General features: G+C 34.2%; 70 protein-coding genes, 5 pseudogenes and 1 riboswitch. Of the genes and pseudogenes, 48 read left to right on the top strand and 27 right to left on the bottom strand.

Annotation, left to right across the window (positions count from 1 at the left end):
• Positions 1-257: 257 nt before the first annotated feature.
• Positions 258-2,285, top strand: coding sequence for a glucose-specific PTS transporter subunit IIBC (ptsG, locus tag HMPREF3265_RS05785; protein ID WP_053025316.1), 2,028 nt, complete (start codon positions 258-260; stop codon positions 2,283-2,285).
• A 174-nt stretch (positions 2,286-2,459) separates the two neighbouring features.
• On the opposite strand, the pseudogene HMPREF3265_RS05780 reads toward ptsG, so the two are convergent.
• Positions 2,460-3,510, bottom strand: a pseudogene (locus tag HMPREF3265_RS05780) (zinc-dependent alcohol dehydrogenase family protein).
• A gap of 204 nt (positions 3,511-3,714) precedes the next feature.
• Between HMPREF3265_RS05780 and HMPREF3265_RS05775 the strand changes: the two are divergent.
• Together HMPREF3265_RS05775 and HMPREF3265_RS05770 are read left to right on the top strand one after the other, a co-directional pair.
• Positions 3,715-4,119 carry an acyl-CoA thioesterase gene (locus HMPREF3265_RS05775; protein WP_070581871.1) on the top strand — a complete coding sequence of 135 codons (405 nt, stop codon included), beginning with the start codon at positions 3,715-3,717 and terminating at the stop codon, positions 4,117-4,119.
• A gap of 20 nt (positions 4,120-4,139) precedes the next feature.
• On the top strand, positions 4,140-4,472 hold the full coding sequence (locus HMPREF3265_RS05770) for a thioredoxin family protein (RefSeq protein WP_070581873.1): 333 nt from the start codon (positions 4,140-4,142) through the stop codon (positions 4,470-4,472).
• A gap of 111 nt (positions 4,473-4,583) precedes the next feature.
• On the opposite strand, the gene HMPREF3265_RS05765 is transcribed toward HMPREF3265_RS05770, so the two are convergent.
• Positions 4,584-5,540 carry an L-lactate dehydrogenase gene (locus tag HMPREF3265_RS05765; protein WP_070581875.1) on the bottom strand — a complete coding sequence of 319 codons (957 nt, stop codon included), beginning with the start codon at positions 5,538-5,540 and terminating at the stop codon, positions 4,584-4,586.
• 163 nt (positions 5,541-5,703) lie between these two features.
• Here HMPREF3265_RS05765 and HMPREF3265_RS05760 point away from each other — a divergent pair, with 163 nt between their 5' ends.
• Entirely contained in the window at positions 5,704-6,675 is a 972-nt protein-coding gene (locus tag HMPREF3265_RS05760) for an alpha/beta hydrolase fold domain-containing protein (RefSeq protein WP_011274851.1), read from the top strand.
• Between the two features lie 110 nt (positions 6,676-6,785).
• Here HMPREF3265_RS05760 and HMPREF3265_RS05755 read toward each other — a convergent pair whose 3' ends face one another.
• Positions 6,786-7,700 carry a DMT family transporter gene (locus tag HMPREF3265_RS05755; protein WP_370591768.1) on the bottom strand — a complete coding sequence of 305 codons (915 nt, stop codon included), beginning with the start codon at positions 7,698-7,700 and terminating at the stop codon, positions 6,786-6,788.
• A gap of 114 nt (positions 7,701-7,814) precedes the next feature.
• On the opposite strand from HMPREF3265_RS05755, the gene HMPREF3265_RS05750 reads away from it, so the two are divergent.
• On the top strand, positions 7,815-8,699 hold the full coding sequence (locus tag HMPREF3265_RS05750; protein ID WP_070861134.1) for an AraC family transcriptional regulator: 885 nt from the start codon (positions 7,815-7,817) through the stop codon (positions 8,697-8,699).
• 18 nt (positions 8,700-8,717) lie between these two features.
• On the opposite strand, the gene HMPREF3265_RS05745 is transcribed toward HMPREF3265_RS05750, so the two are convergent.
• Positions 8,718-9,038 (bottom strand): hypothetical protein, encoded by a 321-nt coding sequence (locus HMPREF3265_RS05745; RefSeq protein WP_070581880.1) that lies wholly within the window; start codon positions 9,036-9,038, stop codon positions 8,718-8,720.
• A 427-nt stretch (positions 9,039-9,465) separates the two neighbouring features.
• Between HMPREF3265_RS05745 and pgsB the strand changes: the two genes are divergently transcribed.
• The 10 genes and pseudogenes from pgsB to HMPREF3265_RS05700 all read left to right on the top strand — a co-directional run.
• On the top strand, positions 9,466-10,623 hold the full coding sequence (gene pgsB / locus HMPREF3265_RS05740) for a poly-gamma-glutamate synthase PgsB (RefSeq protein ID WP_011274856.1): 1,158 nt from the start codon (positions 9,466-9,468) through the stop codon (positions 10,621-10,623).
• Between the two features lies 1 nt (position 10,624).
• Positions 10,625-11,077 (top strand): poly-gamma-glutamate biosynthesis protein PgsC, encoded by a 453-nt coding sequence (gene pgsC, locus HMPREF3265_RS05735; RefSeq protein WP_011274857.1) that lies wholly within the window; start codon positions 10,625-10,627, stop codon positions 11,075-11,077.
• Positions 11,078-11,100: 23 nt separating this feature from the next.
• Entirely contained in the window at positions 11,101-12,174 is a 1,074-nt protein-coding gene (locus HMPREF3265_RS05730) for a CapA family protein (protein ID WP_048667803.1), read from the top strand.
• Positions 12,149-12,325, top strand: coding sequence for a hypothetical protein (locus tag HMPREF3265_RS12565; protein ID WP_011274859.1), 177 nt, complete (start codon positions 12,149-12,151; stop codon positions 12,323-12,325). Before HMPREF3265_RS05730 ends, HMPREF3265_RS12565 begins: the two co-directional genes overlap by 26 nt.
• A gap of 1 nt (position 12,326) precedes the next feature.
• Positions 12,327-13,922, top strand: coding sequence for a gamma-glutamyltransferase (locus HMPREF3265_RS05725; RefSeq protein ID WP_070581882.1), 1,596 nt, complete (start codon positions 12,327-12,329; stop codon positions 13,920-13,922).
• A gap of 382 nt (positions 13,923-14,304) precedes the next feature.
• A complete protein-coding gene (xylB, locus tag HMPREF3265_RS05720; RefSeq protein WP_070581884.1) occupies positions 14,305-15,792 on the top strand; it encodes a xylulokinase in 1,488 nt (495 codons plus the stop codon).
• 412 nt (positions 15,793-16,204) lie between these two features.
• Positions 16,205-17,251 (top strand): PTS sugar transporter subunit IIC, encoded by a 1,047-nt coding sequence (locus HMPREF3265_RS05715; protein WP_070581886.1) that lies wholly within the window; start codon positions 16,205-16,207, stop codon positions 17,249-17,251.
• A gap of 2 nt (positions 17,252-17,253) precedes the next feature.
• Positions 17,254-17,940: a serine dehydratase beta chain gene (locus tag HMPREF3265_RS05710; protein ID WP_011274863.1), complete on the top strand. Its 687-nt coding sequence runs from the start codon at positions 17,254-17,256 to the stop codon at positions 17,938-17,940.
• Between the two features lie 13 nt (positions 17,941-17,953).
• A complete protein-coding gene (gene sdaAA / locus HMPREF3265_RS05705; RefSeq protein ID WP_011274864.1) occupies positions 17,954-18,850 on the top strand; it encodes an L-serine ammonia-lyase, iron-sulfur-dependent, subunit alpha in 897 nt (298 codons plus the stop codon).
• Positions 18,851-19,234: 384 nt separating this feature from the next.
• Positions 19,235-19,402: pseudogene (locus tag HMPREF3265_RS05700) on the top strand (hypothetical protein); the annotation flags it as partial.
• Between the two features lie 113 nt (positions 19,403-19,515).
• Here HMPREF3265_RS05700 and HMPREF3265_RS05695 read toward each other — a convergent pair.
• Positions 19,516-20,010 (bottom strand): GNAT family N-acetyltransferase, encoded by a 495-nt coding sequence (locus HMPREF3265_RS05695; RefSeq protein WP_070861133.1) that lies wholly within the window; start codon positions 20,008-20,010, stop codon positions 19,516-19,518.
• Between the two features lie 158 nt (positions 20,011-20,168).
• Here HMPREF3265_RS05695 and srtA point away from each other — a divergent pair, with 158 nt between their 5' ends.
• On the top strand, positions 20,169-20,771 hold the full coding sequence (gene srtA, locus HMPREF3265_RS05690; protein ID WP_053025326.1) for a class A sortase SrtA: 603 nt from the start codon (positions 20,169-20,171) through the stop codon (positions 20,769-20,771).
• A gap of 240 nt (positions 20,772-21,011) precedes the next feature.
• Positions 21,012-21,809, top strand: a complete 798-nt coding sequence (locus HMPREF3265_RS05685) for a Cof-type HAD-IIB family hydrolase (protein WP_070678727.1) — start codon at positions 21,012-21,014, stop codon at positions 21,807-21,809.
• A gap of 60 nt (positions 21,810-21,869) precedes the next feature.
• Here HMPREF3265_RS05685 and HMPREF3265_RS05680 read toward each other — a convergent pair whose 3' ends face one another.
• Positions 21,870-22,862 carry a D-lactate dehydrogenase gene (locus tag HMPREF3265_RS05680; RefSeq protein WP_070441593.1) on the bottom strand — a complete coding sequence of 331 codons (993 nt, stop codon included), beginning with the start codon at positions 22,860-22,862 and terminating at the stop codon, positions 21,870-21,872.
• Between the two features lie 317 nt (positions 22,863-23,179).
• Between HMPREF3265_RS05680 and HMPREF3265_RS05675 the strand changes: the two genes are divergently transcribed.
• The 3 genes and pseudogenes from HMPREF3265_RS05675 to HMPREF3265_RS05665 all read left to right on the top strand — a co-directional run bounded on the left by HMPREF3265_RS05675 (position 23,180) and on the right by HMPREF3265_RS05665 (position 26,718).
• Entirely contained in the window at positions 23,180-23,836 is a 657-nt protein-coding gene (locus tag HMPREF3265_RS05675; RefSeq protein ID WP_070861132.1) for an NAD(P)H-dependent oxidoreductase, read from the top strand.
• Positions 23,837-24,076: 240 nt separating this feature from the next.
• Entirely contained in the window at positions 24,077-25,570 is a 1,494-nt protein-coding gene (locus tag HMPREF3265_RS05670) for an aldehyde dehydrogenase family protein (protein WP_070861131.1), read from the top strand.
• Positions 25,571-25,810: 240 nt separating this feature from the next.
• Positions 25,811-26,718: pseudogene (locus tag HMPREF3265_RS05665) on the top strand (phosphate/phosphite/phosphonate ABC transporter substrate-binding protein).
• Positions 26,719-26,945: 227 nt separating this feature from the next.
• Here HMPREF3265_RS05665 and HMPREF3265_RS05660 read toward each other — a convergent pair.
• Both HMPREF3265_RS05660 and HMPREF3265_RS05655 read right to left on the bottom strand, forming a co-directional pair.
• A complete protein-coding gene (locus tag HMPREF3265_RS05660; protein WP_011274874.1) occupies positions 26,946-27,752 on the bottom strand; it encodes a VOC family protein in 807 nt (268 codons plus the stop codon).
• A gap of 239 nt (positions 27,753-27,991) precedes the next feature.
• Positions 27,992-28,273 (bottom strand): GNAT family N-acetyltransferase, encoded by a 282-nt coding sequence (locus HMPREF3265_RS05655; protein ID WP_011274875.1) that lies wholly within the window; start codon positions 28,271-28,273, stop codon positions 27,992-27,994.
• Positions 28,274-28,446: 173 nt separating this feature from the next.
• Between HMPREF3265_RS05655 and HMPREF3265_RS05650 the strand changes: the two genes are divergently transcribed.
• The gene (locus tag HMPREF3265_RS05650) at positions 28,447-29,409 is read left to right on the top strand and encodes a metal ABC transporter solute-binding protein, Zn/Mn family (RefSeq protein ID WP_070861130.1); all 963 of its coding nucleotides are present in this window, start codon (positions 28,447-28,449) and stop codon (positions 29,407-29,409) included.
• A 50-nt stretch (positions 29,410-29,459) separates the two neighbouring features.
• Here the strand turns inward: HMPREF3265_RS05650 and aldA are convergent.
• Positions 29,460-30,887: pseudogene (aldA, locus tag HMPREF3265_RS05645) on the bottom strand (aldehyde dehydrogenase).
• Between the two features lie 177 nt (positions 30,888-31,064).
• On the opposite strand from aldA, the gene HMPREF3265_RS05640 reads away from it, so the two are divergent.
• The 4 genes and pseudogenes from HMPREF3265_RS05640 to HMPREF3265_RS05625 all read left to right on the top strand — a co-directional run bounded on the left by HMPREF3265_RS05640 (position 31,065) and on the right by HMPREF3265_RS05625 (position 34,060).
• On the top strand, positions 31,065-31,499 hold the full coding sequence (locus HMPREF3265_RS05640; protein ID WP_037538921.1) for a MarR family transcriptional regulator MhqR: 435 nt from the start codon (positions 31,065-31,067) through the stop codon (positions 31,497-31,499).
• A 63-nt stretch (positions 31,500-31,562) separates the two neighbouring features.
• Positions 31,563-32,531 (top strand): ring-cleaving dioxygenase MhqE, encoded by a 969-nt coding sequence (locus HMPREF3265_RS05635; RefSeq protein ID WP_070678722.1) that lies wholly within the window; start codon positions 31,563-31,565, stop codon positions 32,529-32,531.
• A gap of 15 nt (positions 32,532-32,546) precedes the next feature.
• A pseudogene (locus HMPREF3265_RS05630) lies at positions 32,547-33,451 on the top strand (VOC family protein).
• A 15-nt stretch (positions 33,452-33,466) separates the two neighbouring features.
• Positions 33,467-34,060: a methylhydroquinone degradation carboxylesterase MhqD gene (locus HMPREF3265_RS05625; RefSeq protein WP_011274881.1), complete on the top strand. Its 594-nt coding sequence runs from the start codon at positions 33,467-33,469 to the stop codon at positions 34,058-34,060.
• A 60-nt stretch (positions 34,061-34,120) separates the two neighbouring features.
• Here the strand turns inward: HMPREF3265_RS05625 and HMPREF3265_RS05620 are convergent, their stop codons facing one another.
• Entirely contained in the window at positions 34,121-35,158 is a 1,038-nt protein-coding gene (locus HMPREF3265_RS05620) for a YkvI family membrane protein (protein ID WP_276312453.1), read from the bottom strand.
• A 253-nt stretch (positions 35,159-35,411) separates the two neighbouring features.
• Between HMPREF3265_RS05620 and HMPREF3265_RS05615 the strand changes: the two genes are divergently transcribed.
• Positions 35,412-37,193 carry a cation:proton antiporter gene (locus HMPREF3265_RS05615; protein ID WP_070861129.1) on the top strand — a complete coding sequence of 594 codons (1,782 nt, stop codon included), beginning with the start codon at positions 35,412-35,414 and terminating at the stop codon, positions 37,191-37,193.
• A gap of 85 nt (positions 37,194-37,278) precedes the next feature.
• On the opposite strand, the gene HMPREF3265_RS05610 is transcribed toward HMPREF3265_RS05615, so the two are convergent.
• The 7 genes from HMPREF3265_RS05610 to HMPREF3265_RS05580 form a co-directional block, all read right to left on the bottom strand.
• A complete protein-coding gene (locus tag HMPREF3265_RS05610; RefSeq protein WP_070861128.1) occupies positions 37,279-39,243 on the bottom strand; it encodes a fructose-bisphosphatase class III in 1,965 nt (654 codons plus the stop codon).
• A gap of 319 nt (positions 39,244-39,562) precedes the next feature.
• Entirely contained in the window at positions 39,563-40,177 is a 615-nt protein-coding gene (locus HMPREF3265_RS05605; RefSeq protein ID WP_070861127.1) for an undecaprenyl phosphate transporter UptA, read from the bottom strand.
• 113 nt (positions 40,178-40,290) lie between these two features.
• Entirely contained in the window at positions 40,291-41,289 is a 999-nt protein-coding gene (locus HMPREF3265_RS05600; protein ID WP_053025341.1) for a ThiF family adenylyltransferase, read from the bottom strand.
• Complete coding sequence (locus tag HMPREF3265_RS05595; protein ID WP_053025342.1) at positions 41,289-42,056, bottom strand: thiazole synthase; 768 nt, start codon at positions 42,054-42,056, stop codon at positions 41,289-41,291. The genes HMPREF3265_RS05600 and HMPREF3265_RS05595 overlap by 1 nt, the downstream gene beginning before the upstream one ends.
• Before the next feature lies 1 nt (position 42,057).
• Complete coding sequence (gene thiS, locus HMPREF3265_RS05590) at positions 42,058-42,258, bottom strand: sulfur carrier protein ThiS (RefSeq protein WP_037550281.1); 201 nt, start codon at positions 42,256-42,258, stop codon at positions 42,058-42,060.
• Entirely contained in the window at positions 42,242-43,357 is a 1,116-nt protein-coding gene (gene thiO / locus HMPREF3265_RS05585) for a glycine oxidase ThiO (RefSeq protein WP_053025343.1), read from the bottom strand. Before thiO ends, thiS begins: the two co-directional genes overlap by 17 nt.
• The gene (locus HMPREF3265_RS05580; RefSeq protein ID WP_070441687.1) at positions 43,350-43,940 is read right to left on the bottom strand and encodes a thiamine phosphate synthase; all 591 of its coding nucleotides are present in this window, start codon (positions 43,938-43,940) and stop codon (positions 43,350-43,352) included. Before HMPREF3265_RS05580 ends, thiO begins: the two co-directional genes overlap by 8 nt.
• A 63-nt stretch (positions 43,941-44,003) precedes the next feature.
• Positions 44,004-44,113: riboswitch (TPP riboswitch) on the bottom strand.
• Between the two features lie 339 nt (positions 44,114-44,452).
• Between HMPREF3265_RS05580 and HMPREF3265_RS05575 the strand changes: the two genes are divergently transcribed.
• The 12 genes from HMPREF3265_RS05575 to HMPREF3265_RS05520 all read left to right on the top strand — a co-directional run bounded on the left by HMPREF3265_RS05575 (position 44,453) and on the right by HMPREF3265_RS05520 (position 57,617).
• Positions 44,453-45,733, top strand: coding sequence for a pyruvate MFS transporter (locus tag HMPREF3265_RS05575; RefSeq protein ID WP_070441639.1), 1,281 nt, complete (start codon positions 44,453-44,455; stop codon positions 45,731-45,733).
• Positions 45,734-45,974: 241 nt separating this feature from the next.
• Positions 45,975-46,259, top strand: coding sequence for a putative quinol monooxygenase (locus tag HMPREF3265_RS05570; protein ID WP_037550272.1), 285 nt, complete (start codon positions 45,975-45,977; stop codon positions 46,257-46,259).
• A gap of 168 nt (positions 46,260-46,427) precedes the next feature.
• Positions 46,428-48,365 (top strand): FUSC family protein, encoded by a 1,938-nt coding sequence (locus tag HMPREF3265_RS05565; RefSeq protein ID WP_070441642.1) that lies wholly within the window; start codon positions 46,428-46,430, stop codon positions 48,363-48,365.
• A gap of 71 nt (positions 48,366-48,436) precedes the next feature.
• Positions 48,437-48,856 (top strand): DUF2188 domain-containing protein, encoded by a 420-nt coding sequence (locus tag HMPREF3265_RS05560; RefSeq protein WP_053025346.1) that lies wholly within the window; start codon positions 48,437-48,439, stop codon positions 48,854-48,856.
• A 164-nt stretch (positions 48,857-49,020) separates the two neighbouring features.
• Positions 49,021-49,719 (top strand): GTP pyrophosphokinase, encoded by a 699-nt coding sequence (locus HMPREF3265_RS05555; protein WP_070861126.1) that lies wholly within the window; start codon positions 49,021-49,023, stop codon positions 49,717-49,719.
• A gap of 141 nt (positions 49,720-49,860) precedes the next feature.
• Positions 49,861-50,736 (top strand): alpha/beta fold hydrolase, encoded by an 876-nt coding sequence (locus HMPREF3265_RS05550; protein ID WP_070441648.1) that lies wholly within the window; start codon positions 49,861-49,863, stop codon positions 50,734-50,736.
• A 92-nt stretch (positions 50,737-50,828) separates the two neighbouring features.
• Positions 50,829-51,551: a MerR family transcriptional regulator gene (locus HMPREF3265_RS05545; protein WP_070441651.1), complete on the top strand. Its 723-nt coding sequence runs from the start codon at positions 50,829-50,831 to the stop codon at positions 51,549-51,551.
• A 137-nt stretch (positions 51,552-51,688) separates the two neighbouring features.
• On the top strand, positions 51,689-52,369 hold the full coding sequence (locus HMPREF3265_RS05540) for a GntR family transcriptional regulator (RefSeq protein ID WP_070441654.1): 681 nt from the start codon (positions 51,689-51,691) through the stop codon (positions 52,367-52,369).
• Positions 52,370-52,390: 21 nt separating this feature from the next.
• On the top strand, positions 52,391-53,929 hold the full coding sequence (gntK, locus tag HMPREF3265_RS05535) for a gluconokinase (protein ID WP_070441657.1): 1,539 nt from the start codon (positions 52,391-52,393) through the stop codon (positions 53,927-53,929).
• Between the two features lie 40 nt (positions 53,930-53,969).
• A complete protein-coding gene (locus HMPREF3265_RS05530; protein ID WP_070861125.1) occupies positions 53,970-55,328 on the top strand; it encodes a gluconate:H+ symporter in 1,359 nt (452 codons plus the stop codon).
• Between the two features lie 253 nt (positions 55,329-55,581).
• On the top strand, positions 55,582-56,448 hold the full coding sequence (gene galU / locus HMPREF3265_RS05525; protein ID WP_070861124.1) for a UTP--glucose-1-phosphate uridylyltransferase GalU: 867 nt from the start codon (positions 55,582-55,584) through the stop codon (positions 56,446-56,448).
• 977 nt (positions 56,449-57,425) lie between these two features.
• Positions 57,426-57,617: a hypothetical protein gene (locus HMPREF3265_RS05520; RefSeq protein WP_011274908.1), complete on the top strand. Its 192-nt coding sequence runs from the start codon at positions 57,426-57,428 to the stop codon at positions 57,615-57,617.
• 151 nt (positions 57,618-57,768) lie between these two features.
• On the opposite strand, the gene HMPREF3265_RS05515 is transcribed toward HMPREF3265_RS05520, so the two are convergent.
• Positions 57,769-58,035 (bottom strand): DUF1413 domain-containing protein, encoded by a 267-nt coding sequence (locus HMPREF3265_RS05515; RefSeq protein ID WP_053016455.1) that lies wholly within the window; start codon positions 58,033-58,035, stop codon positions 57,769-57,771.
• 189 nt (positions 58,036-58,224) lie between these two features.
• Here HMPREF3265_RS05515 and HMPREF3265_RS05510 point away from each other — a divergent pair, with 189 nt between their 5' ends.
• Positions 58,225-58,920 carry an SDR family oxidoreductase gene (locus tag HMPREF3265_RS05510; RefSeq protein WP_053025551.1) on the top strand — a complete coding sequence of 232 codons (696 nt, stop codon included), beginning with the start codon at positions 58,225-58,227 and terminating at the stop codon, positions 58,918-58,920.
• A 117-nt stretch (positions 58,921-59,037) separates the two neighbouring features.
• Positions 59,038-60,270: an acetylornithine deacetylase gene (locus tag HMPREF3265_RS05505; RefSeq protein ID WP_070861123.1), complete on the top strand. Its 1,233-nt coding sequence runs from the start codon at positions 59,038-59,040 to the stop codon at positions 60,268-60,270.
• Positions 60,271-60,326: 56 nt separating this feature from the next.
• Here the strand turns inward: HMPREF3265_RS05505 and HMPREF3265_RS05500 are convergent, their stop codons facing one another.
• The 3 genes from HMPREF3265_RS05500 to HMPREF3265_RS05490 all read right to left on the bottom strand — a co-directional run bounded on the left by HMPREF3265_RS05500 (position 60,327) and on the right by HMPREF3265_RS05490 (position 65,889).
• Positions 60,327-62,492 (bottom strand): RNA degradosome polyphosphate kinase, encoded by a 2,166-nt coding sequence (locus HMPREF3265_RS05500; RefSeq protein ID WP_070861122.1) that lies wholly within the window; start codon positions 62,490-62,492, stop codon positions 60,327-60,329.
• 96 nt (positions 62,493-62,588) lie between these two features.
• Complete coding sequence (gene ppx, locus HMPREF3265_RS05495) at positions 62,589-64,130, bottom strand: exopolyphosphatase (protein WP_053024143.1); 1,542 nt, start codon at positions 64,128-64,130, stop codon at positions 62,589-62,591.
• Positions 64,131-64,344: 214 nt separating this feature from the next.
• A complete protein-coding gene (locus HMPREF3265_RS05490) occupies positions 64,345-65,889 on the bottom strand; it encodes an AbgT family transporter (protein WP_016930774.1) in 1,545 nt (514 codons plus the stop codon).
• Between the two features lie 268 nt (positions 65,890-66,157).
• Between HMPREF3265_RS05490 and HMPREF3265_RS05485 the strand changes: the two genes are divergently transcribed.
• The gene (locus tag HMPREF3265_RS05485) at positions 66,158-66,976 is read left to right on the top strand and encodes an SDR family oxidoreductase (protein ID WP_070861121.1); all 819 of its coding nucleotides are present in this window, start codon (positions 66,158-66,160) and stop codon (positions 66,974-66,976) included.
• A gap of 193 nt (positions 66,977-67,169) precedes the next feature.
• On the opposite strand, the gene HMPREF3265_RS05480 is transcribed toward HMPREF3265_RS05485, so the two are convergent.
• Positions 67,170-68,246, bottom strand: a complete 1,077-nt coding sequence (locus HMPREF3265_RS05480) for a M42 family metallopeptidase (protein WP_053025559.1) — start codon at positions 68,244-68,246, stop codon at positions 67,170-67,172.
• A gap of 167 nt (positions 68,247-68,413) precedes the next feature.
• Here HMPREF3265_RS05480 and HMPREF3265_RS05475 point away from each other — a divergent pair, with 167 nt between their 5' ends.
• Positions 68,414-68,875 carry a YehR family lipoprotein gene (locus HMPREF3265_RS05475; RefSeq protein ID WP_053025561.1) on the top strand — a complete coding sequence of 154 codons (462 nt, stop codon included), beginning with the start codon at positions 68,414-68,416 and terminating at the stop codon, positions 68,873-68,875.
• 76 nt (positions 68,876-68,951) lie between these two features.
• Here HMPREF3265_RS05475 and HMPREF3265_RS05470 read toward each other — a convergent pair whose 3' ends face one another.
• Both HMPREF3265_RS05470 and HMPREF3265_RS05465 read right to left on the bottom strand, forming a co-directional pair.
• The gene (locus HMPREF3265_RS05470; RefSeq protein WP_070861120.1) at positions 68,952-70,238 is read right to left on the bottom strand and encodes an O-acetylhomoserine aminocarboxypropyltransferase/cysteine synthase family protein; all 1,287 of its coding nucleotides are present in this window, start codon (positions 70,236-70,238) and stop codon (positions 68,952-68,954) included.
• Between the two features lie 274 nt (positions 70,239-70,512).
• Positions 70,513-72,090, bottom strand: coding sequence for an FMN-binding glutamate synthase family protein (locus tag HMPREF3265_RS05465; protein WP_141764272.1), 1,578 nt, complete (start codon positions 72,088-72,090; stop codon positions 70,513-70,515).
• Positions 72,091-72,278: 188 nt separating this feature from the next.
• Between HMPREF3265_RS05465 and lnsB the strand changes: the two genes are divergently transcribed.
• From lnsB to fetB, 4 genes are all read left to right on the top strand, one after another.
• Positions 72,279-73,061, top strand: a complete 783-nt coding sequence (gene lnsB / locus HMPREF3265_RS05460; RefSeq protein ID WP_070861118.1) for a CPBP family lipoprotein N-acylation protein LnsB — start codon at positions 72,279-72,281, stop codon at positions 73,059-73,061.
• 55 nt (positions 73,062-73,116) lie between these two features.
• Entirely contained in the window at positions 73,117-73,917 is an 801-nt protein-coding gene (locus HMPREF3265_RS05455) for a CPBP family intramembrane glutamic endopeptidase (protein ID WP_070861117.1), read from the top strand.
• Between the two features lie 176 nt (positions 73,918-74,093).
• Entirely contained in the window at positions 74,094-74,756 is a 663-nt protein-coding gene (locus tag HMPREF3265_RS05450; RefSeq protein ID WP_053025570.1) for an ABC transporter ATP-binding protein, read from the top strand.
• Positions 74,749-75,543 carry an ABC transporter permease gene (gene fetB, locus HMPREF3265_RS05445; protein WP_037550211.1) on the top strand — a complete coding sequence of 265 codons (795 nt, stop codon included), beginning with the start codon at positions 74,749-74,751 and terminating at the stop codon, positions 75,541-75,543. Before HMPREF3265_RS05450 ends, fetB begins: the two co-directional genes overlap by 8 nt.
• A 54-nt stretch (positions 75,544-75,597) precedes the next feature.
• Here fetB and HMPREF3265_RS05440 read toward each other — a convergent pair whose 3' ends face one another.
• Both HMPREF3265_RS05440 and HMPREF3265_RS05435 read right to left on the bottom strand, forming a co-directional pair.
• A complete protein-coding gene (locus HMPREF3265_RS05440) occupies positions 75,598-77,064 on the bottom strand; it encodes a sensor histidine kinase (protein ID WP_070861116.1) in 1,467 nt (488 codons plus the stop codon).
• Positions 77,054-77,734, bottom strand: coding sequence for a response regulator transcription factor (locus HMPREF3265_RS05435; protein WP_070861115.1), 681 nt, complete (start codon positions 77,732-77,734; stop codon positions 77,054-77,056). Before HMPREF3265_RS05435 ends, HMPREF3265_RS05440 begins: the two co-directional genes overlap by 11 nt.
• Before the next feature lie 151 nt (positions 77,735-77,885).
• On the opposite strand from HMPREF3265_RS05435, the gene HMPREF3265_RS05430 reads away from it, so the two are divergent.
• Positions 77,886-78,116 carry a hypothetical protein gene (locus HMPREF3265_RS05430; protein WP_052071612.1) on the top strand — a complete coding sequence of 77 codons (231 nt, stop codon included), beginning with the start codon at positions 77,886-77,888 and terminating at the stop codon, positions 78,114-78,116.
• A 116-nt stretch (positions 78,117-78,232) separates the two neighbouring features.
• Positions 78,233-79,408, top strand: a complete 1,176-nt coding sequence (locus tag HMPREF3265_RS05425; RefSeq protein WP_070861114.1) for an MFS transporter — start codon at positions 78,233-78,235, stop codon at positions 79,406-79,408.
• Positions 79,409-79,464: 56 nt separating this feature from the next.
• Here the strand turns inward: HMPREF3265_RS05425 and HMPREF3265_RS05420 are convergent, their stop codons facing one another.
• The gene (locus tag HMPREF3265_RS05420) at positions 79,465-80,814 is read right to left on the bottom strand and encodes a carboxylesterase family protein (RefSeq protein WP_070861113.1); all 1,350 of its coding nucleotides are present in this window, start codon (positions 80,812-80,814) and stop codon (positions 79,465-79,467) included.
• Positions 80,815-80,946: the final 132 nt, after the last annotated feature.

Below are 80,946 nucleotides of genomic sequence, written 5' to 3'. Positions count from 1 at the left end.
ATCTCAATATTTGGACTCATCAGTCCGATTTGACCTAGAGCCGAATATTTAAATTATAAAAAATGTAAGATATTAGCAAAAAAATATTGAAAACGCTTTATATTATAGGTATAATTAAATTGTTAAAAAAGAACTGCGTGTTACTATTCGATTAGGCATGAGCAGATAAGCTATCATTATTTTTGTCATAAATGATGAGCTTATTTGGTCATGCTTTTTTAATGCGTAAAAAGATACATTGAAAGGATTGAATCAAAATGTTTAAAAAGCTATTTGGACAATTGCAACGAATTGGTAAAGCATTAATGTTACCTGTGGCAATCTTGCCTGCAGCTGGATTATTACTAGCAATTGGAACAGCTTTTCAAGGTGAAGCATTACAGCAATATCTTCCATTTATTAAAAATGGAGTAATTCAAAATATTGCTAGCATGATGACAGGTGCTGGTGGTATTATTTTTGATAACTTACCTATCATTTTTGCACTCGGTGTAGCAATAGGACTAGCAGGTGGAGATGGTGTAGCAGCCATTGCAGCTTTTGTCGGATTTATTATTATGAATAAAACAATGGGAGCATTCTTAAATGTTACGCCAGCACAATTGGAAGACCCATCTAAAGGATTCGCAAATGTTTTAGGCATACCTACACTTCAAACTGGAGTGTTTGGTGGGATTATTATAGGGGCTCTAGCAGCTTGGTGTTATAACAAGTTTTATAATATTTCCTTACCATCGTATTTAGGATTCTTTGCGGGTAAACGTTTTGTGCCGATTATGATGGCAACGACATCGTTTATTTTAGCTTTCCCAATGGCTTGGATTTGGCCATTCATTCAAAATGGATTAAATGCATTTAGTACAGGTTTATTAGATTCTAATACTGGATTGGCAGTATTCTTATTTGGATTTATTAAACGATTACTTATTCCATTTGGTTTACATCATATTTTCCATGCGCCATTTTGGTTTGAATTTGGTTCTTGGAAAAATGCAGCTGGAGAAATTATTCGAGGAGATCAACGTATTTTTATTGAGCAAATACGTGAAGGTGTTCATTTAACTTCAGGTAAATTCATGCAAGGTGAATTTCCTGTTATGATGTTTGGATTACCAGCAGCAGCATTAGCAATTTATCAAACAGCTAAACCTGAGAATAAAAAGGTAGTTGGAGGCTTGATGTTATCAGCAGCTTTAACATCATTCTTAACTGGTATTACTGAACCATTAGAATTTTCATTCTTATTCGTAGCACCATTATTATTCTTTATTCATGCAGTACTTGATGGATTATCATTTTTAACGCTTTATCTACTAAATTTACATCTTGGATATACATTCTCTGGAGGATTCATAGATTTTGTTTTATTAGGTATTCTTCCAAATAAAACACCATGGTGGTTAGTGATTCCGGTAGGATTAGTTTACGCTGTCATTTATTATGTAGTATTTAGATTCTTAATTGTTAAATTCAACTTCAAAACGCCAGGTCGTGAAGATAAACAAGCCTCTGTAGCTAATACATCTGCAAGTAAATTACCATTTGATGTGTTAGATGCAATGGGCGGTAAAGAAAATATCAAGCATTTAGATGCTTGTATTACGCGTTTACGTGTTGAAGTCAATGATAAATCTAAAGTAGACGTTGAAGGACTAAAAGCGCTTGGTGCTTCAGGGGTGCTTGAAGTAGGAAATAATATGCAAGCGATTTTTGGACCTAAATCAGATCAAATTAAACATGATATGGCACGTATTATGAATGGAGACATCACAAAACCTAGTGAAACCACTGTGACTGAAGATACATCAGATGAGCCAGTACAGTTGGAAGAGGTAAAAGAAACTGATATCTATGCACCAGGTACGGGTCATATTATTCCATTATCTGAAGTGCCAGATAAAGTATTCTCAGAAAAAATGATGGGTGACGGTATTGGGTTTGTTCCTGAAAAAGGCGAAATTGTAGCACCATTTGATGGTACAGTTAAAACGATTTTCCCAACGAAACATGCCATCGGTTTAGAATCTGATACAGGAATTGAAGTATTAATTCATATTGGTATCGATACAGTGAAATTGAATGGTGAAGGCTTCGAAAGTTTAGTCGATGTCAATGAACCTGTCACACAAGGTCAACCATTAATGAAAATTAATTTAGCATACTTAAAAGAACATGCGCCAAGTGTTGTCACACCAGTGATTATTACAAATCAGGGTGATAAAACATTAACATTCGATGATGTTGATTCAGTAGATCCTGGTAAACGCATTATGACAATTAAATAATAAAACAAGCCTGGGACATCATATGTGTCTCAGGCTTGTTTTATGTGTTGGCAGTCGATGACTGAATTGAAAAGGTGTTGTCTCAAGGTTTTCAATTCTAATCCTCTTTGCCATGGCGGGGCGACGAATTCAGAAAGAATGCTGTCCCCCTTATTTTTTATTTAATAAACAACATTATTCAGTTATATCATTCTCAATTAATAATTTGATAGCTTTATGATCTGTAGCATTTCTGAATAAATCATAAGCATGTTCAATATCACTTAATTTACTATAATGTGTCATGAGTTGTTCAGGTTGAATGATTTTAGATTTGAGAGCTTCCAACAATTCTTCAGTAGTATTCGCCGAAACTAAACCTGTTGTCACATTGATATTCTTAATCCATAATTTATCGATATCAAATTGTACTGGTAATCCATGAACACCAAAATTAGCGATTGTCCGTCAACACCAATTAACTTTTGACATAAATCAAAGGTTTGTGGAGTACCAACATCTTCAATGGCTACGTCCGCACCACGATGGTTCAATGTTTTTACTTGAGCAACAGCATCTTCAACATTCGTTGAATTAATTGTATGTGTAGCACCTAATTCCTTGGCAGTTGCTAAACGATTATCATCCAAATCGAGCATAATAATTTTAGAAGATGAATAAAATTGTACTGTTGATAATGCAGCTAATCCAACTGGACCTGCACCTACTATCGCAACCGTACTACCTGGTTTAACTTTACCTTTTAAAACACCAATTTCATAACCCGTTGCTAAAATGTCAGAGAGCATAACGAGTGCTTCGTCTGGTAAAGATTCTGGTGCATGGTATAAAGAGTTGTCTGCGAAAGGTACTTTAAAATATTCTGCTTGTGTACCATCTATGAGGTGACCTAATATCCAACCGCCATCTTTTTCACAATGTGCATAAATACCTTTTTTACAGTAGTAACATTTACCACACGACGAGATACAAGAAACAATGACTTTATCTCCAACTTTGAAATTGTTTACACTTTAACCAACTGATTCAACGAAACCAATACCTTCATGGCCAAGTGTTGTGTTTGATGGTACTTCCGATGTATCGACTTTAATAATATGTAGATCAGTACCACAAATCGTGTTTTGACCATTCTAATAATTGCATCTGTACTTTCCGTAATGATTAGCTTCTCTTTATCAATCAGTTTTGCAAAGCCTGGCTTTTCATAAACATAAGCTTTCATATGAATTATTCTCATAAAATATGCGAATATTTTCACAAACACTATACTATGTAAATTTGGTTATGTATTTAATGAAAATAATATATAATAAAATAGACATGTATATAGTACGCTCATTAAATGTTGTATAGTTAAAGTAGATGAAAAATGCATGTAAACGTCGTAGAATATAATTGAATGATGACTTAAAGGAGATTATATTTTATGGAACATGAAGGCTTGTTAGTCGCCGAAAGAGAAATAGAAGTTAACAATTACGATATCGATGCAATGGGGATTGTAAGTAATATCGTCTATATACGCTGGTTTGAAGATTTACGTACAATATTTATTAATGAATATATGACATTTTCAGAAATGATGAAGCAACATATATCGCCAATATTAATGAAGACAGAAATAGAGTATAAAGTTCCAATTACGATACACGATAAACCTGTGGGGCGTTGCTGGTTTGTTAAAGATGGAAGAATGAAATGGGTATTTAAATTCGAAATTACCTCTGGAGATAAAGTGCATTGTATTGGACAGCAAACAGGTGGTTTCTTAGATTTAGAACGTCAAAGAGTAACTAAGATGCCAGAGGTATTTCAAAACTTATTAAAATAAGTGAAAGTATAGGTGAGGATATGGCAAAGCATTTGAGTAATATGGAAGCCTTCCATCAAATTATTAATAATAATCAGTTAGTAGTAGTTCACGTAATGCGGGATCATTGTTCAGTGTGCCATGCAGTATTACCACAAATTGAAGATATTGTAGCATCTTACCCTAATGCAGAACTCGCCGTCATAAATCAATCAGATGTCGAAACCATTGCAGGTGAATTATCTATATTTACTGTACCCGTTGATTTAATCTTTATGAATGGTAAAGAAATGCATCGCCAAGCTCGATTTATAGATATGCAACGATTCGAACATCAGTTGAAATTAATGTATGATAGTTGCTCTGAAACATAAAGTGAGAGCGGGGCCCCAGCAAAGAGAATTTCATAAAGAAATTCTACAAATAAAGCAAGCTGGGGTTACGAATTAATTTCTGTCCCGCTCCTTACGCACTTACTTTTAATATCAGCACATTTGATCAATGATAGCATCGGCTTGTCGCTGATAGTCTAAGATGATATCAGCAGAATGATGTAGCTGTGATAATTCTTCTTTTGAGAGAGCTAATTCAATAATTCGGTCAGCACCATTTCCGTTAATAACGGTAGGTACACCGATATATACATCACTCAATCCATATTCACCGCCAACGTAACTTGAAACATTCATAATGATATTTTTATTAAATAAGATGGCTTCTACGATTCTAACTAGACTTAGTGATATTCCGAAATTGGTTGTGCCTTTTCGAACATAAATATCGTAACCAATTTGAGTTGTACGGTTGGAAATGGAAGTCTTAAATGCTTCTATATTCGTATTAGAAGGTAATAAATCTAACACCGGCTCACCTGCAATTTGTGCGTGTGACCATACTGCGACTTGTGAATCACCATGTTCACCAATAATAGGTGCATAGACTTGATTCGGTGCTACATCGAATTCTCGACTTAAAAAGAATTGGAAACGCGCAGTATCTAAAGAAGTGCCTGAACCAATGATTTTATTTTTAGGAAAATTCGACACTCGTTTAACGACGTAACTCATAATGTCGACAGGATTGGAAGGTAATACAAAGTAGCCATCGAAACCACTATCTACAATACGTTGAATCATTGGGACAAAAATGTCTACATTATCTTCTAGTAGCTTAAGACGTGTTTCACCTTTAGCAAGTTTAGCACTTGCACAAATCACTATAATATCAGCGTCTTTACAGTCTTCATACTGTCCGACGTGCACATTTACGAAGTTATCGCCAAATGGAGTCGCATGATTTAAATCCCACACATCTGCTTTAGCCTTATCCTCATCAATATCTATAATTGTCATCTCATCCACTAAACCTTTAGCTACGATTGCATGTGCAAACGCAGATCCTACATAGCCACTTCCAATAAGTACAATTTTATGACGTGCCATAAATCGTTGCCCCCTTTTATAATTTGAAAATTCAGATAATTTATATAAGGATAGCATGTTTTCCTTAAAATGAAAATATTGTTTAACGATAACAGTGTTAATTACTAAATGAATTGTCGTTTAAGGTTTATAATATAGACATGTATAGGAGGTCGTTTAAGCTATGAAAAAAAGTATGATAACCGTAGCAACATCTGCGATATTAGGAACATTAGCATTTATTAAAGTTAAAGAGAAACGCAGTTACAAAAGTTTTATAACTGAAAAATATATACGAATGTCTGGCATGAAAAAAACGTTTGAAAATGAAGCGGACGCGAAAAAAGCATTGGAAGAAACGAAAGAAATTACAGCTGGAAAATATGGTGGCACTAGTTATGAATTTAAACATGACGTTCGAACAAAAAGTTGGAATGGGTGCGTCACATATATTGTGAATGACCAACGTAACCATCAACAAAAAGTTGTTTTATATATTCATGGTGGTGCATGGTTCCAAGATCCACTAGATAATCATTTTAATTTTATAGATGAACTCGCAGGACAACTTGATGCGAAGGTCATTATGCCGATATATCCTAAAGTACCTCATCGTGATTATCGTACTACATTCGAATTATTAAAACTTATTTATGATAAACAAGCTGCCAAAGTTGAAAGCAGTGAACAGCTTATTGTGATGGGAGATTCTGCAGGCGGACAAATTGCATTGTCATTTGCCGAATATTTAAAAGCAGAAACTACACTTCCACAACCTGGACATATTGTAATGCTATCTCCAGTGTTAGATGGTACGTTAAGCAATCCAGATGCTAAAACGTATGAACGTATTGATCCAATGTTAGGTATAGAAGGTAGTAAATACTTTATAAAATTATGGGCTGGCCAATTACCTATTGAGGACTATAGAATATCGCCAATTAACGGTGACTTAGAAGGATTAGGTCGATTATCCATTTTTATTGGTACAAAGGAAACGTTATACCCTGACGCTTTAAAATTATCCCAAATGCTTAATGATAAAGGTATTGAACATGATTTTATGCCAGGATATAATTTATTCCACATTTATCCTATCTTCCCATTACCAGAAAGACAGAAATTCTTTACACAACTTAAATCAATTATTCTATAAAAATTAAGCGCCGAGGACGAGATGATTACTAAAGTGACACGATGAATTCACGAAGAATTCTGTGCTATTCAGGCTAGTCATCGTTCAATTCCTTGGCGCTACATTATTGATTACATTTCTTCAGGTTGTTTCTTAAGTGACAACATTAAAATTAAAATAAGAATTAATACGATTCCAATGACTTGGACTGATTGGAAAGTAACACCAAGCCATAATGCACTTGTAACAACTGCTATCACTGGTTCAATCGTACCTAATAACGTTGTCTCCTTAGGTAATAAGTATTTAAGACTATCTATAAATAGATAAAATGCGAAAGCAGTCCCAGCGATAATACCAAAAATTACATAAATGATTGTAGATGCACTCATGTTGCTAAAGCTAACATCCCATATAAGATGCTTGAAACTCATTGCACAACCTGAAATAATCATTGCCCATCCTACTATTAGAATTGAAGGGAACTTTTCAAGTAAGCCTGTGGCATAAATCGTGTAAAACGCAAGTGCTAAGCCAGAGATGATTCCCCAGAACAAACTCGTAGGTGATACGACTAAATGAGAGATAGATCCATTTGTTAAAAGTAAAAAAGTCCCAATTAGCGTCATTGCAATGGCTAAAATATCAAAAGGACGAAATACATCAAGGCCACGTATGACGAACCAAATAATGATATAGACTGGTGCAATGTATTGGAGAAGTGTAGCTACTGCGACATTGCCGGTTGCGATGGATGCCATATAAGCGTATTGGACAAAAAGCATTCCGATTAAACTATATATAAACAAATTAACAATTGTTTTGGGCTTCTTAAAAACAATAAACATAGATTGCTTAGGATGTAATAGTTTGTACAGACTCAACAAGGAGATGCCACTTATTAGTAGGCGAGCAGTAACATACCAATCCACTTCAATATCTCGTTGATTAAAGAGTAAGTCGGAAACAGTCCCACCTAATCCCCATAAAGTAGCACCTATAATTGCAAATAATACTCCTTTTAATCTGTGTTGTGTGTGATTCATTGAATGCACCTCCATCTGTATTTTGTTTTATTATAAATCTCATAATATAATGTATATAAATTTGGTAATACTCAAATAGTAATTAAAAGTATCAAGATATTGAGGTAGTGCGATATGGTTTCTAATATTATTATTAATGAAGACTTAGAAGAAAAGATTAATTATCCTGATCGACGTTGGCCACATGTCATTCTACATACATCATTGAGTGAGACATTACTCGGATATATACCTTTACATTGGCATTATGCCTTGCAATTTATGTATGTCACAAACGGTGTGATTAAGGTAAAGTTAGCAGAAAATACATTGGAGATACATGAAGGGGAGGGATTATTTATTAATTCAAACGTTGTACATGAAATTCGTGACGCGAATGAATGCGCGCGTTTCTATTGCTGGAACATTGGATTGCCCAATGTCACGGAATATATCAATTTTACTTATGTTAGTCGAATTGTTGATCAAGCGCAATCCATTCCATTTATTAAATTAATACCAAAAGATGAAGAAAATGTAAGTTTGTTACGGCGTATTGAGATAGTAGGACATATTTACTTATCACAAAGAGATTATTATCAACTGCAAATTCTTAGCGAATTTTATCAATGTCTAAATCATCTTTTAAATATTTTTGATCAATATGAACAAATCAATCAATATTTCTTTGATCCAAGAGTTAAACAATGTATTGAATACTTACAAAGTCATTATCATAAAAAGGTGCAACTGAGTGAGTTAAGTCATATGGTTCATATGAGCGAAGCGGAGACGATTAAGTTGTTTAAACGATTTGCAGGGGACACGCCACTCAATTTGTTACAAAATTATCGACTAGAGCAGAGTGCTAAGCAACTCATGTATCATCATAAAAATGTGACTGAAGTGGCAATGGATTGTGGATTCTCAACTACAAGTTACTTTATACAAAATTTTAAGCAGAAATATTCACTCACTCCTAAGCAATTTCAAATAAAATATGCAAAGTATTTAAAATAAAATAGGTGCATAGTGTCATCAATCAGATGAGCTTGCACCTACTTTTTCAGTATTTGTATTTGAAATTGTATCATTTGTATTTGAAACGGTTTCTTCTTTGGCAACATCATCACTTGTTGCTGAAGCTTTATTTAACTTTGTATCATTTATGCCTTCGTTAGAATCTTTAGTAACACTATTAATGTGTTGATGGTCTGTGTCTAAAACTGAACTACTCATATCATTGCCTTGTAAGCTACCCACAAGAATCAATACCAAATAGCTTGAACAAATTAATAATACCATTGCTAAATATATGCTAATTGCTATCTTAACAGGTTTAGTCAAAGGTTTACCCATCAGTATCCTCCTAAAGTTGTATCTTTAATTACCTCTAAATTAACATCAGAATTTTAATCTAATGTAAATGCGACGTAAATGTTTGATGATTTCTCAAATAACTAGAACTAAATTTAAATTTTAGAAAAATATTTTTAAAATCATTCTTTATTTGTAAAAGTAAAATATTGAATATTTCTAAAAAAATTAATCTTTGTTAATATAATTTTACATTAGATTTACAATGTTAAAACTGACTAAATACGCACATGATAGCATATCCTTATTAGAAGTAATAATTTATTTATTATGTTCATATGAAGCAAGAGCGTTTGGATTTATTAGTCACTTCTATAGAAAATGTTTAAAGACATTTTTGATATACATAGTAATGAAATACGTATTTAGACAACTTAATATTAAAACAATTAAAGAGAGGTACTACACTGTGATTCTCATTATAATTTGTATCGCATTGATTTTATGGCTTGGTATTAAAGAGAAGAATCGCCATACTAATCGACTCAATAAGATTCCAATTAGAATCAACATAAATGGTATTCGTGGTAAATCAACGATTACGAGAATGATTTATAGCGTATTAAGAGAAGACCATTATCATGTTATTGGTAAAACCACAGGCACAGATGCTCGAATGTTGTATTGGTTTACTGACAAGGAATACCCCGTTATTAGAAAACCACAAGGCGCGAATATTGGTGAACAACGTGACATTGTGCGGAAAGTTGTTAAACAAAAAGCTGACTCTTTAGTTAATGAATGTATGGCAGTTAATCCAGACTATCAAATTACTTTTCAAAAAGATTTAGTTAAAGCCAATATAGGCGTTATCGTCAATGTCATGGAAGACCACATGGACGTACTTGGACCTACACTTCAAGATGTTGCTCAAGCGTTTACTGCAACAATTCCTTACAAAGGGACTTTAGTTGTTATGAAAGACGACTATACGAAATTCTTCGCAAAAGAAGCTAAGAAACGTAAAACAAAGTTAATTGTCGTAGATAAAGATGAAGTTCCGGAATCATATTTAAGAAAGTTTCCATATCTCGTCTTCCCAGATAATGTTGCTATTGCATTAGGCGTTGCAGAAGCTGTTGGCGTTGATAAGGAAACAGCATTGAGAGGCATGTTAAATGCACCACCTGATCCTGGTGCGGTTGAAATCAAATACTTTAATGCAAATCGCACACGAAATGTATTTGTTAATGCATTTGCTGCTAATGAACCTCAATCGACAAAAGCTATTTTAAACAAAGTTGAATCTTATAACTATCCATATACGAAAAAAGTAGTGATTTTAAATTGTCGTTCAGATAGGGTAGATAGAACGCGTCAATTTGTTGAAAACTTTATTGATGATGTAGACTTTGACACACTCATTTGTACAGGTAAAAGTACACAAATGGTGACAGACTTAATGCAGCACTTACCTGATAAAAAATATCTTAATTTTGAAAACCGTGAGTTCCCAGAAATTGAGAAAGCTATTTTGCAAGAGTCACAAAACGCACTCATATTCTGTGTAGGAAATATTCATGGTCCAGGTGGTAGAATAGCAGAATTTATAGAAGGGATAGAATAAAATGATAGGTTCAGAATTATACTTCTCCCTATTTGTCGGTATTGTATTAAGTTTAATATTTGCCGAGAAATTTGGGATTAATCCAGCAGGACTCGTTGTACCGGGTTATTTAGCACTTATATTCGATCAACCCATCATGTTGTTATCTGTGTTAGTTATTAGTTGTTTAACATTTTTCATAGTTACATATGGTATTAGTAGATGGGTTATTTTGTACGGAAGAAGAAAATTTGCGGCGATGATTTTAACTGGGATGGTACTTAAATTCCTGTTCGACTTGATTTATCCATTGACGCCATTTGAAATGGTTGAAGTGTCTGGTATTGGTGTCGTTATTCCTGGAATCATTGCGAATACAATTCAAAAGCAAGGTGTCGTGATTACGTTATCAACAACGATGTTACTTACATGTATCACGTATGTCATCTTATTCTTATATAGCTTTATTAATTAATCGCGAGCAAGGAGCGCAGAGTAATGAAAAAGAAAAAACGGTTATCAGCGAGCGAATGGTTACTTAAGCAATCGAAACGTCACAAACGTTTCAATTTTAGCTATACACTTATCGTTTTAATTGTGGCACTTGTACTTCTAGTATTCGCTATTAGAGCTGTAAAAGTTGAGCCAGTCGAGGCAATGCCAAGCTCAGGTAATGATTATATTCGTAGTACATATTTAGGTAATATCACATTGAATAAACATTTTCGACAAATGGATCTTAACGAAGTGTTTAAAGGGTTAAAGCAACCACTTCAACAAAGTGACTTTTCAACTGCTTCACTTCTAGTGAGCCATTTCTCAAATGATCCTAAAACGAATATTAAGAAGAATATTGAGAATATAATGTTCTTGAAAAAAGAAAATGTTAAAAGTGTCAATTTAATTAATAATACGATTGATAACGTGCAAGCCCAAGATTTAAGTAAACAAGTGGAAGCACAAACGGATTATAACTTTATGACTGGTAATGGCTCTAACCCAATTAATAGTAAGACGGTGCAACAAACGGTTAAAGGTAAAAAAATAGCTAACGTGTCATTCACTGATGTAGGTTCAAACTATGAAGATCCACTTAAAAATACAACATCTATTAGTTTAGACCCCAAAATATTTGTTCCATTAATCAAAAACTTAAAAGAAAATAACGATTTAGTTGTCGTAAACGTGGATTGGGGTATTACCAATGAACGTAGTGTGACGGATCGTCAAAAAGAATACGCACATGCGCTAGTGAAATCCGGTGCAGATGTAATCATTGGTCATAACTCAGTTGTCCAAAAAGTTGAAAAATATAAAAATGCAAGTATCTTCTATAGTTTAGGTAATTTAACATCAGATTCATTCTTATCTAAAAACCAAAAAGGTATGGTAGTTCAACACGATTGGAATGGGCAGCATAATAAATTTAGCATTACACCTGTACGTGGTGCAGATGGCAAAATAACGAAAGACAACATGAATAAGATGGAGGCACAACGTTATTACAATAATATAAATGATAAATCAATTCACCTTAAAGAGGAGAATGGAGGATATACCTTTGAATATTAAAAAACATTGGTTAGGTATTGTAACAACGCTCATTATAATTGCAATTCTATTGATGGTGACGTTTGCCAAAGCGAACGAAGGCCTTGATAACTACGAGAAAAATGAATTAAAAGATGCAACGGAGCAATATTTATCTAAAGGGGCCAGTTAGTATGAATATTTATAGTAAAGTGACATTATCAGTCATTTTAGTTATCACCATTTTAATATCATTTGTCTTTTACTACTTTAATAAAGAAGACAGACCTGATAAAGATACATTATTCGAAAATAAAATTGCAGATCATAAATCATCTGGCAGTAATAAAAAATATGGCGTAGCATCTAATAATGCGATTGCCACGCGTGTCGGTAATAAAATTATTGAAGATGGCGGTAATGCAGTAGACGCAGCTATGGGTGTTTCTTATGCGCTAGCGGTATCAGAACCGCATTCGTCAGGCTTAGGCGGCGGCGGTGCCACGCTTACATATAACGGTAATGAAGGCGAAGAACCAAAGATGTACGAATATAAAACGCTATCTTCTTATAATTATAAGAAAGGCGATGAAATTGGTACACCTGGATTTGTGCAAGGTATGCATGATATGCATCAACGAGAAGGTAAAATGGATGAGAAGAAAATTTTTAGTTACGTAGTGCCATTAGCCGAGGATGGCTTCGAAGTTGATTCAGAATTAGAGCGTAGTTTGAAAATCTACGGTTCTGATATCGATCGAAATTCACCTTTCTTCAAAGGAAAACGTACAGTACGTGAAGGCGATGTAGTTAAACAGCCCGCTTTAGCTAAAACACTTAAAGGTATTAGAGATAAGGGGCCTAAATATTTCTATAAGGATATTGCTAAGAGTGTATCTAAACAAATCGATAGTGAATTAGTTGAGAAAGACTTTTCAACATTTAAAACTGAAGAAAAGAAACCAGTATCAACTAAATATTTAAATAATACAATATACTCTGCATCAAATCCTTTAGGTGGGGTTTTAATGTTACAAGGTTTAAAAATTGATGAAAGTGCCAATTCAAATAATGATAGAACAGATTATATCAATGGCATTATTAAATCACGTGATGTAATGTACCGAAATAGAGATATTGTTAATGGTCAGGAAGCGAATAACGACTCACACTTATCGGAAAATTATTTATTAGACAATTTAAATAATGTAAATAGTGGCGGCAATGAAATGAATAGTGATTTTGATACGTCATTAGATACGACGAGTACAACTCATTTTGTTGTCATTGATAAGAATGGTAAGCTTGCTAGTACTACAAATACATTATCTAGTTTCTTTGGTTCAGGTAAATTTGTTAAACAAGGTTTCTATATGAACAACTCTTTAACAAATTTCTCAAGTGATCCTAATAGTCCGAACTATGGTGGAAAACATAAAGCACCACGTTCTTATACATCACCATCCATTGTTGTTGGTCCGGATTTCTATATGGGTATTGGTACACCAGGTGGGAACAAAATTCCTACCATCTTAAATGAAGTGTTGATTGACTATTTAAGAGGTGACGGTTCCCTACAAGAATCTATTGATAAACCACGTTTTTATAACGATGGTGGTACAGTTTATTATGAGAATGCGACAAGTGATGAAGATATCAATACATTCAAGAGTATGGGATATGGTGTTAAAGAAAAACGTAATGACGCAAACTTTGGTAGTGTTCAAGGTGCAATATATAATAAAAATAATCAAACTGTTGAAATCGGTCAAGATGTTGGTAATAGATAATGGTTTGGCAAAAGCAAAATAATAAAGTAGGCTGGGACAAAATAAAATGTCTCAGCCTACTTTATTATTTTGTCAGTAGATGACTGATTTGAAAATGCGCTTGAATCAAGCTTTTTTCAAACCTAGTCATCTTTGACGGGGTAGGACAACGGAATAAATTTTGAGAAAATGTTATTTCTGTCCAACTCCCTTTTCTAAATAGGAATAAAGTGAAAAGAATTGAAATCATAGTTTACTATTGAAATTATCATTAAAATCGATATGATAAATATATGGGTTATAGAATTTAATATTAAAATTATATAAAATAAATATATATTGAATTGTTTACATGATATGTAAGATGAGCGCCTCTTATAATGATGGACAAGGTGGAATGGTTATGGAAGATGTAGTATTAGGAATAGACTTAGGTACGAGTGCAGTTAAAATCATAGCTGTTAATCGACAAGGAGAAGTAATTGCTTCAACGAGTGAACCTTTAACGTTGATACAAGATCGTGCCGGTTATAGTGAGCAAGATCCTGAAGAATGGTTTAAAGCGGTTAAGAAAGGTATTAAATATATTAATGAAGTGCCTGAAATGGCGAATTATACTGTCAAAGGGATCTCGTTCTCAGGACAAATGCATGGTTTAGTGCCATTGAATAGCGAACATAAACCTGTACGTCATGCCATTCTGTGGAATGATACCCGTAACTCTGAACAATGTGCGCAAATCAAAGAAGTATATGGTGAAAGATTGAATGGCAATCCTATTCTTGAAGGATTCACACTTCCAAAAATGCTTTGGATGAAACAAAATGAGCCATCACTTTGGGAACAAGTAAGTGTCTTCGTATTGCCTAAGGATTACGTACGCTATTGTTTAACAGGTCATATTCACATGGAATATTCTGATGCAGCCAGTACATTACTATTAAGTCCAAAAACACATGATTGGACTAGAGATCTAGGTGAACGATTAGGCATCGGAGATATTTATCCACCTTTAGTACGTTCAACAGAGGAAGTTGGAGTAGTACGTTCAGAATTAGAACGAGAGCTTGGTTTCAAAGCTCCTGTGAAGGTTTATGCTGGTGGTGGAGATAACGCATGTGGTGCCATTGGTGCAGGAATCATTAATGGTAACGATACGCTTTGTAGTATCGGGACATCAGGTGTTGTACTTAATGTTGAAAGCAAAGGCTACACTGAATACAAGAACAACATACATTTCTTTGATCATAGCGTTCCACAAACATTCTATGCTATGGGCGTAACCTTAGCAGCAGGTTACAGTTTAAATTGGCTTAAACAAACGTTCTTTGAACATGAAAGCTTTGACGATATCGTTAAACAAGCAAGTACCTCAACAATTGGTTCTAACCACTTATTATTCGCACCTTATTTATCAGGCGAACGTACTCCACATGGAGATGCTTTTATAAGAGGCAGTTTTATTGGTATTAGTGGTAGCCATAATAAGGCAGATTTTGCTAGAGCAGTATTAGAGGGTATTACTTTCTCTTTATATGACTCTATACAATTAATGCGAGAAGCTGGTAAAGAGATTACGCATATTACTTCAATTGGTGGCGGTGCGAAAAGTTCATTTTGGTTGCAGATGCAAGCAGATATCTTTAATGCTACAATAAGAAAGTTAAAACACGAAGAGGGTCCTAGTATGGGCGCTGCGATGATTGCAGCATATGGACTGAAATGGTTCGAAAGTTTCGATGAATGTGTAGATAAGTTTATAGATATTGCTCAAACATTTGAACCAGATGCTAAAAGACACGCACAATATGAAGCATATTATAAAGTATATAAAGATATTTACCGTCATACGCATCAATTAACTGAAGCATTATTAAAAATTGAAGATTAATTCAATGATAATAAACTGGAGCAGCAATGGTTGTTCCAGTTTTATTATGTTAAAAACTAAATCGTTTTAATTTTGCAACAATTTCAAATGTGAGCATTGTGTTATGTAAAGATTAGTTGTCACGTTAAAGTGAAAATATCAACAAAGAAATGTATACAATTTACCCGAAATTTCAACTAATAAATACGCTGTTGAAAAGGTTTACAAAGCAGTTCATATTAGTGTAAAATAACACATATTATTTATTTCTTTTCAAAAAATTTAAAACTAAAAATAGTTTAACCTCAATAATTCTCTAAATGTGTTTTATTTCACAATTTTATTTTTTTGTCTTTGAATATGCATTGAAATCGTTTTCTCCAGGGTGTACTATGACTATGGTTGTTAAATAAATAGAAAGAGGTTTTGGGGAATGAATATCATTTTAGGAGTAGGAACACTCGTATTAGTGCTTATCGTTATGACGTTATTCTTAAACTTTGCGCCATACGGTAAACAAGGACTACAAGCTTTATCAGGAGCTGCTTGTGCAACTTTCTTACCACAAGCATTTCTAAGTTACGCTATTGGTGGCGTATTCCATATCGAGTTTTTACAAACAATAGGAGATTTGGCAGGCAGCCTTGCAGGTGTTGCAGTAGGTATCTTAACTGGCTTGAAAATGGGCATCTCACCTGTTTTTGCCGTAATCATAGGACTAGTATTACACGACTTTAAATTATTACCAGCATTTATAGCAGCGTATATTATTTCATTCGGTATTAAATTTATCGAGAAAAAAGTCCCAGAAGGGTTGGACTTAATTGCTGTGATTTTAATTGCTCCAGCACTTGTATTTGGCTTAGCTACAGTTATTAGCCCAGGGGTTATGGCTGTATTAACTCAAATCGGTGGTGCAGTTACATCAGTAGGAGACAACAATCCATACGCATTAGCAATTATTTTAGGATTAGTAATTCCAGTAACGGGTATGACACCACTAAGTTCAATGGTATTAACTAGCTTATTAGGACTAACTGGTATACCAATGGCTATCGGTGCTTTAACATGTACTGGTGCATCATTTGTTAACTATGTATTATTTAGCAGACTTAATATTGGCGGAAGTAAATCAAAAGCATTCGCAGTATTTGTTGAACCATTAACACAAATCGATTTAATCGCAAAATACCCTCTACAATTATATGGTACGAACGCAATTATTGGTGTTGTAAACGCTTGTATCGTTACATTCAGCGGACTCGTAATCGGTGTTAAAGGTATGGCAACACCAATTGCAGGTGCAATCGTCTTATTCGGATTTAACGATGCTACAAAATCAATAATTACAATCATCGTCGTTGCAGTTGTAAGTGTGGTATTAGCATTTATCTTCAGTACGTTAATTAAAAAATTCAACCTAATGAATATGAGCATAAAATTGCCTAGCAAACAGAAACAACCTAAGGAGAGTGTTTAATTATGGCTACTAAAAAAAGCTACGATTATCAAAGTGCATTTGATATTATTGGCCCTGTAATGATGGGACCTTCAAGTTCTCATACAGCAGGTGCAGTTAAAATTGGCAACGCTGCTTATGCAGTATTAGGTGGTATGCAGCCAGATAAATTAACAATTCATTATTACGAATCCTTTGCTCAAACTCATCAAGGACACGGTACAGATTTAGCTATCGTTGGTGGTGCAATGGGCTATAGCACATTCGATAGTCGTATTAAGAGTTCATTAGCAATCGCTAAAGATCAAAACATTGAAGTAAATATTATCGAAGAAGAAGGCGACAGTATTGGTGAGCATCCTAACTGTGCGTATCTTGTTGCAGAAGGAAATGGTCGTCACATCGAAGTAATTGGTAACTCAATTGGTGGCGGTACGATTAAATTAAAACGCATCAGTGTAGAAGGACTAGACATTGATTTTAACTATGGTTTACCTATCTTAGAAATGGATGGAGCGGCAAATAAATCAGAAGTTAATCACTTTATCAATGATGTGAATGAACTTGGTGCAGACATTAAAGAGGAAATGACACAAACGGGCGATAATTTTAGTTTAGCAGTATTACCACTAAACAAAGCATTATCTGAATCAACGTTAGATCAAATTAAAGAAAAATATAGTCACTTAAATATATCCTATATTAAATAGAGGGGGATTAAAGATGTTTGATTCAATTAGAGAAACTATAGACTACGCAGTCGAAAATAAAATGTCTTTTGCAGATATTATGATTCAAGAAGAGATGGAACTTTCAGGCAAGACGCGTGACGAAGTTAGAGAAACAATGAAACAAAATTTAGACGTCATGAGAGATGCCGTAATTAAAGGATCAACTGGCGAAGGTGTTAAAAGTGTAACAGGTTATACTGGCCAAGATGCCATTAAACTTGCTAAATATAACGAGAATAATCATGCCTTATCAGGACATGAAATGGTTGAAGCAGTTAAAGGTGCGGTTGCTACTAATGAAGTAAACGCAGCTATGGGTATCATTTGTGCAACTCCAACAGCTGGATCCTCCGGAACGATTCCGGGCGTATTATTTAAATTAGAAAAAACACATGACCTTACAGAAGAACAAATGATTGATTTCTTATTCGTTTCATCATTATTTGGTCGCGTTGTTGCTAACAATGCAAGTGTTGCAGGTGCTACAGGAGGTTGCCAAGCAGAAGTAGGTTCAGCTTCAGCAATGGCAGCAGCAGCTGCAGTATCAATCTTCGGTGGCGAACCGGAAGCATCTGGACACGCTATGGCATTAGCGATTAGTAATTTACTTGGTCTAGTTTGTGACCCAGTAGCAGGTTTAGTAGAGATTCCATGTGTAATGCGTAATGCAATTGGTTCTGGTAATGCATTAATTTCTGCAGACTTAGCATTAGCTGGTGTTGAAAGTAGAATTCCAGTAGATGAAGTTATTGAAGCTATGGATAAAGTAGGACGTGGCTTACCAGCTGAATTAAGAGAAACAGGACTTGGTGGTTTAGCAGGTACACCAACAGGAGAAGCAATTAAACGTAAAATCTTTGGTGAAGCTGAAGTTAATAGCTTTTCATAATATAATTGAAATTAGAAGCCATTCTTGAATGTCAATATGACATTTAAGAATGGCTTTTTTAATACTTATGACAGATTTATCATTTTGGCAGTAGCTATCTGGTTTGAAAATGCACTTGAATCAAGTATTTTTAAATCTAGTCGGGGCCCCAGCAAAGAGAAATTCATAAAGAAATTCTACAAGCTAAGCAAGCTGGGGTTTGGGGCCCCAGCAAAGAGAATTTCATAAAGAAATTCTACAAGCTAAGATAGCTGGGGTTAAAACGAAATAAACTTTGAGAAAACATCAGATATGTTCTACTTCCATTTATTTATCAGAAAATTTAAAAAAGTTATTGCAAAATTTCACTAATACGTTTAAAATAGCCGAAAAGGGGATGATGATATGCTAAGGTTATGTATCATCTTTTTTATATTCGTGACTAACACAACCATTACACAGTTATGGACAGTTGAGGGAACATGGGAGAATCTCTTATTACAATCGATGTCACTAAGTATGATTATTGTATTCCTGTTTTATTATGTGGGTTTTGTAATTGCGGAGAAAAAGAGGAAACAAATAGAAACTTTATTTAAGAAAGAATTCTTTCATGAGAAGGAAGACTTTTTTGAAAAAGACGATAAAAGAAAAGTAAGTGAGTAAAAGGGGCTCACTTACTTTTTTTATTTGTCATGCAAATCATATTGGTAAAAAGCAAGATCTAACCAGCTATCAAATTTGTAGCCAACATTTTGAATGGTACCTGCATGTTTGAAGTTAAACTTTTCATGTAATTTGATGCTGCTATCATTGTAAGCATCGATACCAGCTACAATAGTACGATAATTTCTAGTTCTGGCATCTTCAATAAGATGTTGTAATAATTGAGAAGCAATGCCTTTGCCTCGAGTTGATTTATCTACGTAAATCGAATGTTCAATAGAATATAAGTAAGCCGGCCAGTTTCTAAATTGACCGTAAGTTGCAAAACCAACAGCCTTGCCAGCTTGTTCAAATACAAATATAGGTTCATTTGCTTTATTCTTCATGTCAAACCAAGCTTTACGTTCATCTAAAGTTTGAATATCGTATGTGTAAACAGCTGTAGTATGCAATATTGCATCATTATAGATTGATAGTATTGCCGGTAAATCTTCAATTTTTGCTTTTCTAATCATTATGGTACCTACTTTTCTAAGTTTGTATCAGTTTAAAACGAGATTTCAATTGTTGCAACTATATGTAATTAAATATGACACGATAAATTAAATTAAACTTACGAAATAAACATGATATACTATGACCTAAGAAAGTCACGTTAAAGGAGTAATACATAATGAAGAATTGGATTAATCGATTGATGACGATACTTGGTGTCATACTCATCTTAGTAGCAGTGTATCTATTTGCTAAACCACATATCGATAATTATTTACATGAAAAAGATAACGACAACAAAATAGAACAATATGATAAACAGGATAAGTCTAGCAATAAACAAACACCAACCATTCCTAAGGATAAAACTAAAATGGCAGGGTATATATCAGTGCCAGATGCAGAGATTAAAGAACCCGTGTATCCTGGACCAGCGACACCAGAACAGTTAAATCGTGGTGTAAGTTTCGCTGAGAAAGATGAATCGCTAAGTGATCAAAATATATCAATCGCAGGTCATACATTTACCGATAGACCACATTACCAATTCACAAACTTAAAAGCAGCTAAAAAAGGTAGCAAAGTATACTTCAAGATAGGAAAAGAAACACGCGAATATAAAATGACTAGTATACGTGATGTTAATCCAGACGAAGTTGAAGTATTGGACGAACACAAAGGTGAAAAGAATCAATTAACATTAATTACTTGTGACGATTACAATGAGCAAACCGGTATTTGGGAAAAACGTAAAATCTTTGTGGCGAAACAAGTTAAATAAATAATAAACACCAATCGTTACATAAAACATAAATGCTAAGTCATTAGGAGTGATACAAGACATCCAATGTAGATCTTGTGTCACTCCTTTAAATTTAGCATTAGAAATAATCATGTTATTTTTATTAATTGTATTTAATTTCAGAATGTGAATATAGTTTCATCATGTTAGTGTGAACTACAACCCTAATTAGATGACATATATAATAAATGTGAATACAACGGACTAGGGGGATTGCACATGGTTAAAGCTATTGCAGTAGATATGGATGGTACATTTTTAGATTCTAAGAAGAATTATGATAAAGACCGTTTTGAGAAGATATTTAAAGCATTGAAAGAACGCAATATAGAATTCATTGCTGCAAGTGGAAATCAATTTGCTAAATTACAATCTATATTCGGAGAAAGAGATATGTTCTTTATTTCTGAAAATGGTGCAGTTATTTACAGAGGCAAAGATTTATATAATTATCGTAGCTTCAATCAAACAGACTACAAAGAAGTTGTTGATTATTTAAATATTGATAGAAATATTAAAGAATTTATTGTTTGCGGATTAAAGAGTGCCTATATATTGAAAGACACGAGTGAAACATTTAAGGAAGATGCGCATTTCTATTATCATCAGTTGGAGGAAATTGATTCTTTTCAACCATTACCGGATGATGAATATGTTAAGATTGCGTTAAATATTAATCGAGATATGCACTCAACACTTGATACTGATTTGGAGGAAAAATTTAGCAATACTATTAAACTCGTATCGAGTGGACATGATAGTATTGACATTATTATGCCTAATATGACAAAAGGACAAGCGCTTCAACGTTTAATGGATGAGTGGCATATGTCTACTTCTGATTTGATGGCATTTGGTGATGCTAACAATGATAAGGACATGCTTGAATTAGCGGAGCACAGTTATGTAATGGCTAATAGTCATGATGAAACACTATTTGAAGTTGCCAAGGCAGTTGCTCCAAGTAATGATGAGCAAGGGGTATTACAGATTATCGAGCAAGAAGTATTGAAATAGCTTAAAAAAGGAGAACTCTCAATTTTGAGAATTCTCCTTTTTATTTATTAAACACATATCTTAGTTTAATTGAGTTTCACATTTACCAGTATTAATAACTGATAATGCTGCGTTTAATCCGCCTTCAACTAAATTTCTCACAGCTTCATCAGAGAAGAATGCGATATGTGGAGTGACCAAAATGTTTTCATGTTTAATTAATTCTAATAACGTTTCATCTTCGATCTCTTTACCTGTCCAGTCATATGTGAAGTAATCAGCTTCATTTTCATATGTGTCAATGGCAGCACCATATAAAGTACCATCATTTACAGCATTAATTAAAGCTGGTGTATCAATAACAGCACCACGAGCTGCATTTACTAATACAGCGCCTTTTTTAACTTTAGAGAACATATCTGCATCGAATAAGTGGAAACTTTCTTTATTCGCTGGAACATGTAATGAAATGATATCAGCATCAGCAATTGCTTCTTCAACTGAATCTTTATATTCTAAGAAATCTAATGAGTTGTTTGGATATGCATCATAGCCTACTACTTTTGCACCAAAACCAGCATAAATTTTACCAGTTGCAGCACCAATACGACCTGTACCGATAATCGCAACAGTCATGTTTTTAACAGGTGTAGACATGATAGGTGCAGCCCATTTGAAATTATGTTCTTGAACACGTTTTTCAATCGCAGGGAAGCGACGAACTAATTGTAAAGCGACAGAAACTGAATATTCAGCAATAGTTTCTGGTGAATAACTAGGTACATTTGAAATGATAATGCCATGTTTTTTAGCTAACTCTAAATCGTACATGTCGAAACCAGCAGTACGTTGAGCAATTTGTTTAATACCATATTCTTCAAGTTTAGGATAAACAGAGTCTGCTAATTTACCAAATTGCATTGTAGTAACACCATCGAAACCTTTAGCTAAATCAACTGTGTCTTCACTTAAAATTTCTTCAGTTGTAACAACTTCAACATTGTTCGCTTTACCCCAGTTTAAAGCGTCATTTTTCTCGTAATCACGAGTTCCATAAAACATAATTTTTGTCATTTTAATAACCTCACTTCATTTTGTATGAATTTATAATTAATAAATAAGTTTTCTTAAGTTGTCTATAGAAATGTGAATATTAATAGGAATAATGATTTGAAACATCTCTATTACTTAACTTACAAATATATTATATTGTGAATTTATTCACAAATCAATAGGAAATACGAAATTTATTTTTCTGATTGTTAAAAATTCGCACAAAAATAGTAAATTTTCATTTATTTTTTAATGATAACTTTTGTAAGCGTATAACTTTAGGCTAAAGGAAATGTACTTTATAATCAAATTAGTACTATCTAAGGAGGATATATTTCATGAGTTCAATGCAAGAGACAATAATCAATGCTTTTAATTTTAGACATGCAACAAAGGAATTTGATCCTAAAAAGAAAGTCAGTGACTCAGACTTCCACACAATATTAGAAACAGGTCGTTTATCACCTAGTTCACTAGGATTAGAACCTTGGCGTTTTGTTGTTATTGAGAATGAAGATTTAAAAGAAAAATTAAAACCATATAGTAGGGGAGCACAAAAGCAATTAAATACAGCGAGTCGTTTCGTTATTATTCTTGCACGCAAAAATGTCACTGCAGATTCAGAATACGTACAACATATAATTCGAGATATTAAAAAATACGAAGAAAGTACGATTCCAGCAGTTGAAGATAAATTTAATAATTTCCAAACGAATTTCCATATTAACGATAATGAGCGAACATTATTAGACTGGGCAAGTAAACAAACTTACATTGCATTATCTAACATGATGACCACTGCAGCATTATTAGGAATTGATTCATGTCCTATGGAAGGATTTGATTTAGATAAAGTTACTGAAATCTTAGCTGAAGAAAATGTTATCGATACAGAACATTTCGCACCATCTGTTATGGTTGCATTTGGTTATCGAAAAGAAGAACCAAAAGATAAAGTTCGTCAACCCGCTGAAGATGTTATTGAATGGATTTAATATAGAATCAAAAAGGAGAGCAAAGACTCTCTTTTATATTATCCATAAGTGATAGATTCTATAACTAGAATTAATGATGTTTAAAGAGCTTAATACACGGAAAAATATTATAAGCAAGTTAGTGTATTTAAAAATGTGAATAAGGTAAAATAATAGCAGTCTTAAGTAAACGCTTGCATTTCGATATAAACACAACGCACATAAGGTTTTTCATAAATTTATATAAAGGGATGATGAAAAATGGCAAAAGTAAACGTTAGAGATTTCATAGAGGAACAATACGGTTTATTTATCAATGGTGAATTTCAAGCAAGCGAAAGTGGAGACACGTTAACTGTAACCAATCCTGCGAATAGTGAAGATTTAGCTAAAGTAGCTAAAGCAAGTAAATCTGATGTTGATAAAGCAGTACAAGCTGCGCAAGATGCTTTTGACAGTTGGAGTAAAACATCTAAAGAAGAACGTGCGGACTATTTATTAGAAATTAGTCGTCGAATTCATGAAAAAGTGGAACACTTCGCGACAATTGAATCGTTACAAAATGGCAAGCCTTATCGAGAAACGTCAACAATTGATGTGCCATTAACAGCAAATCAATTTAAATATTTTGCGAGTGTATTAACAACAGACGAAGGTTCAGTCAATGAAATTGATGAGAATACAATGAGTTTAGTTGTCAATGAACCAGTAGGTGTTGTTGGTGCTGTAGTTGCATGGAACTTCCCAATTTTATTAGCGTCATGGAAATTAGCACCAGCATTAGCTGCGGGTAATACAATTGTAATTCAGCCATCTTCTTCTACACCATTATCATTAATTGAACTTGCGAAGATTTTCCAAGAAGTATTACCTAAAGGTGTCGTAAATGTATTAACTGGTAAAGGTTCAGAATCAGGTGATGCAATCTTCAATCATGAAGGTGTAAACAAATTATCATTTACAGGATCAACAGACGTTGGTTACGGCGTTGCGAAAGCAGGTGCTGAACGTATCGTTCCAACTACATTAGAACTAGGTGGTAAAAGTGCTAATATCATCTTTGACGATGCAAACTTAGATCAAGTTGTTGAAGGTGCACAATTAGGTATTTTATTCAACCAAGGTGAAGTATGTAGTGCTGGTTCACGTTTATTAGTACAATCTTCAATCTATGATAAAGTAATGCCTAAATTAAAAGAAGCTTTCGAAAATATCAAAGTGGGCGACCCATTTGCTGAAGACGTTAAAATGAGTGCTCAAACTGGCCCAGAACAACTTGAAAAAATTGAAAGCTACGTAAAAATTGCTGAAGAAGATTCAAATGCTAATATCTTAACAGGTGGTCATCGCTTAACAGATAATGGACGTGACAAAGGATACTTCTTCGAGCCTACAATCATCGAAATTAAAGAAAATAGTCATCAATTAGCACAAGAAGAAATTTTCGGACCAGTTGTAGTAGTAGAAAAATTTGAAGATGAAGCTGAAGCAATTAAAATTGCGAATGATTCAGAATACGGCTTAGCTGGTGGTATCTTTACTACTAATATTAACCGTGCATTAAATGTTGCTAAAGCAATGAGAACTGGTCGTATTTGGATTAACACTTATAACCAATTCCCAGCTGGTGCGCCATTCGGTGGATATAAAAAATCTGGTATCGGTCGTGAAATTTATAAAGACGCTATTAAAAACTATCAACAAGTTAAAAATATCTTCATTGATACTAGCAATCAAACAAAAGGATTATACTAAGATAGTTAGTTTATAAATAAAAAATGAATATCATTTAAATTGAATGTGAGCTATCTGCAAAGCCGAGACTTTGCAGATAGCTTTTTTTATGAGTTTAAAAGATAAGCGCATATGATATAGTTACAAATTACATATTGTAGAAGTTTTATTTAGAAATTGATAGATTGAGACTTTTTTAAATTAAATAAGTTATAATACAATTTAAGTCTTTAAAATCTATATTTTGCAAAGGGAAAAATGATGAAAAAATTACAAGTACTATTAATTAGTTTTATAATATTAGTACTCACCCTGAGTGGTTGTTCTAAACATGATGAGAAACATTCGAAAGACCATGAACCAAAAGAATTAAAAGTAGGATTTGTACCATCCCAAAATTCAAAAACGTTGAACGCTAAAGTGAAACCGTTACAGCAACAGTTGTCAAAGGGATTAGGTCTTCCAGTTAAAGTACATGTGGCAACTAACTATAATGCAATGGTAGAAGCTTTAAGATCAAAGAAAGTGGATGTTGCATTTATTTCACCAGTGTCTTATACCATCGCACATGATAAAGGTGTTGCAGATGTACTGTTGAAATCCAAAGGCTATTTAGTAGATGATAAAGGTAATACAACTAATAAATTAGTCGATTATTATCGCTCACAAATCATAGTTCGTAAAGACAGTCATTTACATAAGTTAAAAGATTTAAAAGGGGCTAAAGTAGGCTTACAAGACCCAGAATCTACTTCGGGATATATTTATCCAATGGCAAGCTTAATAAAGTTAATGTTAATCAGAGTGATATCAAAATTGCTCAAATTAAAGGGCATGATCAAGCATTGATAGCCTTCTTAAACGGTGATGTGGATGATGTAGCTACATATCAAGATGCACGTGCTGATTTAAAGCAAGATTATCCCAAAATATATAAAGACACTAAAGTGATTTATCGCACGGATAAGATACCAAATGATACGATTTCTGTGCGTGGTGATATGAGTAAACAGTGGAAAACGAAAATCAGTAATGCTTTTTTAGATATTAGTAAATCTGAAAAAGGTAAGAAAATACTTACAGATATTTATGGGCATCAAGGCTATGAAAAAGCAAAAGATAGTGACTTTGATACAGTAAGAAAGTATAGAAAACTTGTCGAGGAATAAAAATTTAAGATTAAGCCTGGGACATAAATCAATGTCTCAGGCTACAAATATATATTGGCAGTAGTTGACTGAATTAAAAATACACTTGTAGCAAGCTTCTTTTTAATCCAAGACAAACTTGTTATCGGGGCGGGACAGAAATAAATTTTGGAAAAATATTATTTCTGTCCCGCCCCCAATCTATTTAAAATGACATGTTTTATAAACGATGCCAAATATTAACCATATTATCCTGGAACGACACTTGTATCACTGTGAACTGTAATATCAAAGCCTTCAGGAGATGTAATATGTTCTTCTTTAGCATTTGGTTTATATATATCGAAATGAACTAAGCCATAAGTAGTCTCGTTATCTGTTCTAGCTTGGTTGGATTGCCATACATTAGTAGCGATATGATGATGATATTTTTGAGTAGACATGAACAAAGCTTGTGGGAAATTAGAAATATGTTCTAAACCTATTTGTTCCACATAAAAGTCACGTGCTTGCCCGATATCGTGTGTTTTAAGATGTAAATGTCCAATTTTGCCATCAGCAGGCCAACCGTTCCAACCTTCTTCAGTACGTTGTGCAATTAAATCATCTGCATCTACTGCAAGTGTATCCATTTTTACAAAATTACCATCCCATTGCCAACTTTCATATGGACGATCTTGATATACTTCAATGCCGTTACCTTCTGGATCATTAAAGTATAACGCTTCACTTACAAGATGATCTCCACCACCTACAGGCACATTTAAACGACTAGCGTGGAATAAAAAGTTTGCTAAATCTGTGCGTGTAGGAAGTAAATAAGCGACATGAAATAAACCGGCTTCTCTAAACCCAGGACGGCGACCATCTTCTAAATATTGTAGTGTTAATGTATGACCATTAGCACCAACATTAAAGATGACATGATTGTCGTCTTGTTCTTTAATTGAAAATCCTAGTATATTTTTATAAAAGTTTGACATTTTATTTAAGTCTTCAACGTTTAATGTAATATTAGTAACTTGTGTTGCTTCAGTAGTGTGAAATGCATTCATAATGTAGTGCCTCCTAAGATGAATAAGTCATCTTTATTTATTATTTATATTAAGTATAATAAATATACTACTAATCATTAAATTAATCAAGGCAGTTGCTTTAAAACTTTAAAAGCATACAAAAAAGCTTTTAGACTAATGTAATAAAGGTGTACTATAAACCTCATTCAAGTCTAAAAGCTAATTCTGTAAAACATTTCAGTTAACTTCAAATTGTAAGCCAACAAATATGAAATAGATTATCCTAAATAAACATCTTGATAATCATCATTTTTCTCTAGAACGTCTTTCGCAAATGGGCAAGATGCGATGATTTTTAAGTTGTTTTCACGTGCATAATTAACGACAGCTTCAACTAATTGTTTTCCTAGACCTTGTCCACCTAATTCATCAGCGACACCAGTATGGTCAATATCGATTTCATTATTATCTACTTGTTTAAACGTAATGACAGCTTGAGCATTTTGTTCATCTTCGCCAACATAAAATTGTTGATTACCTTTTTTGATTTCTTGTGCCATAAAACGTCACTCCTTTAATAATGTCATATCAATATCTATCACTTTTGAAGAAATCTAAAACATTTTAAAATTAAATATTAAACCTCAAATATAATAATAAACATAGATATTGCATTATTACATTATTAAAGATATAGTTAAAAACGAATTTATTACGTTTTGGAGGGTTCTGTGTGAAGAGGATTGGCTATCTCATTATCGTCCTGTGTATTAGTATTGCTTTATCAGCTTGTAGCACAGGGCAATATTCGGATGCGAAAAAGAAAGATGTTTCAACCAATAATAAAATAAATATCTATACTACAGTATTTGCATTTGAAAGTTTCACCAAACAAATAGGTGGCAAATATGTCAATGTGGATACGATTTATCCTCCAGGTGCAGACACCCATTCATATGAACCAACTCAGAGAGATATGATTAATATTGCTAAAAGTGATCTATTTATATATTCAAGTGACGACTTAGATCCAGTGGCTAAGACGATTACGCAATCAATGACCAACGATGATATGAAATTAGCAGTTGCAGCTGATTTAAATCATCATACATTGCTTGAAGAAGACCATGATCATGAAGATCACGACCAGCATCATAGTCATGAAGAGGAAAGTCACGACCCACATGTTTGGCTCGACCCAGTCCTAGACAAGCATTTTGCAGAAAAAATAAAGAATGATTTAGTTAAAAGAGATCCTCAACACAAAGCATATTATGAACAAAATTTTAAGAAATTGAATCAGGATTTAACAGATTTAGACAATAATTTGAAAACAATTACTAAAAATCCTAAAAGAGAAAAAGTAACTATCTCTCACGATTCATTAGGTTATTTAGCAGAGCGTTATCACTTTCAACAAGAGGGTGTCAGTGGTATGAATAACGAAGAGCCTAGTCAAATGGATATTCTTGCGCTTATTAAACAAATCAATCAATCGAAGCAACCTTATATCCTTTACGAACAGAATATCACTTCAAAGATAACTGATGTTATTAGTGGTGAAACCAATGCAGAACCAGTAAGTTTTAATAATTTGTCTGTGCTATCTAAAGAACAAGCTAACGACAAAGATTTAACTTTCCAATCAATCATGAAAAAGAATATTAAAGCGTTGGATAAAGCATTGAATAAATAAAAAATATCCCCAATCCTTTTATTAGGAGATGGGGATATTTTTATACCAATTTATTCATATCTAATATAGCTCACCGTTGTATTGTAGTATTCTTCGAAACCATGAATACCATCTGCTCCACCTAAACCTGATTCTCTCCAACCAGCATGGTAACCATTAACAACTTCTTCTGCTTCGCAATTAGCGTAAACTTCACCGAATTTTAAACGTTCTGTAGCTTCCATCACTTCTTTTAAATTCTCTGAAAAGATATAAGAAGATAAACCTGCATTTGTATCGTTTGCGGCATCAATTGCTTCATCGAAATCATTATAAGTTGTAATTGCTAGAACAGGGCCAAAAATTTCCTCTTTAAAGGCACTGTCATCTTTTTTTACATTATCAAGAATTGTAGGTTCATAGAAGAAACCAGCGCGATTTAATTTATGACCGCCTAAGACTAAGTCTGCACCATTTTTAATGGCTTCTTGCACTTTGTTATCAATACTGTCCAATTGAGTTTGATTGATAATAGCACCATAGTCGGTATTGTCGTCTAATGGGTCCCCGACTTGTAAGTCGCTCATACGTTGTTTAGCCTTGCTCACAAAGTCATCATGAACATCTTCGTGAACAAAGATACGTTCTGGACAAGTACATACCTGACCAGCATTATTTATTCGTGCTGTGACAATGTAGTCCACTGCTTTGTCTAGGTTTGCATGAGGTGTAACCAAGACAGGCGCGTTACCACCTAATTCAAGGTTCACTTTTTTTACTGCATCTGCTGCATTTTTATAAACGGCTTTACCAGCACGCATACTTCCTGTTAAAGAAATGAGTTGTACATCTTTATGTGTGGCAAGCTGTGTACCCACAGCTTCACCAGTGCCTGGTACAATTTGAATTAAACCGGCTGGAATCGTTGAAGCACGGAATAGCTCAGCCAATCTTAACGTTAATAATGTTGTTTCTTCACTTGGTTTAATGACGATTGAGCATCCCGTTACTAGTGCTGGAATCACTTTACGCATCAAGACCATAATTGGTGCATTCCATGGGACGATACCTGCAGTTACACCAATTGGCTTTTTAATTAATTGAATCATTTCATGAGATACACTATTTTGTAGTACTTCGCCTTTATTACGCATACTTAAACTTGTCATATAATCAATAAATTTCACAGCTTTATCGATTTCACCTTCAGCTTGTGCTAATGTTTTACCTTGTTCTTTAACATACAATTTGGCAAGTTCATCTTTGTTTTGCTCTAATAAAGGAATTAATAATTTTACATGCTCTGCACGTGTTGGTGCTGGTACTTTTTCCTATTCAAGTTGTGCATGTTTAGATTTTTCGATTGCCTCGTTAACTTCTTCCTCAGTTGCGAAAGTAATGGTATCAAATGCTTCTCCTGTAGCAGGATTGATGACTTCCATCGTGTCACTAGATTTACTCTCTACAAATTCATTATTTATAAATAATTGATTGGTCATTTGAGACACCTCCAATGTTTGTATTCCCTGTAACAACCGTTTTCATGCTTATTTCATTTTGAAAAAAGATAGAAATAAATAGATATTGAAATTATAATAGAGCTAACATATTGACGATTAATTGAAACGCGTGTACAATTTATCTCGAAATCAAAATAAATTAAAGGTGGTGAGTAAATGGATCGCACAGAACATTCATTAAAAGCATTTATTGGTCTAAATAGAGCATTAGATACATTAGAAAAAATCGTGCAACAAGATGTGAAGAATTACAGGCTCAACGTGACGGAATTTGCAGTGTTAGAGTTGCTCTATAGTAAAGGTCCACAACCTATTCAACGTATTAGAGATAGGGTGCTCATCGCGAGTAGTAGTATTTCATACGTTGTGAGCCAATTAGAAGACAAAGGTTGGATTACACGTGATAAAGATCCATTAGATAAGCGTGTATATAACGCAACACTTACTGACAAAGGTCAACAATTTATGGCAGATATATTTCCACAACATGCCTCAACGTTGGAACAAGCCTTCTCAGTTCTATCAGAAGAAGAATTGATAACGATTCAACAAGCATTCAAAAAATTAAGTGCACAATCTACTGAAGTGTAAATCGGTGCACTTTTATTTATAACGAAAATTATCTCGAAATCGAAATAAATGGAGGTTTTTAATATGGCTAAACATGATTTATTAGGTATTCATCATGTAACTGCAATTACAGATGATGCTGAACGTAACTATAAATTTTTTACCGAAGTACTAGGTATGAGACTAGTTAAAAAAACAGTAAACCAAGATGATATTCAAACGTATCATACATTTTTTGCAGATGATGAGGGGACAGCTGGTACAGATATGACATTCTTTGATTTTCCTGGCATTTCTCAAGGACGTAAAGGTATCAATTCGATTACTAAACCATCGTTTCGTGTTCCAAGTGATGAAGCATTAACATACTATATGAAGCGGTTTGAAGCGTTTGGTATAAAACATGATGGTATTCATAACGTGTTAGGTAAGAAGGTATTGCCTTTTCAAGAGGAGGATGGACAAGACTATCAATTAGTATCCGATGAAGGAGACAGTGGTGTCTCACCAGGTAAACCGTGGAAGAATGGTCCGGTTCCAGAGGATAAAGCAATTTATGGCTTAGGACCAATCGAAATTACGGTCAGTTACTTCGAGGATTTCAAACAATTGTTGGAAAATGTTTATGGAATGCGAATAATTATGAATGAAGAAGATGTAGCATTGCTTGAAGTCGGTGAAGGTGGTAATGGTGGTCAAGTTATTTTAAGAAAGGATTCAGAGGGACCAGTTGCCGTACAAGGATATGGCGAAGTTCATCATGTATCATTTAGAGTGAAAGAACATGAGGCCATTAAACACTGGATACAGAAATATCAAGAACTAGGCATACCAAACTCCGGTTTAGTCGATCGTTTTTATTTTGAAGCATTGTATGCACGAATCGGTCATATTTTGTTAGAAATTTCAACTGATGGACCTGGTTTTATGGGTGATGAACCCTATGAAATGCTAGGCGAGAAATTATCACTTCCACCATTTTTAGAGCAACAAAGAGAAGCGATTGAAGCGCAAGTTCGTCCGTTTGATACAACTGGAAAAAGTTATAAATAGGGAGGTATTGAATTTATGGAACCAATTACACACATTCATCATATTTCAGCGATTGTAGGAGATGCTCAAGAAACGTATGATTTCTATACAAATGTATTAAATTTATCTTTGATTAAACAAACAGTAAATTATGATGATACAAAAACATATCACTTATATTTCTCAAATGACAGAGCGCAACATGATATGGTACTTACTTTCTTTAATTGGCCAAATCAATATAGAGGTCGTATCGGTTCAGGTCAGGTTGGACGTTTAGCGTTTAGAATACCGAAAGATAGCATGTCACATTGGGAAATGAAATTAAATGCGAATGGGATTCAAACACGTCAAACTGATTCATTCAATCAAACAACGTTAGAATTTGAGGACATTCACGGATTAACACTAGCGATGGTTGAAAGTGATGAAGAACGTGTTAACAATGACATCATAGGATTTCATGGCGTAACAATGCTATCAGGTAATCCTCAAGCTACGGAAGCATTGTTGCAAAATGATTTAGGGTTAGAATATATTCAAGAAACAGATGACAATGTGCACTATCAAACGAGTGGTAGCGTGCATCAAAAATTATTGTGAAAAAGTTTGTAAACCCACAACCTGTACGTTGGGGTGGTGGCATCTTCCATCATATTGCATGGTCAGTACCAAATGACGAGGTACATGTACAATGGCGTGATTATCTTCATAATAAAGGTTTGCATGTAACAGATGTGAAAGAACGATTCTATTTTCATGCGGTTTACATGAAAGAACCTGGCAATTTAATATTTGAATTTGCAACTGCAGGACCTGGATTCACGATTGATGAAAGCGTCGATGATTTAGGTAGACAACTACAGTTACCGCCATTTTACGAGGAAAGAAGATATGAAATAGAAGGTCATTTAATGCCAATAAAATTAAATGAGTACTAAGGAGAGGTGAGACAAATGGAACATATTTATAGACCAGGTAAGGATAACGCACCTACGTTAATTTTGTTACATGGAACTGGTGGGGATGAAACAGATCTTATTCCACTTGGAACAGCTTTAAATCCTAACTATAACTTGTTAAGTATTCGTGGAGAAGTCAATGAAAATGGTATGAATCGTTATTTCAAACGTCTTGCAGAAGGCGTATACGATGAGGAAGATTTAGAATATCGAGGTCAACGGTTGCTTGGTTTTATTTATGAAGCGGCTGAACAGTATCAATTTGATTTGAAACGAACGGCTTTAGTTGGTTTCTCTAATGGATCAAATATTGCGATTAACTTAATGTTACGTGACAAAGCACCGTTTAAAAAAGCATTACTATTTGCCCCACTTTATCCAATAGACGCTTCAACAAGCAAAGATATGAGTGATGTAGACGTTCTATTATCAATGGGAAAAAATGATCCAATCGTATCTATTGATCAAAGTGAACATGTCATTAACTTATTTAAACATCAGGGTGCACAGGTTACAGAAGTATGGGTCAATAGTCATGAAATTACACAAGCTGGATTACAGAAAGGTCAAGAAATACTGAATTCATAATGGAAAAGGACTCAAAGATGTATGGTTCGCATCTTTGGGTCCATTTTAATGTATCCTAATTTATTTAGAGAATACTAAGTGTTTAAACCCTTGGTATAAAATTGGGATAAGTAGTATGAAGCCAAATAATCCCATGATTGGGAAGACTTTTCCAATTAAAGAAATGAAACCGATAAATGTACATATAAACGTGATGATAGCCATTATAATGATGAGTACAAAGTACCCTTTGGAAAATGGCTCTGTAAATCTGGAAGCAAATGCATACATAAGACCTACAATCGTATTATAGATAACAAGAACCATTATAATCGACATCACTGTACCTAATAATGGTGAAATGTGACTTGCGAGTAATAGGGTCGGCAATGCGACAGATTGAATATGTTCAAATTCTGTAACAAGGCCCAAATTAATCATTAATAACAGTAATGTGATAATGATGCCACCAAGTAGGCCACCCCATAAGCCAGACTGACGATGCTGCATGCGACCGCCCATAACACTTAAAAAACTAAATGCGGCTGCAATTTGTAGGCTTGCATAATTTAACCCATCAAACCACCAACCAAGTGATAGAGATTGATGCTGTTTGTTGAAACGATTGGCCGCACTAAAATTTAAATCTCCTGTTATAAAATAATAGATAGCGATAATAGAAACAACAATGACTAAGAACGGTGTAACCATACCTAATACCGTAATCAGACGTTCAAATTTAAGAAATAGCGTCATAAGAATGACTAACACTAGAATTAATGAACTCAACCAATAAGGTAATCCGAAACTTTCATGTATAGTTGACGCACCACCCGCAGTCATAATCATCGCTAAGGAGAATAAGAATAGAGTTAAGATAATATCAAAGATACGTGCAATGATTGGATGTAAATAATATCGAATAGACTCAGAATGGTTATGAGATTGAATGACAAAGCCAGTGTTTAATACGAAAACGCCTGCTAGCGTTATAATCAAACCGGTAACAATAATGCCAGAGATGCTATAGATACCGTTACTTGTGAAGAACTGAAATATTTCTTGACCAGTAGCAAAACCAGCACCAACGACAATACCAACAAATGCGAAAGCTACCATGATACTCTCTTTAAAAAGTTGCACAATTAAAATTTCCTTTCAAATCATTTCTAAATTCATATATTTAAACGCAATTACCTATTTTAGATGAAAATATACTAGAAATAAATAGGAAAGTTTACTCGAAGTGAACATTGTATGTCCGAAAAAGGCATTAACAGGTTGTTTATAAAATAATAATGCAGGCTTAATCAAAGTTTGATAGTATTACACAGTATTAAAAAAGTTGAATCTTATTAAGGAAGGTGTAGGTATGTCATTAGATTTACCTGTCATGTTAATCATTGTCTTATTTTTAGCATTAGGCATATTTAGTCAATGGTTAGCGACACAGATTAAATGGCCATCAATTGTAGTCATGTCGATTGTGGGCTTATTGATTGGACCGATATTGGGACTAGTTAACCCTCAAGAAACATTGGGAGCCGAAGTGTTTAGTCCGATTGTATCTTTAGCTGTAGCTGTCATTTTATTCGAAGGAAGTAGTAATTTAGACTTTCGTGAATTAAGAGGCATTTCTAAAGCGGTTAATCGAATTATTACTGTTGGCGCAGCTATATCATGGGTGCTCGGTGCGATTGCATTACATAAAATTTTAGATTTTCCAATCTCTGTTGCGGTTGTGATGGGCGGATTATTCTTGATTACAGGCCCAACCGTCATTCAGCCACTTCTTAAGCAAGCAAAGGTGCGTAAGAGTGTTGACTCTATTTTAAGATGGGAAAGTATCATATTAGATCCAATAGGACCGATACTCGCATTAACTGCGTTTTATGTTTATCAAATATTTGAACAAGGCTTTGGCGTTCAAGTTATTTTAATCTTTATTTTGAAAATGGTTATAACAGCCGTAATTGGATTCGGGGCATCATTCATTTTCAATTGGTTAATCCAACGTGATTTTATTCCGCAAAATTTGATGCCATCGATTCAGTTAGTCTTTATTTTATTAGTCTTTAGTATTTGTGACCAAATATTACAAGAATCAGGATTATTAGCCGTTACAATTTTCGGCTTAATGATGGCACGTTATAAGAGACATGATTTAATTTACAAGGAGTCAGATCATTTCATTGAAAATGCATCATCTATTCTTGTATCCACCGTCTTTATTTTAATCACTTCGTCATTAACGTCATCTGTATTGATGGATGTCTTGTCATGGCAATTAGTGATTTTTGCGATTGCAATGATTGTATTGGTACGTCCAATCTCTGTTTTATTATCAACAATAGGTACAGAAATCACGAAAAGAGAACGCACTATTGTTGCAATGATGGCACCTCGAGGAATTGTCGTTTTAACTGTGGCACAATTCTTTGGAGGATTATTCATGGATGATAATGTGAAAATGGCAAGTTATATCACTCCAGTGACGTTTGGACTAGTGTTTATTACGGTTGTCATTTACGGCTTTAGCTTTACGCCATTGAGTAAGTTGCTAGGTCTTGCTAGTACGGAACCACCAGGTGTCATTATAGTAGGAGAGAGTGAATTTTCATTCCATCTTGGTACGAAACTACATGAACATGATATTCCTATAATGGTATTTAATTTGTTTGAGAATACGTCGGAGAAGGCAGAAGAACTTGGCTTTGAAGTGTTTAAGGGAAATTTATTATCAAGTAGTGATCGAATATATGCGGATTTAATTCGTTATAATAAATGTCTATTAATGACTAAGTCGTTTATTTTTAATAGTTTAGCGTTTAATGAATTGGTACCAGAGTTTGGATTGAATAATGTAAGTATGATGCCAGTGTCATTTACTGATGAACAGGCACGTAATAACTTAAATGGTCCATTACGTAATCATATTTTATTTGATGAGTCACACAGTCCAAGATGGTTTGATAATACGATAATTAATAAGAATATTGTGGAGGTACTTGCAGAGGAATACGACACAATTACTGATCACGATATGATTATCTATCATGTTGATGATAATAGTGTTGTTTCATTTAATAAAAGTACTAAACCTATACCACAATATGATCAAGGCACATACGGCATCTTAAGAGATGTGTATTAGAAAAGTAATATATAAATGGCACTTTCTATTTCAGTGATTTAGAAAGTGCCATTTTTTTATATGTGTGTATAAATTGATTCAAGTGTTAATTTAAGTATCTATCATGCATTAATAATTTTAAGATGCGGATTTGTTCTTGAAGTACTTTACCATCATTGGTATCTCTGATTTTTTGGCGTTGCAATTCTTCATCTACAACACGACGAACTGATAATTCATCTGCACCGTCTGATAGTACTTTATCTCTTGAATCAAAATGTTGATGTGCGACTAATTGCATGCCAAATGAATTGTAAAGTAATGTATAACCCGCAATACCTGTCGTTTTTTGATATGCTTTTGAGAATCCACCATCGATAACTAACATTTTACCATCTGCTTTGATAGGGTCTTCACCATCTATTTCTTTAACAGGTGTATGACCATTGATAATTCGACCTTCATCTGGATTGAGACCGAAGTCTTTTAACATTTTGCGAATCATATCAAGATCTTCTCTTAAATAATAATATGGATTCTTAGGTTCTTTATGAGAAGTCTTATCTTCAATAAAGTAACGTTCAAATGTTGTCATCGCTCTTTTTCCGAAAAGTGAACTATATTTACCAGTCCATAAATACCACACTAAATCTGTTGATAGATCATCAGTGATTTCTTTGTAGTCGTATGCATAGCGTACATGTCTTTCAAACACGTCTAAAAGGTCACGACCTTTATGTTGTTTACCTTCAATTTCGAATGATTCCATTTCTCCATTCTCATCAACAGGGATACAACCATGAATAAGAAGATTGCCATTATATAGAAGGTAAAGTTTTCCTTTCTTCATCAAGAACGACATGTGACGTTTCAATTTCTCAGATTGTTGGAAAGAAAGTAGCAGTTTATTCATAACTTCTTCTTCCTCAGGTAATAATTTACCAGGATCTTGTGGGTCCACAGTACTGAAACATGTATCTTTTAAAGGATATGTTTTACCGTAAATCGTGATTTCATTCGTATCATAGTTGACCTTTTCCAAGACTAAACGGTCTTCCATTTCAAAGGTAGGACGACGTTTGATAATTGGCATTTCTAGTTTGAATTGAATCATCGCAATGGCTTGATGAATCTTAGTGATTTGGCTTTCTTCAAGTTTAGATAGCCCAACTGGTTTATCAGGGCGTTTCTTAGGTTTAAATGCAGGATTATCACCACTATAATGTTCTTCAGCAAGCGTTAATAACGGACGTAAATTAATTCCATAAGCATCTTCAATAATATCTAAATTATCGTATCGTGCACATATTCGAAGTAGGTTGGCTAAACATACTTTAGAACCAGCATATGCACCTATCCATAAGACATCGTGGTTTCCCCATTGAATATCAACAGAGTGATAATTGATTAACGTGTCCATAATCTTATCTGGTTGAGGACCACGGTCGTAAATATCACCAACTACATGGAGATGATCAACTACTAGACGTTGGATACTATAAGATAAACCAATAATTAAGTCGTCAGATTGTTCTAACTCGATAATTTGATTTACTAGTGTTTCATAATATGATTTTTTATTGTTGAATTCATTATTCTTATAAAGTAGCTCTTCAACGATATATGTATATTCTTTCGGTAACGCTTTACGTAATTTTGAGCGTGTATATTTTGATGAACAATAAGTAATTAAATCAATTAATTGTTCAATTGTAGTAATATACCAAACATTCAATTTTCCCTTTGAATCGAAGTTATTTTTCACAAGTTTTAATTTTTCTTCAGGGTAATAGACGAGGGCAGCTAAGTCATCGATTTCTTTTTGGGATAATGTCTTTGCATAAAGGTCATTTATTTTTGAACGGACATTACCTGATCCATTACGCAATACATGTTGGAACGATTCGTATTCACCATGAAGGTCACTGACGAAGTGTTCAGTACCTTTTGGTAATTCTAGAATAGACTCTAAATTGACAATTTCTGTTGCTAACTTCTCAGGACTATCAAATTGTTGTGATAATAAATCTAAATATTTCTCTCGTAATTCACTTTCAGTCGTTTGTGTCATCTAATTTCACTCCTGTTTGGAATTGATATTCATATGGGTAGATATGTCATAAAATCGCTTACATTAATTATCTTTAAAAAGCACTACTTTTTCAATGGTGATGCTTAAAATGTCAGAATTAATTCTTAAAGTTTAAATATATGTAAGACAAAAGCCTGGGACATAATTTAATGACTCAGGCTACAAATATATATTGGCAGTAGTTGACTGATTTAAAAATGCACTTGTAACAAGCTTTTTTTAATTCTAGTCAACCTTGCCGGGGTGGGACAACGAAATAAATTTTGGAAATATTATTTCTGTCCCACTCCCTTAACTGTTATTTAACTCGGTTTCTGTTTTTAAAGAATATTCTATAAAGTAAGTAAAGTACTGCAAGAATAATAATGACATACATAATATATGAATAATTGTGTAAACCAGCCATTAGGGCATCGAAACTACCACTTAGCATACGGCCTAATAGGATTAGGGCGAAGTTCCAAATTGTAGTACCTAGTAATGATAATACTGCGAACGTAACGACATTCATTTTATTGATACCTGCAGGAATTGTGATTAATACACGTAATACTGGAATAAAGCGACATAGTAATACTGCCCATGTACCATAACGCTTAAACCAGTCATTTGCGCGCCTTACATCTTTACCTTTAAGTTTAAACCATTTACCATGTTTATCTACAAAACGATAAATACTTTCTTCGTTAATTAAACGGCATAAATAATATAGGATTAATAATACAATAAATGATGCGATTGTTGATATAAGGAATAAAATAGGTATTGATAAACCCGACTTTACTGACATTAAACCAGCAAAGGTAAGAATTATTTCAGAAGGGACAACAGGTAAAACATTCTCTAATAAGATGAGAATAAAGATTGCTGTATAACCCCACTTACTTATAAAATCAGTGATTAATTGTTCCATTTATATTCAAGAACTCCTTTTATTAAAAGCATTATTTGTGAAATTAAAAATTCATAGTAAATTTATTATAATAAAATTTACTATGAATTACTTGTATAAACCTATGTGTATTTTTATTTTAGCGCTTTTAAATAAGAATGATACAACTTAATTGCTTCTTCATCATCTTCGATGCCATAAACATTCATACGTCCATCTTTAAATAAGGTAATTTCATAATCGTCATCTTTAATTAATTTTGCGAAAGAAGTGGATTTCACAATTTCACAGGGAAGGTGGTGTGCGTGTTCAAATATACTTGGCTGATATCTAAAGAGATATGTACGTCCACATAAGCTTTCAATATGCTGCTGGTGTTTCGTTTCTAAAAGTGAGTAGTGTTGATTCGCACATACCTCACACGCGTGATCTTTCAATATATCGACCTTCATCGCTTTATAATCGATATGCCACGTATCAATAGTGATTAGTTTCTTTGAAAAACCTTCTCCAGATAGGTAACGAAGTACTTCTGCAACTTCATAACTTGCTACTTGCGTAATAATAGTTGGTAGTACGCCATTAATTGCACAACTTTCGCCACTTGATGGCATTTGTTTTAGGAGACATTTTAGACATGGTCCTTTGAAATCAATGCCATAAACTGTTCCTTTATTGCCGACAGCAGCACCATATACCCAAGGAATTTGATGTTTGTGACACACTTCATTGATGAGATAACGAATTTTAAAATGATCCATCCCATCGATAACGATATCTGGTTTAACTTCATTTAATATATCTTCAATATTGTTTGAAGTTATTTCTTGGTAATACGTTTGTACGTCTACATGATGATTGATATGTGCAATATGTTCTTTTATTGAGTGTACTTTTGGTACCATATTTTGAGCGTCATCTTCAGTATAAAGCGCTTGTCGATGTAGATTAGACGTTTCAACTATATCCATATCAACAATTGTGATGTGATGTGCCCCCATTCGAGCAAGAAGCTCGGCGACATGACTACCTAATGCGCCGGCACCTAGAATAAGTAACTGTGCATTAGAAAGGGCATGCTGTCCTTGTTCACCAAAAGGAGAGAATCTCATTTGACGATTGTAACGTTGCATTATAAGAAACCTAAACCTTCAGTTGGGCTTGATGCTTGGGCAGTATATTTTACTGGGATTCGTCCTGCTTCATAAGACAAGCGACCAGCATGAATACCTAATTTCATTGCTTCTGCCATCTTCACAGGATCTTTAGCACTTGATACTGCTGTATTGAGTAGAATACCGTCAGCCCCTAATTCCATCGCATGACATGCATCTTTCGGAGAACCAATACCAGCATCAACGATAACTGGCACATTTGAGTTTTTAATAATGTAACTTAAATTAAGTTGGTTGTTTATGCCACGGCCTGTTCCTATTGGAGATGCTAATGGCATAACGGCATGCACACCTAATTCTTCTAAACGTTTAGCTAAAACGACGTCATTAGAAATATATGGACATACAATGTAGCCACGCTCTAGCAATACTTTACAAGCTTCATATGTTTCAAATGGATCAGGTAATAACGTTTCATCATCACCAATAACTTCTACTTTAATCATGTCACATACACCTGCATGTTTAGCGATTTCTGCAATACGAATGGCTTCTTCAGCAGTTTTTGCGCCAGCAGTATTTGGAAAAGTTATAAAGTCTTTTAAATTAATGTTTGCTAGTGGATTAGGTAAATTCTTGTCATACAAATTCATACGTCTTACTGCGAAAGTAAGTACATTTGTTTCTGAAGCTTTAATCGCTTCTGTTTGTATGTCTTCATTTTCAAACTTTCCTGTACCTAGTAATAAACGAGATTGTAATTCTAAATTTCCAATTTTAAACATTTTATCCGCCTCCAACAAATTCTAATAATTCTAATTGGTCATCTTCACGTACCGTGTGTTGATGATAATCTTCTTGTTTAATTAATGTTTTATTATGTTCAACAATGACACGTTCTGGGTCTAATTCTAGAGAGATGAGCACTTGATGAATTGATTGCTCAGTGTCGAATGTGAATGCATCGCCATTAATAATGCATTTCATGATTTAACCTCCTTGAGACATTGAAAGATTCATAGCGAGATGGTTTGACTCCAGTTAATAGCCAATTTGCAATGTCACGACCAATAACAGGGGACAATAAAATACCGTTTCGATAATGACCGGTAATGACATATAATCCATCGTCAACTCGGTCCATAATTGGTAATTCGCCATTGGTATATGGACGTACGCCAGACCATTGCTTCATGATACGTGCGTTTGCAAGTTTAGGTATACGTTCTGTCGCATAGTGTTTTAACCATAAGACGCCTTGTTCCGTATTACCTACAGAATAATTATCAAATTCGCTAGTAGCACCAATTAAGTAACGATTAGGCGCTTTCGGAACTATATAGCATCCATTAGTCATAAATACCGTTTGTTGTAAGTTTAAATCGTCATGTTCCACTAGAAGCACTTCACCTTTAACGCCGACAACCTCACGAGGCAATTGATATTGTTTTAACAATTGAGATGACCATGCACCACCTGCGACAATGATTTTCTTCGCATATAAATCACCTTGAGATGAAACGATTTGATAGTAACCATTATGGCGAATAATATCTGTTACATTTGTATTGAAGTAGCGCGAAATACGACGCTGTTGTAAGGATTTAAATAATGCTTTCGTATAATGATTTGCATTGATTTGTCCATCATTTGGAATGTAGATTGCCATTTCAGATGCAACCACACTACCATCGGTTAAATCTGCTAATTCATCGTCTGATAGTTCAATTACATTGTCATCTAAGGCGTGTAAGAATTGAAATTGTGAGCGCAAATGCTCAACATCTTCAATTTGATTTGCGATTTTAATCAATCCAGATGATTGATATTGAATATCTATTCCAGTTTCATCTTGGAGTGTTTCGCATAATTCAGGAAAGCATTCACGTGATTCTAGAGCGAGACGAAATAAGTCACTGTCTTCTGTAAATTCATTTTGTGCACCTAACATGCCTCCAGCTTTATATGAAGCATGTTTACCAGGTATATCACGGTCGACAATTGCAATGTCGAGTTGCGTATGACTTAGGTGTCTCGCAATGGACATTCCGATAACACCAGAACCAACAATAAGTACGTCATGCATCTTTCAACCACTCCTTTCGTAGATGTTGAATTTGTTGTAAAGATGCGCTCATAAAATAAGAAATTGCACAAATTCCTGCAAAGCCATTTGGAAGCCGTTGTATCGTATCTTCAGTAATACCTCCTATGGCATAGACTGGAATCGGAACTTGTAACACGGCTTTGATTTCAGACATTGATCTAGGCTGCTGATTTGGCTTAGAAGCCGTGGTAAAGATATGACCATAAAAGACATAATCTAATTGATGTTTAAAAGCTTGTTTCACAGAGTTAATAGTGTGCGTCGACATGCTTACTTCAACATCAGGATGTTGTGCTTTATAATCGAACGCTAATGTGTCCATTTCACGACAGTGCAAGCGTTTAAGTTTTAAGGATTCTAATAAGTCAACATCACTATGGATAATAATTTTGTTTCTTGGAAAGCCAGCAGCGATTAATTTTTTTAAAAAGGAAAATAAATCATCACTAGACATAGGCGTACGAAAGAGTAAACCATCGATGCCTTTATTAATTTCAATGAAGTGTTGTAAGTCTGCTTCTGTTAAATGTTTATAAGTTGTTATCGCAATAAAGATGTCTATCACCCCTAATAAATGAAAAAACGCTATCTCCTTAGTAGGAAATAGCGTTAGTATCTATGTAACGATATGTGTAAGCCACTTTCCTACGCCAGTACAAACTGGATCAGGTTCCAGGAATTATAAAGTTCTTTCTTTACTCTCAGCCTTAAACAAAGGCACTTCCAGTGGATAAATTATCTATTTAATTTTAAATAATGATGAGTAGCGTTTCATTTCAAGTTCATTTTACAATTTTTTTAAATGGAGTTCAAATTTTAATGAATATTGAGATTACAAAGCGTAAATACGAATTTAGTGAATAAAGTAACCAACGATCTACAATTTAATAAAAGAACTTTTAAATAAGATGTTGAAAACGATTTCAAAAACTGGTAATATTATTAAAAATAAATGCTGAAACCTTATGATGGTAAGGGTTTTAAGGGAGTTATTTTTACAAATAGGGAGTCTCGTGATTATATTAGACAACATATTTAGAATCAACAAATTAAAGGAAGTAGGAAAAAGAGGATATGGTACAAAGACAAAAGAAAAGTAGTGTTCGTTGGTTTTTCGCATTAGCATTTTTTATCATAGGTGTTATTGCTTACATGGATAGATCTAACATCTCATATATTGCCCCACAAATGATGGAAGATTTACATATGACAAAGCAACAATTTGGTCTATTAGCTTCATTCTTCTCATTAGGTTACGCGTTAATGCAAGTACCTTCTGGTATGTTAGCTGAGAAATTTGGACCTCGTAAGATGATTACAATCGCTTTAGTATGGTGGAGTGCTTTCACTATCTTTACAGGTATGATTAAACATCACGGTTTATTATATTTAGTGCGTTTCTTATTCGGTGTTGGTGAAGCGCCAATGTATCCATCAAACGCTGTGTTTAATGCAAACTGGTTCTCTAAAGATGAGAAAGGTAGAGCATCTAGTATGTTACTCGCTGGTTCTTATTTTGGACCTGTATTAGCGCCTGTGATTACTATTGCTATTGTAAATGCATTTAATTGGCAAGCTGTATTTTACATCTTCGGTGCTGTAGGTATTTTAATTGCAATACTATGGGGAATCATTGCGAAAGACTTACCAGAGCAACACCGTATGGTTAATGACGCTGAGAAACATTTCATTATGGAGAATCGTGACCTTGTTCAAACAAGTAAATCACTACCACCTTGGAATCAATTCTTCCGTCGTGTAAGTTTCTATGCGATTGCAGGTCAATACTTTGTAGTACAATTCGTTATTTCATTATTCTTAATTTGGTTACCAACTTATTTAACTGAACAATATCATGTTGAATTTAAAGACATGACTATTAGTTCATTACCTTGGTTTATCATGTTTATTTTAATTTTGTCTGCTGGTGCGATTTCAGATAAAATTTTACGCAGCGGACAATCAAGATTCGTTTCAAGAGGTTTAATTGCCATTGTTGGTTTCATCGTATTTGCAATTTCAATTTTCTTTGCAGTACATACTGAGAATTTATACGTAACGATTTTCTGGTTATCACTTGGTTTAGGTGGTATGGGTATATCAATGGGTATGAGCTGGGCAGCAGCTAATGACATTGGTAGAAACTTTGCCGGTACAGTATCTGGTTGGATGAATTTATGGGGTAACATTGGTGCATTATTAAGTCCATTCTTAGCTGGTGCGTTGGTTGCATCACTTGGTTGGACAATGACTTTCCAATTATTAATTATTCCAGCAGTCATCGCAGCAATTTTATGGTTGTTTGTATCACCAGACAAACCATTGATTAAAGATGAAAGTCGTGAATTAAAATAATTTCATATAAGCTAGGAAATCATTCCTAGAATCTAGCCAGTAAGTGGATTTTAATTAATTCATTTACTGGCTTATTTAATTACATTACTTGCTAAGTGCTTTGGAACATAGATTCACTAAATGTCTATTTTGAGAAAATATAATAAAATGTGTTTAAAGCTTAAAGTCACATTATTGTTTTATGTATGAGTGAAAATGGTAAAATAGTATTAAATTAATCACAAAATTGAGGGTGAAATGTATGATTATTATTAATGCCAAACTTAAAGTAAGTGAAGAACATCGTGAAGCCTATTTAGATTTAATGACGAACTTAGTTAAACATGCACGTGAAGAGGAAGGAAATACATTTTATAGCCACTATGAAGATGTAACTGAACGAAATACATTCGTAGTCGTAGAGAACTATAAAGATCAAGATGCGGTTGAAGCACACAACCACTCAGACCATTTTAAAGTGTTCAGCGAAAATATCGGCAAATATATTACAGAAAAACCAGTCATCGATGTTGCGGAAGCCAAATAATTAAAGAAATTTTCATAATAATATACATTACTAAGGTAGGATTTGAAATCTATGTCACAGATATAATTTCAATCCTACCTTTTTTGTAAATTAGACAATGGTCATCATATAACTTAATAAAAAGTGTTACCATTAAATATGTATGTTTTATAGAAAGGAAAGATAACATTGGGAAATGTTTTAAACTCACTTATCACATTTGACACAAGTAAAGTTGATCTGATGAAGGGTGTCAGACAAGGCTTGTTATTAATTATCCCAGCACTATTAGGTTATTTCCTAGGCAATTTTGCATTAGGATTGCTTGTATCGACTGGGACGTTGGCGCATATCTATGTGTTCAAAAGTTCACCCCGCTCAATGATTAGAACTGTTATCGTATGCTCATTGTCATTTGCAGTATGTATGATACTGGGCACACTTACAGTTACTGAGCCGATATTATATGGCGTAACCTTATTATTAGTTACAGTCATCCCATATTACATCTTCAGTGCATTGAAGATTGCAGGACCATCTTCAACATTCTTTCTTGTAACGTTTTGTTTACCAAGTAACTTGCCAATAGCACCAAATGAAGCGTTATACCGTGGTTTAGCAATTCTTGTTGGTGGTGCGATTGCTACATTAGTAGTCATCTTGACAATACTTTTCCAAAAACAAAAAATCGAAAATAGAGCGATTAATTCGGACTTTAACATGATTAAAGAATTAATGCACAATTATAATGATGTCGATAAATTTAAAGAAAGTACAAAAACAGCGGTAACACAGTTTAAAAATTCAGATGAATTGTTAATCACTGCTACGGCTGGAGTGAACCAGAAATTGAGTCCGCGCTTTCAAAGACTGTTATTACTCCACACATCGGCACAGGGGTTATATTCAGAATTATTGGAACTACATGAAAAAGGTATACGCCCTATACCAAATGAATTAGTTGAAATGATGGATGTTGCGATACGAAATGCATATCGAACAACAGCCTCTCGTGAAAAGTGGGCAAAAGAAGTTCATGTAGATGAAGCATTTGATGATTTATTACAATATATCTTGAAAATTGATGAAATTACGAACTTAGATTCAAGTCAAATTGAACATGAAGCAAGTGTTCGTAAACCGTTATATAGTCAACGTATCATTCATAATTTAACATTAGATTCGATTGTATTTCGAAATACATTAATTTACGCCGTCATTATGGCAGTAGCAATCTTTATTTCATTAGCCTTTAATATCCAAAAATCTTACTGGATACCATTAACAGCACATACAGTCTTATTAGGCATGACAACTCGACGTATGTTAGACCGTTCTGTTGCTCGTGGACTAGGTACTATCTTAGGAACACTTGTCTTATCAGCTATATTGTATTTCAATCCACACTTAATCATTGCCGTTATCATAATGGGTATTGCAGCGATGGTCACTGAAACATTTGTAGGTTCAAACTATGCGTTCGCAGTTATATTTATCACGATCCAAGTTATATTATTAAATGGTTTAGCATCAGATAACCTTTCAATTTCAATTGCCTATACACGTATCTTTGATGTATTAATCGGTATAGCAATTGCAGTTGTCGGAATTCTTCTTATTAACCGTCAAACAGCGTCTGTCATGTTACCACGAACGATTGCAGAAGTGGTTCGTAAGGAAGCGGTAATCTTCCAATATTTATTCTCAGAGAATCACTACCAAGATGATTTACGTGAAAGAGATGAAAGTTTAGCACTTTCAGTGAAAATGAGTAACATGATTCAAATCAACAATTCAGCAAGTGATGAATTGTTCTCTAATCAAGAAGTAATTCGTTATTATTATCCAAGTATATTTGCCTTGGAAGAGATTAACTTTATGTTAATGCGTGCGATGCAAGATCATCAACGTCAACGTATTTCAGATCAGCAAATGGGAGAATACCTAGTTACTTTTGAAAATTTAGCGAAACATTTCGAACTTCAAAGCCGACTTGAAATTAATGAACTCTCCGATTTACCTCAATATAATTACATTAAATCGGCATTAATGAGACTACAAAATAATTGTGTGCATACACGTAAAGATATAGATGATGTTGAAAATGGTGTGGCGATTAAAGCATAGTCCAATAAGCAAGTTTCACTCTAAACGATAGTGGTAAAGCAAACTATCAAGTTAAAAAGGAGTTTGATAGGATGCCTTGGACGATGGATGATTATCCGAACACGTGGAAGAACTTCGATGAATTAGAACGTAAGAAAGCAATTGATATTGGTAATGCTATGTTAAAAGATGGTTATAAAGAAGGGGATGTTATACCGATTGCTACACAGCAAGCTAAAGATTGGTATAAAGATGCGACGAAAGATGAGCTAGATGAATTAAAACATAAACACATTACCCAACACAAAAAAGATCAATCTGCAAATCCAAAACTAAATGACGAAAATGTACATGTCTATTTCGAAGATGATGAATGGAAAGTGAAAACAGAAGGTGCGAAACAAGCGTCTGATACGTTTGAGATGAAAGCAGAGGCCACTAAACGCGCACAAGACATCGCTGATAATCGTGGTACAAAAGTCATCGAACATAATAAGAATGAATCATCATAATTAATAGTTGCAAACCTTTATGTCTAGACGCATTGTTCAATATAAAGGTTTGCATTTTTAATTATAAATTTAATTGTTAAAAATAATGTGAAATCAAAGAGTATTATTTTTAGTTCATTTTGCAATTCGCTATAATATACAGTGATGATTAAGGAGGAAATACTATGTATGTAGAAAGAAAACCATCATTGTATATAGAAGAATTACGAAGTGAATTTAAAGATAACTTACATCATTTTAAAGATGGAGACGAAGCCTTTGATAGACTTATTGGCTTCGTAGAACTGGACCACTTATACTCCTCAGCCTTAAAAGAAATCAGTACAAAATTAGATATTCTAGATGACAACTTCAATCACGTTTATAAACACAACCCTATTCACCATATGGAACGCCGTGTGAAAGAAATGAACAGCTTAATTAAAAAGTTGCACCGCAAACAACTAGATATTAGTGCAGAAAGTGCTCGTGAACATATATTAGATATTGCAGGTATTCGCGTTGTTTGTAACTATTTAGAGGATATTTATGTCATTGAAAAGATGCTATTAAAACAAGAGGATGTCAAACTTCTAAAACGTAAAGACTATATTAAAAATCCAAAAGACAACGGCTATCGAAGCTTACATATTGTTGTGTCTATCCCAGTATTCTTATCAAATAAAGTTGAAAAGCTTCCAGTGGAGATTCAAATTAGAACCATTGGTATGGATATGTGGGCAAGTCTAGAGCATAAAATTCGCTATAAAAATAATGCGAGTACGGATGATTATAGTGATATGTTAAAAGACTGTGCAATTGAAATTGCAGATGTAGAATCTAAAATGCAATCGATTCATTCTGCTATTTCAGATAATAACTAAAACGATTAGTTTATAGTATAACTTGATGAATTGTACGTAACTTGCAACAATTCTATAAGTTATACTTTTTAATTTGCCTCTGTTTTGATAATTTTGTGATAAAATAATAATTTAGTAATATAGCAATTTTTGAGGTTGATTATGAACAGAAAATATTTCAAAACACAAATTTATCAATTGAAAAATTATCATAACGAACAAGTCGAAGTGGCATTTGCCGGGAATCAAACTTCAAATAGGGCAATTGTCTTCTTACATGGGGCAATCATGACCTACCGCATTATGACGATGTTTGAACCGTACTTTAGAGAATATAAGATGATCTATATTAACTGTCCAAGCCGTGGCAAAAGCTCAAGTATCGATCGCAATAATCACACATTAGATGATTACTCTGAACGAATTGAAGACGTTTTGGAACAAATTGTTTCGTCACAACAACTTGAAAAGGTCATGGTCATTGGTTACTCGATGGGTGGTATGATTGGCACACGTTTGTTGAAATTTAATACATTGCCTATATCGCACCTTGTTTATTTAAGCAGCGCAGCTAAAATTACACCAAACACAAGTATGCTAGCACGTTTGTTCTCTACAGATAGTAAACGTGATCACTTTAAAGATGAAATTACTGCAATTAAAAATTTGCCACAATATATTTTAAAAAAGACGGTCTACGCACGAAAAGAAAACGGACTAGATATCTTATCATTCGTCGCCCCAATTAAAACAATCATTACAGACTTAATTTATACAATTAAAGCTGATTATCTTCCAGATATTGAAGAAATTGAACAATTTCCTAAGTTATTATTTATCTCTGGCAAAGATGATGAAATCATTCCGTATACTGATTCACAAGCGACAATGGAGCAGTATAAACGCTATGGAGGAGAAACGAAAGAAATCGTCTATCCAGGTATCGGCCATATGGACTTTCCTTCTGTCCTTGAACAATTACCAAATGGTACGGTAGGCATTGTCGATCATATTAAAGATTGGATAGAAGACAAATAAGACATCCTTCAGACTTACTTTAAGCTATGTGTAAAAATCTCTTGCTCGTGACGTAGCGTCATGAGGTAGATTCAATGTAGGAGGTGGACACTATGTCACATTATACAGTTGGAGAGCTAGCCAATCATTTAGGAGTTACAGTTCGAACACTACAATATTATGATCGTAAAGGCTTATTGACAGCTGAACGTGCATCAGAATCAAATCGTAGACATTACAATGATGATCATATACAACAACTACAGTTGATAGTTTTGTTAAAGCAATTTGGTTGTACATTGGATGAAATTAAAACGCTACTTTACGAGGATAGCGATATGCAGACGCTTAAAGCAATGTTGCAACTGAATAAGAAAGAATTAGAGACAAGTATATATAATCAAACAAAAGCACTAAAACATTTGAACAACGTTGACCAATATATTTCAAGTCAATCAAGCGCTCCAATAAATCATTTATCTGACATAGATAAAGCAATGAAACAATCTACTACATTGAAATCGTTTAAAAGTAAAGTATGGATTAGCGCAGGTGTCATTGGCATTATTCAATACACAGTGTTAATCGCAAGTTTATTGAGAAGTTCGAGTAAACCTTTTATTGCGATAGTGCCTATCTTAGTAACCTATGCCGTTGGATTAACAACATATTATTATAAAAATATTTCATATCTGTGTCCCAATTGCCAATATACGTTTAAGCCATCATTGAAACAGTTTATTTTGGCACGACATACTATGCAGACACGTAAATTAGAATGCCCTAAGTGTCACGAAACACATTACTGCATCGAAGTTTCTGAAGAGAAGAAATAGAATTTTAATCATGGTTTTCCCGGTCCATCTGTGGCCGGGTTTTTTAAATTTATAAAAAGAAAGCGTTTGCAAAAACGAAACGTATATATTAATATACTTGTATACAAGTTGTAATTGAGTCAATAGGAGTGAAAGATGTGAAAGAAGGTTATCCAGAACAATGGCTTGGTGGCATGTCTAAAGGAGAAGGTGTCGCAGCAGAAATACGATTGCAAATTGTGAGTGGGGAAATCGAAGTAGATACGCTACTTACTGAGAATCAAGTCGCAAAACAATTTGATGTTAGTCGTTCCCCTGTTAGAGATGCATTCAAATTATTACAGACGGATCAACTTATTCAATTAGAACGCATGGGAGCTAAAGTTTTACTGTTTGGTGATCAAGAGAAGAAAGAACTCTATGATTTACGTTTAATGTTAGAGTCATTTGCCTTCTCTAAGATCAAACACACTGATAGAGCACCTATAACTAAAGAGATGCGTAAGCACCTTGAAATGATGAAAGTAGCAGTTAAATTCGAAGATGCTGAAGCATTTACACAACATGACATTCAATTTCATGAAGCCATGATTATCGCATCCAACCATCAATATTTACAAGCATTTTGGAATCATTTGAAACCCGTAATCGAAACACTCGTATTACTATCTATGAGACATCGCATGGAGCAAGATAAAGAAGATTTTGAACGCATTCATAGTAACCATGAGGTGTTTATTGAAGCGGTAGAACACTATGACTCTACAAAATTAAGAGAAGCCTTTCACTTAAATTTTGATGATGTTGGCGAAGACATTGAAAGTTTCTGGCTAAGATAAATAGAAGAAAGAAGGAATAATATGAAATACATGATTGGTGTTGACATAGGGACAACAAGTACGAAATCAGTATTATATGATGAAAATGGACAATTCATAATGAAACACAACATTGGTTACCCCTTACATACCCCAAATGTAGATGTTTCTGAAGAGAACCCTGACGAATTGTTTGATGCAGTACTAATGACTGTGAAATATGTTGTTAGAGAAGCAAATATAAAAAAAGAAGACATCAAACTAATTTCATTTAGTGCACAAATGCATAGTCTGATTGCACTCGATGCACAACATCATCGTTTGACTGAAAGTATTACATGGGCAGACAATCGCGCGAGTAAATACGCAAAACTAATTAATAAGGAATATTATGGCTCAGACATATATCAACGTACAGGAACTCCAATTCATCCGATGTCACCATTATCTAAGATATTCTGGATGAAGCATGAACAATCAGATATTTATAAACAAACTGCCATGTTCGCAGATATAAAAACTTACATATTCTACCAACTATTTGAAAAATATGTCATCGATTACTCAATGGCGTCAGCTACTGGCATGTTCAATCTTGAAAAACTTGACTGGGATAAAGAGGCACTTGAATTGTTGGGTATCACTGAAGCACAATTACCACAATTGGTACCTACGACACATATTCTTAAAGGTATGAAGAAACGCTATGCAACTTTAATGGGCATTGATGAGAATACACCTATTATTGTAGGTGCAAGTGATGGTGTTCTTTCTAACTTAGGAGTGAATAGTTATAAAAAAGGCGAAGTCGCTGTCACAATCGGTACATCTGGCGCGATTCGAACAGTCATTAATAAACCTCGCACCGATTATAAAGGACGTATCTTCTGTTACGTACTAGACGAAGAACATTATGTCATTGGCGGACCAGTAAACAACGGTGGAGTTGTTCTGAGATGGCTAAGAGATGAACTCCTTGCAAGTGAAGTTGAAACTGCCAAACGTTTAGGCGTTGATCCATATGATGTACTGACTAAAATCGCAAGTCGGGTTAAGCCAGGTGCAGAAGGTCTCATCTTCCATCCGTACCTTGCAGGTGAACGTGCACCATTATGGAACGCCGATGCACGTGGTTCATTCTTCGGTCTTACACTCTCGCATCAAAAGGAACATATGATTCGTGCTGCTTTAGAAGGTGTACTCTATAATCTTTATACAGTTTATCTTGCGCTTATAGAAGTAATGAACGAAACACCAAGCACAATCAAAGCGACAGGAGGATTTGCTAAGAGTGAAGTGTGGCGTCAAATGATGGCAGATATCTTCGACACAGACCTTATCGTGCCTGAAAGCTATGAAAGTTCTTGTTTAGGCGCTTGTGTATTAGGTTTGAAATCATTAGGGGAAATTGATGACTTCTCAATTATTGAAGAAATGGTCGGGACAACGAATGCACATCAACCTGATTCAGAAACCGTTCTAGTGTATCAACAGTTAGTATCAATCTTTATTAATTTAAGTCGCTCATTAGAAGAACGTTATGCAGAAATTGCAGATTTTCAACGTAAGCACATGAAGTAAATCAATTAATTAAAAAAAGAAAACATTGGGAGGATTCACTATGCTTGGAGATATTTGGCCACTTATCAGTGTTGTTATCGGGATTTTATTACTACTATCATTAATTATATTCTTGAAATTGAATACATTTATTTCATTAATCGTCACTTCTGTCGTGACTGCTATACTACTAGGTATGCCATTAAATAAAATAATGGAAACTATAGAAGCGGGAATGGGAAGTACGCTTGGCCACATTGCATTAATCTTTGGATTAGGGGCAATGCTTGGTAAATTACTTGCAGATGGTGGCGGTGCCAATCGAATTGCCGACACATTGATTGCTAAATTTGGACCTAAACACGTGCAATGGGCAATGTTGATTGCAGCATTTATCGTGGGTATCGCACTATTCTTCGAAGTAGGTTTAGTTTTATTAATTCCGTTAGTGTTTACGATTGCTAAACGTGCAAAAGTATCACCTTTAAAACTTGGTTTACCAATGGTGACAGCTTTATCAGTAACACATGGTTTCTTACCACCACACCCTGGACCAGTCGTTATCGCTAAAGAACTAAAAGCGAATGTGGGAGAAGTATTACTATTTGGAATCATCATTGCAATTCCAGTAACGATTATTGCTGGACCTGTATTTAATAAAATTGCACAAAAAATTATCCCTTCAGCATACACTCGTGAAGGTGATATCTCAGCATTGGGTTCTCAAAAAGAATTTAAAGAATCTGAAATGCCAGGTTTTGGATTAAGTTTATTTACAGCAATATTGCCTGTGATCTTAATGTTAATTTCAACTATTGTTCAATTAATCACTGGCCACGAGGAAGCTAAAAATTTATTTGAACAAATTGTTTACTTCATAGGTACGCCTGGTACTGCGATGTTAATTTCAGTTATCTTCGCTATCTTCTCAATGGGCTTGAACCGTGGCAGAAAGATGGACGACATTATGAAGTCAGTTACAAATGCCATCTATCCAATTGGTATGATGATCTTAATCATTGGCGGTGGTGGCACATTCAAGCAAGTATTGATTGATGGTGGCGTGGGTGATACAATCGCAAAAATGTTCGAAGGTTCTACAATGTCACCTATCTTACTTGCTTGGATAGTAGCAGCAGTATTACGTATCGCATTAGGTTCAGCCACAGTAGCTGCCATCTCTACAACAGGTATCGTTTTACCATTATTACAACACTCAGATGTTAACGTTGCACTCGTTGTACTTGCAATAGGAGCAGGAAGCGTTATTCTATCTCACGTAAATGATGCAGGATTCTGGATGTTTAAAGAATACTTCGGATTAACCGTCAAAGAAACATTCTTAACTTGGTCACTACTTGAGACAATCATCTCTGTATCAGGTATCATCTTTATATTATTTATTAACTTATTTGTATAAGAATCTTTTATAAAAGTACTCACTGCAAAATGGTGAGTGTTTTTTAGTTCAAGAAATAGGTTTTCTACTAACAATTTTCAACAGTTTGAAAATGAATATATTAATAAAAATTTGCATACTTAAATGGCACCACAAGTGTAGTGCCTGTACCACCCATAGTTAAATTAATAAGCTATTGCTAGGAAAGAAATCAAAAGAGTGATAAACTAACAAATGATATAAAAGACAGAATGTGCAAAGGAGTTACTTGAGTTTGAAACAGATAAAAAAAGCAATCATACCTGCTGCTGGTTTAGGGACGCGATTCTTACCAGCTACTAAAGCGATGCCTAAAGAAATGCTTCCTATTCTAGACAAACCTACAATTCAATACATAGTGGAAGAGGCTTCTCGTGCAGGAATTGAAGATATTATCATCGTAACTGGTAAACATAAACGCGCAATTGAAGATCATTTTGATAATCAAAAAGAATTAGAAATGGTTCTTAAAAAAAAAGGAAAAGATGACCTACTTGGGAAAGTACAATATTCTACGGAATTAGCAAACATCTTCTACGTTCGACAAAAAGAACAAAAAGGATTAGGACATGCGATACATACAGCTCGTCAATTTATTGGAAATGAACCATTTGCAGTCTTGTTAGGTGATGACATCGTTGAATCAGAGACACCAGCTATCAAACAATTGATGAACGTTTACGAAGAAACAGGTCATTCAGTCATTGGTGTTCAAGAAGTACCAGAGAGCGTTACTCATAGATATGGTATTATTGATCCATTAGAAAAAGAAGGCCGTCGTTACGAGGTAAAACAATTTGTTGAGAAACCGAAACAAGGTACAGCACCTTCAAATCTAGCCATCATGGGACGTTACATCTTAACACCTGAGATATTTGACTACCTTGAAACACAAAAAGAAGGCGCTGGAAATGAAATTCAGCTCACTGATGCGATTGAACGTATGAATAGTGATATTCCAGTTTATGCATACGACTTTGATGGTGATCGTTACGATGTTGGAGAAAAATTAGGCTTCGTTAAAACAACGATTGAATATGCACTTAAAGATCCAAAGATGAAAGATGAACTCATTAAGTTTATTAAAGAATTAGGATTTTAATATAATGATACAAAAGAAGACCCCATAGACACTTAAGTGATCAGCTTAAATGTTTATGGGGTTCATCTTTGATGTGAAAAACATCGCACCTATACTTCTTTAGAGACATTTCGACTTAATTAATACTTAGTTAAAGCATCAGAGAGTAAGTATTAATTAAAAATTTTGTAATAGCTTTTTTCCTAAAAATATAGTTCATAATACACCTGACATATGGTAAAGAATTATGGGTACTTCTTTGGATTACGTAATCTTGGCTGTTTGATTCATGTTGCGTTGACTGACTTGTCACGAGCATTATGAACATATATTTCAAGAAGTATAAATTCCACTCATCTCAGTTTCCGCTAAGATGAGCTTTTTGGGAAATATAATATGTAATGGTTATACTTCCCAACCTCCTCTAAAACTCTATGTATTAGATGTATATCTAATACACTTAAATTGTACAATATATTATTCAGATAGAATACCTGTCGTAATATCAAACCTTTAGCTAAAAATATCAATCTTTTTACTTCATTTAAAATTTAGTGAAAAAGAAAGAGACCCACCTTACTCTCCAGTTAAGATGCGTCTCTAACGAATTTTATCAGTTGAGAGCTTATTATCTCCCTCATACATCAGATCAATCTAATGTGAGTTAATTATACTATGGAATTGAATCTTTTTAAATAGTGGTTAGTATCAATATTTTGTCTAATAATATCAATTTATGTAATTTTAACAATATATAGGTGGTAAAATATTTATCTTTAGGGACTTTTGATTGTAACTATACGTAGTCAAGCATATTAACAAATTGAGTTATAATATTATGTAATGATGACATCTATATTCCACATACATAAATCCCTTCAATTACTTTCATTTTCAAAAAGTGAACTATTTGTGAAAAGTATCACAAAAGGCTTTAAAAAATTTTAAAAGGGTGTATGATAAGAATTGTAAGGAATAAGTAATGGGAAGTGATACTGATGAGAAAAGTAATTGAAGAAGTTGTTTTTTCTGATGAAGGCAGTTACGACATTTATTTGAAAACTGGTGTTAATCAAGGAATGATCGGCGATATTAAAGATGGCTACTTGACTATCGATTCAATTCCATATATTGATGCAGAACGACTATATTACTATGGACTCGAACGTAAAACACTCGTTACAAATTAATACAAATTGAATGGCCTCCTATTAACATTCAAGAACCTTATATGCCTTCGTTGGTGAGCAGTCGAAGGCATACCATAAATATACCCCTAATCATTCTGGAATAATGTGTTGAAAGCCCGTATCTTACCATAGAGATACGGGCTTCATTGTATTATAAATCTTTGAAATTCTTCTTAACTTCATTATATTGATATTCTTGATTATATAACTTAAATTTGTAGCCTTCTTGACTAGAGAATGGCATTCTTACACGTGGAATTTGATCCAATTGTGCGATAAATTCTCTCTCTTGGCGTGTACGTTGCTTCACACTCATATTCATCCATTCTTCTTCACTATATAAATCGATGAAATGAAACGAGAAACTTGTTCTACTCTTTTCAGCACGTAACGCTTGAATACGTTCTTCAAATGTCATTGTGTATCCTCCTATCTTTCTATATGCCCAATGATTTAATTACATATATTAACTTTAATACGTTTTCATAAAGATTACAATTCATCTTAGTATTTTCATAATAATATTTCCTGGAAATTGTCTTAAAGGTTTAATGCATTTTAAATAAGGTAATGTATTTTATGAATCTAAAATAAAGGATGAAGTGAAATGACAGAATTAAACGGACGCGTAGCAATTATTACCGGTGCAAGTAGTGGTATCGGAGCAGCAACAGCAAAAGCACTTGAGAAGCAAGGTGTTAAAGTCATACTAGCAGGACGTAGTCATGATAAATTGAATACGGTAGCGAAAAATATGAATGAAGACAATATACATATTGTGCCTACAGATGTGACAAACCAAGCAGAAGTAGATGCATTAGTAGCAAAAGCCATCGATGTATTTGGACATGTGGATATCTTCGTAAATTGTGCAGGTGTAATGCGTTCATCTAAAATCACAGACTATCAAGTTGAGTCATGGGATTCAATGGTTGATACGAATATTAAAGGACTTCTATACAGTCTCAATGCGATATTACCTAAGTTTGAAGCACAGGGGTCAGGACATGTGGTAAATTTAGCATCTATATCTGCGAATGAAGTATCTAAAGAAAGTGCATTATATAGTGCTACAAAATCTGCTGTACTGATGATTTTTAATGGTTTAGAAAAAGAATTAGCAAAAACAGGGATTAAAACAACAAGCATATTACCAGGAATGGTAGATACACCGATGACAGAACGCAGTGACTTTGGTGGTCGTAAGAAACTAGATCCTGAAAATATTGCAGATGCGATTATTTACGCATTAACACAACCTGCACATGTTAATGTGAACGAAGTGACAGTACGACCAGTGTAGTAGATTATAGAGAGGCTAGGACATTAAGTACTTAGATAGTGTAAAATTATATTAAAATGGTACATTGATAATGAAGGGTGATAGTGGGGATAACTAAGATTTGGAGGAGTGACAAAGATGGAGAAACGTCTTTATAACTTATTAGAATTATTAGTTAGCTATAATACGGAGAGTCCACCTGGACGTAATACAGACCCTTTGCAAGATGAGATTGAAGAATTATTAAAAGCACTTGGATTTAGTATTCAACGGGAACAACTCTATAAGGATGATAGTGTCATTGTCGCGACTTTGAAGGGGAGTGACCCTTCCGCACCTAAACTTATATTAAATGGCCATGTAGATGTGGCATCAGTAGATGATGATTCAAACTGGACGTATCCGCCATTTAAATTAACCCAAGTGGATGACTGGCTTTATGGTCGTGGGGTAAGTGATATGAAAGGTGGTATGGCGTCATTATTTTATATTCTTGAAAAGTTACATCAAGAAGGACGCCAACCGAAAGGCGATATTATTGTGCAATCGGTTGTAGGAGAAGAAGTAGGTGAAGCAGGTACGAAACTTGCTTGTGAAATTGGACCTAAAGCTGATCTAGCACTTGTGTTAGATACCAGTGAGAATATGGCGCTTGGTCAAGGTGGTGTGATTACCGGCTGGATTACGGTGAAAAGTAAGAATACCATTCATGACGGTGCGCGTAGTCAAACCATCCATGCTGGTGGTGGGCTATTTGGTGCGAGTGCCATTGAAAAAATGACAAAAATTATTCACGCACTAAACGAATTAGAACAGCACTGGGCTGTAATGAAACATAGTCCAGGTATGCCTCCAGGTGCAAATACCATTAACCCGGCAGTGATTGAAGGTGGACGTCATCCGGCATTTATTGCAGATGAATGTCGTTTATGGATAACGGTTCATTATTTGCCAAACGAGCGATATGAAGATGTAGTTGCAGAAATAGAAGATTACTTGAATCGGGTGGCTGAGGCTGATATTTGGCTTCGGGAGAATCCAATGAAGTTTGAATGGGGCGGTGAATCAATGATTGAAGACAAAGGTGAAATCTTCCCTAGCTTCACCATTCCTACTGAACATCCTGGATTTAAACAATTACAGTCAGCGCATCAAACTGTTCATGGAACGGATTTAAAGCATGGTATGAGTACGACTGTAACTGATGGTGGTTGGACAGCACACTTTGGTATACCAACTATTTTATATGGGCCTGGTAGTTTAGAAGAAGCACATAGCGTCGATGAGAAGATAGAAACATCAGAACTACAAACCTATAGTGATGTTCTCTACCAATTCTTAAATCATTGGTACGATCACCCTGAGAAATAAAATTGTTTACAAAAATAAAGGCAATGGTCATGTGCGACCATTGCCTATTTTATATGTTATTTCTTTAGTGAACGACGGATACGATTCATCCAATTGGCACGACGTTTAGATACAACTGGCATACCTGATGGTTGAGCAGAACGTTTTTTAAGTTCTTGTCCATATTTAATTGCTTCTTGCATTAAATAGACTTGTGAATTTAATGGTGATAAGTTATTTTCCACATAGTGATAATGACCATGTTCATCTTGGTAGCGTCCTTTTTGATTATCAGATAATTGTAAGTCCATGAAGTCGACTAGGCGTTTTCCAATTTCTTTATCTTCAACTGGGAATAAGATTTCTACACGTTTAATCATGTTACGTGTCATTACATCAGCTGATGATAAATAGATGCGTTCATCTCCATTGTTATGGAAGTAATAAATACGAGAATGCTCTAGTAAACGACCAACGATACTTACCACTTCAATATTCTCACTTATGCCAGGAATACCTGGTTTTAAGCAACAGATACCACGAATAATGAGTTGAATCTTCACACCGGCTTGTGATGCTTCGAATAACTTTTCAATGATGGCTTTATCCGTAAGTGAGTTCATCTTCATCATAATCTTACCATTGCCATGTTGAAGGTGACTGCTAATCTCTTTATCAATGCGATCGATAAAGACATCACGAATATCAAATGGTGCTACGATTAATTTATTGTATTCTGGTTTTACTGAGTACCCACTTAAATAATTGAAGAAGTTAATGGCATCTTCTGCAATTTGTTCATTTGTAGTGATAATACCCATATCTGTATAGAGTTTCGCAGTCTTGTCATTATAGTTACCTGTTCCTAAGTGAACGAATGATGTTAATTCGCCAGCGATACGTTTAACGACTAAAGCGATTTTACTGTGTGTCTTAAGATGTGTCATACCATATATAACGTGACAACCTGCATCTTCTAACATGCGTGCCCAGTGTACGTTGTTTTCTTCATCGAAACGTGCTTTCAATTCTACAAGTACGGTTACTTGTTTACCTTTTTCAGCAGCTTCTTTTAAACTCTTAATAATAGGTGAGTCTTTACTAACGCGATACAATGTCTGTTTAATCGCAATTGTATTTGGATCGTCCGCAGCTTCGCGAATAAAGTCAACAATCGGTTCGAAAGATTCGTATGGGTGATGGAAGAAGATATCACGTTTTAATGCAAGTTCATATAAATTATTATTGCCTAAAGAACGTGGAATCTGTGGTGAATATTTTTCATAAGTTAAATAGTTTAATTTATGAGATAGATGATCGACTAAGCCGAAAATAAATGTTAAGTCTAATGGTCCATTTAAGAAATAAACATCTTGCTTGTCAACTTCCAATGTTTCGATAAGCCAGTCTAAATCATCTGGATTTGCAGTACGACCATCAACTTCCAGACGTACAGCTGAACCACTCTTACGTTCTTTAAGGAAACGTTCGATTTCGATAAGTAAGTCTTCAGCGCCATCCTCATGTATCGTCAAATCGGCATTTCTTGTGATTCTGAATGTGAAGGTATTTAATACTTCATAACCAGTAAATAAATAATTGATAAAATATGTGATAACATCTTCAACCATAACCACATATTGTTTAGGACCTTCATTATAAGTTAAGAATCTTGGAATGAGTGACGGGATTTGAACAATTGCTGAATTAATCGCTTCTTCAGTATCAATGTCTACGAAGATGTTTAAACTTTTATTATTAAGTTTAGGGAAAGGATGATACGCATCAATGCCAAGTGGTGTTAAAGTTGGCAGAATCGTTAGTTTAAAATCTCTTTCTAATTTGTTTAATAAAGGTTCAGATAATTCATGTGGTTCACACATCACTATTTCATAATCTTGAAGTTCTGTCATTAATTCGTTATAACGTTCATATTGTGTATCAACATATTTTTTAGCTTTTTCTTGGATGGCATCAACTTGTTCTTGTGGTGTCATTTGTGCTTTGTTTTCTGGTTTGTCGTAGCCCATCTTAACTTGGTCTTTTAAACCTGCAACGCGAACCATGAAGAATTCATCTAAGTTAGAACTAAAAATAGATATAAAGTTTAACTTCTCTAGTAGCGGATTATTTTTGTCATATGCTTCTTGAAGTACGCGATAGTTGAAATCAAGCCAACTTAGTTCGCGGTTGTTGTAGTATTGCGGTAAGCTAATATCATTTTCTCCCAATTGAGTTTGCATTCCAAATACACCTCGTCATTTCCTCAAATATGCGTTATTCTTTTCAATTAGTAAGTAAAAGGCATAACATCCTAAGTTTAAGATAGCATACTTGTTTTAAGATTTTGTAAAGATAATGGAAACATTTCCTTTAAGTATCTTTTCAATATGTTTTTTCTGTCTGTTTGCTTGATATTCTTCTGCAATAGGCTCGCCTTCAGTATAAAAAACAGTTAATTGATAGTCCTCGTCGCCTTTTTTCATTTTCTTCAATTCAACATCGACTACGAAGCTTGTTTGAGAAATATTTAAAGCGTTGATAAATTTAATGATGCCACCGAGTGCTTGAACCGTATCTACTTCTTTATTGCTAAACCAATCTGTTTCTTTGCAATAGAATTTCAATAGTGATTTATTTTTGAAACTGGCGAGTAGCGCTAATTTAACACGGTCTTTATGTGTATAACCGTTAATCATAGAGTTAGCAATGATGTAGTACGTGTGTGGAGAACTTGAATCTGAATCGATAAAGCTACCTAGGTAGTAAATATAAGCGCCTTCTTCAAATAGACGTTGATCGTTATCACTGATGTCTAAATCAGCGATATCAATTAATTGTGATAATAAGGATTTAGCTAATTTAAGACGTGCTTGTGAACTAACATCTTCAATCTTATATTCACGTGCTAAGAAATGAATTGATTCTTTACGTACATTATTTTTATCGAAGACATCAGGGTAGCGTTCACGTACTTGCTTCATGACATACCCCTCACGTAAACCATTTCTAGAGAATGTGAATTGTTTAGCGTCTACAATTTTATACAACGTTTTAAACACTGATACAGCTGGTAAGATGATATCTACACGGTCACGACTTAGGCCGTCAAGGTTGGTTAAATCATCGCGATCACTTTTACGAATGATATCAAAGACTTCATCAATATCTTTATTCGTCATTGTATAATTGTGTACACCGCCAATAGGGTATGAATGTTCGGCTTGATGGATACGAGCTACATTTCGTGCGGAACCACCGACACCTACAAGTGCAACCTCTTGATCTTTCAACCACTCTAAAGATTCAAATTGTTGAGATAGGAATTTCTCCATATCTTTAATGGCGCCTTTGTCGTTATGATCTTTGTCGTTGAAGAACTTTCTTTTAAGTGTTACGACACCGAAAGGGAAACTATGTGATTCAAATAACTCTTTATCTTTAAATAACGTTACTTCAGTTGAACCGCCACCGATGTCGACGGATACTCCGTTTTCAATTTCAGTAGTGTGAGTAATTGCGTAGTAACCATAGTAAGCTTCGTCTTCTTCGGGTACGATTTTAATATCAATATCAACTTCATTTTTAACTTCTTTGACAATTTCATCATTGTTTTTAGATTGACGGATTGCGGCAGTAGCAATCGGATGTAATTCAGTTACATTGAATTTATCAGACACAGATTTAAAGCTGTGTAATGCATTAATGAGTACTTTTATGCCTTCTTTACTCATTTTATTATCTTTAGTGAGATATTGGCTTAGTCGTGCAGGCGTCTTAATGTTGAGCAATTCATTAATTCCAGATTCTTTAGTAAAGTTAAAAATAACTAATCTGATAGTATTTGATCCAATATCTACTAAACCTATTCGTTCTTCCATCGTGTCCTCCTAAATGACTAGAATAATGTTGATTAAAATACACTTCTATACTTTTATTTTACCGTAATATAACACTTTGAAAAAGGGAGACTGCGATAAATATTTAGTAATTAGTAAAAATTTTGTAAGGGATTACATAAAAAATAAACCTCCTCGGAGATAGAGGAGGTTTGTGCACATCTACATGGCTAAAATATTATGTTTAATTATTATATTATTTCGGAATTTTAACAGGTCCACCTGGTCCTAATGGAATGCCTAGTAAGTACCAAGCGATAACGAATAATGTCCATACGACACCTAACGCAAAGGTGTATGGCATTAAACTTGAAAGTAGGGAACCTAGTTTCATATTTTTATCATACTTTTGCGCGTAAGATAGAATAAGTGGCATATAAGGCATCATCGGTGTGATTGGGTTTGTAATTGAATCACCTACACGATAAATCATTTGAGTAAATGCAGGATGATAACCTAGTAAAATCATCATCGGTACGAAGATTGGAGCCAGAATACCCCACTTAGCCGATGCACTACCTATAATTAAGTTAATAAAACTACTAAGAATAATGATGCCTATAATAAGCACGATACCATTTTGATGTTGAAGTAATTTGGCGCCATAGACTGATACAATAATACCAAGATTGCTCCATTGCAAGAATGCTAATAATTGAGCTGCAAAGAATACGATTAATATGAAAGATCCCATTGAACCAAGAGAGTCACTAATCATACTACCTAAATCTTTCGAGTTCTTGATTTGTTTACTCAAAATGCCATAGACCATCCCAGGAATTAAGAAAATAACAAGAATTACTAAACCAACACCATTAATTAAGGGTGAATCGTCTATGAGACTGCCTGTTTTAGCATTTCTTAACCAACTTCCTTCTGGAATACAACAAATGATTAGGGCAACAATCAGTAAAAGAAATGACATGTTCGCCCAGAATAATGCTTTATTTTCAGTTGGTGTAATATGAGATGATGTTTCCTCGTCTTCATCATAATTTGCTTGACTCGCATCATATTCGCCTAAACGTGGTATAACAACCTTTGTTGTAGTGAAATAGATAACAGGAATTACTAAGATGACACTTGCGGCAATAAAGTACCAGTTCATAGCCACATTAATCTTGACGCTATCTGAAACAATCTTCGTCGCTGGTTCAGTAAATGCATAGACTAATGCATCTTGCATACCAATTAAAAAGTTTGCACCAAAACCACCTAATGAAGAAGCATAGGCCATTGCAAGACCGGCGATTGGGTGATAGCCAATCTTAATAAAGATCATTGCTGCTAGTGGGGGTAAAATGACTGTTGCTGCATCCCCAGCTAGACTTCCTAATATCCCAATTAAAATGATTGTAGGTACAATGATTCGCTTTGAAGCTCGGTTAATAACTGAAATCATTAACTTATCAAAATATCCTGATTTCTCAGCAGCACCGACACCAATCATCACTGCTAATACAAGTCCTAGCGCAGGAAATTCAGAGAAGTTCTTAACGGCATCATTCATAATCATAGCGATACCTTCAGTACTAAGAATACTCTTTATATGTATGGTTTCTCCATTTCCTGGATGTTTCACTGACACATCAAAAAGAGACACAATCCAAGTGATAACGGCTAAGCCAACACACATTAAGAAGAAAAGCATTGCAGGGTCTGGTAATTTATTACCAGCTTTTTCAACACCATTTAGAAATTTGTTAACTAAAGATGTTCTTTCTTTTGTATTAGTGGTCATAAAATGGCCCCCTTTGTTAGTTAACTCAAAGTATAACAAACTGATTTTTAAAATATAGCAATTTTCAGAAATTTAAATATAAGAATTGGTTATTAATGTGATAAGTACAATAATAATTACTTATCAAATAAGATTGAAATTAAATTGTGTGATGAAGCGCTATCATTATGAGAATAAGGTTTGAGGGTGTTTGAAGTGTGGAAGATAAACATTGTATAGATGAGTTGAATTTCATTAAAGAAATTTGAAAATAGGAGTGAAAGCCGTTATGAAACGTTTAGAAAATAAAATTGCAGTCATCACTGGTGCAAGTACAGGTATCGGCCAAGCATCAGCAAAAGCCTTGGCTAATGAAGGTGCACATGTACTCGCACTTGATATTTCGGATGAATTAGAAAAAACGGTTGAAGAAATAAATCGTAATGGAGGTAAAGCTACTGCGTATAAAGTAGATATCTCAGATGATAAACAAGTTCAAGACTTTGCGGATAAAGCTAGAGATGAGTATGGGCGTGTAGATGTTATCTTTAATAATGCGGGTGTAGATAATGGCGCAGGCCGAATCCACGAGTATCCTGTTGAAGTATTCGATAAAATTATGGCAGTGGATATGAGAGGTACGTTCTTAGTAACCAAATTCTTATTACCGTTAATGATGGAACAAGGCGGTTCTATTATTAATACGGCATCATTCTCAGGACAAGCTGCCGACTTATATCGTTCTGGATATAACGCTGCCAAAGGTGCAGTCATTAACTTTACGAAATCTATTGCTATTGAATATGGTCGTGAGAATATTCGTGCGAATGCTATTGCACCAGGAACAATTGAAACACCATTAGTAGACAATTTAGCTGGTACTTCAGAAGATGAAGCGGGTAAAACGTTCCGCAATAATCAAAAATGGGTCACTCCATTAGGTCGACTAGGTAAACCTGAAGAAGTAGGTAAACTTGTTGCATTTCTAGCATCTGACGATAGTTCATTTATTACTGGTGATACGGTTCGAATTGATGGTGGTGTTATGGCTTATACTTGGCCTGGAGAAATGTTAAGTGATGATAGTTGGAAGAATTCAGTAGAATAGCAATTAATTGTAATACTTAAAATTAAAATGAAGGTTAATATTATAACCCCAGTCTATGGCAGTAGACTGGGGTTTAGTGACGTCAAATGACGTTAATCTTCATTATATTAAGCACACCACACACTAGTGTGAAAATGCGATATTTAGATAATATGAATTAAACTATCAACTTCATAATATTTTAACTAGTAACTTACCATTTTATTCTCTCATAAGCGTCATCGTTTAGTGAACGAACGATTTCAGTTACAAGGCGCACTGAATTTTCATAATCATCTGTGTGGAGTACTGACACATTTGAATGCATATAACGTAAGGCAACGCCAATAGAAATTGTAGGTATACCTTCATTTGCAACATGGATACTTCCTGCATCTGTACCACCGCCAGCTGTTGTATCCCATTGCACAGTAATATAATGTCTTCTTGCAACTTCTTTAATATGTTGACGTAAGCCTTGATGTGCAACATTAGATGCATCCATTAAGATTACTACAGGCCCATTTCCTAAAGTCGTCTCACTTCCAAGGTTGTTCATTCCTGGTGTATCGTATGCGACTGCAACATCCACTGCAATAGCGAGGTCAGGTTTGATTTTATTAGCAGCAACTTTAGCACCACGCAAGCCAACTTCTTCTTGCACAGTTGCCCCTGCATATAAATCTACACCGATTTGTTCATCTTTAAGTCTTTTTAATACATCGATCGCAAGTGCACAACCGTAGCGATTATCGAATGCCTTTGCAGTTAAATATTTGCCATTCGCTAATTCTTCAAATTCACTATAAGGTGTAATCATATTGCCAACTTCGATACCGTGATTCTCAGCATCTTCTTTACTTCGAACACCGATATCAATGTACATATCTTTAATTTGGACAGGCTTCTTACGTTCCTCTGGGTCAAGTACGTGTGGTGGTTTTGAACCGACAAGACCACGAATTTCAGTGCCGTCATCCGTTGTGATAGTTACTTTTTGAGATAACATAACTTGGTTCCACCAACTGCCAATAGGTTGGAATTTAATAAATCCATTATTATCGATTTTAGTCACGATAAAGCCAATTTCATCTAAGTGGCCAGCTACCATAAGTGATTTTGTTCCATTGTCACTTGCTTTTTTACCAAATATGCCACCCAAACCATCTTCTATAATTTCATCACTTACAGGCCCTAAATATTCTTTCATCTTTGACTTTACATTGCGTTCATAACCAGCAATGCCATTCACATCAGTCAATGATTTTAATAATTCAATTGATTCTTTCATATACACACACTTCCTAACGTCATTATTTACTAACATTGTAGCATGTAGATTTTTGTTTTTCTGAAAAAATTGTTTCTAATCAAAATTATCTGGTAATGATATACATAATAAGATAAAGTAAATGCTATAATTTAATTGAAAAATGACACAGTGGGAAGTAGATGAGTATGATGAAAAAGTTCTTTGTATTGACGATATTAATGGTGTTAAGTGTAAGTATATTAGGCGCGTGTAGTAAGGAACGCTCTAAGACATATGAAGGGGACATGGAAGGGAAGCATGTATTAACGACATTGTCTTATAAAAAGAATAAAGTAGTAAAACAATCAACTGTAACAACATTGAAGTATAATGATTTCGGTATGTCCAGGAAAGAAGCTAAGAAGACGTTCCAAGATCATCATCAATTGAAAGACCTTAAAGGTGTATCTTATAGCTTAGAAAATAATCATGAAAAATGGGTCGAAACAATCGATATAAACTATAAAAAAGCAGATATTAAAGAAGTCGAGAAGTATTTCTCTTTAATGTCAACATCTAAAAATGATAAGAAGGTCAATATGGAAGGGACCGTTAGAGAATTAAAAAAATTAGGCTTTAAACAAAAAAGTAATATGACAGATGAATAATGAACTAGAAAAGCTGTAACGGAGCCGGGACATAAATTAATGTCTCAAGATCCGTTACAGCTTATTTTTATATCATTTAAATAATACTAAGTGCATCATTTAAGTCGTTAATAATATCTTCAGCGTTTTCAGTACCTATAGATAGACGAACCATTTCTGGAAGTACACCTGATTGACGTTGTTCCGCTTCAGTCAATTGTTGATGCGTTGTACTTGCAGGATGGATGACGAGTGATTTGGAGTCTCCTACATTTGCGAGTAATGAGAATAGTTGCAATTTATCGACGAAGTGAGCGATGTCATCAACTGATCCGTCTACGCCAAATGTCAGGATTGCACCTTGACCTTTTGGTAGATATTTTTTAGCTAAGTTATGATATTTGTTGTTTTCAAGACCAGGATAATTTACCCAAGTGACTTTAGGGTGTTGAGCTAAAAATTGAGCAACTTTTAAGGCATTTTCAGAGTGACGTTCCATACGTAGATGTAATGTTTCTAAACCAATTAAAAATTCATGAACATTATAAGGCGACACAGCTGAACCTAAATCACGTAATAATTGAACACGTGCTTTAGTGATGTATGCAGCTTCACCGACATCATTCGTATATGAAATGCCGTGATAACTTGGATCAGGTTCGACTAATCCAGGGAACTTACCGTTATCCCAATTAAACTTACCGCTATCTACTATAATGCCGCCTATTGATGTACCATGGCCCCCTATAAATTTAGTAGCTGAATGGATAACAATATCAGCACCATGTTCAAATGGACGACATAAATAAGGAGAAGCAAATGTATTATCAATGACAAGTGGTAAACCATTATCGTGTGCAATTTGTGCTACCGCTTCAATATCTAATACATCTATAGCTGGATTACCGATTGTTTCAGCATAAATCGCTCTTGTTTTATCATTAATTGCTGCTTTAAAGTTGTTAGGATCACTAGGGTCAACAAAGTGAACTTTAATACCTAGTTTTGCAAAGGTGATGTTTAATAAGTTATAAGAACCGCCATATAGGTTAGACGATGCTACAATCTCTGAACCAGTTTCCACAATATTAAGTAATGCCAATGTGATAGCAGCTTGACCTGAAGAGGTAGCTAATGCACCAACACCACCTTCTAATTGTGTGATACGAGCTTCAAAGACATTCTGAGTTGGGTTCATAATTCGTGTGTAAATATTACCTGGTTTAGCCAGAGAGAATAGGTCTTGCGCATGTTGCGTATCATCAAAGACATAACTTGATGTTTGGTAAATAGGCACAGCACGTGATTTTGAGAATTCATCGATAACTTGTCCAGCATGAATCGTTTGTGTTTCAAATTTCCAATTTGGATGATTGTCTGTCATAAATATGACCTCCAATTAATAGAATATTCTGATTATTTATTTTTAATTATTATACAGCACTTTAAAATGAAATCAAACTGAATTAGTAAGAATTAAAAGTTAGGGGATAGAATTTCCGAGAGGATATTTAACTGGTGCTCGCTTAACTCAAGAAATTACAAAAAAGAGAAGGTACTTGATATGAGTACCTTCTCTTACTAGTCAGCTATTACGAGTTTGTGATATAGCTTCAAAGTATTATTTTTATCCAACCTTAACTCTCTTTGCCATCGAGTTAATTTATTAATTTCAATTTATAGTCAATGATATTTTCTATTGAACCATCAATGCGTTTGATTACAATATGGTCACTTGTAATTTCATTTGGACTTTTGACACCAACTGCGGCCGCAATGTTAAATAGTCCCTCATGTAAACTTGTAATATAGTTCGTTACTCGATATTGCTTTTCATCGACAATTAATGCTTTTTCCTTCTTAGGATCAGTCGTCGCAACACCCACAGGACATGTATTTAAGTGACACTGTTGACTCATAATACAACCTACACTAATCATCATGCCACGAGCAATATTAACTAAATCTGCACCTAATCCTAAAGCAATTGCTACTTTATCTGGAGTAATTAATTTACCTGAGGCAAAGATTTTCATTTTATCTCTAATTTGATGTTGCTCTAACATACCAGTTACGATAGGTAGTGCTGTAAATAATGGTAGACCGACACCATCTTGTAACTCTTGGAATGTCGCTCCTGTACCACCTTCACCGCCATCAATTGTGATGAAATCAGGATAAATATTCATATCAATCATTGATTGAACTAATGCTTCAATTTCTTCAACTTTACTCACTACAATTTTAAAGCCGACTGGTTTTTGACCTAGTTGACGTAATTTATCTACAAATTGTAATAAGTCTTCAGGTGAATCTATAAAATCAAAGCGGTTAGGTGAGTTCACGGTTTTATAAGGTTCAATGTTTCTGATTTTGGCAATTTCTTCTGTAACTTTATTGCCCTCCATATGACCACCGCGAGTTTTGGCACCTTGTGCGAGCTTAACTTCAAATGCTTTGACCTCTTTATGATTTGCCGTCTTCAGAAATTGATCGTCGCTAAAGTTACCATCTTTATCACGAACACCAAAGAGACCAGGTCCGATTTGGAAGATAATGTCGCCTCCACCTTTAAGGTGATATTCTGACAATCCACCTTCACCTGTATTCATCCATGTGCCTGCACGGGCTAACCCTTGTGATAATGCAGTGATTGCACGACCACCAAGTGCACCGTAGCTCATTCCTGATTGACCAACGAGTCGTTTGATTTTAAAAGGATGTTCTAAATTGTTTCCGAGAATAATAGCATTATTGTCTGTTAAGTAGTACGGATCAATAGCTGTTTGATATCGATGTTCATCACGTTGAAATAAGCGTTCATTGTCCACTTTATAAACAAATGTTGAAACCATAGTTTGATTATTAATTTGTAATTCATTACGTTGTAAAGGAAACATTGTATTTCGTATGTAAAAACCATCCTTATACTCTCGTTGTGTTCCAAAACTAGACATTCGAGAGTTGTATTTACCTGCTAGCACAATATTTGTGTACTGATTTCTTGAAAATGGTTTCCCCTCTGTATCATTTGCAAATAAGTATTGACGTAATTCTGGTCCAATCTTTTCTGCAAAGTAACGTACACGTCCTAGAACAGGATAACTACGTAAGACACTGTGTTGATTCTGCCCTTTATCTTTAAATAGCAACACAAGTACTAAGCCGATTATTGAAAGAATCACAATAAATATCATGATGTTAACAATAAATTGCATAACTGTAAGTATAGAAATCAATTTTATTTCTCCCCCTTTGAACTTTCTACAATTTAAATCATACATCAATGTAAATCTTTTACAATTTAAAATAGGAAGAAATTTTCAATTTCTTAATATTAATAATCTGATAGAATAACAAATGATATATGACATACATGTATTTCGTTGATAAAGTATGATGTACAAGATGTAAGAGGTGACCTATGGATAAAGAGGAAAAGTCATTGACACAAGAGGGTTTAAGAAATCAATGGGGAAGTTCTGAAGTAGTAAAAAAAGATTTCTTATTAATACCCATTTACATCGCTTTTCAAATTTTAATGCCAATTATTATTGTATTCGGTGTTCTAGGTGTTCATGCGATGATAACGCAAGATCCACCACCACTATATTTATATAATTTGATGTTGAGCGTCAGTTTCGTTATAGCGCAATTTATTGTTATCGTGTCATTTTTTGCATTACATAAACTTTATATTGCTGATGTGGTATTTAGACAATTTTGCATTGTTAAACGTAATTACTTACCATTAATAGTTACTGTGAGTATCAGTGCATTATTGCTATATTATACTTTTAATTATGTAGCGCAGAAACTACCTAAACCTTTAAGTTATGATGTAACTCAAGCGCAACTTCGTCTTGAAGGTCTATTCAATCATCCAATTGCAATTGTGTTTTCTTTTATTACAGTGGTTGTATTACAACCTTTAATTCAAGAATTAATTTATCGACATTTAATCATTCATGAACTCGGAAAAAAGCTGAATTTGATGGTAGTTATTGTATTGAGTATAGTGATAGAAGTAAGTGTACAGGTATATGACTTGATATCCATAATGGAAGTGATACCGTATTTAATATTATCAATTGGCACTATCATTATTTACATAAGAAGTGGAAAGAATTTAGTAGCATCATATCTTTATCATAGCTCTGTACATTTGGTGATATTTATTACTACAATGGTAGAGAAGTTCTTTTAATTTTTGATAATAGTTGAAATTTACATATTCAAAAAGAATAGATAGGGAGAGACTTATGACAAATGAATATGAACATTCGCAAGAAACATCTAAGCATTCACAACTAAACAATGAATTTGCATCAAAACGAATTGTTAAACGTGATTTCTGGCTTATACCAGGCTACTTAATTATTAATATTGTTTTGCCGTTGATATTAACAATAGTTGTAATGATTACGATTGTAGCTATTACGGGTCAGACCTCACAAGATCCTTTTATAAAACAATTAATGGGGATTAATCAAATTTTTGTCTTATTAGGACAGTGTCTGTTATTACTATTATTTTATTTAATGCATCGCAAATCACTTATTCCATTAGCAATTCAACGCTTTAAAGATTTGAAAAAACATATCATACTGATTATTGTTGTTCTCATTGCGATGTATTTAGCACAATTTTTATACGGAAACTTAATAGAATTGCTACCTGAAAAATATCAGTTTAATAATACTGAAAATAATAAACAAATTGAGGAACTCTTTAAGACGAGATGGATTTGGCCAATATTATTTTTAGATATAGTAATCGTTACGCCAATCGTTGAAGAATTACTCTTTAGACATCTCATTATTCATGAACTCGGTAAGAAATTAACATATGGTGCAATGTACGTTGTATCAGTATTATTCTTTGCTGGATTACACGTACTAAGCGCATCATCTCCATTTGAAGTTGGGCCATATTTAATTATGGCAATTGGATTTGTAGTTGCGTATCACTGTAGTGGTCGTAACTTAGCAATCACCATTACGTTGCATATGATAAATAACTTAATTTCATATCTCTCTATTATTATTTCGATTATTTGGTAATCGATTTACTCGGATTGAAGTGAGATACAGTGAATCAATAAATGTTAACTTGAATTCGCTTATCTTACTTCTTTTTTTGTTATTATAGATATAAATGATGCTAGAACAGGTTAAATAAAAAAGTATTTTAATTTATTTTTCAATAAAAGTAATAGTTAAGAGGAGGTTAGTAACAGATGTTATTAAACATCAAAAATTTATCATATAAAGCGGATAGACGTATGATACTCAAAAATATCAACTTTCAATTAAATGAAGGTGAAGCAGTAGCGATCATTGGTCCATCTGGTAGTGGGAAGAGTACATTTTTAAAGCAGATTAATAATCTAATTAGCCCGACAGATGGGGAACTTTATTTCAAAGATAAGCCATTCAATAACTATCCTCCTGAAGAATTGCGTATGAAGATAAGTTATCTCATGCAACAGAGTCAACTTTTTGGTGAGACGATTGGGGATAACATGTCATTTCCAGCGTTAGCTCGTGAAGCGCACTTTGATAAGGAAAAGGCACTCGATTTATTGAAGAAAGTGAACTTAGGTCAGTATGATTTAAACTCTAAGATTGAACATCTATCCGGAGGTGAACGTCAAAGGATTACGATTGCACGTCAACTTATGTATCGTCCGGATATATTATTGCTAGATGAATCTACAAGTGCACTCGACACGCAAAATAAGCACATTATTGAACAAATGATTTTTGACATGGTTAAAGAAGGTGTCGCAGTCTTATGGATTACGCATAGTGATGACCAGAGTATGAGACATTTTCATAGAAGAATAACAATTAGTGATGGTGAGATAACGAAAGAGGAGGCGTTAAATCAGAATGAGTAATACAGCCCTTTGTTTAACTGCATTATTATTATTAATTCCAATCTTTATTTCGTATAAAGAAGGGTTACATATTATTAAAGATTTAGTAGTAGCTTCCGTACGTGCAGTTGTACAGTTAATCATCTTAGGTTTTATATTGCACTATATTTTCAAAATAGATCAAGCATGGATATTAATGTTAGCAGTGTTAATCATTATTATAAATGCATCGTGGAACACAATTAACCGTGCTTCTCCTGTTATGCATCATGTCTTTTGGATTTCATTTATCGCTATATTTATTGGAACTGCTTTACCACTAACTGCTACTGTATTAGCTGGAGCAATTGATTTCAAAGCAAATGAAGTTATCCCGATAGGTGGTATGTTAGCGAATAATGGCCTTATCGCGATTAATTTGGCTTACCAGAATTTAGATCGAGCATTTGTTAAAGATATTACCGATATTGAATCTAAGCTTACATTAGCCGCCACACCTAAATTGGCTTCTAAAGCATCAATTAGAGAGAGTATACGACTTGCTATCGTACCTACGATAGACTCGGTAAAAACATATGGCCTAGTTTCTATTCCAGGGATGATGACAGGCTTGATTATTGGTGGCGTACCTCCACTACAAGCGATTAAATTCCAATTACTTGTTGTATTTATCCATACCACAGCCACGATAATGTCAGCTTTAATTGCGACTTATTTAAGCTATAATCAATTCTTTAACGTGCGTCATCAATTAGTGGCGCGTAATAGTGCACTCAATGCACCCGATGAAGAAGCGAAAGATAATTAAATTAAAAAGTCAGCTTTCACTTGATTCTCCAAATGAAAGCTGACTTTTAATTTACTATGCTGTATCCACCAATACGATATGGAAATGTACACCTTGTTTAGATGGTAATAGTGTAATTGAACCATGATGATAATTAACAGCGTCTTTTATGATAGATAAACCGATACCATGTTGAGCTTTATTCGTTTTAGACGTATACGACTGTCTAAATAGTGCATCAATATTAGCGTGAGGTAGGCCTTGTCCGTCATCCATATAATCAATCATCAAGTTATTTTCAATTTTAGAAATAGTTATCTTTATGCTAGGGTTGATCTCATTATGATCAATACTATTATTGATTAAATTTATCAGAAGTCTCTCGAAATACAATTTATTCCCATAAAACGTTGATTCATCTTCAAGATGAAAGTCGCATGTTAGGGATTGATAACCAATAATTTGAGCAATTCGATTAACTGTTGATTGAATAGGAAAGTTCTCTTTATCATGCTTCATCTGATTGGTTTCCATATCAAACGATTGATTCAAGCTATCAATCAAATCACTCATAAACGTTGCTTTCTCCGAAATAAGTTGAACATAAGATTGTGACGCTTCATCAGCTTGTATTAGTTTAGAGTATCCATAAATCGTTGTAAGTGGTGATTTTAGATCATGAGAGATTTGACTAATCCACTTCGATTTATAATATGACATTTGATTATGATAAAACTTATCAGACAACATTTGTTCATTCAATTTCGACAAAGATGCGTCCAGTTCCGGATATGTTCGACTATTCTTAAATCGCTTACGTTTCGACGTAGGCTGATGTAGTTTACCTAAAGACAAATTGCCAATCCAATCAATGTAAAAGGATAACGGTCTTGTAAGACGTTTTGAAATTAGAATGGCCGTTAAAGCAATTAAGATGATGTTAGCAACGATGAACGAAATGAAAAGTACAATATACGTATTCTTGCTATCATTAAAGGCTTTGCCAAAGTTATCATTCCACAGTATAGTTCTTTGACCTGGATTCTTCACAAATTGAAGTTCATTATTTGAAATCAAATAGTTGTAATGATTGAAATCTAAAGATGATAAACTATCAAGTAGTTGTGATGTTTTGATTTCATCGCTATTTGTTATTTTAGGTTGTTTCATTTTATTTCTATAGATATAAACAAGATACGTGCCTTCTTTTGATACAACAGAATTCGCGTTATTTATGTTTTTTAATAGCGTTGGTTTTATATTTGTATTACGTTTCCATTTTGGGTAGAGAATGTCACCATTTTTACGGACGAAATATAAATCAACGTTACTCTTCTTGGCTAACGATTTAAGATTGTCATTTGGTTCTTTGGCAACTCCGTATGTTTCTAAATAGGTTGGTTCAATTTCGTTAATATCCCAATAAATATTAGGTAAAACTTTGAAAAACAATATAATTATTAATACGCACGTGATAGTGAAATTTAGAAGTACAAATATAGTCATATATTTAAGAAACTTTAATGTAAATTTATTGATCATTGCCATCTTCCTTGAACATGTACCCTTTGCTGCGTACAGTTTTAATCATCTTAGGTGAATTAGGAGTCGCTTCAATCTTCTTACGCAAAGTTCTAATATGTACCATCAAAGTGTTATCATCGACACCTGTATCGTATCCCCATACTTTAGCGTAAAGCTGATCTTTCGTAAGTACTTGGTTCTTATTTTTAACAAGATACGTTAATAAATTATATTCACGATTCGTAAGGTTTATTGGTTTATCATTAATACACACCTCCATACTATTGAAGTTAATAGTTAAATCATTATAACGATACATCGACTGATCTTTATCATTTAAATGTAAAGACACTCTATAATATAACTCCATAGGATCAAAGGGTTTCTTAATATAATCAACTGCACCTTGTTCGAAGCCTTTATAAACATCTAAATGTGTTGTTTTAGCAGTAACTACGATAACGGCTGTATCATTTAAATCAATATATTTCAATAACTGATAACCATCTTCAGACTTTAAATTTAAATCTAATAATATAACTTGAAAATTGAAGTTCAATAATTCAAATTTTGCATCTTTAATATTATCAACGGATTTAATGTGTCGTATCCCTTTTGTACTTAAAGATAATTTCATTAACTCATTAATATCTTTATCATCTTCAATAATAAGTACTTCGCCGTTCATTTAAACCACCTCAATATCTATCTTATATAACTTTTTAACATTTAACTATTCCGATAATAATTATTTAAGTAAAAATTAAGATTAAACTAAGTAGTATTTAATTTGAAAATTTTACTATATAACTAAATCATTGAACGAAGGAGCAAATTATATGAAAGTTATATCCCATCTGCTTGGAATTATGATTACACTACTTGCACTATTTAATATACTTAGATTTTTAATAAGCCTAGTTGAAAGTTATTTTAATATGAATTTTGGTTTTGATTTTGTATTGCATAATAATTATGTGACTTACGGTGCAATTGCATTACTTGTTCTTTCAGCATTTCTACAAGAACTTATCGAACATCAATACAACAATAATGAAAGTCTCTTTTAAAACATTGGGGAAGAAAAATATAAGTGAATATTATATAATGGAACAGTTACGAAACTTGAAGAACAGTGCGTAGCTGTTTTTTATGTAAAAATGATTAAATGAAAGGGGTATGAATGATGTCTGTTATGCGGATAGCCACATTTATCATCAGCGTATTTATTGTAGGTATGGTTGAAATGATGGTCGCTGGTATCATGAATTTAATGAGTGATGACTTAGGTGTTTCAGAAGCGATTATTGGACAACTTGTCACGCTTTATGCATTAACCTTTGCAATATGTGGACCTATACTTGTTAAATTAACCAATCGATACCCTGCACGTCCCGTATTACTATGGACTTTAGTCATCTTTATAGTAGGGAATGGCATTATCGCCGTAGCGCCTAACTTTACGATTTTAGTCATCGGACGTATATTATCATCAGCCGCTGCATCATTAATTATCGTCAAAGTCTTAGCACTAACAGCAATGCTAACGATACCTAAGAACAGAGGTAAGATGATTGGCGTTGTCTATACTGGATTTAGTGGTGCAAATGTCTTTGGTGTGCCAATCGGTACGATGATTGGTGATTGGATTGGTTGGCGTTTCACATTCGTATTTATTATTGTTATTAGTCTTATTACCGGCTTATTAATGTTGAAATATCTTCCAACCACTACAGAACTCAATCAAGCCAATAGAATGTATAATAACGTTTCCGATGATAATCAAGTTACAACTCATATTGTTCGACCAGTTGAAATCGTTAAGTTTTTAGCGATTACATTGCTTATTCTAATCGCTAATTCAGTGACGTTTGTATTTATCAATCCACTTATTTTAGAGAATGGTCACTCCATGGGCTATGTATCATTAGCGCTACTCGTTAATGGTGTTGCCGGTGTTGTTGGTACATCAATGGGTGGTGTGCTAGCTGATAAGTTGACTAGTAAGCGATGGTTAATTATTGCTTTCACAGTATTTATTATAGTTATGTTAGCTATTAATTTAATTTTATCTACAACAATACTATTATTAGTTGGACTCTTTATTTGGAATATCGTGCAATGGAGTACGAACCCTGCGATTCAAAGTGGTATTATCGAACATGTTGAAGGTGACACAAGTCAAGTAATGAGTTGGAATATGTCTTGTCTTAATGCAGGTATTGGTTTAGGTGGTATTATCGGAGGCCTTGTTGTTTCAAATATGAATGTTGAAGCGGTCACGTTTGTAAGTGCCTTTATAGGTTTATTAGGACTGATTATTGTACTTACATTAAAGAACGTACATTATGCTAAAAGTTAATATCATATAACCATTTTAAACCCGTGATGGATGCGTGCATCTATCACGGGTTTTCCTTATTTATATACACGTGGTTCTATGCGATTTATCGAGTAAGGTTCGTAGGGCATGGTGCCTGTTCTAGCGTAATGAACTAAGTCACTTATCATACGTTTGCTTAATTCGAACTCATTGTTTGAAATTTTAATAGAGTGACCTTGTAGTATATCCATCTTACCGAACCAGAAGACTAAATCTAAAATATGATAAGCACTTGCAAAATGAACATGTTCAGGTCGAGCCCAATCAAAGCGTAACAACCAACGATAAGAATTATTACTCATTTGTTGAAGTAACATAAATGTAGGCTGTTTAAAATATAACTCCGTCACGACATATGCTTGTTGTTTTCCAGTTTGAACACGACTGAAATCGACGTGGATATGATTTAATTTCATGACATCAACGAAACGTTGAGGGTTCAGTTTACGTGATTCATTTCGGATATAACAATCGCCTTCATCTTTCGTATAGCTTAATACAATCGGTTTGTTGAATTCAGATAGAGGCCTATACATCTTGCTATCTTTAATCGGTTGATATATTAATTCTAAGCCTTTAGATTTGCCACGTGCTTTCTCCTCATATGCCATTAATTGTAGAATGGCTTGATCATCTAAATCGTTTATACTTTTTCCGGAAAAGTGTTGTTGCATTAAATCATCAAAATATTGTGCTTTCATCATGCCAGTTTCTGCTGAATCTAACTGCAATATGCCACTTAATAACATGACTTGATTATAATAGTGGTCAAGTTGTGGTTGCTGCATCAATGCTTGAATACTCATACTGCCTGCTGATTGACCCCATAATGTAACATTGTTAGGATCTCCACCAAAATACTCAATAAAATGTGCAACCCACTTTAATACCGCAATTTGATCAGATAGACCGTTATTTTTATCGTAGTGCGCGTTAAAGTAAGACCAATCTAGAAATCCTAATGCACCTAATCGATAGTTGAACGTAATCACAATGACATCATGTAGCTCAACAATATGTTCTGGAGTATATAATTCTGCTGAACCATGACCATTTATAAAGCCACCACCATAAAAGTAAATGATTACAGGTTTCTTTGCTTTGCCAGTCGATTGACGCCAAATGTTTAAATGTAGGCAATCTTCATTAAGTTGAAATTTCTGTTTCGTAGTTGAAAAGAACGTTTCTAATTTATTGAATGGTTGTGGAGGGATTGCTCTGAATTGTGTAGCATCAACCAATGTATCATAACTATAGATAGGACTAGCGTGTTTAAAACGACGATGTCCAATAGGGGGGTATGCATAAGGAATGCCTAGAAATAAATCTAAATTCTTATGTGTCAAACCTTCAAAAGCACCATACTTCGTATTAATTATTACCATCAGATCATCACCCAACATTTATCAATTACTTTAACTATAGCATTATTTTATAAGTTGAAAGATATTGAATGCTGTTCTATTCTAAAAAGAGCCTGTGACATAATTCAATGACTCAGGCTACAAATATATATT

Origin of the sequence: Staphylococcus sp. HMSC62B09, from assembly GCF_001839115.1 — a bacterium.
Classification (GTDB): Bacteria; Bacillota; Bacilli; order Staphylococcales; family Staphylococcaceae; genus Staphylococcus; species Staphylococcus haemolyticus.
The sequence above is the reverse complement of the archived record's forward strand: the minus strand, read 5'-3'. Positions and strand labels throughout refer to the sequence as shown.

Coding starts and splice junctions, on each gene's coding strand:
- HMPREF3265_RS05745 (WP_070581880.1), bottom strand. CDS start 9,038: ATGGGTAAACCTTTGACTAAACCTGTTAAGATAGCAATTAGCATATAT.
- HMPREF3265_RS05625 (WP_011274881.1), top strand. CDS start 33,467: ATGGAACATATTTATAGACCAGGTAAGGATAACGCACCTACGTTAATT.
- HMPREF3265_RS05775 (WP_070581871.1), top strand. CDS start 3,715: ATGGAACATGAAGGCTTGTTAGTCGCCGAAAGAGAAATAGAAGTTAAC.
- HMPREF3265_RS05715 (WP_070581886.1), top strand. CDS start 16,205: ATGAATATCATTTTAGGAGTAGGAACACTCGTATTAGTGCTTATCGTT.
- HMPREF3265_RS05770 (WP_070581873.1), top strand. CDS start 4,140: ATGGCAAAGCATTTGAGTAATATGGAAGCCTTCCATCAAATTATTAAT.
- HMPREF3265_RS05560 (WP_053025346.1), top strand. CDS start 48,437: ATGCCTTGGACGATGGATGATTATCCGAACACGTGGAAGAACTTCGAT.
- HMPREF3265_RS05500 (WP_070861122.1), bottom strand. CDS start 62,492: ATGCAAACTCAATTGGGAGAAAATGATATTAGCTTACCGCAATACTAC.
- thiS (WP_037550281.1), bottom strand. CDS start 42,258: ATGAAATGCATTATTAATGGCGATGCATTCACATTCGACACTGAGCAA.
- HMPREF3265_RS05480 (WP_053025559.1), bottom strand. CDS start 68,246: ATGAAAGAATCAATTGAATTATTAAAATCATTGACTGATGTGAATGGC.
- lnsB (WP_070861118.1), top strand. CDS start 72,279: ATGGATAAAGAGGAAAAGTCATTGACACAAGAGGGTTTAAGAAATCAA.
- HMPREF3265_RS05755 (WP_370591768.1), bottom strand. CDS start 7,700: ATGAATCACACACAACACAGATTAAAAGGAGTATTATTTGCAATTATA.
- ppx (WP_053024143.1), bottom strand. CDS start 64,130: ATGGAAGAACGAATAGGTTTAGTAGATATTGGATCAAATACTATCAGA.
- HMPREF3265_RS05765 (WP_070581875.1), bottom strand. CDS start 5,540: ATGGCACGTCATAAAATTGTACTTATTGGAAGTGGCTATGTAGGATCT.
- HMPREF3265_RS05660 (WP_011274874.1), bottom strand. CDS start 27,752: ATGAATGCATTTCACACTACTGAAGCAACACAAGTTACTAATATTACA.
- HMPREF3265_RS05570 (WP_037550272.1), top strand. CDS start 45,975: ATGATTATTATTAATGCCAAACTTAAAGTAAGTGAAGAACATCGTGAA.
- HMPREF3265_RS05635 (WP_070678722.1), top strand. CDS start 31,563: ATGGCTAAACATGATTTATTAGGTATTCATCATGTAACTGCAATTACA.
- fetB (WP_037550211.1), top strand. CDS start 74,749: ATGAGTAATACAGCCCTTTGTTTAACTGCATTATTATTATTAATTCCA.
- HMPREF3265_RS05435 (WP_070861115.1), bottom strand. CDS start 77,734: ATGAACGGCGAAGTACTTATTATTGAAGATGATAAAGATATTAATGAG.
- HMPREF3265_RS05725 (WP_070581882.1), top strand. CDS start 12,327: ATGAATATTTATAGTAAAGTGACATTATCAGTCATTTTAGTTATCACC.
- HMPREF3265_RS05685 (WP_070678727.1), top strand. CDS start 21,012: ATGGTTAAAGCTATTGCAGTAGATATGGATGGTACATTTTTAGATTCT.
- gntK (WP_070441657.1), top strand. CDS start 52,391: ATGAAATACATGATTGGTGTTGACATAGGGACAACAAGTACGAAATCA.
- HMPREF3265_RS05545 (WP_070441651.1), top strand. CDS start 50,829: ATGTCACATTATACAGTTGGAGAGCTAGCCAATCATTTAGGAGTTACA.
- HMPREF3265_RS05420 (WP_070861113.1), bottom strand. CDS start 80,814: ATGGTAATAATTAATACGAAGTATGGTGCTTTTGAAGGTTTGACACAT.
- HMPREF3265_RS05605 (WP_070861127.1), bottom strand. CDS start 40,177: ATGGAACAATTAATCACTGATTTTATAAGTAAGTGGGGTTATACAGCA.
- HMPREF3265_RS05655 (WP_011274875.1), bottom strand. CDS start 28,273: ATGGCACAAGAAATCAAAAAAGGTAATCAACAATTTTATGTTGGCGAA.
- HMPREF3265_RS05430 (WP_052071612.1), top strand. CDS start 77,886: ATGAAAGTTATATCCCATCTGCTTGGAATTATGATTACACTACTTGCA.
- HMPREF3265_RS05620 (WP_276312453.1), bottom strand. CDS start 35,158: ATGGTAGCTTTCGCATTTGTTGGTATTGTCGTTGGTGCTGGTTTTGCT.
- HMPREF3265_RS05710 (WP_011274863.1), top strand. CDS start 17,254: ATGGCTACTAAAAAAAGCTACGATTATCAAAGTGCATTTGATATTATT.
- HMPREF3265_RS05640 (WP_037538921.1), top strand. CDS start 31,065: ATGGATCGCACAGAACATTCATTAAAAGCATTTATTGGTCTAAATAGA.
- HMPREF3265_RS05600 (WP_053025341.1), bottom strand. CDS start 41,289: ATGCAACGTTACAATCGTCAAATGAGATTCTCTCCTTTTGGTGAACAA.
- xylB (WP_070581884.1), top strand. CDS start 14,305: ATGGAAGATGTAGTATTAGGAATAGACTTAGGTACGAGTGCAGTTAAA.
- HMPREF3265_RS05475 (WP_053025561.1), top strand. CDS start 68,414: ATGATGAAAAAGTTCTTTGTATTGACGATATTAATGGTGTTAAGTGTA.
- thiO (WP_053025343.1), bottom strand. CDS start 43,357: ATGCATGACGTACTTATTGTTGGTTCTGGTGTTATCGGAATGTCCATT.
- HMPREF3265_RS05505 (WP_070861123.1), top strand. CDS start 59,038: ATGGAGAAACGTCTTTATAACTTATTAGAATTATTAGTTAGCTATAAT.
- HMPREF3265_RS05520 (WP_011274908.1), top strand. CDS start 57,426: ATGAGAAAAGTAATTGAAGAAGTTGTTTTTTCTGATGAAGGCAGTTAC.
- srtA (WP_053025326.1), top strand. CDS start 20,169: ATGAAGAATTGGATTAATCGATTGATGACGATACTTGGTGTCATACTC.
- pgsC (WP_011274857.1), top strand. CDS start 10,625: ATGATAGGTTCAGAATTATACTTCTCCCTATTTGTCGGTATTGTATTA.
- HMPREF3265_RS05575 (WP_070441639.1), top strand. CDS start 44,453: ATGGTACAAAGACAAAAGAAAAGTAGTGTTCGTTGGTTTTTCGCATTA.
- HMPREF3265_RS05515 (WP_053016455.1), bottom strand. CDS start 58,035: ATGACATTTGAAGAACGTATTCAAGCGTTACGTGCTGAAAAGAGTAGA.
- HMPREF3265_RS05610 (WP_070861128.1), bottom strand. CDS start 39,243: ATGACACAAACGACTGAAAGTGAATTACGAGAGAAATATTTAGATTTA.
- HMPREF3265_RS05760 (WP_011274851.1), top strand. CDS start 5,704: ATGAAAAAAAGTATGATAACCGTAGCAACATCTGCGATATTAGGAACA.
- HMPREF3265_RS05440 (WP_070861116.1), bottom strand. CDS start 77,064: ATGATCAATAAATTTACATTAAAGTTTCTTAAATATATGACTATATTT.
- HMPREF3265_RS05485 (WP_070861121.1), top strand. CDS start 66,158: ATGAAACGTTTAGAAAATAAAATTGCAGTCATCACTGGTGCAAGTACA.
- HMPREF3265_RS05510 (WP_053025551.1), top strand. CDS start 58,225: ATGACAGAATTAAACGGACGCGTAGCAATTATTACCGGTGCAAGTAGT.
- ptsG (WP_053025316.1), top strand. CDS start 258: ATGTTTAAAAAGCTATTTGGACAATTGCAACGAATTGGTAAAGCATTA.
- HMPREF3265_RS05450 (WP_053025570.1), top strand. CDS start 74,094: ATGTTATTAAACATCAAAAATTTATCATATAAAGCGGATAGACGTATG.
- HMPREF3265_RS05530 (WP_070861125.1), top strand. CDS start 53,970: ATGCTTGGAGATATTTGGCCACTTATCAGTGTTGTTATCGGGATTTTA.
- HMPREF3265_RS05455 (WP_070861117.1), top strand. CDS start 73,117: ATGACAAATGAATATGAACATTCGCAAGAAACATCTAAGCATTCACAA.
- HMPREF3265_RS05490 (WP_016930774.1), bottom strand. CDS start 65,889: ATGACCACTAATACAAAAGAAAGAACATCTTTAGTTAACAAATTTCTA.
- HMPREF3265_RS05680 (WP_070441593.1), bottom strand. CDS start 22,862: ATGACAAAAATTATGTTTTATGGAACTCGTGATTACGAGAAAAATGAC.
- HMPREF3265_RS05730 (WP_048667803.1), top strand. CDS start 11,101: ATGAAAAAGAAAAAACGGTTATCAGCGAGCGAATGGTTACTTAAGCAA.
- HMPREF3265_RS12565 (WP_011274859.1), top strand. CDS start 12,149: ATGGAGGATATACCTTTGAATATTAAAAAACATTGGTTAGGTATTGTA.
- HMPREF3265_RS05470 (WP_070861120.1), bottom strand. CDS start 70,238: ATGACAGACAATCATCCAAATTGGAAATTTGAAACACAAACGATTCAT.
- HMPREF3265_RS05550 (WP_070441648.1), top strand. CDS start 49,861: ATGAACAGAAAATATTTCAAAACACAAATTTATCAATTGAAAAATTAT.
- HMPREF3265_RS05595 (WP_053025342.1), bottom strand. CDS start 42,056: ATGTTTAAAATTGGAAATTTAGAATTACAATCTCGTTTATTACTAGGT.
- HMPREF3265_RS05425 (WP_070861114.1), top strand. CDS start 78,233: ATGTCTGTTATGCGGATAGCCACATTTATCATCAGCGTATTTATTGTA.
- HMPREF3265_RS05750 (WP_070861134.1), top strand. CDS start 7,815: ATGGTTTCTAATATTATTATTAATGAAGACTTAGAAGAAAAGATTAAT.
- sdaAA (WP_011274864.1), top strand. CDS start 17,954: ATGTTTGATTCAATTAGAGAAACTATAGACTACGCAGTCGAAAATAAA.
- HMPREF3265_RS05670 (WP_070861131.1), top strand. CDS start 24,077: ATGGCAAAAGTAAACGTTAGAGATTTCATAGAGGAACAATACGGTTTA.
- HMPREF3265_RS05695 (WP_070861133.1), bottom strand. CDS start 20,010: ATGATTAGAAAAGCAAAAATTGAAGATTTACCGGCAATACTATCAATC.
- HMPREF3265_RS05555 (WP_070861126.1), top strand. CDS start 49,021: ATGTATGTAGAAAGAAAACCATCATTGTATATAGAAGAATTACGAAGT.
- HMPREF3265_RS05675 (WP_070861132.1), top strand. CDS start 23,180: ATGAGTTCAATGCAAGAGACAATAATCAATGCTTTTAATTTTAGACAT.
- HMPREF3265_RS05615 (WP_070861129.1), top strand. CDS start 35,412: ATGTCATTAGATTTACCTGTCATGTTAATCATTGTCTTATTTTTAGCA.